Source organism: Pseudoxanthomonas sp. Soil82 (genome assembly GCF_040446535.1).
Classification (GTDB): domain Bacteria; phylum Pseudomonadota; class Gammaproteobacteria; order Xanthomonadales; family Xanthomonadaceae; genus Pseudoxanthomonas; species Pseudoxanthomonas kaohsiungensis.
Genome location: NZ_JBEAAK010000002.1, coordinates 225,675 through 337,609 on the forward strand (window position 1 = coordinate 225,675; position 111,935 = coordinate 337,609).

Annotated in this window: 97 protein-coding genes and 3 tRNA genes (1 of these 100 only partly in view); 42 read left to right on the forward strand and 58 right to left on the reverse strand. The window is 70.9% G+C overall.

Features of this window, described 5'->3' with window-relative positions; all coding sequences use genetic code 11:
* Nucleotides 1–6: 6 nt before the first annotated feature.
* The 6 genes from ABKA19_RS06495 to ABKA19_RS06520 all read left to right on the forward strand — a co-directional run bounded on the left by ABKA19_RS06495 (nt 7) and on the right by ABKA19_RS06520 (nt 4,050).
* Nucleotides 7–432 (forward strand): cytochrome c-type biogenesis protein, encoded by a 426-nt coding sequence (locus ABKA19_RS06495; protein ID WP_353688599.1) that lies wholly within the window; start codon nt 7–9, stop codon nt 430–432.
* Nucleotides 426–1,493, forward strand: a complete 1,068-nt coding sequence (locus tag ABKA19_RS06500; RefSeq protein WP_353688221.1) for a tetratricopeptide repeat protein — start codon at nt 426–428, stop codon at nt 1,491–1,493. Before ABKA19_RS06495 ends, ABKA19_RS06500 begins: the two co-directional genes overlap by 7 nt.
* Nucleotides 1,494–1,705: 212 nt before the next feature.
* Nucleotides 1,706–2,845 (forward strand): homoserine O-acetyltransferase MetX, encoded by a 1,140-nt coding sequence (metX, locus tag ABKA19_RS06505; RefSeq protein WP_353688222.1) that lies wholly within the window; start codon nt 1,706–1,708, stop codon nt 2,843–2,845.
* 75 nt (nt 2,846–2,920) lie between these two features.
* Nucleotides 2,921–3,514 (forward strand): cysteine dioxygenase family protein, encoded by a 594-nt coding sequence (locus ABKA19_RS06510; RefSeq protein ID WP_353688223.1) that lies wholly within the window; start codon nt 2,921–2,923, stop codon nt 3,512–3,514.
* Between the two features lie 37 nt (nt 3,515–3,551).
* Nucleotides 3,552–3,637, forward strand: a tRNA-Leu gene (locus ABKA19_RS06515).
* Nucleotides 3,638–3,762: 125 nt separating this feature from the next.
* A complete protein-coding gene (locus ABKA19_RS06520; protein ID WP_353688224.1) occupies nt 3,763–4,050 on the forward strand; it encodes a DUF3247 family protein in 288 nt (95 codons plus the stop codon).
* 66 nt (nt 4,051–4,116) lie between these two features.
* On the opposite strand, the gene ABKA19_RS06525 is transcribed toward ABKA19_RS06520, so the two are convergent.
* The 8 genes from ABKA19_RS06525 to ABKA19_RS06560 all read right to left on the reverse strand — a co-directional run bounded on the left by ABKA19_RS06525 (nt 4,117) and on the right by ABKA19_RS06560 (nt 11,525).
* A complete protein-coding gene (locus ABKA19_RS06525) occupies nt 4,117–4,350 on the reverse strand; it encodes a hypothetical protein (RefSeq protein WP_353688225.1) in 234 nt (77 codons plus the stop codon).
* 151 nt (nt 4,351–4,501) lie between these two features.
* On the reverse strand, nt 4,502–4,864 hold the full coding sequence (locus ABKA19_RS06530) for a hypothetical protein (protein WP_353688600.1): 363 nt from the start codon (nt 4,862–4,864) through the stop codon (nt 4,502–4,504).
* Between the two features lie 119 nt (nt 4,865–4,983).
* The gene (locus ABKA19_RS06535; protein WP_162375746.1) at nt 4,984–5,193 is read right to left on the reverse strand and encodes a PspC domain-containing protein; all 210 of its coding nucleotides are present in this window, start codon (nt 5,191–5,193) and stop codon (nt 4,984–4,986) included.
* 31 nt (nt 5,194–5,224) lie between these two features.
* Complete coding sequence (locus tag ABKA19_RS06540; RefSeq protein WP_353688226.1) at nt 5,225–5,650, reverse strand: YfeK family protein; 426 nt, start codon at nt 5,648–5,650, stop codon at nt 5,225–5,227.
* Entirely contained in the window at nt 5,650–6,735 is a 1,086-nt protein-coding gene (locus ABKA19_RS06545; protein WP_162375748.1) for a class III poly(R)-hydroxyalkanoic acid synthase subunit PhaC, read from the reverse strand. Before ABKA19_RS06545 ends, ABKA19_RS06540 begins: the two co-directional genes overlap by 1 nt.
* Nucleotides 6,732–8,378 (reverse strand): poly(R)-hydroxyalkanoic acid synthase subunit PhaE, encoded by a 1,647-nt coding sequence (locus ABKA19_RS06550; protein WP_353688227.1) that lies wholly within the window; start codon nt 8,376–8,378, stop codon nt 6,732–6,734. The genes ABKA19_RS06545 and ABKA19_RS06550 overlap by 4 nt, the downstream gene beginning before the upstream one ends.
* A gap of 60 nt (nt 8,379–8,438) precedes the next feature.
* Entirely contained in the window at nt 8,439–9,053 is a 615-nt protein-coding gene (locus tag ABKA19_RS06555; protein WP_353688601.1) for a CDP-alcohol phosphatidyltransferase family protein, read from the reverse strand.
* A gap of 609 nt (nt 9,054–9,662) precedes the next feature.
* A complete protein-coding gene (locus ABKA19_RS06560) occupies nt 9,663–11,525 on the reverse strand; it encodes a 3-hydroxybutyrate oligomer hydrolase family protein (RefSeq protein WP_353688228.1) in 1,863 nt (620 codons plus the stop codon).
* A gap of 134 nt (nt 11,526–11,659) precedes the next feature.
* Between ABKA19_RS06560 and ABKA19_RS06565 the strand changes: the two genes are divergently transcribed.
* Both ABKA19_RS06565 and ABKA19_RS06570 read left to right on the forward strand, forming a co-directional pair.
* Nucleotides 11,660–12,418, forward strand: a complete 759-nt coding sequence (locus ABKA19_RS06565) for a 3-hydroxybutyrate dehydrogenase (protein ID WP_353688229.1) — start codon at nt 11,660–11,662, stop codon at nt 12,416–12,418.
* Nucleotides 12,419–12,430: 12 nt separating this feature from the next.
* A complete protein-coding gene (locus ABKA19_RS06570) occupies nt 12,431–13,096 on the forward strand; it encodes a response regulator transcription factor (protein ID WP_162375752.1) in 666 nt (221 codons plus the stop codon).
* A gap of 302 nt (nt 13,097–13,398) precedes the next feature.
* Here ABKA19_RS06570 and ABKA19_RS06575 read toward each other — a convergent pair whose 3' ends face one another.
* From ABKA19_RS06575 to ABKA19_RS06585, 3 genes are all read right to left on the reverse strand, one after another.
* Complete coding sequence (locus ABKA19_RS06575) at nt 13,399–13,887, reverse strand: NUDIX hydrolase (RefSeq protein ID WP_162375753.1); 489 nt, start codon at nt 13,885–13,887, stop codon at nt 13,399–13,401.
* A gap of 147 nt (nt 13,888–14,034) precedes the next feature.
* Nucleotides 14,035–17,397 (reverse strand): hybrid sensor histidine kinase/response regulator, encoded by a 3,363-nt coding sequence (locus ABKA19_RS06580; RefSeq protein ID WP_353688230.1) that lies wholly within the window; start codon nt 17,395–17,397, stop codon nt 14,035–14,037.
* A gap of 119 nt (nt 17,398–17,516) precedes the next feature.
* Nucleotides 17,517–19,673, reverse strand: a complete 2,157-nt coding sequence (locus tag ABKA19_RS06585) for a TonB-dependent receptor (protein WP_502945749.1) — start codon at nt 19,671–19,673, stop codon at nt 17,517–17,519.
* Nucleotides 19,674–19,897: 224 nt separating this feature from the next.
* Here ABKA19_RS06585 and ABKA19_RS06590 point away from each other — a divergent pair, with 224 nt between their 5' ends.
* Entirely contained in the window at nt 19,898–21,301 is a 1,404-nt protein-coding gene (locus ABKA19_RS06590; protein ID WP_353688232.1) for a GntP family permease, read from the forward strand.
* Nucleotides 21,302–21,504: 203 nt separating this feature from the next.
* Here the strand turns inward: ABKA19_RS06590 and ABKA19_RS06595 are convergent, their stop codons facing one another.
* From ABKA19_RS06595 to ABKA19_RS06625, 7 genes are all read right to left on the reverse strand, one after another.
* Nucleotides 21,505–22,218, reverse strand: coding sequence for a murein L,D-transpeptidase catalytic domain family protein (locus ABKA19_RS06595; RefSeq protein ID WP_353688602.1), 714 nt, complete (start codon nt 22,216–22,218; stop codon nt 21,505–21,507).
* A gap of 148 nt (nt 22,219–22,366) precedes the next feature.
* Nucleotides 22,367–23,455, reverse strand: coding sequence for a L,D-transpeptidase (locus ABKA19_RS06600; RefSeq protein WP_353688233.1), 1,089 nt, complete (start codon nt 23,453–23,455; stop codon nt 22,367–22,369).
* A 179-nt stretch (nt 23,456–23,634) separates the two neighbouring features.
* Nucleotides 23,635–24,924, reverse strand: coding sequence for a threonine synthase (gene thrC, locus ABKA19_RS06605; RefSeq protein ID WP_353688234.1), 1,290 nt, complete (start codon nt 24,922–24,924; stop codon nt 23,635–23,637).
* Between the two features lie 368 nt (nt 24,925–25,292).
* Nucleotides 25,293–26,231, reverse strand: coding sequence for a homoserine kinase (locus ABKA19_RS06610; protein WP_353688235.1), 939 nt, complete (start codon nt 26,229–26,231; stop codon nt 25,293–25,295).
* The gene (thrA, locus tag ABKA19_RS06615) at nt 26,228–28,756 is read right to left on the reverse strand and encodes a bifunctional aspartate kinase/homoserine dehydrogenase I (protein ID WP_353688236.1); all 2,529 of its coding nucleotides are present in this window, start codon (nt 28,754–28,756) and stop codon (nt 26,228–26,230) included. Before thrA ends, ABKA19_RS06610 begins: the two co-directional genes overlap by 4 nt.
* A 451-nt stretch (nt 28,757–29,207) precedes the next feature.
* The gene (locus ABKA19_RS06620; protein ID WP_353688237.1) at nt 29,208–29,522 is read right to left on the reverse strand and encodes an excalibur calcium-binding domain-containing protein; all 315 of its coding nucleotides are present in this window, start codon (nt 29,520–29,522) and stop codon (nt 29,208–29,210) included.
* A gap of 905 nt (nt 29,523–30,427) precedes the next feature.
* A tRNA-Arg gene (locus ABKA19_RS06625) sits at nt 30,428–30,504 on the reverse strand.
* A gap of 166 nt (nt 30,505–30,670) precedes the next feature.
* Between ABKA19_RS06625 and amaB the strand changes: the two genes are divergently transcribed.
* The 9 genes from amaB to ABKA19_RS06670 all read left to right on the forward strand — a co-directional run bounded on the left by amaB (nt 30,671) and on the right by ABKA19_RS06670 (nt 39,763).
* Nucleotides 30,671–32,203, forward strand: coding sequence for an L-piperidine-6-carboxylate dehydrogenase (amaB, locus tag ABKA19_RS06630; protein WP_353688238.1), 1,533 nt, complete (start codon nt 30,671–30,673; stop codon nt 32,201–32,203).
* Between the two features lie 296 nt (nt 32,204–32,499).
* Nucleotides 32,500–33,285, forward strand: coding sequence for a class I SAM-dependent methyltransferase (locus tag ABKA19_RS06635; RefSeq protein WP_353688239.1), 786 nt, complete (start codon nt 32,500–32,502; stop codon nt 33,283–33,285).
* Between the two features lie 10 nt (nt 33,286–33,295).
* Nucleotides 33,296–34,042, forward strand: coding sequence for a metallophosphoesterase family protein (locus ABKA19_RS06640; protein ID WP_353688240.1), 747 nt, complete (start codon nt 33,296–33,298; stop codon nt 34,040–34,042).
* Between the two features lie 124 nt (nt 34,043–34,166).
* Nucleotides 34,167–34,448 (forward strand): DUF4190 domain-containing protein, encoded by a 282-nt coding sequence (locus tag ABKA19_RS06645; RefSeq protein ID WP_353688241.1) that lies wholly within the window; start codon nt 34,167–34,169, stop codon nt 34,446–34,448.
* A 13-nt stretch (nt 34,449–34,461) separates the two neighbouring features.
* Nucleotides 34,462–35,517 (forward strand): quinone-dependent dihydroorotate dehydrogenase, encoded by a 1,056-nt coding sequence (locus ABKA19_RS06650; RefSeq protein WP_353688603.1) that lies wholly within the window; start codon nt 34,462–34,464, stop codon nt 35,515–35,517.
* An 84-nt stretch (nt 35,518–35,601) separates the two neighbouring features.
* On the forward strand, nt 35,602–36,642 hold the full coding sequence (murB, locus tag ABKA19_RS06655) for a UDP-N-acetylmuramate dehydrogenase (RefSeq protein ID WP_353688242.1): 1,041 nt from the start codon (nt 35,602–35,604) through the stop codon (nt 36,640–36,642).
* A 15-nt stretch (nt 36,643–36,657) separates the two neighbouring features.
* Nucleotides 36,658–37,581, forward strand: coding sequence for a DMT family transporter (locus ABKA19_RS06660; protein WP_162377347.1), 924 nt, complete (start codon nt 36,658–36,660; stop codon nt 37,579–37,581).
* A gap of 739 nt (nt 37,582–38,320) precedes the next feature.
* Nucleotides 38,321–38,397, forward strand: a tRNA-Pro gene (locus ABKA19_RS06665).
* A gap of 148 nt (nt 38,398–38,545) precedes the next feature.
* Nucleotides 38,546–39,763, forward strand: a complete 1,218-nt coding sequence (locus ABKA19_RS06670; protein ID WP_353688604.1) for a CynX/NimT family MFS transporter — start codon at nt 38,546–38,548, stop codon at nt 39,761–39,763.
* Nucleotides 39,764–40,032: 269 nt separating this feature from the next.
* Here ABKA19_RS06670 and ABKA19_RS06675 read toward each other — a convergent pair whose 3' ends face one another.
* The 12 genes from ABKA19_RS06675 to ABKA19_RS06730 all read right to left on the reverse strand — a co-directional run bounded on the left by ABKA19_RS06675 (nt 40,033) and on the right by ABKA19_RS06730 (nt 51,716).
* Complete coding sequence (locus ABKA19_RS06675) at nt 40,033–41,301, reverse strand: glutamate-5-semialdehyde dehydrogenase (RefSeq protein ID WP_353688243.1); 1,269 nt, start codon at nt 41,299–41,301, stop codon at nt 40,033–40,035.
* A gap of 159 nt (nt 41,302–41,460) precedes the next feature.
* Complete coding sequence (proB, locus tag ABKA19_RS06680; RefSeq protein WP_353688244.1) at nt 41,461–42,618, reverse strand: glutamate 5-kinase; 1,158 nt, start codon at nt 42,616–42,618, stop codon at nt 41,461–41,463.
* A 4-nt stretch (nt 42,619–42,622) separates the two neighbouring features.
* Entirely contained in the window at nt 42,623–42,904 is a 282-nt protein-coding gene (locus tag ABKA19_RS06685) for a YciI family protein (RefSeq protein ID WP_353688245.1), read from the reverse strand.
* The gene (argH, locus tag ABKA19_RS06690) at nt 42,901–44,193 is read right to left on the reverse strand and encodes an argininosuccinate lyase (protein ID WP_353688246.1); all 1,293 of its coding nucleotides are present in this window, start codon (nt 44,191–44,193) and stop codon (nt 42,901–42,903) included. The genes ABKA19_RS06685 and argH overlap by 4 nt, the downstream gene beginning before the upstream one ends.
* 3 nt (nt 44,194–44,196) lie before the next feature.
* Entirely contained in the window at nt 44,197–45,153 is a 957-nt protein-coding gene (gene argC / locus ABKA19_RS06695; protein ID WP_353688247.1) for an N-acetyl-gamma-glutamyl-phosphate reductase, read from the reverse strand.
* A gap of 9 nt (nt 45,154–45,162) precedes the next feature.
* On the reverse strand, nt 45,163–46,488 hold the full coding sequence (locus ABKA19_RS06700; RefSeq protein WP_353688248.1) for an acetylglutamate kinase: 1,326 nt from the start codon (nt 46,486–46,488) through the stop codon (nt 45,163–45,165).
* Between the two features lie 49 nt (nt 46,489–46,537).
* Complete coding sequence (locus tag ABKA19_RS06705) at nt 46,538–47,638, reverse strand: acetylornithine deacetylase (RefSeq protein ID WP_353688249.1); 1,101 nt, start codon at nt 47,636–47,638, stop codon at nt 46,538–46,540.
* A 41-nt stretch (nt 47,639–47,679) separates the two neighbouring features.
* Nucleotides 47,680–48,120, reverse strand: coding sequence for a GNAT family N-acetyltransferase (locus ABKA19_RS06710; RefSeq protein ID WP_353688250.1), 441 nt, complete (start codon nt 48,118–48,120; stop codon nt 47,680–47,682).
* Between the two features lie 4 nt (nt 48,121–48,124).
* Nucleotides 48,125–48,589, reverse strand: a complete 465-nt coding sequence (locus ABKA19_RS06715) for a GNAT family N-acetyltransferase (RefSeq protein ID WP_353688251.1) — start codon at nt 48,587–48,589, stop codon at nt 48,125–48,127.
* 11 nt (nt 48,590–48,600) lie between these two features.
* Complete coding sequence (locus ABKA19_RS06720; protein WP_353688252.1) at nt 48,601–49,806, reverse strand: argininosuccinate synthase; 1,206 nt, start codon at nt 49,804–49,806, stop codon at nt 48,601–48,603.
* A gap of 40 nt (nt 49,807–49,846) precedes the next feature.
* A complete protein-coding gene (locus ABKA19_RS06725) occupies nt 49,847–50,854 on the reverse strand; it encodes an N-acetylornithine carbamoyltransferase (RefSeq protein ID WP_353688253.1) in 1,008 nt (335 codons plus the stop codon).
* Nucleotides 50,855–51,185: 331 nt separating this feature from the next.
* Nucleotides 51,186–51,716, reverse strand: coding sequence for a hypothetical protein (locus ABKA19_RS06730; RefSeq protein WP_353688254.1), 531 nt, complete (start codon nt 51,714–51,716; stop codon nt 51,186–51,188).
* Nucleotides 51,717–51,873: 157 nt separating this feature from the next.
* On the opposite strand from ABKA19_RS06730, the gene cysS reads away from it, so the two are divergent.
* From cysS to ABKA19_RS06745, 3 genes are all read left to right on the forward strand, one after another.
* Nucleotides 51,874–53,319, forward strand: coding sequence for a cysteine--tRNA ligase (gene cysS / locus ABKA19_RS06735; protein ID WP_353688255.1), 1,446 nt, complete (start codon nt 51,874–51,876; stop codon nt 53,317–53,319).
* Between the two features lie 169 nt (nt 53,320–53,488).
* Nucleotides 53,489–53,926: a SufE family protein gene (locus ABKA19_RS06740; RefSeq protein WP_162377334.1), complete on the forward strand. Its 438-nt coding sequence runs from the start codon at nt 53,489–53,491 to the stop codon at nt 53,924–53,926.
* Nucleotide 53,927: 1 nt separating this feature from the next.
* A complete protein-coding gene (locus ABKA19_RS06745; RefSeq protein ID WP_353688256.1) occupies nt 53,928–55,166 on the forward strand; it encodes an MFS transporter in 1,239 nt (412 codons plus the stop codon).
* Between the two features lie 179 nt (nt 55,167–55,345).
* Here the strand turns inward: ABKA19_RS06745 and dksA are convergent, their stop codons facing one another.
* Nucleotides 55,346–56,404, reverse strand: coding sequence for an RNA polymerase-binding protein DksA (dksA, locus tag ABKA19_RS06750; RefSeq protein ID WP_353688257.1), 1,059 nt, complete (start codon nt 56,402–56,404; stop codon nt 55,346–55,348).
* A 119-nt stretch (nt 56,405–56,523) separates the two neighbouring features.
* Here dksA and yidD point away from each other — a divergent pair, with 119 nt between their 5' ends.
* From yidD to ABKA19_RS06765, 3 genes are read left to right on the forward strand one after another with little or no spacing between them, the layout of a single operon-like run.
* Nucleotides 56,524–56,772, forward strand: coding sequence for a membrane protein insertion efficiency factor YidD (yidD, locus tag ABKA19_RS06755; RefSeq protein ID WP_353688258.1), 249 nt, complete (start codon nt 56,524–56,526; stop codon nt 56,770–56,772).
* Nucleotides 56,769–58,115, forward strand: coding sequence for a dihydroorotase (locus ABKA19_RS06760; RefSeq protein WP_353688259.1), 1,347 nt, complete (start codon nt 56,769–56,771; stop codon nt 58,113–58,115). The genes yidD and ABKA19_RS06760 overlap by 4 nt, the downstream gene beginning before the upstream one ends.
* Complete coding sequence (locus tag ABKA19_RS06765) at nt 58,115–58,951, forward strand: M23 family metallopeptidase (RefSeq protein ID WP_353688260.1); 837 nt, start codon at nt 58,115–58,117, stop codon at nt 58,949–58,951. The genes ABKA19_RS06760 and ABKA19_RS06765 overlap by 1 nt, the downstream gene beginning before the upstream one ends.
* Nucleotides 58,952–59,533: 582 nt before the next feature.
* On the opposite strand, the gene folE2 is transcribed toward ABKA19_RS06765, so the two are convergent.
* The 6 genes from folE2 to efp form a co-directional block, all read right to left on the reverse strand.
* Entirely contained in the window at nt 59,534–60,472 is a 939-nt protein-coding gene (folE2, locus tag ABKA19_RS06770; protein ID WP_353688261.1) for a GTP cyclohydrolase FolE2, read from the reverse strand.
* A gap of 281 nt (nt 60,473–60,753) precedes the next feature.
* Nucleotides 60,754–61,479 carry a squalene/phytoene synthase family protein gene (locus tag ABKA19_RS06775; RefSeq protein WP_353688262.1) on the reverse strand — a complete coding sequence of 242 codons (726 nt, stop codon included), beginning with the start codon at nt 61,477–61,479 and terminating at the stop codon, nt 60,754–60,756.
* Nucleotides 61,480–61,630: 151 nt separating this feature from the next.
* Nucleotides 61,631–62,323 carry a phosphoglycolate phosphatase gene (locus tag ABKA19_RS06780; RefSeq protein ID WP_353688263.1) on the reverse strand — a complete coding sequence of 231 codons (693 nt, stop codon included), beginning with the start codon at nt 62,321–62,323 and terminating at the stop codon, nt 61,631–61,633.
* Between the two features lies 1 nt (nt 62,324).
* Entirely contained in the window at nt 62,325–63,068 is a 744-nt protein-coding gene (gene ubiG, locus ABKA19_RS06785; RefSeq protein WP_353688264.1) for a bifunctional 2-polyprenyl-6-hydroxyphenol methylase/3-demethylubiquinol 3-O-methyltransferase UbiG, read from the reverse strand.
* 26 nt (nt 63,069–63,094) lie between these two features.
* A complete protein-coding gene (locus ABKA19_RS06790) occupies nt 63,095–64,465 on the reverse strand; it encodes a TRZ/ATZ family hydrolase (RefSeq protein ID WP_353688265.1) in 1,371 nt (456 codons plus the stop codon).
* Between the two features lie 4 nt (nt 64,466–64,469).
* Nucleotides 64,470–65,036 carry an elongation factor P gene (gene efp, locus ABKA19_RS06795; RefSeq protein WP_353688266.1) on the reverse strand — a complete coding sequence of 189 codons (567 nt, stop codon included), beginning with the start codon at nt 65,034–65,036 and terminating at the stop codon, nt 64,470–64,472.
* Nucleotides 65,037–65,154: 118 nt separating this feature from the next.
* On the opposite strand from efp, the gene epmB reads away from it, so the two are divergent.
* Nucleotides 65,155–66,201 (forward strand): EF-P beta-lysylation protein EpmB, encoded by a 1,047-nt coding sequence (epmB, locus tag ABKA19_RS06800; protein WP_353688267.1) that lies wholly within the window; start codon nt 65,155–65,157, stop codon nt 66,199–66,201.
* A gap of 56 nt (nt 66,202–66,257) precedes the next feature.
* Here epmB and ABKA19_RS06805 read toward each other — a convergent pair whose 3' ends face one another.
* Nucleotides 66,258–68,426: a methyl-accepting chemotaxis protein gene (locus ABKA19_RS06805; protein WP_353688268.1), complete on the reverse strand. Its 2,169-nt coding sequence runs from the start codon at nt 68,424–68,426 to the stop codon at nt 66,258–66,260.
* Nucleotides 68,427–68,624: 198 nt separating this feature from the next.
* Between ABKA19_RS06805 and ABKA19_RS06810 the strand changes: the two genes are divergently transcribed.
* Both ABKA19_RS06810 and ABKA19_RS06815 read left to right on the forward strand, forming a co-directional pair.
* Nucleotides 68,625–69,755, forward strand: coding sequence for a porin (locus ABKA19_RS06810; protein WP_353688269.1), 1,131 nt, complete (start codon nt 68,625–68,627; stop codon nt 69,753–69,755).
* Nucleotides 69,756–69,768: 13 nt separating this feature from the next.
* Nucleotides 69,769–70,176 (forward strand): type 2 periplasmic-binding domain-containing protein, encoded by a 408-nt coding sequence (locus ABKA19_RS06815; protein ID WP_353688270.1) that lies wholly within the window; start codon nt 69,769–69,771, stop codon nt 70,174–70,176.
* Between the two features lie 1,147 nt (nt 70,177–71,323).
* On the opposite strand, the gene rlmD is transcribed toward ABKA19_RS06815, so the two are convergent.
* Nucleotides 71,324–72,670, reverse strand: a complete 1,347-nt coding sequence (rlmD, locus tag ABKA19_RS06820) for a 23S rRNA (uracil(1939)-C(5))-methyltransferase RlmD (RefSeq protein ID WP_353688271.1) — start codon at nt 72,668–72,670, stop codon at nt 71,324–71,326.
* Between the two features lie 118 nt (nt 72,671–72,788).
* Here rlmD and ABKA19_RS06825 point away from each other — a divergent pair, with 118 nt between their 5' ends.
* Nucleotides 72,789–73,478, forward strand: coding sequence for a response regulator (locus ABKA19_RS06825; protein WP_353688272.1), 690 nt, complete (start codon nt 72,789–72,791; stop codon nt 73,476–73,478).
* A gap of 53 nt (nt 73,479–73,531) precedes the next feature.
* Here ABKA19_RS06825 and creD read toward each other — a convergent pair whose 3' ends face one another.
* From creD to creB, 3 genes are all read right to left on the reverse strand, one after another.
* Nucleotides 73,532–74,929: a cell envelope integrity protein CreD gene (creD, locus tag ABKA19_RS06830; RefSeq protein ID WP_353688273.1), complete on the reverse strand. Its 1,398-nt coding sequence runs from the start codon at nt 74,927–74,929 to the stop codon at nt 73,532–73,534.
* A gap of 115 nt (nt 74,930–75,044) precedes the next feature.
* A complete protein-coding gene (gene creC / locus ABKA19_RS06835; protein ID WP_353688274.1) occupies nt 75,045–76,481 on the reverse strand; it encodes a two-component system sensor histidine kinase CreC in 1,437 nt (478 codons plus the stop codon).
* Nucleotides 76,482–77,171 (reverse strand): two-component system response regulator CreB, encoded by a 690-nt coding sequence (gene creB, locus ABKA19_RS06840; RefSeq protein WP_353688275.1) that lies wholly within the window; start codon nt 77,169–77,171, stop codon nt 76,482–76,484.
* Nucleotides 77,172–77,216: 45 nt separating this feature from the next.
* Between creB and ABKA19_RS06845 the strand changes: the two genes are divergently transcribed.
* On the forward strand, nt 77,217–78,077 hold the full coding sequence (locus ABKA19_RS06845; protein ID WP_353688276.1) for a 23S rRNA (adenine(2030)-N(6))-methyltransferase RlmJ: 861 nt from the start codon (nt 77,217–77,219) through the stop codon (nt 78,075–78,077).
* Between the two features lie 571 nt (nt 78,078–78,648).
* On the opposite strand, the gene ABKA19_RS06850 is transcribed toward ABKA19_RS06845, so the two are convergent.
* Nucleotides 78,649–79,566, reverse strand: coding sequence for a cation diffusion facilitator family transporter (locus tag ABKA19_RS06850; RefSeq protein ID WP_162377314.1), 918 nt, complete (start codon nt 79,564–79,566; stop codon nt 78,649–78,651).
* A gap of 95 nt (nt 79,567–79,661) precedes the next feature.
* On the opposite strand from ABKA19_RS06850, the gene ABKA19_RS06855 reads away from it, so the two are divergent.
* Together ABKA19_RS06855 and mfd are read left to right on the forward strand one after the other, a co-directional pair.
* Complete coding sequence (locus tag ABKA19_RS06855) at nt 79,662–80,195, forward strand: GNAT family N-acetyltransferase (protein ID WP_353688277.1); 534 nt, start codon at nt 79,662–79,664, stop codon at nt 80,193–80,195.
* 166 nt (nt 80,196–80,361) lie between these two features.
* Nucleotides 80,362–83,859: a transcription-repair coupling factor gene (mfd, locus tag ABKA19_RS06860; protein WP_353688278.1), complete on the forward strand. Its 3,498-nt coding sequence runs from the start codon at nt 80,362–80,364 to the stop codon at nt 83,857–83,859.
* A gap of 489 nt (nt 83,860–84,348) precedes the next feature.
* Here the strand turns inward: mfd and ABKA19_RS06865 are convergent, their stop codons facing one another.
* The 9 genes from ABKA19_RS06865 to gpmA form a co-directional block, all read right to left on the reverse strand.
* Complete coding sequence (locus ABKA19_RS06865) at nt 84,349–86,172, reverse strand: SLC13 family permease (RefSeq protein WP_353688279.1); 1,824 nt, start codon at nt 86,170–86,172, stop codon at nt 84,349–84,351.
* Nucleotides 86,169–87,242, reverse strand: coding sequence for an Lnb N-terminal periplasmic domain-containing protein (locus tag ABKA19_RS06870; protein WP_353688280.1), 1,074 nt, complete (start codon nt 87,240–87,242; stop codon nt 86,169–86,171). Before ABKA19_RS06870 ends, ABKA19_RS06865 begins: the two co-directional genes overlap by 4 nt.
* A gap of 115 nt (nt 87,243–87,357) precedes the next feature.
* On the reverse strand, nt 87,358–88,914 hold the full coding sequence (locus tag ABKA19_RS06875; RefSeq protein WP_353688281.1) for a phospholipase D family protein: 1,557 nt from the start codon (nt 88,912–88,914) through the stop codon (nt 87,358–87,360).
* Between the two features lie 75 nt (nt 88,915–88,989).
* Entirely contained in the window at nt 88,990–89,667 is a 678-nt protein-coding gene (locus ABKA19_RS06880; protein WP_353688282.1) for a class I SAM-dependent methyltransferase, read from the reverse strand.
* 105 nt (nt 89,668–89,772) lie between these two features.
* Nucleotides 89,773–90,099: a DUF3325 domain-containing protein gene (locus ABKA19_RS06885; RefSeq protein ID WP_353688283.1), complete on the reverse strand. Its 327-nt coding sequence runs from the start codon at nt 90,097–90,099 to the stop codon at nt 89,773–89,775.
* Entirely contained in the window at nt 90,092–91,786 is a 1,695-nt protein-coding gene (locus ABKA19_RS06890) for a PepSY-associated TM helix domain-containing protein (protein WP_353688284.1), read from the reverse strand. Before ABKA19_RS06890 ends, ABKA19_RS06885 begins: the two co-directional genes overlap by 8 nt.
* A 4-nt stretch (nt 91,787–91,790) precedes the next feature.
* Nucleotides 91,791–92,120 carry an iron uptake protein gene (locus ABKA19_RS06895; RefSeq protein ID WP_353688285.1) on the reverse strand — a complete coding sequence of 110 codons (330 nt, stop codon included), beginning with the start codon at nt 92,118–92,120 and terminating at the stop codon, nt 91,791–91,793.
* A 37-nt stretch (nt 92,121–92,157) separates the two neighbouring features.
* Nucleotides 92,158–94,368 (reverse strand): TonB-dependent siderophore receptor, encoded by a 2,211-nt coding sequence (locus ABKA19_RS06900; protein ID WP_353688286.1) that lies wholly within the window; start codon nt 94,366–94,368, stop codon nt 92,158–92,160.
* Nucleotides 94,369–94,654: 286 nt separating this feature from the next.
* A complete protein-coding gene (gpmA, locus tag ABKA19_RS06905) occupies nt 94,655–95,404 on the reverse strand; it encodes a 2,3-diphosphoglycerate-dependent phosphoglycerate mutase (RefSeq protein WP_353688287.1) in 750 nt (249 codons plus the stop codon).
* Between gpmA and nfi the strand changes: the two genes are divergently transcribed.
* From nfi to ABKA19_RS06925, 4 genes are all read left to right on the forward strand, one after another.
* Nucleotides 95,375–96,259, forward strand: a complete 885-nt coding sequence (nfi, locus tag ABKA19_RS06910; RefSeq protein ID WP_502945730.1) for a deoxyribonuclease V — start codon at nt 95,375–95,377, stop codon at nt 96,257–96,259. The genes gpmA and nfi overlap by 30 nt on opposite strands.
* A gap of 94 nt (nt 96,260–96,353) precedes the next feature.
* A complete protein-coding gene (locus ABKA19_RS06915; RefSeq protein WP_162377303.1) occupies nt 96,354–97,217 on the forward strand; it encodes a pirin family protein in 864 nt (287 codons plus the stop codon).
* A gap of 118 nt (nt 97,218–97,335) precedes the next feature.
* Entirely contained in the window at nt 97,336–98,058 is a 723-nt protein-coding gene (gene aqpZ / locus ABKA19_RS06920) for an aquaporin Z (RefSeq protein ID WP_353688289.1), read from the forward strand.
* A 161-nt stretch (nt 98,059–98,219) separates the two neighbouring features.
* A complete protein-coding gene (locus ABKA19_RS06925) occupies nt 98,220–99,464 on the forward strand; it encodes a polyhydroxyalkanoate depolymerase (protein ID WP_353688290.1) in 1,245 nt (414 codons plus the stop codon).
* A 144-nt stretch (nt 99,465–99,608) separates the two neighbouring features.
* Here the strand turns inward: ABKA19_RS06925 and ABKA19_RS06930 are convergent, their stop codons facing one another.
* Together ABKA19_RS06930 and ABKA19_RS06935 are read right to left on the reverse strand one after the other, a co-directional pair.
* Nucleotides 99,609–100,541, reverse strand: a complete 933-nt coding sequence (locus ABKA19_RS06930) for a sensor domain-containing protein (RefSeq protein WP_353688291.1) — start codon at nt 100,539–100,541, stop codon at nt 99,609–99,611.
* Nucleotides 100,538–100,903 (reverse strand): PadR family transcriptional regulator, encoded by a 366-nt coding sequence (locus ABKA19_RS06935; RefSeq protein WP_353688292.1) that lies wholly within the window; start codon nt 100,901–100,903, stop codon nt 100,538–100,540. The genes ABKA19_RS06930 and ABKA19_RS06935 overlap by 4 nt, the downstream gene beginning before the upstream one ends.
* Nucleotides 100,904–101,103: 200 nt before the next feature.
* Between ABKA19_RS06935 and ABKA19_RS06940 the strand changes: the two genes are divergently transcribed.
* Nucleotides 101,104–102,009, forward strand: a complete 906-nt coding sequence (locus ABKA19_RS06940) for a peptidylprolyl isomerase (RefSeq protein WP_353688293.1) — start codon at nt 101,104–101,106, stop codon at nt 102,007–102,009.
* A 48-nt stretch (nt 102,010–102,057) separates the two neighbouring features.
* Here the strand turns inward: ABKA19_RS06940 and ABKA19_RS06945 are convergent, their stop codons facing one another.
* Nucleotides 102,058–102,969: a DMT family transporter gene (locus ABKA19_RS06945; protein WP_353688294.1), complete on the reverse strand. Its 912-nt coding sequence runs from the start codon at nt 102,967–102,969 to the stop codon at nt 102,058–102,060.
* Nucleotides 102,970–103,259: 290 nt separating this feature from the next.
* Here ABKA19_RS06945 and ABKA19_RS06950 point away from each other — a divergent pair, with 290 nt between their 5' ends.
* Nucleotides 103,260–104,192, forward strand: a complete 933-nt coding sequence (locus ABKA19_RS06950; protein ID WP_353688295.1) for a LysR substrate-binding domain-containing protein — start codon at nt 103,260–103,262, stop codon at nt 104,190–104,192.
* A gap of 76 nt (nt 104,193–104,268) precedes the next feature.
* A complete protein-coding gene (locus ABKA19_RS06955) occupies nt 104,269–104,562 on the forward strand; it encodes a hypothetical protein (protein WP_353688296.1) in 294 nt (97 codons plus the stop codon).
* Between the two features lie 25 nt (nt 104,563–104,587).
* Here the strand turns inward: ABKA19_RS06955 and ABKA19_RS06960 are convergent, their stop codons facing one another.
* The gene (locus ABKA19_RS06960) at nt 104,588–104,944 is read right to left on the reverse strand and encodes a GFA family protein (RefSeq protein ID WP_353688297.1); all 357 of its coding nucleotides are present in this window, start codon (nt 104,942–104,944) and stop codon (nt 104,588–104,590) included.
* Nucleotides 104,945–105,076: 132 nt separating this feature from the next.
* Between ABKA19_RS06960 and ABKA19_RS06965 the strand changes: the two genes are divergently transcribed.
* The gene (locus ABKA19_RS06965) at nt 105,077–106,894 is read left to right on the forward strand and encodes a DUF885 domain-containing protein (protein WP_353688298.1); all 1,818 of its coding nucleotides are present in this window, start codon (nt 105,077–105,079) and stop codon (nt 106,892–106,894) included.
* A gap of 202 nt (nt 106,895–107,096) precedes the next feature.
* On the opposite strand, the gene ABKA19_RS06970 is transcribed toward ABKA19_RS06965, so the two are convergent.
* Entirely contained in the window at nt 107,097–108,665 is a 1,569-nt protein-coding gene (locus tag ABKA19_RS06970) for a serine hydrolase (protein WP_502945750.1), read from the reverse strand.
* 299 nt (nt 108,666–108,964) lie between these two features.
* Here ABKA19_RS06970 and ABKA19_RS06975 point away from each other — a divergent pair, with 299 nt between their 5' ends.
* The 3 genes from ABKA19_RS06975 to ABKA19_RS06985 are packed head-to-tail and all read left to right on the forward strand — an operon-like array spanning nt 108,965 to nt 111,519.
* A complete protein-coding gene (locus ABKA19_RS06975; RefSeq protein ID WP_353688299.1) occupies nt 108,965–109,795 on the forward strand; it encodes a DUF72 domain-containing protein in 831 nt (276 codons plus the stop codon).
* 50 nt (nt 109,796–109,845) lie between these two features.
* Nucleotides 109,846–110,496 carry a DUF2238 domain-containing protein gene (locus tag ABKA19_RS06980; protein WP_353688300.1) on the forward strand — a complete coding sequence of 217 codons (651 nt, stop codon included), beginning with the start codon at nt 109,846–109,848 and terminating at the stop codon, nt 110,494–110,496.
* A 57-nt stretch (nt 110,497–110,553) separates the two neighbouring features.
* Nucleotides 110,554–111,519, forward strand: a complete 966-nt coding sequence (locus ABKA19_RS06985) for a DMT family transporter (RefSeq protein ID WP_353688301.1) — start codon at nt 110,554–110,556, stop codon at nt 111,517–111,519.
* Nucleotides 111,520–111,652: 133 nt separating this feature from the next.
* Here ABKA19_RS06985 and ABKA19_RS06990 read toward each other — a convergent pair whose 3' ends face one another.
* Nucleotides 111,653–111,935 carry the final stretch of a sensor domain-containing diguanylate cyclase gene (locus ABKA19_RS06990; RefSeq protein WP_162405386.1) on the reverse strand. Its footprint extends 794 nt past the window's final position, so the window shows 283 of its 1,077 coding nt (coding positions 795–1,077); the start codon falls outside the window, past its right edge; it ends in the stop codon at nt 111,653–111,655.

The following is a 111,935-nucleotide window of genomic DNA, read 5'->3' on the forward strand; positions in this document are numbered from 1 at the left end:
GCGGGCATGGACGGCGCGCGGGCGCAGCCGGCAGGCGACACCGCGCCACTGGTGTTCGACAGCACCGCCGAGGAAGCCCGCTTCCACGCACTGACCGCCGAGCTGCGCTGCGTGATGTGCCAGAACCAGTCGCTGGCCGATTCCAACGCGCAGATCGCCCAGGACATGCGCCGCGAGGTGCTGGCGCTGATGCGCCAGGGCAAGTCCGACGCGGAAGTGAAGGCATTCCTGGTCGAGCGCTACGGCCAGTTCGTGCTGTACCGGCCCCAGGTCGCCGCCAGCACCTGGCTGCTGTGGTTCGGTCCGGGCCTGGTGCTGCTCGGCGGCACGGCAATGGTGTGGTGGATCGTTCGCCGGCGCTCGGCCGCCCCCCCCGCGCAGGCGCGCGACGCGCACGGTCCGCAGCAGGGCGACGGAGACCAGGAATGGTGATTCCCACGACCGCGGTATTGGCCGCGCTGGCCACCGCCGTCACCCTGGGCGTGCTGGCCTGGGTGCTGTGGCCGCTGCGGCGCCAGCGCGCGCTGGCCTGGGCGGCGATCGTGCTCGTGCTGGGCGTGGGCGTGCTGGCCCTCTACCGGCTGGTCGGTACGCCGGCGGCGCTGCAGCAGTCCGCGGCCACCGCGCCCTCGCAGAGCCTGGAAGACGCCGTGCTGGAGTTGCAGGCCGAACTGGAGCGCAACCCGAACCAGCCGGAGGGCTGGGCGCTGCTGGCCCGCTCGCAGGCCGCGCTGGGCAACCCGATCGCCGCGCGCGACGCGTATGCGCGTGCCGTGCAGCTGGCGCCGGACGAGCCCGCGCTGCTGGTCGACGCGGCCGAATCGCGCGCCCTGGCCGATCCGCAGCGCCGCTTCGACGAGCAGGCCGTGGCCTGGCTGCGCCACGCGCTGGAGCGCGACCCGAGCACCTCGCGCGCGACCTGGTTCCTGGGCGTCTCGCAGCGCCAGTCCGGCCAGAACGCGGAAGCGGCCCGGACCTGGGAGTCCCTGCTCGGTTCGGTCGACGCGGCCACCGCCGCCAGCCTGCGCGTGCAGATCGACCAGGCCCGCGCCGAAGCCGGGCTGCCGCCCTTGCCTGCCCCCGGCGACGCCGGCATCGCTGCCGCTGCCGCCGATACCGGCGGGGCCGCGGCCCCGCCGCCGCACGCGCTGGCGGTGAAGGTCTCGCTGGACCCGGCGTTCGCCGAACGCGTGCGACTGCGCGGCGACGCCACCGTGTTCGTGATCGCGCGCGTGCCCGGCGGCCCGCCGATGCCGGTGGCGGTGGAACGCCACGCGTTGCAGGACCTGCCGCTGCAAGTGCTGCTGGACGATGCCGACAGCCCGATGCCGACCCAGAAGCTGTCGTCGCTGCAGGAAGTGGAGGTGCTGGCCCGGGTGTCGGCCAGCGGCAGCGCCAACCGCGGCGAAGGCGACCTGGAATCCGCACCGGTGCGGGTGACCCTGCCCGCCGCACAGCCGGTGGACCTGGTGATCGGCACCGCCCGCCCGTAGAGCGGGGCTTGCCCCGCTGCTTCGCCACACCCTCGTAGAGCGGGGCTTGCCCCGCTGCTTCGCCATCCCGGCTTCGTCGCCTCCGAAGCGGGGCAAGCCCCGCTCTACGAGAGCCGAGCCCCGCTCCGCATCCGCCGGCCACCGCTTGCGGGACTCACCTTCCCGCCGCTCCGCTGCGACAAGCGCGCCGATGCCGGTACACTCCGGCCCCTATGTCTCCCGCCCATCCGCACGAGTTCATTCCGCCCGGCACCCGCTTCCACGCGCTGGCTTCGCCGTTCCCGATGAAGCGAGGCGGCGTGCTGCATGGCGCTCGGATCGCCTACGAAACCTGGGGCACGCTGTCGCCGGCGCGCGACAATGCGGTGCTCATACTGACCGGCCTGTCGCCCGACGCGCACGCGGCGTCGAGCGCCGCCGATCCGGCCCCCGGCTGGTGGGAGGCGATGCTCGGACCGGGCAAGGCGATCGACAGCGACCGCTGGTTCGTGGTCTGCGTCAACTCGCTGGGCAGCTGCAAGGGTTCCACCGGCCCGGCCTCGATCGACCCGGTCAGCGGCCAGCCGTACCTGCTTTCGTTCCCCGAGCTGTCGATCGAGGACATCGCCGACGCGGCCGCCGAAGTGGTGCGCGGGCTGGGCATCGAGCGGCTGGCCTGCGTGATCGGCAATTCGATGGGCGGGATGACCGCGCTGTCGCTGCTGGCGCGCCACCGGCGCATCGCGCGCGCGCACATCAACATCTCCGGCAGCGCGCGTGCGCTGCCGTTCTCCATCGCCGTGCGCTCGCTGCAGCGCGAGGCCATCCGCCTGGATCCGAACTGGAACGGCGGCGAGTACGACGACGCCACCTACCCCGAATCGGGCATGCGCATCGCGCGCAAACTGGGCGTTATCACCTACCGCTCGGCGCTGGAGTGGGACGGCCGCTTCGGCCGCGTGCGCCTGGACGAATCCGCCAGCGCCGAGGACGATCCGTTCGGCCTGGAATTCCAGGTGGAGAGCTACCTGGAAGGCCACGCGCGCCGGTTCGTCCGGCGGTACGACCCCAACTGCTACCTCTACCTGAGCCGCTCGATGGACTGGTTCGACCTGGCCGACCAGGCCGGGGGCGACACCTTGGCCGCGCTGGCCGCGCTGGCCGGCAACGGCGTCGAACAGGCGCTGGCGATCGGCGCCAACACCGACATCCTGTTCCCGGTGCAGCAGCAGCAGGAAGTGGCCGATGGCCTGGCCCGCGGTGGCGCGAAGGCGGAGTTCATCGGCATGGATTCGCCGCAGGGGCACGATGCGTTCCTGGTGGACTTCGAACGTTTCGGCCCGGCCGTGCGCGACTTCTTCGATCGTCTCTGAGTAAGGTTGCACGGGAAACATTTCGCTAACGGGCCCGCCGCTACCCTGCCCGCCTGTCCCGACAAGACCCGTCCCGTGCATTTCACCGGCAAGGAAAAACTGGTCGCGGCGCTCGATGCGGCGGTGCGGCTGGACGAGGAGCACGCCGTCACCACCGCCCTGCGGCAGGCCCTGGTCGCCCTGTTCGCCGACCGCGAAGTCGGCCTGCCGCGCAGCGTGCTCGAACCCATCGCCGACCACTATGCGCGCCGCGAACTGCACGTCAGCCCGGAGCTGGGCTACAGCGTGGTCGCCATGACCTGGGGGCCGGGCCAGGGCACGCGCATCCACGACCACGATGGCGCCTGGTGCGTGGAAGGCGTCTGGCATGGCCGGCTGGCGATCACCCAGTACGAACCGCGCGAGCGCCGGGACGGACGCTGGCGCTTCATCCGCATGGGCGACATCGAGGCCGGGCCCGGCAGTGCCGGCAGCCTGATCCCGCCGCACGAGTACCACGCGATCCGCAACCCCAGCGACGCCGGCATCGCCGTCTCCCTGCACGTCTACCAGCGCCCGCTGCTGCGCTGCCACGTGTTCGTGCCGGAGGACGCGGACGCTCCCTGCGCGGGCGATGGCGGCTGGATGCGCCGGGAAGAGCGCCTGCTGCGCACCGACGCGGGCCGATAGCCGCCTCCCCGCCCCGGCCGCTATACTGCCGGCCCGCGCCGAAGTGGCGGAATGGTAGACGCAGCGGACTCAAAATCCGCCGGCCTTAAAACCGTGTGGGTTCGAGTCCCACCTTCGGCACCATGCAAGGACAAAGGGCCAAGCTTCGCAGCCTGGCCCTTTGTCCTTCGTGGCCGATCACCACCCTCACGCAGCCCTTGCGTCCACGGGTGCATCGTTTCCGCATCCCCGCACGAAAGGATGTGCCCGTGAACGAGCACCCCGAACGCCTGCTCGCCGGCGACGAGGCGGTGGCCCGTCTCAACGCGCTGATCGTGGCGCTGGACGACGAGGAGCAGGTCCGGCTGACGCTGGACGATGGCCAGCTCGTCGAGGGCGTGGTCGCGGCGCGCCCGTCGTTGCAGGTGTTCCGCGAAGGCGACGGCAACCAGGGCTGCAACGCCCTGCTGCGGCTGGAGCCGCTCACCGGCGATGCGCCACCGCACTACCTGTGGCTGGACCGCATCCGCGAGGTATTCAGGCTGGGCAGTGCATGACCGTCGCTGCGCCTGTCGACGGTGAGCGAAAGCCGGCACGCGGGCCCGCATTCGGGCCCGCGCTCGTCAGGCGGCCGCCGCCGCGTCGTAGTGGCGCGAAACCAGGCCGGCGATCAGGTCTTCGCACAGGGTTTCCAGCGCCATGATCCGCACCGTGCCGTAGCGGGCCAGGCGCACGATGCGTTCGACGTAGATCTCGCGTCCGTACTCGACGGTTTCCAGCATCGACTTGGTGAAGCCATGCGGCATGAAGCCACGGGTGCCATCCTTGCTGCCACCCACGTAAAGGACGATGCTCATTCGGCCGTTCCTCTTCTTCTTGTTAGTTGCTGTCGGTCGATGCGCGGCAGTGTGCCGGATGCGCCGTTAGCACCATGTGCAACACAGGATAGGAACGGCATGTTTCGCCGCGCTGACGCGCAGGTTTCGGTTGTCCGCGATCAGGCGCGATTCAGCCCTGTGAGCGCGGCGTCCATGGCCACCAGCCGCGACCGTGGATCGCGTAGTGGTCGGCCGCGCGTTCGAATGGATTGCGCACCGAAATCCCGCCGCACAGGAAGTACACCGGCACGAACAGCGGGCCCAGCAGCATGTACTGGTAGACATGCGCGCGCTCGTGGTCGCCCAGCCGTACCTGCGGATGCGAGCAGCGGCCGGCGCGATGCTCGTAGGTCAGGCAGGTGGCTTCGAGGTCATGGCCGGTGGCCAGCACCACGTTGCCCAGCGTCATCGCCCCGCCGGGACCCCAGGGCCAGCGTGAGAACACCAGCGCGCGATCGCGGGCGCTGAAGCGCAGGGTGGCGCCACGCGGCATGCCGGCCAGGCCCGCCAGCAGCCCGACCAGTGACCACGGCGACGCCCACGCGATGCCGACGGCGATGCCCGGCCAGAACAGCCAGCGCCTGCGCCGCCCCGCGCCGGCCTCGGCGCGGCTCAGTCCGCTTCGTTGGGGATCAGCAACCACAGCACGAGGTAGACCAGGATGCCCGGGAAGGCGGCCGACAGCAGCGATCCGATCACGTATAGGATCCGCAGCCAGGTCGAGCTCCAGCCGTAGCGGTGGGCGATGCCGCCCATCACCCCGGCGATCATGCGGTCGTTGAGCGAGCGGGACAGTCCGGGACTGGCGTTGCTTGCGTTCATGCGCGGTCTCCGTCGGGCTGGCATGGCCAGTCTAGCGCGGCGCTGGCCGGCCACGCAGTGAAGCCAGGCGCGCGCGGAACCAGTCGCCGGCATCGACCTCCGGCTGGCCCGGGCAGGCCACCCGGTAGGGCCGTCCGCTGAAGCTGCTGCGGGTGGCGGCCTGGTCGATGAACGTTTCCGCGTCGCCGGCCAGCTGCCTGCGTCGGGCGTAGTCGTATTTGCGCTGCAGGTGCGCTTGGGCGCGTGCGGCATCATGCCAGTGGCCATTGCGCTGGAAGCGGCAGCCGGACTGGCCGATCGCGGCGATCAGTGCGCGGACCTCGCTGTCGGCAACCGCGGCGGGAGTCGGCACCGCTGGCTGCGCATGCACCATTGCCGGCAGGCAGGCGACGAGCAGCCACGGCAGCGCCGCGAGCGCGCGGGCGCCGCGAGGGCGCGGCGCCGGGCGCGAGCGCATCAGGTGCCGCCGCGGGTGGACAGCCAGCGATGGATCGCCGCCGGCACCTCGCGCTGGGCGCGGCTGGAGACGTAGATGCCGATATGCCCGCCCTTGAAGCCGAGCTCGGTGTAATCCTCGCTGCCCACCAGGCCGGCCAGCGCGCGCGAGGCGTCCGGTGGCACCAGGTGGTCCTGCTCGGCGTAGATGTTCAGCACCGGCATGCCGACGAAGCCCAGGTCCACCTTCTGCCCGCCGACCTGGGCGGTGCCGTTGACGAAGGCGTTGCCCTGGTAGAACTGCTTGATGAAGTCGCGGAAGGCTTCGCCGGCCTGGTCGGGCGAATCGAAGATCCACTTCTCCATGCGCAGGAAGTCCTCGACCGCCTTCGGGTTGTCCAGCGTGTCGACCAGGCCTACGTACTTCTGCAGGTTCAGCCGGAACGGCTTGAGCATGAGGTAGCTGGCGTTCATCAGGTCGGCCGGGACATTGCCCAGCGCGTCGACGAACAGGTCCACGTCCAGTTCGCGCACCCAGCTGGAAAGCATGTTGTCGGGGGTCTGGAAATCGACCGGGGTGACCATGGTCACCAGGTTGCGCACCTTCTCCGGGTGCAGCGCGGCGTAGCAGAGCGAGAACGCCCCGCCCTGGCACACGCCCAGCAGGTTGACCGGGCCGCCGCGCGTGGCGGCCAGGTGGTCGACCGCGCCGTCGATGTAGCGGTTGATGTAGTCGTCCAGGGTCAGGTAGCGGTCCGAGCGGTCCGGATAGCCCCAGTCGATCACGTACACGTCCAGGCCCAGCGCCAGCAGGCCCTTAACCAGCGAGCGGTCGGCCTGCAGGTCGACCATGTACGGCCGGTTGACCAGCGCGTAGACGATCAGCAGCGGCGGGCCCTTCGCCTTCGCCGGCGCGTCGCCGACGAAGCGGTACAGCACGGTCTTGCCGTCGCGCCACACTTCCTCGCGGGCGGTGGCGCCGTACTCCACGTCCTCGACCTGTCCCAGCACCCGCGTGCCTTCGGCCAGGTGCTTCTGGAACTCCCAGGCTTCAGTGGCCAGGTCCAGCGGATTGAACTGCAACGGTCCGAACGATCCGGCGCTCATCGGCTACGTCCCTTGCGCTTGCCGCCGCCCGCGTCGCTGCCGGCAGGCGTGGCGGCCAGGTTGCGGCTGACCCAGTCCTTCATCGACACGACCTTGCCGGCCGCAGCCGGCACCGTCGCCGGCTGGGCCTTGCGGACGCTGCCGCGCTTGGCTGTCCCGGCGGTCGCACTACCCCCACGCGCGCTTCCGGCCTTGGCCACGCGTGCCTTGCGCGCGGTGGAGGTCGATGCCTGCGGCACCCGCTTGGCGGCCGCCTTGGCCGGCGCGCGGCGCGACGCCGTGCCCGCCGGCTTGCGTGCCGCAGCGGCGACCGCGGGCGTCGCTTCGTTCGTGCGCGGCATGTCGGCAGGCGTCGCGGGAAGTGCCTTCCCCTTGGCCGCCGATGTCGGCTTGCGCGCGGCGGCTGCCGGCTTGCGCCGGGACGTCGCGGCTGGCTTGGCCGTAACGGATGTGCGTGTGGCCGTGGCCTTGCCCGGCTTCTTCGCAGCCGGATTCGCCTTCGCCGTCGGCGTCGCCTTCCTTGCTGACCTGATCGGCTTTGTCGCCGTCTTGGCCGGCGCTGCGGCCTTGGCGGCCTTGGCCTCCTGCGCCTTCACGGGCGCAACGACGCCGGTTCCGACTCGAGCCGCTTCCGCGCGCGTGGGCGGGCGCCGCGCCGGCGTTTTCTTCCCCGGCGCAGCCGCCTTCGCCACCGGCTTGGCGGCGCGCCGTGGAGCAGGCTTCGCCGTGCGTGCCGGCGCCGCCTGCGCGGCGGCCTCGGCGGGCGCACGGCCTGCCGGTGCCTGCGCCGCGCGTGGCGCCGCATTGGCCCGGCGCGCGGCATGCAGCGCGCGATCCAGCTCGGCGACCTTGCGGTGCAGCGCATCGAGCTCGCTGCGGCCGGGCAGCCCCAGCAGCGTGCCGAACTGTTCGACTTCCTGCTGCAGCTTCAGGCGCAGCCGCATCAGCGTGTTGGTCATTTCCGCGTACGCGTGCCGGTACTCGGCCGACAGCGCGACCTCGGCCCAGGCATCCTCGGCGGCGTCGATCCACAGGTCGAACAGCGCGCGCGCCGACTCCAGCCGCTTGCCGGGGGCGTCGTGCTGTTCGAGCAGCTGCTCGAAACGCGCGAACGCCGCCTGCCCGGCCTGCGCCAGCTGCGCGTTGAAGGCCTCGTTGCTCTGCTCCCATTGCTGCCAGGCCAGGGCCAGCGCCTGCAAGCGTTCCTGGTGCTCGCGCGCCGGGCCGAAGGCCGGCCGCTGCAGCCACTCCGCGCCCTGCTGGCGCAGCGGCTTGAGCAGCATGTCCAGCAGCGGGCGCATCTGCTCCAGCCAGTCGCCACCGGCGAGCCCGCCATGCATCGAGCGCAGCATGCCGGCGAACGGATCGGCGGCCTGGCCGCCCATCATCTCGCGCCAGGCGCCGGCCACGTCCGCAGCGCTGCCGCCGCCGCTGAAGTCGGCCGCCAGCCGCTGCATGCGCTGGTACCAGTCATAGGTCCCGGTGCCCATGCCCATGGCGCCCAGGCCCGGCGGCATGGCCCCGGCCAGGCCCCAGGCATCGGGCATCCCGCCCCGGCCGAGCAGCTCATTCCAGGTGTTCCAGTACTGCCGGGCCAGCGACTCGAAGTCGCCGGGAAACTGCCCGAGGGGTGCGTTGGCCATGAATCCTCCCGTACGCGGAGGATTCTAGCGCCCCGCGCCGTCGCAGGGCGCGGTCCCGGCTCAGGGCTTGGGAATGCGCAGGGTCTTGCTGATCATCAGCGAGCCGGACAGCGCGAACAGCAGCACCAGCGGGTGCAGCCGCCACGGACCCAGCTGCCAGTAGCCCCACCACAGGTCCTCGCCGATCCGGCCCAGCGCGGCGGCCACGGCCAGCACCACCACCAGCGCCAGACTGGTCGGGATCGGGGTTCCCTCAAAGTACCGCACCTTGTCCTCGCCGGCGGACAGCTGCTCGGCGGTGACGTTGTACCGCGCCAGCCGGCTGACCCCGCAGCCGACGAAGTACGACAGCACCAGCCAGTCCCAACCGCCCTGCATCCCGCAGGCGTAGGCCAGCGCCGCCGGGGCCACGCCGAAGGAGATCACGTCGGCCAGGGAATCCAGCTCCCGGCCCAGGGTCGAGGACGACTTGCGCCAGCGCGCGATGCGCCCGTCCAGCGCGTCGAAGATGAAGGCCAGCGGGATCAGTGCCATGCCCAGCAGCAGGTCGCGGGGCTGGCCCTCGTGCAGGAAGCGCATCGCCGCGAAGATCGCGCCGGTGCCGCAGAAGGCATTGGCCAGGGTGAACCAGTCGGCCAGCTGGAAGTCGCGCAGCATCGAGAAGTGGCGGTTCATGCGGTCGGCCAGGTCGGGGGTCGGGGACAGGATACCCAGCGGCGGGGTGGAGGCGGCGTTTGCCCAGGGGGCCAACCCGTCGGCTTCGGATGGGGCGGGATGCAAAATCGTCGGCCTCGGACGGGGCCGCCGTGCCCGGGGGGATGGCGCATCCCTCGGGACGGCATCCTGCCTTCACTCAGGACCGTGGCACATCCATGTGCCCACTTGCGCCATCCCCCCGGGGCACGACGCCCTCGGGCGGCATCCGGGTCGCTGCTCCGCTCAACGCCGCGGCAACTCATCGCGACCGGATCGGTCCCGATGCCACTGGTAGGAGCACAGCTTGCTGGCGACGCGGGCGTTGGAAACATGATGGAGTCGCCTGTGCCGACGGTGTCGGCGTCGCCAGCAAGCTGTGCCCCTACAACGGCCATGAACGGAGCCACAGCCTTGAAGCGCTACGAAGACGTGGCAGTGCGGGGGTGTCGCGGGAGCGGCCATGGATGGCCGCGGCGGCGAGTGCGCACAGGGATGTGCGCCCGAGCCGACCGCGACACCCCCACACTGCCGCGGCTCCCACCGGAGCCGGCCACGTCCGGCGCCTTTGACGTTGCGGCTGCCGTTGCCTCAACGCGGCAACGGCAGCTGCGCAGCCTCCACCGCGCCGGCACCGCGGCCGCGCGCCTCGATCACCGCATCGGCAGGCAAGCCGCCCTCCCCGTCCAGGTGCGCCGAAACCCGGTCCAGCGCCGCGTATACGTACGGGAGCATCGGCGCGTAGCGCGCACCGTAGGCCGGCAGTCCCAGGAACGCATCGAAGTGCTCGCCGTTGCGCACCTGCCAGTAACGCACCTGCATGCGGCCCGCTTCGCGCGCGGCGGCCACGTAGGGCGCGCTGGTGAACGCCGGCGGCACCAGCCCGTCGTCGGTGCCATGCACCACCAGCACCGGTAGTCCGCTGCGCGGCATCGACGCACGCGTGGCGGCGATGCCCGCGCGCACGCCGTCGGCGGCCTGGCCCTTGCCGTCGTACAGGTCGCGCAGGCACTGCAGCCCGGCGCGGGTGAAGTCCGGCGGCGCCAGCTTCGCATCGACGATGCCCACGCCATTGCCCGGCGGGATGCCCGCCGCATCGGACCACCACACGCCGCGCTCGGCCGCCGTGGCCGCGCGCGGACTGAAGTCCGGGTTCTGCGCCGAGAACGCGAAGCCGCACGGATGCGCAGCCAGGCCATGGCGACCGTAGGCCGAGGCATAGGTCACCGCCACCGAGCGCCACAGGTCGAAGCCCACGCTCAGCGCGCCGGCCTTCAAGGCCTCGTCCGTCCAGCCGGTGGCCCGCATCCGCTCGTAGGCCGAGCGCGCCTGGGCGGCGGCGTCGGCGCCGTGCACCAGCCCGCTGGCCTGCAGCGTGGCGCAACGCAACGCCCAAAGCGGCTCGATCTGGGTCCGCAGCGGCGGCTGCGGCAGGCTGTCGGCCGGCAGGTGCAGCAGCGCGCACGGCATCAGCAGCGCGGCCTCGGTGGCGAAGTCGTACAGCGGACGGCCGCCCTGGGCGTCGACGAATACGTTCGGCTCGCCCGCCACCACCGCGTCGAGCCAGTCGCCATCCAGTTCGGCCGCCCGCAGCACCGCTCCGCCGCCGTTGGAGATGCCGACTGCGATGATGCGGGTGTTGTCGAAGGTGAACGGCGCCGCTTGCGGAAAGGCCCGGTCCAGCGACGACAGCGCGAACTGCGCCGCCTGCTGCACGTGCCGGCCCCAGTCGGCTTCCGGGTTGTCCTGCGAATGGGCGTGCTTGAACGCCACGCCCGTGGCGCCAGCGGGAACCTGCGGCACGAAGGCCAGGTCGGTGGCCTCGCCGATCCGACCCGGCGTGCCGTCCAGGCGCACGCCGATGCCCGCGTCCAGGTCGACATAGTCGGTGCCGGCCCCCTTGTCGGTGTAGGCCACCGCGCAGCCCCTCGGCAGCGCCCACGGACCGGCCACGGCGATGGCGCCATACACGCCGCGCGAACCGGAGGCCGGTGCCACCACCACGCAGCGCCTCTGCGGGTCGAACGCGTCGGGCACCTGCACCAGCACCCGGTGCGGCTGGGTCGCGCCGGGCAATGTCGCCAGCGCCGAATACTCCCGCCCCGGCACCGGAGCGACGCTGCCGTACACCGTGCCGTAGCCGCCCGACGGCGACAGGTCGGCGATGCCGCGCCAGTTGGCCCAGATCGCGCGCCGGCGCAGCTCGGCCGCGGTCGGATTGGCCGCGTCGGCAAACGCCGGCGGCGCCATCGCGCGCAGGCCGTCCAGCCCCAGGCCGGCGGTGAGCAGATCGTCGCTGCCGCGATGTTCAGTGACGCGTTGCGGTTCGATCATGGGGAAGGCCGACCCGGCGGCGCTGTGGCGGGGGGAAGCGCTGCTGCAGGCGGCCAGCACGCTGGCACCGAGCAGGCCGGTGAACATGGTCAGGAACGGTAGGCGCGGCAGGCGTGTCATCGCAGGACCCGGCATGAGGGATGCTGGCACGCTACCGGCCGCGCCGGCCGGCCGTCATCGTACTTTGGTACCAAGCCCGGTTGGGCATGGCTTGCTAAGCTGGCCATCGCAGATCGACACGGCCCGGACTCCCCATGCGCAGCATCCTCATCACCGGCGCGGCCAGCGGTATTGGCTCTGGCATCGCCCACGAACTGGCCGCCGCCGGCCACCACGTCATCGTCAGCGACCTGGCCCTGGACGCGGCCGAGGCGACCGCCGCCGACATCCGCGCCAAGGGCGGTTCGGCCGAAGCGGTGGCGCTGGACGTGACCTCCGACCAGAGCGTGGCCGCGGCGCTGGCGGCGATCTCGCGTCCGGTGGACGTGCTGGTCAACAACGCCGGCCTGCAGCACGTCTCGCCGCTGGAGGAGTTCCCGCTGGCCAAGTGGGACTTCCTGGTCCAGGTGATGCTGGTCGGCGTGGCCCGCCTCACCCGCGCGGTGCTGCCGGGCATGCGCGAGCGCGGCTTCGGTCGGATCGTCAACATCGGCAGCATCCATGCGCTGGTCGCCAGCCCGTACAAGAGCGCCTACGTGGCCGCCAAGCACGGCCTGGTCGGCTTCTCCAAGGTGGTCGCGCTGGAGACCGCCGACACCGACATCACCATCAACACCATCTGCCCCAGCTACGTGAAGACTCCGCTGGTGGACCGGCAGATCGCCGACCAGGCCCGCACCCGCGGCATCTCCGAGGCCGACGTGGTCAGCCAGGTGATGCTCAAGCCGATGCCCAAGGGCGTGTTCATCGAAATGGACGAGCTGGCCGGAACCACCGCATTCCTCATCTCGCCGGCCGCGCGCAACATGACCGGGCAGACGCTGGTGCTGGATGGCGGCTGGACGGTGCAGTAACCGCGCCGCCCGATGCCGACCCTGCTGATCGCCGACGACCACCCGCTGTTCCGCGCCGCCCTGCGCGGTGCCGCGGCCGACGCCGTGGCCCAGCTGCAGGTACTGGAGGCCGAATCGCTCGACGGCGTGCTGGCCGCGCTGGAGTCGCGCGGCGACGTGGACCTGGTCCTGCTGGACCTGCACATGCCCGGCAACCATGGCCTGGCCGGGCTGGCGGCGATCCGCGCGCAGTTTCCCGAGGTGGCGGTGGTCGTGGTATCGGCCAACGACGATCCGCGCGTGGTTCGGCGCGCGCTCGACCACGGCGCGGCCGGCTACCTGCCCAAGAGCTCGGGACTGGACGAGCTGCGCGATGCGATCCGCAGCGTGCTGGCCTGCGAACAGTGGCTGCCGGCATCGCTGCGCGCGGCGGTGGCGCGCGCGCAGTCCTCGGACCAGGACACCGAACTGGCCGCGCGCCTGGCCAGCCTGTCGCCGCAGCAGTTCCGCGTGCTCACCCTGGTCGCGCAGGGCCTGCTCAACAAGCAGATCGCCGACCGCCTCGAGGTGCAGGAGCGCACGGTCAAGGCGCACCTGTCGGCGATCTTCGAGCGGTTGGGCGTGCGCAACCGCACGCAGGCCGGCGTGGTCCTGCGCGAACTGGAACTGAGCGACCCGAGCCGGCAACTCGAGGCCTGAACTTCCGGCGCGTGGAACCTCCGCCGGCATGCAGGGCTGCCGTCATGCGCTGGTCATTTTTCCGCCAACCTACTTGACGCGCCCGCCAGGCAAGGCGCTCCGGCGGTTATCCACACGCTTCTCCCGCCGCCATCCACACCCGGTGTGGAGAACCCGGACACCTGCCCGCCATGGCCTGGTCAAATTTTCGCCATGCATCTTGACAGCGTTGCCACGCAAGGCGCCGCGGCGGTTATCCACACCGTTTTCCAGATTTCATCCACACCCGGTGTGGACAAGCGCGCGGGTCGTGGAACATCCACTCACAGGCGCGACCAGTGCCACGACTGCATCCTGCCGTCGCGGTACGGCATCACCCCGTGGAATGCACGCGGATCGGCGTCGAACACCAGCGGCAGGAACTGGCGGTCGCCGTCCCACAGCGGCAGCTCCAGGATCCGCTCCACCTCGACCCACTCCAGCGTGCCCTCCGGGTTGCGCTCCAGCGGCGTGCCGCTGAAGGCATCGATGACGAAGACGAACCCGAGCCAGTCCTCGCCGTTCCTGCCGAAGCCCGGCCAGCTGATCGTTCCGCGCAACTGCATCGACTCGCACTCGATCCCGGCCTCCTCGCGGATCTCGCGGCGCATGCAGGCGACCACGTCCTCGTCGCGCTCGATCTTGCCGCCCAGTCCGTTGTACTTGCCCAGCTGGTGGTCGTCCGGCCGCGCGTTGCGGTGGACCATCAGCACCCGCTTGCGATCGGGCGAGAGCACGTAGCCGAGGGTGGCGACAATGGGGGTGTAGGGCATGGGATGGCCTGCAGCGAAAGACCGCGATTCTACCGGGCCCACGGCGCCCCGCCTTTTTGCAGGAGCCGATTCATCGGCGACCCGAGGCGTCCGGGATGTCGACCCCATCGCACGGCCAGCGACGAAGGGTCGCCGATGAATCGGCTCCTACAGGCGGGTGGCGGCGAGCATCCGGTCCAGCACCGACTTGAGCGCCAGCGGACGCACCGGCTTGGGCAGCAGGGACAGCTCGGCCTCGTGCACGGCGCTGCGGGTCGCCTCGCCCGCATCGGCCGAGAGGATCAGGCAGGGCGCCGGGCCGTAGCGGCCGCGCAGGCGCATGGCCAGGTCCACGCCGGTGTCGCCGCGGTCGAGGTGGTAGTCGAACAGCCACAGGTCGGCCGGCTGCCGGGCCAGGGCCGCGGCCGCGCCCTCGCCCTCGGCGGCGGTGGCGACCTCGCAGCCCCAGCCGGCCAGCAGCTGGGCCAGCGCCGCCAGTGCGTCGGCGTCGTTGTCGACCAGCAGGATGCGTCGACCGGCAAGTCCGCGCGCACCACCCGCCTTCACCGGAGTGGACGCGGCCGGCGGCTGCGCGCGCGCCACGTCCACCGCGAACACCGAACCGCGGCCCTCGCCACTGCGCAGCGTCAACGGCGCCTGCAGCAGCCGGGCGATGCGGTCGGCGATGGAGAGCCCCAGGCCCAGACCCTGCCCGCCCGCGTCCTCGCCGCGGCGGAATTCCTCGAAGATCGCCTCGCGCGCCGCTTCCGGCACGCCCGGCCCGGTGTCGTGCACCTCGATGCGTATCCGCCCGCCGCTGCGACGCACGCCGAGCACGACCCGGCCGCGCGCGGTGTAGCGCACCGCGTTGGCGAGGAAGTTCTGCAGCACGCGCCGCAGCAGCTGCGGATCGCTGTGCACCCAGGCGGTGGTCGGCCGGTAGGCGAAGCGCAGCCCGCGCTCGCCGGCCAGCGCGCGGAACTGCTCGGCCAGCGGCGCGAGCACCTCGTCGAGCGGGAACGCGCGCGGCGCCGGCACCAGCCCGCCGGCTTCCAGCCGCGACATGTCGAGCAGGCCGGTCAGCAGGTCGGTGGTCGAATCCAGGGCGCCGCCGAGCTGGCGCAGGGTTTCCCGCGGCGGCGCGACGGGCGCCCGCGGGTCCGGCGCGGTGGACAGCTGCTGCGATAGCGAATCGACGAACAGCTGCGCCGCATGCAGCGGCTGCAGCAGGTCGTGGCCGATCGCGGCCAGGAAGCGGCTCTTGGCGTCGTTGGCGTGCTCGGCTTCCTGCTTGGCCGACTCCAGCAGCGCGGTGCGCTCGGCCACGCGCTGCTCCAGGGTCTCGTTGGCGCGCAGCAGTCCCTGCTCGGCGCGGCGGAACGCGGTGACGTCGGTGAAGGTGGCGACGAAGCCGCCGCCGGGCATCGGGTTGCCGCGGATCTCGACGATCCCGCCATCCGGGAACACACGCTCGGTCAGGTGCGGATGGCCGCTGCGCATGAATGCCAGGCGCCGCTCGACCGCGCGCGCCAGCTGCCGCTCGTCGCCACCGGGCGCGGCCATGCGCTGCAGCGACCAGCGGGTCAGGTCGGCGATCGGCCGCCCCACCTGCAGCAGTTCGTCGGGGAACCCGAACAGTTCGGCGTAGCGCCGGTTCCAGGCCACCAGCCGCTGCTCGCGGTCGATCACGCTGATGCCCTGGCTCATGTTCTGCAGCGCCGCCTGCAGCACCTGCTGGTTGAAGCGCAGGTCCTGCGAGGCCTCGCCGACGATCGCCGCCACCGTTTCCAGATCGCCGCTCTCGCGCCGCGCCGCGTCCAGCAGCAGGCGCGCCGAGGCGGCGCCGAGCACCGCCGACAGCTCGCGCTCCACCCGCGCCTCGACCAGCGCCGGCACCGGGCCGCTGCGCGGCGCCTGGGCCAGCAGTTCGGCGACCTTCTCGCCGGACAGGAAGCGGCGGCCGGCGTCGCGCAGCGCATCGGCGTCGAGGTTGCGGCTGGCCCGGTGCGGCGTCTCGCGCCGCCAGGCCATCGCCAGCACCGTGGCCAGGGTGCCGACGAACAGGCTCGCGCCGACCGCGCGTCCCAGCGGGCTCCACCCGGTCAACCCGAACAGCCCGTTCGGCGCCAGCCAGCGCTGGCCGAACGGACCATCGTCGAGCCAGTGCGCGTCGAGCCCGGCGGCGGCGGCCAGGGTCGGCGCCAGCAGCACCCAGGCCCAGGTGAGGAAGGCGCCGACCACGCCCAGGATCGCCGCGCGCGGCGAGGTCTGTGGCCGCCACACCGCGAACGCCAGCACCGGCGCCAGCGTGGCCAGCGCCGAGAACGACAGCGCGCCGACATCGGCCAGCGCCTCGCTGCCGGCCACCAGCCGGCTGTAGGCCCAGGCCAGCAGCATGATCGCGGCGATGCCGGCGCGGCGCAGCAGCAGCAGGTCGCCGCGCCGGTCGCCGCCTTCGCCGCGCGCCCACGCGCCGCGCAGCAGGCCCGGCGCGAACCAGTGGTTGCCGATCATCAGGCTCAGGGTGAGCGTGCTGACCACGACCATGCCGGTGGCTGCGCTGAGCCCGCCGAGGAAGGCGAACAGGGCCACGCCTTCGTGACCCTGCGAGAACGGCAGCGCCAGCGCGTACATGTCCGAGGGGACCGCGTCGCCCAGCACCGCGCGGCCGGCATGGGCCAGCGGCAGGGTCGGCGCGGCGATCAGCAGCAGGTACAGCGGGAACAGCCAGCGCGCGGTGCGCACGTCGCGCTCGTCGCGGCACTCGACCACGCCGACATGGAACTGGTGCGGCAGGATGAACATCGCCAGCGCACCGAGCAGCACCAGCGGCAGGAAGCCCCCGGCCGGCGAGGCCGGCGGCGGCGGCACGTTCGCGGCCGGCAGGGCGTCGAGGCCGAACCAGACGAACGCGCCCAGCGCCAGCATCGCCGCCAGCTTGAACAGCGACTCGAACGCCATCGCCAGCACCAGGCCGCGGTTGTGCTCGGCCGCGCTGGCGCGGCGGGTGCCGAACAGCATCGCGAATAGGGCCATGGCCAAGGCCACGTACAGCGCGCCGTCGCGCCAGAAAGGACCACCCTCGGCCGCGCTGCGGGTCAGGGTGGCAAAGCTCATCGTCACCGCCTTCAGCTGCAGGGCGATGTACGGAATGAGCCCCAGCGCGGCCACCGCGGTGACCGTGGCCGCCAGCCACGCGTCCTTGCCCAGCCGGGTGGCGATCAGGTCGGCCAGCGAGGTCGCGTTGGTCTCGCGCGCCAGCCGCACCAGCCGGACCATGAAGGCCATCGCCAGCGCATAGAACAGGATCGCGCCGACGAAGGTGGGCGGCAGCGGCCAGCCGTAGCGCGCGGCCTGGGTGACGGTGCCGTAGAAGGTCCAACTGGTGCAGTGCACCGCCAGCGACAGCGCGTAGACATGGCGCCAGCGGCGCGCGAACAGCGTCGGATGCCGCTCCCCGTAGAGTGCGGTGCCGAACATCAGCGCCAGCCACAGCAGGCCGGCCAGAGCCACCAGCCACAGGCTCAGCATGGCGCCTCAGCGTCGCGGTGCACTCGGATCCCCGTCGAAAACCCCGGTCCCCAGCATAACGCGACGGCGGCGGGCCGAAACCCGCCGCCGTGCCTTCCCGCGGAGAGGGGACGCCGCGGTCAGAAGTCGTAGCGCGCCATCAGGCTGTACTGGCGCGGCGGCCCGTAGAAGCCGGTCAGCACGCCATAGGCGGCGATGTTGTAGCCGGTGGTCCGGTACTCCTCGTCGGCCAGGTTGGTGCCCTGCAGCGACAGCGTCCAGGCGTCGTTGACGTTCCAGATCACGCCCGCGTTGACCAGGCCGTGGCCGTCCTGCCTGATCGCCGGGCTCAGGTCGGTGGTCGGCCAGACCTCGCTCTGGTAGGCGTAGGTCACCCGCGCCGAGAGGTTGCCGCCATTGTCCAGCGCGGTCCGCCATTCGGCGTTGAGCGCGCCGGAGAACTCCGGGGCGTTGGTGAAGTACTGCGAGTCGGCGATGTTGACGCCGCCGCTGATGAACTCGTCGTACTCGGCATCCAGCCAGGCCAGGTTGCCGCTGATCAGCCAGTGCTCGGTCGGCAGGAACTGGTATTCCACCTCCACGCCCTGGACCGTGCCCTTGCCGGCGTTGGTGAAGTCGCCGAAGAAGCTCTGGCTGCCGTCGGGCAGCGTGTACGACGTGAACACCGACAGCTGGATGTCCTCGTACTGGTTGTAGAAGTACGCCAGGTTGAGGAACATCCGCTGGTCGAGGAACGACATCTTGCTGCCGATCTCGTAGCTGTCGACCTGCTCGTCCTGGAACGGCTCGCCCGAACGCGGCACCGCGGTGGTGTTGGCGCGGATGTTGTAGCCGCCGGACTTGAAGCCGCGGCTGAAGGACAGGTAGCCCATGATGTCCGGAGTGAACTGGTAGTCCAGCGAGGCCTTGGGCGAGAAGTTCTTGAAGTTGACGGTCTTGTCGAAGTTGGCGGCCGTTCCCCAGGCGGTGGTGTACTCCGGGGTGGTGTAGAACCGGTTCAGCGCGACGGCGTGCTTGTCCTCGTCGGTGTAGCGCGCGCCGACGTCGAGCTTCAGCTGGTCGGTCAGGTCGAAGGTCCAGTCGGCGTACGCGGCAATGCTGCTGGTATTGACGTAGCCCTGGGTGTCGCCGAACAGCGGGTTGGTCAGCGCCGGCGGCGCCAGCGGGTTCGAGAAATAGTTCAGCACCTGGCCACCGGCGTCGCCGTTGAACCAGTACAGGCCCATCACGCCGCGGGCGCGGCCGCCGGCGTCGAAGTTGGCCTGCAGCTCGTTGCTGACCTGCTCGTCGTAGTAGAACGCCTCCACGTCGACCAGCTTGAGCGGCGTGGTGTCGAAGTCGATCATCGTGTGGGTGTCGGACTCGCGCTTGGCGATCACGTACTTCAGCGCCCAGTCCTCGTCCAGGTGCCAGTTCACCGTCATCGACGCCCCCTTCATGGTGGTGTCGTTGACGTTGCCCATGCCGCTGCGGATGTCGTAGCGGTCGTCCAGCGGCGGGTACGCCGGTGCCAGCGGGTTGGGCGCCAGCATCTTGGCACCGCGCACCCCGGACTGGTCGTCCATCCAGTCCAGCGAGAACTGCACGTCGAAGTCCTCGCTGGCGAAGGCGCCGAACTGGGCGCGCACCGCGTTGATCTCCTTGTCGCTGACCGGCTGGTCGTTGGCCAGGTTCTCGCCGAAGCCGTCGCGGGTCATGCTCGCCACGGCGATCCGGCCGCGCAGCACGCCGTCGCCGATCGAGCCGCCGATGCCCGCCTTCGCGTCCAGCTGGTTGTAGTTGCCCACGGTGAGCGAGGCGAAGCCCGCGGTCTCCTCGCGCAGGCCGCGCGAGATGTACTTGATCGCGCCGCCGATGGTGTTCTTGCCGTACAGCGTGCCCTGCGGGCCGCGCAGCACCTCGATCCGCTCCACGTCGAACACGTCCAGCAGGGCGCCCTGCGGGCGGGCGATGTAGACGTCGTCCAGGTAGATGCCCACGCCCGGGTCCACGCCCCACAGCGGATCGGCCTGGCCGATGCCGCGGATGTAGGCGGTGACCGTGCTGGTGGAACCGCGGGCGGCGTAGATGGTCAGGTTCGGCACCTGGCTGTCCAGGTCGCCCAGGTCCTTGATGTTGAGGGTGTCCAGCGCCTCGGGCGTGAACGCGGTCACCGCCACCGGCACGTCCTGCAGGGTCTCCTCGCGCTTGCGCGCGGTCACCGTGACCGTGTCCAGCTGGGTGGCCTTGACTTCGGCCGGGCTCCCGCCCGTTTCCTCCTGCGACCAGGCCGGCATGGCCGGGGCCACCAGCACGACACCGATCGCCAGGCTCAGATACTTGCGCTTCATTCTGTCCCCTCCTCCCAAAGTGCAGACATGGCGGCGGGCACATGCCGCCGATGCTGCGCATCCTGCGGGAAGCGCCGCGGCCGCGGCATCGTCCGTTGGTACAGTGGGCCGCGCCCGGATCGCTGCGGATACTGCCCCGCATCCGCCATGGGAGGCGGGCGGGGTCCGCGATGTCGTTGTTGATCGTGCTGGCGGCGCTGGCATTCCTGATGGTGGTGGCCTACCGCGGCTACAGCGTGATCCTGTTCGCCCCGGTCGCGGCGATGGGTGCGGTGCTGCTGACCGACCCGTCGCTGGTCGCGCCGATGTTCACCGGCCTGTTCATGGACAAGATGGTCGGCTTCCTGAAGCTGTACTTCCCGGTGTTCCTGCTGGGCGCGGTGTTCGGCAAGCTGATCGAGATGTCGGGCTTCTCCAAGTCGATCGTGGCCGCGACCATCAAGCTGGTCGGCGCGCAGCGGGCGATCCTGTCGATCGTGCTGGTCTGCGCGGTGCTGACCTACGGCGGCGTGTCGCTGTTCGTGGTGGTGTTCGCGGTCTACCCGTTCGCCGCCGAGCTGTTCCGCCAGAGCGACATCCCCAAGCGCCTGATCCCCGGCACCATCGCCCTGGGCGCGTTCACCTTCACCATGGACGCGCTGCCCGGCACGCCGCAGATCCAGAACATCATCCCGACCGCGTTCTTCGGCACCACCGCGTGGGCCGCACCGGTGCTGGGCACGCTCGGCGGTATGTTCATCCTGGCGCTGGGCATGGCCTACCTGGAGTGGCGCCGGCGGGTGGCGGTGCGCAACGGCGACGGCTACGCCAGCGGGGTGGAGCTGCGCAACGAACCCGAACCGTTCCGCGGCGACCGCCTGGCCCATCCCTTCATCGCGGTCCTGCCGCTGCTGCTGGTCGGCGTGGCCAATTTCCTGTTCACCCGCTGGATCCCGCAGCTGTACGGGGCCTCGCACGAGTTCGTGCCCTCGGTGATCGGCAGCCCCGCACCGGTGGTGCAGGACGTGGCCAAGATCGCCGCGATCTGGGCGGTGCAGGGCGCGCTGCTGGTCGGCATCCTGAGCGTGCTCGCCTTCGCCTGGAAGCCGGTCGCGGCCAGCTTCGCCGAAGGCACCAAGAGCGCGGTCAACGGCGCGATGCTGGCCTCGATGAACACCGCCTCCGAATACGGCTTCGGTGCGGTGATCGCCGCCCTGCCCGGCTTCCTGGTCGTCGCCGACGCGCTCGGCGCGATCCCCAACCCGCTGGTCAACCAGGCCGTCTCGATCACCGTGCTGGCCGGCATCACCGGCTCGGCATCGGGCGGCCTGAGCATCGCGCTGGCGGCGATGGGCGACACCTTCATCGCCAACGCGCAGGCCTACGGCATCCCGATGGACGTGCTGCACCGGGTGGCCTCGATGGCCTCCGGCGGCATGGACACCCTGCCGCACAACGGCGCGGTGATCACCCTGCTGGCGGTGACCGGCCTGACCCACCGCCAGTCCTACAAGGACATCTTCGCCATCACCATCATCAAGACCCTGGCGGTGTTCTTCATCATCGCCGTGTTCTACGCGACCGGCTGGGTGTGAGCGTGGCGCCGATCGAGCGCGCGCTCGTAGTGCGCGGCGCTCCGTAGAGCGGGGCTTGCCCCGCTGCTCCGGGATCGCACGCCATGAAGATCAGCGGGGCAAGCCCCGCTCTACGCGAAACCGCACGGCGAAGCGCAGCGGGGCAAGCCCCGCTCTACGAAGGGCGCACGGATGCGAGTCGCAGGATCAGGCATCGGCAGGGATCAATGCGCGCTGGCAGGCGCGCCCGATGCGCCGTGCGCGGCCAGCGCGGGCGCGGTCCCACCGCCGCATTCACCGCTGAGCAGCCGCGAGCGCTGCAACCAGTCCTGGTCCGGGTAATAGGCGAAGACGAAGGTGCCGTCGCGGAGCGAATCGATCAGCGGGCGCGCCACCGCCGGGCGCACCGCCGGGCAGCCGAGGCTGCGGCCGAGCCGGCCCTGCAGTTTCGCCGCGGCCGGATTCACGTAGGGCGCGCCGTGGATCACGATGGCGCGGTCGCGGGCGCGGTCGTTGAAGCCGGGTTCCAGGCCACGCAACCGCAACGAGTAGCCGTTGCCGCCCATGTAGGTCTCCTGCGCGGTGAATCCGCCCAGGCTGGTCATGTAGCTGCCGTCGCGGTTGGAGAATCGCGCGGTGAGGTTCTCGCCGCTGTTGCGCCCGTGCGCGACCCACTCCTCGAACAGCAGCTTCTGCCGGGCCAGGTCGAAGATCCACAGCCGCGGCTCGGTCGAGGGCCGCGAGTAGTCGATGACGCCCAGCCTGTGCGGATCGACGCCGAACTCGGGATGGCGCAAGGCACAGGACATCGCCCGTGCCGCCAGCGCCAGGACCTCGCGGCTGGCCGCCGGCGCCGCTTCCGCGAGCACGCCGGCCAGGTGGTCGGGGACGGCCCGGTCGGGCGTCGGAACGTGGGCCACCGTCGCCGGGGGCGGCATGGCCGATCGGTGGGATGACGGATTGCCGGCGGCCGGCACCAGCAGGGGAACAAGGGCCAGCCAGCGGGCCGCGGGAACCGGGGTCGACTTCATGCGCACGCACGTTCAGGGAAAACAGTCACCGGCCTGACGCATGCCCGACCCGCCGTCAGGAGTTTGGGCCATCCCCGTCCGATTCCAACACCGGCTGCGGCTGCTGTTCAGCGTCCAGCGGGCGCATCGCCGGCAGGTCGGTGACCAGGACCGTGGTGCCGGGGACCAGCACGTCATAGAGCCGGCGGGCGAACTCCGGCGCCAGGCGCACCGGCAGGCTCGGCCGCTCCAGCAGGTCGACCGGGGCGCCGGGATGGAGCTGGCCGGCGGCATCGGCGACATCGCCATCGAGGATCGGATAGGCGGTCCAGCGGTGGCCCGGGCGGGCCGGGTCCAGCAGGCTGGGCGTGGTGGCGCTGGCCTCGCCCATCACGAACAGGGTCGTGCCCTTGAACGCCATCTCCTCCGAAAGCAGCTCCAGCGGTGCCTCGCCGATCGGCACGCCGCCGCGCAGCACGTAGACGCGCTTGTCCGACAGGCTCACCACCACGCCGACCTGCCCGGCCGGCGCGAGCGTGTCGTCCCAGCTGTAGCCCACGCCGCCGCCCTCGGGCACCGCCAGCGGCAGGCCCTTGGCCGAGACCGGCGCCAGCACCGCCGGATACACCAGCGTGGTGGGCGCGGCGCGCGCGTCCGATACCACCACCGTATCGCCGTTGCGGGTGATGCCGAACAGCTTGGCCGCGAACGGATGCGGCAGGCGCACGCAGCCGTGCGAGGCCGGGTAGCCCGGCAGCGCGCCGCCATGCAGGGCGATGCCGTCCCAGGTCAGCCGCTGCATGTAGGGCATCGGCGCGTTGTTGTAGAGGTTGGACCTGTGGTCCTTGTTCTTCTGCAGGATGGTGAACACGCCGGTGGGCGTGTCCTTGCCCGGCTTGCCCGAACTGATCGTCGACACGCCGATGGCGATGCCGTTGCGGTAGACGTAGGCGCGCTGCTCGTCGAGGCTGACCACCAGCACGACCGGCCCGTCGGGCGCGATCTCCGGATGCCAGAGGAATTCGCCGGGCTTGAGGTCCAGCGGACCGCGCGGCGCGTCCTGGGCCAGCGCCATGGTGGCGGCGAGCAGCAGCGAGGCGGCCAGGGCACGCAGCACGCGGCGCGTGCGGGTGGGTTCGAACGTGCTGCCGGACCGTGGTGCCATGCGTCCTCCGGAGTGTGCCGCCCGGGGGCACGAGGTGCGTGCGCTGCGGGCGGCGTGGCTGACGGCGATCCTAGTGCAGGCGGCGCGGGCAGGCCATGGGTGCCTGGTCACCTCGCCCCCCCCTCGTCCTTGCCCGGGTTGCGAGCCATCACCCTCGCCGGCCGCAACCGCGGCCGGCCTCAGCCCAGCAGGTGCGCCTGCAGCGCGGCGTACTCCGGCGGCACCGGCGTGGCCCGGGCTGGCCGGGCGAGCAGCTCGGCCAACGCCGGCGGCACTTCGACCGCATGGCCGACCAGCGGCTCGACCACCGATTCGAACTTGGCCGGGTGCGCGGTGGCGGCCACCGCCCAGTCGCCGTCCACGCCGTCGGCGCGCAGCGTCTCCAGCACGTGCACGGCAGTGGCGGTGTGCGGGCAGAACACCTCGCCGTACTGCTGCCAGCGCGAGCGGATCGTGGCGCGGATGGTCTCGTCGTCCACGGCAATGGCGGTATATGCGGCGCGCAATGCCGCATCGTCGCCGGCGTAGAGCCAGCGCAGGCGCTCGAAGTTGCTCGGCGCGCCCACGTCCATCGCATTGGCCAGGGTCGCCACACTGGCGCGCGGCGCGTAGTCGTCGCCGGCGAAGTAGTCCGGCAGCACCGTGTTGGCGTTGGTCGCCAGCACGATCCGGCCGATCGGCACGCCCTGCGCGCGGGCCAGGATCGCCGCCATCGCATTGCCCAGGTTGCCGGTGGGGATGACGAAGTTGAGCTCGCGGCCGGTCGCGGCGCGATGCGACAGCGCCGCGTGCGCGTAGTAGCTCATCTGCGGCAGCAGCCGGCCCAGGCTGATGCTGTTGGCCGAACTGAGCGGCACCTGCGCCTGCAGCGACGCATCATTGAGCGCTCGCTTGACCAGCGCCTGGCAGTCGTCGAACCAACCGGCCACCCGCAGCGCGGTGACGTTGCCGCCGAAGCAGCCCAGCTGGTGCGCCTGCCGCGGCGACACGCGCCCGTCCGGGTACAGCACCACCACGCGCAGGCCCGGCTGGCCGTGGAAGGCGGCGGCCACCGCCGCGCCGGTATCGCCGGAGGTGGCGACCAGGATGGTCAGCGGCCGCCCGGCACCGCGGCGGATCCGCGCCAGGCAGGCAGCGAGGAAGCGCGCACCCACGTCCTTGAACGCCGCGGTCGGCCCGTGGAACAGCTCCAGCACGTGGTCGCCCGGCGTGGCCAGCGGCTCGAGCGGCACCGGGAAGTCGAATGCCTCGCGGCAGATCGCCTCCAGCTCCGGCGCCAGCGCGTCGCCCTCGAAGAACGGCGCCAACAACGTGGCAGTGGTGGCGGCCAGGTCCGCGCCGGCCTCCAGATTGCGCGCGACCGGCAGCTTCTCCGGCACGTAGAGCCCGCCATCGGGCGCCAGCCCGGCGGCGATGGCGTCACTGAGCGAACTGGCGGGGGAATTCTTGCGGGTGGAAATGAAGTTCATGGCATCCCATCGGTTTGAAGGTTCGACAGCCACCGATCCAGCGCTGCCGATGCTGCGTCAGTTCCCCGCACTTGCGCGTGCAATTGCACTTGCCGTTGCTGGTGTTGGTGCTCTTCCACCCCCGTAAGGCACGGCAGGCGGGACGGGGCAAAACCCCGAAGGGGCGGCGCACAGGACGTGCGCCGTTTTTCGGAGGGACAGGGATGTCCCTTCGAAAAATTCCCGGCCCGCCTGCGGACCCGCGCGCAGCGCGGGCGTGCCGCCCGGGGCGGCCTTTCTTTTGCTTACCTTTTCTTTGGCCGCGCAAAGAAAAGTAAGTCGCGCGGCAGCGCGAAAAAGCGCTTTCCACAGCAACGCTGCAGAAGCAATCACAACAACACCGCCCCCGCACTATCCACCGCCGACACCCACGCCTGGCTCTCGAACCCGGCCGCCGCGAACGCCGCCTGCACCGCCGGCGCCGCGCCCTCGGCGCGCTCGCGCGACTCGAACCACGCAAACACACTCGGCCCCGCCCCCGAAATACTCGCGCCCATCGCGCCAGCCTCCAGCGCCGCCGCCTTGGCCGCGTCGAACCCGGCGATCAACGGCGCACGCCGCGGCTCCACCAGCACATCGCGCAAGCCGGCGCGCACCAGCTGCACATCGCCGGCATGGCAGCCGGCCAGCACCAGGGCCAGGTTCGCGCTCTGCGCGACGAACTCCTTCAGTTCGTAGCTGCCGGCCAGCGCCTCGCGCGCGCGGCGTGTTTCCAGCACCGCCTCCGGATGCACCAATAGGCTGTGCCAGCTTTCAGGCACGGGAATCCGCACCAGGCGGTCGGCCGTGGCCAGCACCAGCCCACCGAGCAGCATCGGCCCGAGGTTGTCGCCATGGCGGCCGCCGCTGGCCACCGCCTCGCCGGCCAGCGCGAACGGATACAGCGCCTGCCGCGGCAGCGGCGCATCGAGCAGCGCATTGGCCGCCACCAGCGCGGCCACGCACGAGGCGGCCGAGCCGCCCATGCCCGAGCCCAGCGCGATGCCCTTGTCGATCTCGATCTCGAACCCGAACGGCAGCGCCAGCGCCTCGCGCATCGCCAGCAATGCGGCACCGGCGGTGTTGCGTTCGGCCTCCAGCGGCAGCGGGAACGGCGCGCCGCGGATCGCCGCGATCCGCACCTGGGGCGCGTCGATGCGCCGCGCGGTGACGGTGTCGCCGACCCCGGCCAGCGGATGGCCGAGGATGTCGAACCCCACCGCGACATTGCCGACCGAGGCCGGCGAAAACGCCCTCGCCTGCCGCTGCGCGCCCGACGCTGCGCTCACAGGCGCGCCCCGCGCCCGGCCGCCACCCGCAGCAGGTCGGCGAACACGCCGGCGGCGGTGACCTCCGGCCCGGCGCCCGGGCCCTGCACGATCAGCGGGTTCTCGCAGTAGCGGCGGGTGGTGAACTGGACGATGTTGTCGGTCAGGCGCAGGTTGGCGAAGGCGTGCATGCGCGGCAGCTCGACCAGGCCGACGCTGGCGCGGCCTTCTGCATCCAGCCGCGCCACATAGCGCAGGACTTTGCCGGCGCCCTGGGCCGCCTGCAGTCGCGCCGCGAACGCCGCGTCGACCTCCGGCAGCCGCGCCATGAAGTCCTCGACACTGGCCTGGCGCAGCGATTCCGGCACCAGGCTCTCGACCTGCACGTCCTCCAGGCTCAGCGCGCGCCCGGCCTCGCGCGCCAGGATCACCAGCTTGCGCGCCACGTCGGTGCCGGACAGGTCGTCGCGCGGGTCCGGCTCGGTGTAGCCCAGCGCGCGCGCCTCGGCCACCAGCTGCGAGAACGGCACGCTGCCGTCGTACTTGTTGAACAGCCAGGCCAGGGTGCCGGAGAAGATGCCCTCGATCGAGGTGACCGCGTCACCGGTGTCGAGCAGGTCGCGCAGCGTGGAGATCACCGGCAGGCCGGCGCCGACGGTGGCCTCGTAGCGGAAGCGCGCGCCGCTGGCCGCGGCCGCTTCGCGGATCGCCGCGTAGCGGTCCAGCGGCCCGGCCCCGGCCTGCTTGTTCGGGGTGACCACGTGGATGCCGGCGGCCAGCCATTGCGGGTAGCGGTCGGCGACCTCCGGGCTGGCGCTGCAGTCGACGATCACCACGTGCGGCAGGTGCGAGTCGAGCAGGTGCGCGGTGAAGCGGTCCAGGTCGGCCGGATCGGAGGCCGACTTGAAGCGCTCGCGCCAGTCGCCCTCGATCCCGCGCGGGTCCAGCAGCTGGCGCCCGCGCGAGGCGATCGCGCGCAGGCGCAGGTCCAGGTTGGCGCGTTCCAGCAGCCCGGCCCGCGCCCCCAGCAGCTGGTCCAGCAGGGTCGCGCCGACATTCCCAGGGCCGATCACGCCCACCGCGAAGGTCTGCGGCGACAGGTAGAAGCCGGCATGCGCCGCCCGCAACGCGCGGGTGGCATGGTCGCTGTCGATCGCCACCGAGATGTTGCGCTCGGACGAGCCCTGGGCGATCGCGCGGATGTTGACCTGGGCCCGGCCCAGCGACTCGAACAGGCGCGCGGCCACGCCCGGCTGCCCGGCCATGCCGTCGCCGACCGCGGCCAGCACGCTGATCCCCGGCACCTGCTGCACGCGCTGCACCTGGCCCACGGTCAGCTCATGCGCGAACGCGTTGACCAGCGCGGCCTGGGCGCGGTCGGCGTCCTCCTGCTTGACCACGCAGCAGATCGAATGTTCGGAGGAGCCCTGCGAGATCATCACCACCGACACCTTGGCGTTGCGCAGCGCGGCGAACACCCGCTCGGCCGTGCCCGGCACGCCGATCAGGCCGGTGCCCTCCAGGTTCACCAGGGCCAGGTTCGGGCTCAGGGTCAGGCCCTTCACCGGGCCGCTGAAATCGCGCTCGGAGGTGATCCGGGTGCCCGGGTGCTCCGGCTGGAAGGTGTTGCGGATGATGATCGGCAGGCCGCGCTCGATCGCCGGCGACATGGTCTGCGGATGCACGACCTTGGCGCCGAAGTAGGCCAGTTCGCAGGCCTCGTCGTAGCTGAGCGATTCCAGCTGCACCGCCTCGGGCACCACCCGCGGGTCGGCCGAGAGCACGCCGTCGACGTCGGTCCAGATGTGCAGTTCGTCGGCCTCGAACAGCGCGGCGAAGATCGCGCCGGAGTAGTCGCTGCCGTTGCGGCCCAGGGTGGTGATGCGGTCCTGGGCATCGCGGGCGACGAAACCGGTGGCCACCACCCGCGCCTGCGGGTTGAGCTGGCGCCAGCGCGCCAGCCGCTGTGCGCTCAGCTCCCAGTCCACGTCCACGCCCAGCTCGCCATGGCTGACCACCAGCACCTCGCGCGCGTCGAGCACCGCGCAGTCCTCGCCCAGCGCGCGCAGGTGCTCGCCGAGCAGCTTGGCCGAGAACACCTCGCCCTGCCCCTGCACCCGCTGCAGGACCTCGCCGGGCAGCCCGCCGATCACGCTCAGGGCGCCCAGCACCTGGGCCAGTTCGTCGAAGCGCTGGTCGAGCCATTCCACCGCCGGCCCGGCGTGCTCGGCCAGCAGCGCGACCGCCGCGCCGCGATGGCGCGCGCGCAGCTCGTGCCAGCGCTCGCGCCATTCCGGGGTCATCGCGCCGACCGGGGTGGCCGCGGCCAGCTCAGCCAGTTCGATCAGCGCATCGGTCACCCCCTTCATCGCCGAGACCACGGCGACCTGCACCGACTCGCCGCGCGCCAGCAGCAACTGGGCGACGTGGCGGTAACGCTCGGCGTCGGCCACCGAGGTGCCGCCGAACTTGTGCACGACGGTGCGGGCCGGCGCGACGGCGCCTGCGGCGGGACGGGCTTGTGCTTCTACGGCGTGCGACGGCATGGAGGACCTCGGTCAGGGAGGCCCCGCGCGCATCCGGTGGCGGGTCGCCCCGCTACCTGATCCAGGTGCGGGGCCGTGGTTTCGCGGGTTACACGAAGACGACGGACCGCACCGGGCGGGTAATGCCGGTGGCGGTAATGGTGGTAATGCCGAGGGTGGCCGCGCAGGCCTGCACCCGCCCGGAGGGCGGAACGCGGCTGGCGCTGGCATTCATCTTCGACATGGGCCCAAGAGACACGACCGCGGGGGGGGCTGTCAAGCGTTGCGACGCATCATCCGCCGCTTTTTTACGTTGCGAAAGAAACAGTTAGCGACGGGGATTGGAGAGTCGGTGCGCGCGGTGGCACACAGCGACCTCGAATACCGCCATGGCCCTCGGGGTGCCAATGTCTGAATCGAGAAGTCCCGCGTTTCCAGCTCGGCCTGGATGAACTGTCAGCCCCTGCACCCGTCAATTGCACCACTGCCGCTCGCAAGGCACGCCATCGTTGTCGCCATCCATCTCGGTATTGGGGCAGTGTTGAATAAAGTAGGTGGCCTCCACGCAGGAACGCATCTGCGAGCAGTGGGTCCTCCCGTCACAATTGAACTGCTCTACGGTTGAAGCGGTAGAAGCCGTTGACGCGGCGTACGGCGACGCACGAGTAGTGCCATCCGCAGTGGACGAAGCAGCAGTCCCTGCTTCCAGGGCATGCGTGGAGCTGTACTTGCCATAGCCATACCAGGCGAGAGCGCCGAGGATGACGAGCACCAGAAAGTTCTTCATACGGCGATCCCCTTATTCGCAAGGCCGGCCTGCCAGCCCTCCCCGGCCAAGCTCCAGTGCCGAGTCTGTGTGTCGTGCGGGACAGCGTCAATGCGGGGAATTGCAGCACCGTCCTGGAGTAGATCTGGGTCGACGACGTCTGACCGGACGCCCGTATACCGCCATGGGGCGGTTGCCGCCCGCGGCACTCCTTAATCAAGGCGAGCGCGCCCAATATCCGGGCAGTCTCTTGTTGCACCGTGGGTGACGCCCCCCGCAGAACGGACCGCTAGAAGCCGTGCTCCGGGGCCCTACTCGCCTGACTTGGCCTCGTGCCTTTCCGGTCGATGCGACGGGGGCGCAGGCTTGCGCGCGGCGCTCCGGCGTTGCGCGCAAGCCCCGGAGCTCCGTTGTCGGGGCCTGTTTGCCTTGCGCGCGAGGCAGGTGAGCCCCGGTCGCAGGGCTTTTTTCCTTGCGCGCAAGGCTCGCCGGGTTGCGCGCAAGGCGATCTGGCTTGCGCGCGAGGCTTTTTGCCTCGCGAACGCAAGGTTCCGAGGCTTGCGCGCAGGGCCCGGAACGTTGCGCGCAAGGCTTCAAAAGTTGCGCGCAAGGCTCAGAGGCTTGCGTGCGAGGCCCTGAAGGTCGCGCGCAAGGCTCGCCGGCCTGCGCGCAAGGCAAAAAAGCCCCGACGCCGGAGTTCGCCGGCTTGTGCGCAAGGTCGTGAGGGTCACGCGCCAGGCTCGGACGCTTGCGCGCTGGGGCCGGCCGGTCGCGGGCGAGGTCGGGAGGCCGGGGTCTGGCGCCCGAACCGGCGCAGCTGGCGGCGCCAGACGGGCGCGGCACAGGGGACTTGGGGTCGCGGAGCCAAGCCCCCGGCGACGAACCCGGCCCCGGCCGCCAGGTCGCGGCGCGGCCTGGTGCCTGGATGGTGACCCCGGCGCGATTCGAACGCACGACCTGTCCCTTAGGAGGGGACCGCTCTATCCAGCTGAGCTACGGGGCCAAGGCGGCGGATTGTCGCACGCGGCCTCGGCCCGGCCCAAGCGGGGCCCCTTCCGAACGGGCCGCCGGACCCCATTTGCTAGAATCGCCGCACGCATCGAGACGCCGCCGTCCCCACCCGCGGCGCGACTCCGGGCCACCGGCCCGCACCATCCTCAGGAGATTCCATGTCCGCTTCCCTGCTCAAGGCCCTGGGCCTTGGCGCCACCAATTCCGGCACCTACCTCGGCAACGGCACCTGGTCGCAGGCCACCGGCGCCGGCGTGCTGCGCCCGGCCAACCCGACCACCGGCGAGGTGATCGCCGAGGTCCAGGCCACCTCCGCGGCCGACTACGAGACCGTGGTCGCCAACGCCCAGGCCGCGTTCAAGGCCTGGCGCACGGTCCCGGCCCCGCGCCGCGGCGAGGCGATCCGCCTGTGCGGCGAGGCGCTGCGCGCGAACAAGGACGCGCTGGGCTCGCTGGTCGCGCTGGAGATGGGCAAGAGCAAGGCCGAGGGCGACGGCGAAGTGCAGGAGATGATCGACATCGCCGACTTCGCGGTGGGCCAGAGCCGCATGCTCTACGGCTACACCATGCATTCCGAGCGCCCCGGCCACCGGATGTACGAGCAGTACCAGCCGCTGGGCTTGGTCGGCATCATCAGCGCGTTCAACTTCCCGGTCGCGGTGTGGGCCTGGAACTCGTTCCTGGCGGCGATCTGCGGCGACATCTGCATCTGGAAGCCGTCGAACAAGACCCCGCTGACCGCGATCGCCTCGATGAGGATCTGCAACGCCGCGCTCAAGGAAGGCGGCTTCCCGGACATCTTCTTCCTGGTCAACGATGCCGGCACCGCGCTGGCCGAGAAGTTCGTCGAGGACAGGCGCATCCCGCTGATCAGCTTCACCGGCTCGACCCAGGTCGGCCGCGAGGTCGCGGTCAAGGTCGCCCGGCGCATGGGCCGCTGCCTGCTGGAGCTGGGCGGCAACAACGCGATCATCCTCGACGAGACCGCGGACCTGAAGCTGGCCATTCCCGGCATCGTGTTCGGCGCGGTCGGCACCGCCGGCCAGCGCTGCACCACCACCCGCCGCCTGATCGTGCACGAATCGATCTACGACACCGTGCTGGAGACGCTGGTCAAGGCGTACAAGCAGGTCGAAGGCAAGATTGGCGATCCGCTGGACACCGCCAACCTGATGGGCCCGCTCAACAGCCGCGGCGCGGTGGAGCAGTTCCTGGCCGCGGTCGAGCAGGCCAAGGCCGCCGGCGGCAAGGTCGAGACCGGCGGCGCGGCGCTGGACCGCCCCGGCCACTTCGTCCTGCCGACGATCATCACCGGGCTGAAGAACACCGACGCGGTGGTGCAGCACGAGACCTTCGCCCCGATCCTGTACGTGATGAAGTACAGCGACCTGGACGAGGCGATCGAGATGCAGAACGGCGTGCCGCAGGGCCTGTCGTCCTCGATCTTCACCCAGAACCTGAAGGCCGCGGAGAAGTTCCTGTCGGCGGCCGGCAGCGACTGCGGCATCGCCAACGTCAACATCGGCACTTCCGGCGCGGAGATCGGCGGCGCGTTCGGCGGCGAGAAGGACACCGGCGGCGGGCGCGAGTCCGGTTCGGACGCGTGGAAGGTCTACATGCGCCGCCAGACCAACACGATCAACTATTCGGATTCGCTGCCGCTGGCGCAGGGCATCAAGTTCGACCTGTAAGACCGGTCCCGCGGGCGGGGCATGCCCCGCCCGCGGAGCGTGGCGCGGGGCCCGCCCCGCACGTGGATCATGGCGCGGGGCCTGCCACGGATGATGGCGCGAAACGACCCGGCCGCGGATCGTAGAGCGGGGCTTGCCCCGCTGTTCTTCGCGGAACCCGCACGGGCCGGTGCAACGGCAGCGGGGCAAGCCCGCTCTACGAGGGACGCTCGCCGGCGGGCAGCGGGGCAAGCCCCGCTCTACGGGGCTACCGGCGGGCGCAGGGCACGCCGCGTTCCAGGAGCGAAAGGGGCGACATGACCGACGATCTCGCATCGACCACCCGCTTCACCGACCGCGTCGCCGACTACGTGCGTTACCGGCCCGACTATCCGCCGGCGCTGCTGGAATGGCTGCACGCCGAATGCGGCGTGGAGGCGTCGTGGAAGGTCGCCGACATCGGCGCCGGCACCGGCATCTCCTCGAAGCTGTTCCTCGACGCCGGCCACGAGGTGGTCGCGGTCGAGCCCAATGCGGCGATGCGCGAGGCGGCGGTCGTCTGGCTGGCAGGCAATGCGCGCTTCAGCGCCGTCGACGGTAGCGCCGAAGCCACAACGTTGCCGGATGCCAGCGTTGACCTGGTTTCCGCCGCGCAGGCCTTCCACTGGTTCGACCAGCAGGCGGTGAAGCCCGAATGGCGGCGGATCCTGCGCCGGCAAGGCGACGGAAAGCCCGGCCTGGTCGCGGTGTACTGGAACTCGCGGCGGCTCACCGGCACGGCGTTCCTGGAAGGCTACGAACGGCTGCTGCTCGACTACGGCCTCGACTACAGCAGCGTGTCCGAACGCTACGGCGACGACGAACACATGCGCCGCTGGTTCGGCGCCGGACCGGGCGGCATGGCGCGCTTCCCGCATTCGCAGCGGCTGGACTTCGACGCCCTGCGCGGACGCCTGCTCTCCTCCTCGTACGCACCGCGCGCCGGGCACCCGCGGCATGCACCGATGCTGGAGGCGCTCGCGCGGCTGTTCGACGCCACCGCGGTCGACGGCCACGTCGACTTCGACTACGACACCCGCGTGTTCGCCGGTGTGCCGGACTGAAGCCGTACCGATGCGCCTGGCCGCACTGTCTGACATCCACGGCAACCTGGCGGCACTGGACGCAGTGCTCGACGACATCACCCGGCGCGGCTGCGACGGCATCGTCAACCTGGGCGACATCGCCTCCGGCCCGCTGTGGCCGCGCGAAACCGTGGAGCGGCTGGTCCCTCTCGGATGGCCGACCATCGCCGGCAACCACGAGCGCCAGTTGCTCGGCGACCCGGCCACCCTGGCCCTGTCCGACGCCCATGCGCGGCACGCGCTGACCGCGGCGCAGCTGGACTGGATCCGGCGCCTGCCGGGCCTGCTGCGCCTGGACGAGGTGCTGCTGTGCCACGGCACCCCGCACAGCGACGTCGACTACCTGCTCGAGGACATCGACGACGCCGCCGGCACGCTGCACCCCGCCGCGGCCGATACGGTCGCGGCCCGGCTCCGGCACCCGATGGCCGACGGGGCGGGCCTGGTGCTGTGCGGGCATTCGCATACCCCGCGGCTGCTGCGCCTGGCGGACGGGCGGCTGGCCTGCAACCCCGGCAGCGTCGGCCTGCCCGCCTTCGCCACCGGCCGGCCGGTGCCGCACCGGGTCGGCACCGGCACGCCGCACGCGCGCTACGCCCTGCTGGAACGCCGCGCCGGGCGCTGGCACGGCGAGCTGGTCGCAGTGCCGTACGCGCATGCCGATGCGGCGGCGCGGGCCGCCGACCGCGGCCGTCCGGACTGGGCCCATGCGCTGCGGCATGGCCAGATGCCGTGACCCGCGACACGCGGCGCGCGCTGGGTTCTGGGATAATCACGCCCCGCACGGCCCGCCGCTCCCCCGCCCGGGCCCGCTCCGGACCGCGCGTCCGCCTGCTCCCCCGACAGGAACCCGTCCCCGCATGAACCCGACCCGCCAGACCAGCGCCCTCGCCATCACCAGCCTGGTGTCCGGCATCCTCGGCTGGACCCTGCTGCCATTCCTGGGCGCCCTGGTGGCGATCATTACCGGGCACATGGCCCGCCGCGAGATCCGCGCGGCCAACGGCCGGCTCGACGGCGACGGCCTGGCGGTCGCCGGCCTGGTGCTGGGCTGGGTGGCGATGGCACTGACCCTGGTGACGTTGTTCATCGTGTTCGCGTTCCTGGGCGGCCTCGCCTGGTTCGCCGCCCTCAATTCCTGAGGGCGTGGCGACGATGTACGGCTTCGCACGCCCCTTCCTGTTCGCCCTGGATGCCGAGCGCGCGCACGGCCTGGGCCTGAAGGCGCTGGACCTGGCCTGGCGCACCGGCTCGATCCGACTGCTGGCCAGTGCGCGCGCGGCGCTGCCGACCAAGCTGCTCGGCCTCACCTTCCCCAATCCGGTCGGCCTGGCCGCCGGCCTGGACAAGAACGGCGAGCACATCGACGCGCTGCTGGCACTGGGCTTCGGCTTCATCGAGGTCGGCACCGTCACCCCGCGGGCGCAGCCGGGCAACCCGAAGCCGCGCATGTTCCGCCTGCCAGGCGACGAGGCGCTGATCAACCGCCTGGGCTTCAACAACGGCGGCGTCGACGCGCTGGTGCGCAACGTGCAGAAGGCGCAGCGCAAGGGCGGCCTGCTCGGCATCAACATCGGCAAGAACAAGGACACGCCCAACGAGGACGCCGCCAGCGACTACCTGTACTGCCTGTCGCGCGTGTATCCGCTGGCCGACTACATCACCGTCAACATCTCCTCGCCCAATACCGCCGGCCTGCGCGAACTGCAGGAGGAGCAGGCGCTGCGCCGCCTGGTCTCCACGCTGCGCGAGGCGCAGGAACGGCTCGCGGCCCAGCACGGCAAGCGCGTGCCGGTGCTGGTCAAGGTCGCCCCGGACCTGACCGACGCCGACATCGACGCCGCCGCGCGGGTGCTGTCGGACCTGCAGGTCGATGGCGTGGTCGCCACCAACACCACCGTCTCGCGCACCGCCGTGCAGGGCCATCGCCATGCCAAGGAAGCCGGCGGCCTGTCCGGCGCGCCGCTGATGGGCCAGTCGACCCTGGTGCTGCGCCGGCTGCGCACGCGCCTGCCCGAGTCGATCCCGCTGGTGGGCGTGGGCGGCATCCTCTCCGGCGCCGACGCGGTGGCCAAGATGGCCGCCGGCGCCAGCCTGGTGCAGTGCTATACCGGCCTGGTGTACCGCGGGCCGGAACTGGTCGGCGAATGCGTCGACGCGATGCGCCGGCGCAAGGAATCCCCCAGCCGCGGCACGGCCAGTGAGGCATGAAGCGTCCGACGGCGGTCGCCACGGCATGACCGAGGCTGGATCGCACCGGCCGCCGGCCGCCGGGCCGGCCTCGGATCCGCGCGCATGACCGCCCTGTTCCGGCTGCTGCGCGACGCCGACCTGTCCGGCCGCAACACCTTCGGCGTGGCCGCGCATGCGCCGTGGCTGCTGGAGGTCAACGACACCGGCTCGCTGGCCGAGGCGCTGGACCTGGCCCAGGTCCGCGACCTGCCGCTGCTGATGCTCGGCGGCGGCAGCAACCTGCTGTTCGCCGGCGACCCGCCCGGCGTGGTGGTCGCGCTGCGCGCCGCGGATCGGCGGATCCTCGCCGACGACGGCGTGCAGGCGGTGGTGCGCGCCGACGCCGGTGGCGACTGGCATGGGCTGGTGATGTGGAGCCTGGACCAGGGCCTGTGCGGCCTGGAGAACCTGGCCCTGATTCCCGGCAGCACCGGCGCCGCGCCGATCCAGAACATCGGTGCGTATGGCGTGGAGGTCGGCGAGCGCATCGTTGCGGTCGAGGCCTGGGACCGCCAGGCGCAGCGCAGCGTGCGCCTGGACCGGGCGGCCTGCGCCTTCGGCTACCGCGACAGCGCCTTCAAGCGCGATCCGGAACGCTGGATCGTGACCGCGGTCGAGCTGGCGTTGTCGCGCCACGCCAAGCCGCGGCTGGACTACGCCGGCATCGGCGAGGAACTGGCCGCCATGGGCGTGGCCACGCCCGGCGCGCGCGAGGTGGCCGAAGCGGTGATCCGCATCCGCCGCCGCAAGCTGCCCGACCCGGCGGTGGTCGGCAACGCCGGCAGCTTCTTCAAGAACCCGATCGTGCCGGCCACGCTGGCGCAGGCGCTGCAGGCCGCGCACCCGCGCCTGCCGGTATTCCCCGGCGACGGCGACGGCACGCGCAAGCTCTCGGCCGCCTGGCTGATCGACGCCTGCGGCTGGAAGGGCGCGCGCGAGGGCGATGCCGGCGTCTCGCCGGCGCACGCGCTGGTGCTGGTCAACCATGGCGCCGCCACCGGGCTGCAGCTGCTCGAGCTGGCGCGGCGGATCGCCGCCTCGGTGCAGGAACGGTTCGGCGTGGCGCTGGAACCGGAACCGCGCATCGTCGGCGCGCGCTGGTAGGCGGGCGTTACGGCCATGGGTGAAACCGCGCGCGCGCCCTTCGCCACCCACTGGCACGCCGCGCTGCTGATGCTCGGCAGCACGGTCCTGTTCGGGCTGATGGCGATCACCATCCGCCTGGCCTCGGCCAGCCTGCACACGTTCGAGATCGCGTTCTTCCGCAATTTCTTCGGCCTGCTGGCGGCGCTGCCGCTGCTGCTGCGGCATGGGCCGGGGTTCCTGCGCACCGACCAGTTCCCGCGCTACCTGTTCCGCTGCCTGGTCGGGATCTGCTCGATGCTGGCCGGCTTCTGGGCGATCGGCCACCTGCCGCTGGCGCAGGCGGTGTCGCTGTCCTACTCCACGCCGCTGTTCGTCACCATCGCCGCGGCCGCGCTGCTCGGCGAACAGGTGCGCGCGCGGCGCTGGATCGCGGTGGCGCTGGGCTTCGTCGGCGTGCTGCTGATCGTGCGCCCGGGCAGCGCGCAGTTCACCGCCGGCACCATGGTCGCGGTGCTGGCCGCGCTGCTATCGAGCATCGTCGCGATCCAGATCAAGCAGCTGTCGGCGACCGAACCGGCCGACCGCATCGTCATCTGGACCACCCTGCTGTGGGTGCCGATGTCGCTGCTGCCGGCGCTCAGTGTCTGGCAGTGGCCACAAGGGATCGTCTGGGTCTGGGTGGTGTGCGCAGGCCTGTTCGGCACCGGCGGGCACATGCTGTGGACGCGCGCGCTCAAGCTCGGCGAGGTCTCGGCGCTGACCCCGATCAGCTTCATGCAGCTGCCGATCGTGGCGCTGTTCGGCTGGCTGCTGTTCGACGAGTCGCTCGACCGCTGGACCCTGGCCGGCGCGGCGGTGATCCTCGGCGCGAATGCCTACATCGCCCACCGCGAAGCGACCCTGGCCCGGCGCGCCTCTTCCGAAGCGGCGAGTTCGGCGGCCAAGCCGGGCGAGTGAGGCGGTCGATGCACCGGCGCCGGCGCCTTTCCCAGGCATGGAACAGGGCGCGGCTTCGATCTTCGCACAGCCTTTGTCGCGCCCGCTCTCGTAGAGCGGGGCTCGCCCCGCTGCGCACCGTCGCCGGAATGAATGGTGGGTGACATTCGGCCGCGTCGGGTCGCCCATGAGGATGGGCTCCTACAAAAAACAATGAGAGCCGTGGGTGCGTTGCTCTCGTAGAGCGGGGCTCGCCCCGCTGCGCTCCGTCGCCGGAATCAGGTGGTGGGTGGTGTTCGGAGGCGCGGGGGTCGCCCATGAGGATGGGCTCCTGCAAGAAGCGATGAGAGCCGTGGGTGCGTTGCTCTCGTAGAGCGGGGCTTGCCCCGCTGCGCTCCGTCGCCGGAATGAATGGTGGGTCCCATTCGGCCGCGTCGGGTCGCCCATGAGGATGGGCTCCTACAACAAGGACACGATCCGCTCGGCGTCCGGAAGAGCCCGGGGCGCGACCTTCGCAGCGCAACGAAAGAAGCCACCGCCTCCCAGGGGACCTGAAGCCGACGCAACCTCACCCGCACCACCGCCTCTCCCTGCGATCCCGACGCAACCACGACCGCACTGCCGCGCCCCTGCGGCCCCGACGCAACCGCCGCCATTGGCCCTGCCCCTGGCGTTCCCCCTGCAGGCATCCAGGGAAGGAGAAAAAGCGCCCGGATCCTTGCCGCGGGCGCCATCGATCCAGTATCATGCGCGGCCTTGTCGGGGTGTAGCTCAGGCTGGTAGAGCGCTACGTTCGGGACGTAGAGGTCGCAGGTTCGAATCCTGTCTCCCCGACCATTGATACAAGCGGTACAGCAGAAGACCGGCCTTGCGCCGGTCTTCGCTTTTTCCGGTCCGTGACCTCTGCGCGCGGGGACCGGTCCATGCCTTCCCCCACCGGCAGCCGATGACGCCTCGCATGCCCGCGCACGAACCCCACGCCCGCCTGCCAGGCCGCGCGCTGGTGCTCGCCGGGATCCTGCTGTCGGCGTTCAACCTGCGCACCGCCGTCACCTCGCTGACCCCGCTGCTGGACCGGCTCGGCGACGACTTCGGCTTCGGCCCGACCTTCGCCGGCCTGCTCGGCATGGTCCCGACCGCGGCGTTCGCCATCGCCGGCGTGGGCACGCCGCGGCTGGCCCATCGCCTGGGCCTGGAACGCACCGCGATCCTGTCGATGGCCCTGGCCGCGGCCGGCCTGCTCTGGCGCTCGCTGGCCGGCGGCAGCGCGGGCCTGCTGGTCGCCTCGGCGGTGGCCCTGCTCGGCATGGGCATCGGCAACGTGATCCTGCCGCCGCTGGTCAAGCGCTATTTCCCCGACCGGGTGGGCCCGGTCAGCAGCCTGTACATCACCGTGCTGCAGGTCGGCACCATCCTGCCGGCGCTGCTGGCGGTGCCGCTGGCCGACGCGGCCGGCTGGCGGATCTCGATGGGCGTGTGGACGCTGCTGGCCGTCGCCGCGATCCTGCCGTGGCTGGGCGTGCTGCGGATCGAAAGGCGCGCCGGCAGCGCCCTGGCCGCGCTGCACGACCGGGCCGTGGTGCCCGGCGACGAAGCGCCGGAGCTGGCGGCCCCGCCGGCGCGCGGACGCGTGTGGCGCACCAGCCTCGGCTGGGGCCTGGCGCTGATGTTCGGCATGACCTCGCTGGTCACCTACGCCATGTTCACCTGGCTGCCCAAGCTGCTGGTCGAGGCCGGGGCCAGCCCCGCGTTCGGCGGGACGATGCTGGCGCTGTTCTCCGCGCTCGGACTGGTCGGCGCGCTGGCCATGCCCACGCTCGCGGCGCGGATGCGCAATCCGCTGCCGATCGCGCTGTTCTGCGCGGCCTGCCACCTGTCCGCCTTCGCCGGCCTGCTGTGGGCGCCGCTGGCCGCGCCGCTGCTGTGGGTGACGCTGCTCGGCCTGGGCCCGAGCACCTTCCCGCTGGTGCTGACCCTGATCAACCTGCGCACGCGCACGTCCGCCGGCTCGGCCTCGCTGTCGGGGTTCGCGCAAGGCCTGGGCTACGCGCTCAGCTGCCTGGGGCCGCTGCTGTTCGGCTGGCTGCACGAGCGCAGCCACGGCTGGGGCGCGCCGTTCGCGTTCCTGGCGCTGTGCGTGGCGGTGATGGTCGCCGGCGCGTGGCTGGCCTGCCGGCCGGGATACCTCGAAGAGCGCTGGTAGGCACCGTCGCCTGCGCGACACCCCGCATGTAGGAGCCCATCTTCACGGGCGACCCGATGTCCTCCCCGTTTGCGCTGTCGAACGCACCAGACCCCATGCATTCCCGGGTCGCCCATGAGGATGGGCTCCTACAAACGCACCAGGCCCACGCATTCCCGGGTCGCCCATGAGGGTGGGTTCCTATAAGGGTGGCGGCAGGGTGTACCCGGTTGGCCGACCGGAAGATGCCGGGCGGCGTGCCGGGTCGGCCCGGCGGACAATGCCCGGCGTTACAGCAGGTCCGGATGCCGGACCTGGCCCTCGCCGTGGACCACGAAGCGTTCCACCGTCAGCGCTTCCAGCCCCATCGGGCCATAGGAATGCAGGCGCGTGGTCGAGATCCCGATCTCGGCGCCCAGGCCCAGTTCGCCGCCGTCGGAGAAGCGCGAGGACGCGTTGACCATCACCACCGCCGAGCGCAGCGCGCCGACGAACGCGCGCGCGGCGGCCTCGTCGGCGGTGGCGATGACCTCGGTGTGGTCGGAGGTGTACCGGCGCACGTGCGCGATCGCCTGCGCCAGGTCCTCGACCACGCGCACGGCGATCACCAGGTCGAGGAACTCGGCCGCGTAATCGTCCTCGGTCGCCGGCACGGCCTCGGGCAGCAACGCCCGGGTCGCATCATCGCCTCGGACTTCGACCTTGCGCGCGCGCAGCGCGGCGCCCGCCGCGGGCAGGAACCGCGCGGCGACGTCGGCATGCACCAGCAGCGTCTCCAGCGCATTGCACACGCCCGGCCGCGAGGCCTTGCCGTCGAGCAGCAGCCGCAGCGCCAGCTCCAGGTCGGCGGCGCGGTCCACGTACAGGTGGCACACGCCCTTGTAGTGCTTGATCACCGGCACGCGCGCGTGCTCGGCGACGAACCGGATCAGGCCCTCGCCACCGCGCGGGATGGCCAGGTCGACGATGTCGGTGAGCTGCAGCAGCTCGAGCATGGTCTCGCGGCGCAGGTCGGTGACCAGGGTGAGCACGGCCGGATCCAGGTCCGCCTGGCCGATGGCGCGCTGCAGGGCCGCGGCGATCGCGGTGTTGGAGTGGATCGCCTCCGAGCCGCCGCGCAGGATCACGCCGTTGCCGGCCTTGATGCACAACGCGGCCGCGTCGGCGGTCACGTTGGGGCGCGCCTCGTAGATCATGGCGATCACGCCCAACGGCACGCGCACGCGCTCGACCCGGATGCCGCTGGGACGGGTCTCGCGGCGGGTGACCTGGCCGACCGGGTCCGGCAACGCGGCGACCTCGCGCAGCGCCCTGGCGATGCCGGCCAGGCGCGCGGGATCCAGCGCCAGGCGATCGAGCATCGCGCCGCCCGTTCCCCGTGCGCGGGCGGCCTCGAGGTCGCGCGCGTTGGCGGCGAGGATGGCGGCGGCGTCGTCCTCCAACGCCCGCGCCATCGACACGAGCAACGCGTCCTTGGCCACGCTGTCCAGCTGCGCGAGCGCCTGCGCGGCGTCGCGGCAACGCAGTGCCTGTTCCCTGATTCCGCTGGCTTCGGTCATTGCCTTTCCCCTCGCGTTCCGGCCGGGCCGGAAGATGTGGATCGATTGTAGGCAGGCGGCTGCCGGTCTTTGTGGGAGCCGATTTATCGGCGACACGGGCGTCGGGATAACAGGTGCGTCGCCTGTGCCCAAGGCGTCGTGTCGCCGATAAATCGACTCCTACAACAGCACCAGGTCGTCGCGGTGGATCACGTTGCCGCCGTAGTTGTAGCCCAGCACCGCCTCGATCTCGCGCGAATGGCGGCGCGCGATGCGGCGCACGTCGATCGCCGAGTACTGGCTGATGCCGCGGGCGACCCGGCGCTCGCCGTCCTCGTCGCGCAGCACGACCTCGACCATGTCGCCGCGGCGGAAGTCGCCGTCGGCGGCGACGATCCCGCCCGGCAGCAGCGAGGCGCCCTTCTGCACCAGCGCCGCGGCGGCGCCGGCGTCGACCACGATCGCACCCGGCTCCACCGGCGCGTGCCGCAGCCAGTACTTGCGCGCGGCGATCCGGCTGCGCGCGGCGCGGATCCGGGTGCCTTCGAGCCGGTCCTGCCCCAGTCCGCGCACCACGTCGGCGCGGCGGCCGTTGAACAGGATCGTGTCGATGCCGGCGGCTCCGGCCTTGGCCGCCGCTTCCAGCTTGGTGCGCATGCCGCCGGTGCCGACCTCGCTGCCGCTGCCGCTGGCCATGGCCAGCACCTCCGGGGTCAGCTCGCTCACCTCGGGCACCAGGTTGGCCAGCGGATGGGTGCGCGGGTTGGCGTCGAACAGGCCATCGATGTCGGTGGCGATGAACAGGACCTCGGCATCGATCAGCACGGCGACGATCGCGGCCAGGTTGTCGTTGTCGCCGAGCTTGAGCTCGTCCACCGAGACCGTGTCGTTCTCGTTGACCACCGGCAGCGCGCCCAGCCGCAGCAGCTCGTTGAGCGTGGCCCGCGCGTTGAGGTAGCGGCGGCGGTTGCGCAGGTCGTCGTGGGTCAGCAGCACCTGCGCGACCGGGCGTTCGAAGAAGCGCTGCCACAGGCCGATCAGCTGGGCCTGGCCGAGCGCGGCCAGCGCCTGCCGCGCGGCGATCGCCGCGCCGGCTTCCTCGACGCGGGGCAGGATCGCCCTTCCGGCGGCGACCGCGCCGGAGGACACGATCACCACTTCGCGGCCGGCGGCCTGGCTGGCCGACACGAACTGGGCCAGCCCCAGCGCGAAGCGCGGCGACAGCCCGCCGCCGTCGGCGGCCAGCAGGCTGCTGCCGACTTTCAGCACCGCCCGCCGCCACGGCGGCAGGACCTGTACGTTCCGGGTAGCGGCGTGGTCGGCGGGATCGGCGTTCATGCGCTCAGCCTGCGCTCCAGGCGCGTGTGTTCCATTCGTGCACCGTGAGGTCGGAACTGCCGGTCGTGGCCAGCGGATCGGTGGCGGCGATCGCCTGCGCATCGGCGAGGCTGGCCACGTTCTCCAGCACGTAGGCGCCGCCGCTGCGGTCGGCGAAGCCGCCGGTCATGGCCAGCTGGCCGCGCGCGCGCAGCTCCTCCAACCAGGCCAGGTGCGGCGCCACTACCGCGTCGTCGAACTGCGGCCGGCGCATCGCCAGCACCAGGTAACGCGTCGTAGTGCTCACAGGGCCTCCCAGCGGGTGCGCAGCTCGTCCAGGCGCAGGTCGGCGGCCGAACCGGGCGACACGCGCGCGGCCAGGCTGCCTTCCGGCGTACGCCCCTGCCCGGCCGAATCGGCCGACGCGGCGGCGGCCCTGTAGGCCTCGCGGAACGGCACGCCGGCGACGGCCGCCTCGACCGCCACGTCGGTGGCGTACATGCCCGAATCGATCGCCGCGCGCAGCCGGTCCTCGCGCCACTCCAGGTTGGCCAGCAGCGCCGGAAGCAGTTCCAGCGCGGCCAGGCCACGGCCGAAGCCGTGGAAGATCGCACCCTTGGAGGCCTGCAGGTCGCGGTGGTAACCCGAGGGCAGCGACAGCAGCTGCTCGATCTCGGTGCGCGCGGCGGCCACGCTGGCGTGGGTGGCGCGCATCAGTTCTATCACGTCGGGGTTGCGCTTGTTGGGCATGATCGAGCTGCCGGTGGTGTACTGCGCCGGCAGCGCCACGAAGCCGAACTCGGCGCTGGTGAACAGCGACAGGTCCCAGGCGAGGCGGCGCAGGTCCAGGGTCGCGCTGCCGAGCGCTTCCAGCGCGGCCAGCTCGAACTTGCCGCGCGACAGCTGCGCGTAGACCGGCGACACCTGCATCCGCGCGAACTCCAGCGCGGCGGTGGTGTGCTCGCGGTCCAGCTTCAGGTTGACGCCGTAGCCGGCGGCGGTGCCCAGCGGATTGGCGTCGACCAGCGTGAGCGTGTCGGCCGCGCGAACCGCGTCGTCGATGAAGGCCTCGGCCCAGCCGGCCCACCACATGCCCGCCGAGGAGACCACGGCGCGCTGGATGTGGGTGTACCCGGGCACCGGCAGCGCGCTTTCCGCCTGCGCGCGGTCCAGCGCGACCTTGGCGACGTCGCGCGACAGCGCGGCCACCCGGGCGAGCTTCTCCTTCAGCCACAGCCGCGTGGCGACCAGCACCTGGTCGTTGCGGCTGCGGCCGGTATGGATCTTGCGGCCGGCGTCGCCCAGGCGCTGGGTCAGCCGCGCCTCGATCGCCGAATGCCCGTCCTCGTAGGACTCGTCCAGGACGAAGGCACCGGAGCGGAAATCCTCGGCGAGCAGCGAGAGCTCGCGCTCCAGTCCGGCCAGCTCGCCCTGCGAGAGGATGCCGATGCGCTGCAGCCCCTGCGCGTGCGCGCGGCTGGCTGCGATGTCGTGCAGGAAGAACTCGCGGTCCAGGATCACGTCGTCGCCGGCCAGGAAGCGCTGGATCTGCGCGTCCACCGCGACGCCGGGTTTCTGCCACAACAGGTCTGCCACGGGCTATTCCTCCACCGGGATCGACGCCAGTTCGTCGAAGCCCAGCGCGATGTTGATGTTCTGCATGGCCTGGGTGGCCGCGCCCTTGAGCAGGTTGTCCAGGGTCGCCACCACCACCAGGCGCTTGCCGCCCGGGGCCACGGTGAACCCGCCAATCTCCACCCCGTGCCGGCCGGCGATCCGGCTGACCCACGGCGCCGGCTCGACCACGTCCACCAGCGGTTCGTCGGCGTAGCGCTGTTCGTAGCGTGCACGGACCCAGTCCACGGTGACCGGCTCGCGCAGCCACAGGTTGGCGGTCAGGGTGATGCCGCGGAAGTGCGGCGCCACGTGCGGCATGAATTCCACCGGCACCCGCAGCTGCGCGGAGACCTCGCGCTCGTGCATGTGGTCGGCCAGCGAGTACGGCATCAGGTTGTCGCGCAGCAGCTCGACGTCGTTCTTGTCCGAGGGCGTGGTGCCGGCGCCGGAATAGCCGGACACGCCGAAGCACTGCGGCGGGCCGGCCAGGTATTCGAGCATCGGCCAGATCGCCAGCTGCATCGCGGTGGCGTAGCAGCCCGGGTTGCTGATCCGCTTCTGGCCCGCGTACTGGCCACGGGTGATCTCGGGCAGGCCGTAGTACCAGGCGGGGTCGAAGCGATGGTCGGCCGACAGGTCCACCACCAGCGTCTGCGGCGCGGCCGCGTCGATGCCGGCCACGATCTCGGCCGACTTGCCGTTGGGCAGCGCCAGCACGACCACGTCGGCGCCCCTGGCGGCAACCTGGTCGTGGGCGATGGCCTCGTAGCGCAGCTCGCCGCGGTAGGCATCGTTGTGGTCGGCCACGCGCTGGCCGGCCAGCTCGCGCGAGGACACGAACGCCAGTTCCAGGTGCGGGTGGCTGGCGACCAGCCGGATCAGCTCGGCGCCGGTGTGGCCGCGCGCGCCGACGATGCCAATGCTCTTCTTCGTCGTCATGGTCGTTCCTCAGCCCAGCAGGGTCGGCGGGCGCGTGGCGCAATGGGCCACGCAGCGCTCGATCCGGTCGAAGCCGTCGATGCCGTACCAGAACACCTTCCACTTCTCCTGCTTGATGCAGCCGTCGGACTCGGCGTAGTAGAAGATGTTGACCTGGTTGTTGTGGCGCGAACGCCAGAACAGGCCCGGCGTTTCCTCGCGCATCACGTTCCAGACCGCGCGGCCCAGGCCTTCGCCCTGCGCGTCGTCGAGCACGGCGAACTTGTCCAGGTACACGCCCTCCGGGGTATCGACCAGGATCACCGCGGCGCGGTAGTTCTCGCTGACGTAGGCGCGCAGCAGCTGCGTGCGCTCGAAGTAGTCCGGCAGCAGCTCGCGGCCGAAGCTGGATTCGATCAGGGTCTTCAGCGCCGGCAGGTCCAGCTGCTCCCACGCCGTGGCGCGCTGCACCTTCTCGCCGCGCCGCACCAGCGTGCCCGAGCCCTTGTGGGTGAACAGCTCCTTGGCCAGGTCGGCCGGGCGGGTGATGGAGACCGAGGAGGTCAGCGGCAGGCGGTCGAGCAGGTCCTTGATCTGCTGGATCTTCACCCGCATGCCGCCGTTGATCCACGGCTGCTGCATCAGGTGCTCGAACTCGGTGGACAGGTTGATCGAATCGATCACCCTGCCCTCCTCGTCCAGCAGGCCGCCGGTACCGGTCAGGAAGATGATCTTGTACGGCTGCAGCACCTGCACCAGCTCGTTGGCCGAGAAGTCGGCGTTTACGTTGAGGATCTGCCCGCCGGCGGTCTCGCCGAGGCTGGCGATCACCGGGATCGAGCCGGCCTGCAGGCTGGCCTCGATCGGCGCCAGGTTCACCGCCTGCACCTCGCCGACCAGGCCGTAGGTGTCGCGGTCCAGGTACCGGGCCTCGAACACGCCGCCGGTGATCGAGGTGGCACGCGCGCCAGCCTGCTGCAGGGCCTCGACCAGCTGCAGGTTCGAGGCCTGGAACACCCGGCGCACGATCGCCAGCGCCTCGGGCGTGGTCACGCGCAGGCCGTTGACGGTCTTCTTCTCGATCCCGGCCCTGGAGAGCTCCTCGTCCAGCTGCGGGCCGGCGCCGTGCACCACGATCGGGGTCAGCCCCACTTCCTGCAGGAAGGTCAGCGAGGAGGTCAGCGACTCCAGGTCGTCGCGCAGCACCGCGCCGCCGACCTTGACCACGGCGAACCGCTTGGCGTCCAGCTGCGAGAAGCGCTTGAGGTACTGGCTGATCTCCTTCGCGCTGGCCATGCTCGAGAGCAGGCGCACGATGGTCTGGCGGGTCTGGGTCTGGGTCGCGGGAACGTTCACGTAGGTCGGGTCTGCCGGGGATGTCGTGGGAGATGGGGAAAGGCGTGGATCAGCGTCCGCCGTTGATGATCGTGTCGACCGACTCGGCGTAGCGCTGCAGCTGCGCCAGCGTCACGAACTCATCGGCGGTATGGGCCTGGGCGATGTCGCCCGGGCCATACACCAGCGCGGTGTAGCCGCCGGCGGAAAACAGCGAGGCCTCGGTCCAGAAGTCGACCGCGTTGCCGATCGGCAGCTCCAGCGCATCGGCGACGTCGCGCGCGGCCAGGCGCCGCTCCTCCGCGCGGGCGATGTCTCCGGAGGGCAGGCTCGGCCCGCGGAACGTCTCCTCGAAATGCGCGGCCGCCGGTTCGGCGAAACCGGCGAAGGTCGCCAGCAGCTGGTCGATGTCCATCGAAGGCAATGGACGGAAACCGAAACGCAGCTCGGCCGCCGGCGCGATCATGTTGGCCTTGATCCCGCCCTCGATGCGGCCGATGTTGAAGCGCAGCCCGGTCAGGCCACCGAAGCGCGCATGCGCCAGCGACTGCACGTGGTCCAGCGCGCGATCGCCCCAGCGCACCGCCTGGTGCAGCGCACTGGCGGCGGCATCCTGCTGGCCGGAGGCGTGGCCGGCGCGGCCCGTGAACCGCATGAGCACCGAGGAGATGCCTCGGTGGGCCAGCACCGCCTCGCCCATCGTCGGCTCGGCCACCAGCACTGCTTCGTACGGAATTCCGCGCGCCAGGAACGCGGCGATGCAACGCGGATCGTTGGCCTCCTCGTCGGAGGAGAACAGGAAAGCGGCGTCGCCGTCGCCGGCGTTGGCCGCGGCCACCAGCGCGGCGGCGGCACCCTTGATGTCGCACACGCCCAGGCCGACCACGCGGTCGTCCAGCCGGCGCATCACGTGCGGGTCTGCGCTCCAGTGCGGGGAGTCCGGGACCGTGTCCAGGTGCACGTTGAACAGGTACTTCGGCGTGCCGCGCACCGCGTACAGGCTGACCGCACCGGCGCCGTGGTCGATCACCTCGACATTGAAACCCGGCAGGTTCGCGCGCAGGTAGCCGAAGATCCCGCCCTCGGCGGCGATGGCACGCGGCGGATTGCGGGTGTCGAAGGACACCAGCTTGTCCAGGTGCGCGAGGGTGGCGTCGAGCAGGTCGGTCATGGTCGGTGCGATGCGGCAGCGTTCTGGTGGGGCGGGTCTGGTCAGGCCGCGGCAGGCGCGGCGCGGTAAGGATCGGGGTGGACGATTTCCATCAGCTTGCCGGGCCCGGCGGCCTCGAAGCCGAAGCCGGCGTACAGGCCATGCGCATCAGAGGTAGCCAGCATGAGCCGGCGCAGCCCCCGCAGTTGCGGATGCGCCAGCATCGCCGCTACCAGCGTACGGCCATGGCCATGGCCACGATGGGCCGGCAGCACGAATACGTCGGCCAGGTAGCCGAAGGTGGCCGAATCGGTGACGACGCGACCGAAGGCCACCTGCCCGGCGCCCTCCAGGTAGCCACCGAAGCACAGCGACCCGGCGATGGCGCGCTCGACCACGTCGCGCGGGATGCCTCGGCTCCAGTACGCGTCTTCGGCGAGGAACCGGTGGACCATGCCGACGTCCAGCTCGTCGCGGTCGGTGCTGATGCGCAATGCGTCCATCGGCCTAGAGCTTCCTGGCGTATTCGACGAAGCCGGCGTCGCGCTCCCAGCCCTCGCTGGCGTAGAGCGACTGGGCCGGCGCGTTGTCCAGCGCGGTCGACAGGACCAGCTTCACCGCCCCGCGCGAACGTGCGTCGTCGGCGGCCCTGCGCAACAGCGCACGGGCCACGCCGACGCCGCGTGCGGCCTGGTCGACGAACAGGTCGTTGAGGATCTCGATCGGCGCGGTACCCACCGAAGTGAACGACGGATACAGCTGGACGAAGCCAAGCGCGCCGCCCCTGGCATCCATCGCCAGGAGCAGGTGCGAATCGCCGCGCTCCAGCCGCTCTCGCAGGAACGCGCCGGCACGTACCGGATCCGACGGCTGCCCGTAAAACACCCGGTAGCCGTCGAACAGCGCGGCCAGCGCCGGCAGGTCGTCCAGGCCGGCGTTGCGCACCTCGAAGCTGGCGGTCGCCTCGCTCATCGGACATCGCCTCAGCGGTTGACCTCGGCCCACAGGGTGCTGCTCATGCCGAACAGCTTGATGAAGCCTTCGGCCTCCTCCACGCCCCAGTCGGCCGACTGCGCGTAGGTCGCGCCCTTGGCGTTGAGGATGTGCGGCGAACGGATCGCCACCGCGTCCACGCGGCCGCCGCGGGTTTCCAGCACCACCTCGCCGTTGACCTGCGACTGCGAGGTCGCCAGGAACGCTTCCAGGTCGGTCTTGAGAGGATCGTGGTAGAAGCCCTCGTAGACCAGCTCCACCCACTTGCGCGCCACCTCCGGCTTGAAGCGGTTCTGCTGCTTGCTCAACACCGCCTCTTCCAGCGCGCGGTGCGCCGCCAGCAGCGCGGTGATGCCCGGCGCCTCGAACACGATCCGTCCCTTCAGGCCGATCACGGTGTCGCCGGTGTACATGCCGCGGCCGACGCCGTACTGGGCGAACATGGTGTTGAGCCTGGCCAGGATCTTCGCGCCCTCGAGCGGCTTGCCGTCCAGTTCCACCGCCTCGCCGTTGACGAACTTCAGGGTGACCTGCAGCGGCTCGGCCGGCCAGGCCGCGCGCGGCGCGCACCAGCCGCGGGCGCCCTCGCCCGGGGCCTCCCACTTGTCGATCTCGCCGCCGGACATGGTCACGCCGAGCAGGTTCTCGTTGATCGTGTAGCTCTTCTGCTTGGCCCGCACTTCGAAGCCACGTTCCTCCAGGTACTTCTGCTCGTAGGCGCGGGTCTGCGTGTGCTGCTTCTGGATCTCGCGGATCGGCGCCACGATGCGGTAGTCGCCCTGCGCCTTGACCGCCAGGTCGAAGCGCACCTGGTCGTTGCCCATGCCGGTGCAGCCGTGGGCGATGGCGTTGGTGCCCAGCTCCGCCGCGCGCGCCAGCGCCGCATCGACGATCAGGTAGCGGTCGGAAACCAGCAGCGGATACTGGCCCTGGTAGCCCTCGCCGGCCCAGACGAACGGCCTGACGAAGCCGTTCCAGATCGCCTCGCCACCGTCGACGGTCACGTGGCTGGCCACGCCCAGCTCGGCCGCACGGGCTTCGATGAAGGCGCGCTCCTCGGCATCGACCCCGCCGGTGTCGGCGAAGACGGTGTGCACGTTCCAGCCCTGCTCCTTCAGGTAGGGGACGCAGAAGCTGGTATCCAGGCCGCCGGAGAAGGCCAGGACGATGTCGCGGGAGGTGTTCGGGCTGCTCATTGGGGGTGTTTCCGTGGGGTACGTGGACAGGGAAGCGGGATCAGGAAACCAGCGCGGCCATCACCGCCTTCTGCACGTGCAGGCGGTTCTCGGCCTCGTCGACGGCAATACAGTTGGGCGAATCCATCACCGCGTCGGTCGCCTTCACGTTGCGGCGCAGCGGCAGGCAGTGCGAGAACACACCGTTGTTGGTCCGGGCCATCTTGGCCTCGTCGACGATGAAGTGCTTGTACCGGTCGCGAATGGGTTTTTCCGGCTCCCAGTTGCCGAAGTAAGGCAGCGCGCCCCAGCTCTTGGCGTAGACGACGTCGGCACCGGCGTAGGCGGACTGGATGTCGTGGCTGACCTGGAACGAACCGCCGCTTTCGGCGACGTTGTCCTTCGCCCAGCCGATGTAGCGCTCGTCGAGCACGTACTCGGGCGTCGGGCACAGCAGGGTCACGTCCATGCCCAGGCGGGTGGCGATGGTCAGCGCGGAATTGGCCACCGCGGTGTTCAGCGGCTTGGGGTGGTAGGTCCAGGTCAGCACGTACTTCTTGCCGCGCAGGTCGGAGGTCCCGAAGTGCTCCTGCAGCGCCAGCGCGTGGGCCAGCTCCTGGCACGGATGGGTGATCGTCTCCATGTTGATCACCGGCACGGTCGAGTACTTCGCGAACGCCTTGAGCACGTGGTCCTCGCGGTCGTAGCGCCAGTCCTTGAACTTCGGGAACGCACGCACGCCGATCAGGTCGACGTAGCGGGCCAGCACGCGGGCCACTTCGGCGATGTGCTCCTCGGTATCGCCGTCCATCACCGTGCCCAGGTCGAACTCGATCGGCCAGGCATCCTTGCCGGGCTGCAGCACGATGGCGTGGCCGCCGAGCTGGAACGCGCCCAGCTCGAAGCTGGTGCGGGTGCGCATGGACGGGTTGAAAAACACCAGCGCGATCGACTTGCCCTTGAGCTCGCCGCCGAGCTTGTTGCGCTTGAACAGCGCGGCCTGGGTCAGCAGCGCGTCCAGCTCCGGACGGCTCCAGTCCTGGGTGTTGAGGAAGTGCTTGAGCGGCATCGATCGTTCCCTTGCGGTGGTGGATGCCCGGTGGCCGGGCCTGGCTGCTGCGGTTTTCTTGCGACTGAAACTTTTGCCGGCCCGGAAACGAAAAAACCCAGCCGGGGGCTGGGTTTTCCGAACGGACAGCACGACGCCCCGGTCACCCAGCGGAAATGTGGGATTCCGGTCGACGCGCGCGCGAGGTCATCCCGGAGGCCATCCGGGCGGCGCTTGCGGCGTGCGGCTGCAGGTCGGTATTCATGGGTCGGGCATGGTCGCACGCGTGCCGGCGGGCGCGCAAGCATCGGGGCGCAAGCGTGCGGCGGCCGACCGCCGGCCCGCCGCCGGCTCAGGGGGTCGCCGGCAAAGGCGCGTCCGCTTCCCAGGGCGTGACCGAGACGCGGATGCGAAGGCGGTTGCCCGGGTCTTCGGCCAGGCGCGAACGGTACTTGGTGCCCTTGTAGACGTAGTCCACGTCGTAAGCGATCGGCCGCTGGAACTGGCGATCGACCTGGACCAGCCGGCAGTTGCGCGGCGGCACGGGCGCAGGCGCCGCGGGCGGGGCTTCTTCCTCGTCGGTGAACATGCCCTTGACCGAGTCGAACATGCGCGTGAACACCCCCGGATCCTTCGGTTCGCCGGCCGGCTGCTCCTTGGCGGCCGGCGCCGGCTCGTCGCAGCGTTCCTCGGTGCGCGAGGCGCGCAGGGTCTGGTAGACCGGCTCCACGCGCAGCACCTGCGCGTACTCGATCTTGACGTTCTCGGCGGGGACCACGCGGATACGTCCGTCGTCCCGGCCCTCGCCGGCTTCCTGCGCCAGGGCCGGCGGCAGGACGCAGCAGGCCGTGCACAGCAGTGTCAACTCCAGCAAGCGGCGCATCGGGTCCGGTGACGACATAGTCCAGCGCACAGTGTAGGCGAGGCGCCTTGCAGCCCGCTGAACCGTGCCCGTGCGCCGCATCGCCTGCCGGCCCGGACCGGCAGGCATGCCCGGGCACGCTAGAATCCACGGCCCGCCCGTCTCGCCGCCCGTGCCGATGCCCTTGCGCCTGTACAACAGCCTCTCCCGCCAGGTCGAGGCCTTCGAGCCGCTCGATCCGGCCTGCCCGACCATGTACGTCTGCGGGCCGACGGTCTACAACTACGTGCACATCGGCAACGCGCGCGGCCCGGTCGTGTTCGGCGTGCTGGCCGCGCTGCTGCGCCGGCGCCATGGCGCCCTGCGCTACGCCCGCAACATCACCGACGTGGACGACAAGATCAACGCCGCCGCCGCCGAGCAGGGCGTGCCGATCTCGGCGATCACCGGTCGCTTCGCCGCCGCCTACCGCGAGGACATGGCGGCGCTGGGCGTGGTGGCCCCGGACATCGAGCCGGAAGTCACCACCCACATGCCACAGATCGTGGCGATGATCGCGCAGCTGGTGGACTCCGGCCATGCCTACGCGGCCGAAGGCCACGTGCTGTTCTCGGTCGCCAGCTTCCCGCAGTACGGCCAGCTCTCCCGCCGCGATCCGGAGGAGATGCTCGCCGGTGCGCGGGTCGAAGTGGCCCCGTACAAGCGCGATCCGGGCGACTTCGTCCTCTGGAAGCCCTCCACCGGCGACCTGCCCGGCTGGGATTCGCCCTGGGGCCGCGGCCGTCCGGGCTGGCACATCGAGTGCTCGGCCATGGCCGCCGCACACCTGGGCGAGACCATCGACATCCACGCCGGCGGCATCGACCTGCAGTTCCCGCACCACGAGAACGAGATCGCGCAGAGCCAATGCGCGCACGGCGGCGCGGTGTTCGCCCGCTTCTGGCTGCACAACGGCATGCTCAACTTCGGCGGCGCCAAGATGAGCAAGTCGCTGGGCAACATCGAGAAGGTCCACGACCTGGTGCGCCGGCACCCGCCCGAGGCGCTGCGCTACGCCCTGCTGTCGGCCCATTACCGGCAGCCGCTGGACTGGTCGGATGCGCTGATCGAAAGCTCCATCAACACGCTGGATCGCCTTTACGGCACGCTGCGGGACTGCGACGCGCTGGGACTTCCCGGCATTCCGCGTGGCGCAGGCGATCCGGAGCTCCAGGACGGGAAGATACCCGCGGAGATCGAGGCTGCACTGGACGATGACCTGAATACGCCGAAGGCCCTCTCCGTCCTGGCGGGCTTTGGCGCAGCAGCACGCCAGCTTCGAAACGAACTGGCGCATGCAGGCGGCCAGCCCGACCCGGATCGCATCAGGGAACTGGCAGCCCTGGCGGGCAAGCTGCGCGCGGCCGGGCTGGCCTTGGGGCTGCTCCAGCAAGACCCAGGCACCTGGTTCAACCGCGGCGCCTCCGACGAGGACGACGCGCGCATCCAGGCGCTGGTCGACGAGCGCGCCGCGGCGAAGAAGGCGCGCGATTTCGCCCGCGCCGATGCGATCCGCGACCAGCTCGCCGCCGAAGGCATCCTGCTCGAAGACACGCCGCAGGGCGTACGCTGGAAGCGCGGCTGACGGATCTAGGAGCCCAGCTTGCTGGCGACGCGGGCGTTGGAACCATGCAGGCGTCGCCTGGCCCATGACCGTCGCGTCGCGGGCGCTTCCCACGGACGCATGTCCGGTCTCGCCGGCTCCTGCAAGTAGAACGCAACCACCAGAACTGCCCCCACGCAGACCCGACCCCATGACCGATAGCCCTTTCCCGCTCGAACCCACCGCCGCGCAGGCCCAGGCCGCGATCAAGGAGGAGTTCGCGTTCTTCGCCGACTGGTCCGAGCGCTACCAGTACCTGATCGACCTGGGCCGCAAGCTGCCGCCGTTCCCCGACGCGTGGAAGACCGAGGAGCACCGGCTGCTGGGCTGCCAGTCACTGGTCTGGATCGTGCCGCAGGGCGATGCGCAGCGCCTGGACTTCCACGCCATCAGCGACTCGGCGATCGTCTCGGGCCTCATCTTCCTGGCGCTGCGGGTCTACTCGGGCCGCTCGGCCGCCGAGATCCTGGCCACCGAACCGGACTACATCGCCGACATCGGCCTGGCCAGGCACCTGTCGCCGACCCGCAGCAACGGCCTCGCCGCGCTGCTGGCCTTCATCCGCGACACCGCGCGCCGCCAGGCCTGAGGTGGATGCCGCACCCGGCCCGGTAGCGACTTCGCCGCTGCGCGAGCCCGGCTATCGCGTCCTGCTCGGCTACCGCCTGTGCGCGATCCTGTCCTACCAGATCGTCGCGGTCACCGTCGGCTGGCACGTCTACGAGCTGACCCGCAATCCGTTCGCGCTGGGCCTGGTCGGCCTGGCCGAGGTGGTGCCGTACGTCGGCATGGCGCTGTTCGCCGGCTACCTGGTCGACCACCTGCCCAAGCGCCGCCTGGGCGCGCTGGCCTGCGCCGGGCTGGCCACCACCGCGCTGCTGCTCGCCGCCATCTCCGCCGGCCACCTGGCGCCGGGCCGGACCTGGCCGATCTATGCGGCGATCGTGCTGACCGGGCTGGTGCGCTCGTTCCTGACGCCGGTCTACACCGCACTGTTCGCCCAGGTGCTTCGCCGCGAGCAGTTCGCGCGCGGCGCCAGCATCGGCAGCATCGCCTTCCAGACCGCCCTGGTCTGCGGCCCGGCACTGGGCGGGTTGACCGTCGGCTGGGCCGGCAAGACCGCCGCCTACGCATTGGCCGCGGTGCTCGCGCTGGCCGCCGGGGCGGTACTGCTGTGGCTGCGGGTGGCCGAACCGCGCGCCGACGGGCCGCGCGCGCCGGTATTCGCCAGCATCGGCGTGGGCCTGCGCTTCGTGTTCAACAACCAGATCATGCTCGCCGCCCAGGCGCTGGACCTGTTCGCGGTGCTGTTCGGCGGCGCGATCTCGCTGGCGCCGGCGTTCATCACCGAAATCCTGCATTACGGCCCGGAAGGCCTGGGCATCCTGCGCGGTGCGCCGGCGCTGGGCGCGGTGGCGGTGGGCATCGTGCTGGCGCGGCGTCCACCGGGCCGCCGTGCCGGGCGGCTGTTGCTGTGGGCGGTGGCCGGGTTCGGCGTGTGCATCATCGGCTTCGGCCTGTCGCGGCACTTCTGGCTGTCGGCGCTGTTCCTGCTGATGTCGGGCATCTGCGACGGCGTATCGGTGGTGCTGCGCTCGACGATCATGCAGCTGGTCACGCCCGACGGCATGCGCGGACGGGTGGCGTCGATCAATGGCATCTTCATCGGATCGTCCAACGAGCTGGGCGCGTTCTATGCCGGATCCATGGCGCGGCTGCTCGGCCTGGTGCCGGCGGTGGTCCTCGGTGGCTTCGTCACGTTGGGCGTGGTCGGCGTCACCGCGCTCAAGGCGCCGCGCCTGCGGCGGCTGGACCTGCGGAACCTGTAGGGGCCGATTCATCGGCGACACGGGCGTCTGGACTCCGAGGGAGTCGCCGGGGCCGACGGCGTCGGGTCGCCGATGAATCGGCTCCTACACCATGGGCATGCAACGGCAGCAAAGCGCAGAAAGCACGAAGCCCGCCGGAGGGCGGGCTTCGCGGATCACCTGGCAGCGGCGGCCGGCGTTTACTCGCCCTGCTGCTTCTGCAGGTGCTCCCAGCGTTCCTGCGCGTCGATCGTGCGCTCGGCGGTGAGGCGCGCCTCCAGGCGTTCCAGGCCGATTTCCTCGCCGGTGTCGACGCAGTAGCCGTAGTCGCCCGCTTCCAGGCGCTTGAGCGTGCTGTCGATCTTGCCGATCAGCTTGCGGTAGCGGTCGCGGGTGCGCAGCTCCAGCGAGTTCTCCGTCTCGCGGGTAGCGCGCTCGGCCTCGTCGCCGATGTCGCGCACTTCGTCCTTGAGGTTCTCGATGGTCTGCTTGGATTCCTCCACCAGGTCGCCGCGCCACTGCAGCAACCGCTGGCGGAAGTATTCCTGCTGGAGGGGGCTCATGTATTCCTCGTCCGCCGTCGGGCGGTAACCCTTCGGCAGCAGCGGGCGGCCGGTGGCCTCGTCGACCTTGTAGTCGACCACGCGTGCCGCGTTGCGCGGCGAGGGGGCTTCGGTCTTCTTGGATACCACGGCGACGGCAACCTTGCCCTTGGGCCGGGGAGCCGTCTGCGAAGGCGAGACGACCGGGGCGGCGGGCTTTGTGGGGGTTTTTGCGGGGGATTTCGGTGCGGGCACTGGCTTCTTGACTGCTGGAGCCGACGCGGCGACCGGCTTGGCGGCTGCGGCCGGCGTCTTGGCGACGACAGGCTTGGCAGGCGCGACGGTCTTGGCGGGGGTCGGCTTGGTGGGGGCGGGCTTGGCAGCCGGCCTGGATGCCGGCTTGCTGGCGGATTTGGGTGCCGGCGCCTTCTTGGCGGGCGCGGTCTTGGCGGGAACCTTCTTGGCCGGCGCCTTGGCGACCGGGGCCGCCTTGGCTGCCTTCTTGGCCGCCTTGGCGACCGGCTTGGCCGGAGCCTTCACCGCCTTCTTCGCCGCCGGCTTGGACGCGGGCTTCTTGGCGGGCTTGGCTGCCGCGGCGGTCTTGCCGCCCTTCTGCGGAGTCTTGGCAGCGGGCTTCTTGGCGACAGCCTTCTTGGCGGGAGCAGCGGGCTTCTTGGCCGGCTTGACGGCCTTCTTCACGGGTTTCTTGGCAGCCACGTACGAAGGTTCCTCTCTGAGGTTTTTCCCGTTCCCGGGAAAGCGGGCCTTTATAGCTCACGGCACCGGACCGGGCAACCTTATACGCCCACGGGTATCATGAGCGGGTGATCGACCGCATGCTCATCCTGCTGCTGCGCGGCTACAAGCGCTTCATCAGTCCCCTGCTCGGCCCGCGCTGCCGCTTCGTGCCCAGTTGCTCGGAGTACGCGATGCAGGCCATCGGCCGGTACGGCGCCTGGCACGGCGGCTGGCTCGCGGCGAGGCGGCTGGCGCGATGCCACCCGCTGCACCCCGGCGGCGTCGATCCGGTGCCGGAGAAGCCCGGCCAATCCCCTTCCTGCTCCTGCACGGGACACCATCGATGACCACCCTGATCACCAATGCCCGCCTGGTCAACGAAGGCCGCCAGTTCGACGGCGACCTGCGCATCGAGAACGGGCGCATCGCCGCAATCGGCAGCGGCCTGCAGGCACGCGCCGGCGAGAAGGTGGTGGACGCCGCCGGCCGCTGGCTGCTGCCGGGCATGATCGACGACCAGGTCCATTTCCGCGAACCGGGACTGACCCACAAGGGCGACATCGCCAGCGAGTCGGCGGCCGCCGTGGCCGGTGGCCTGACCAGCTTCATGGACATGCCCAACACCAACCCGCCCACGCTCGACGCGTCGGCGCTGGAAGCCAAGTACGCGCTGGCCCGGGGACGCGCCTGGGGCAACCACGGCTTCTACCTGGGTGCCAGCAACGACAACCTCGACGCGGTGCGTAGCCTGGACCCGAAGGCCGCGCCGGGGATCAAGGTGTTCATGGGCGCGTCCACCGGCAACATGCTGGTCGACAACCCGGAGACCCTCGACGGGATCTTCCGCGAAGCGCCGGTGCCGATCATCACCCACTGCGAGGACACCCCGACCATCGACCGCACCCTGGCCGAGTTCAAGGCCAGGTACGGCGAGGCCGGGCTGACCCCGGAGATGCACCCGGACATCCGCTCGCGCGAGGCCTGCATCAAGTCGACCCGGCTGGCGCTGTCGCTGGCGCGCAAGCACGGCACCCGCCTGCACGTGCTGCACATCTCCACCGCCGACGAGCTGGCGCTGTTCCAGCGCGGCCCGCTGGTCCATCCCGACGGCGCGCGCAAGCGCATCACCGCCGAGACCTGCGTGCACTTCCTGCGCTTCGACCGCGCCGACTACGCGCGGCTGGGCAACCTGATCAAGTGCAACCCGGCGATCAAGGACGCGGCCGACCGCGAGGCGCTGATCAAGGCGCTGGTCGACGACGTGATCGACGTGCTGGCCACCGACCACGCGCCGCACACGCTGGACGAGAAGCAGAAGCCGTTCCTGCAGGCGCCCTCGGGCCTGCCGCTGGTGCAGTACGCGCTGCTGGCGGCGATCGAACTGGTCCACGAGAAGCGCATGGACATCACCCGCGTCGTGCAGAAGACCGCCCACGCGCCGGCGCAGCTGTTCGACGTCAAGGAGCGCGGCTACCTGCGCGAAGGCTACTGGGCCGACCTGGTCCTGGTCGACGACGAGCCGCTGACGGTGCGTCGCGAGGACGTGCTGTCCAAGTGCGGCTGGTCGCCGTTCGAGGGCACGACGTTCCGTTCCCGGATCGGTGCGACCTGGGTCAACGGCCGGCTGGTCTGGAACGGCCGCGAACTGATCGGCACGCCGGCCGGCCAGCGGCTGGAATTCGACCGCTGATGGCGGGCACGCGCCGCGCCGGCAGCCTGCTGGCGCTCGCCCTGTTCGCCGCCTCCCTGCCCCGCCCCGCGGCCGCGCAGGCCGACGATCGCGTGGTTTTCCCCGCCAGTGCGCCGCAGGGCGCGATGGTGCTCGGCAAGGTCCCGCCGGGCAGCCGGGTGGAGTACGCCGGGCGCACGCTGCGCGCGACCGGCTATGGCACGGTGGTGTTCGGCATCGGCCGCGACGAAGCCGGACCGGTCACGGTCACGGTGGTGCACCCGGACGGCAGCCGCAGCGAGGCGAGCATCACCGTCAGCGCGCGCGACTGGCCGGTGCAGCGCGTCGACGGCGTGCCGCCGAAGACGGTCGATCCGCCACCGGAGATCGCCGAACGCATCCGCCGCGAGCAGGCCCAGGTCACCGCCGCGCGCATGCGTGACGACGACCGCGCCGATTTCGCCCAGCGCTTCGCCTGGCCGCTGCAGGGGCGGGTGAGCGGGCGCTTCGGCAACCAGCGGGTCTACAACGGCAAGCCGGGCTCGCCGCATTCGGGCATGGATATCGCCGCGCCCACCGGGACCCCGGTGAAGGCGCCGGCCGCCGGCGTGGTCACCTTCGCCGCACCGGACCTGTACCTGACCGGCGGCACCGTGCTGCTGGATCACGGCTTCGGCATCAGCTCGAACTTCCTGCACCTGTCGCGGATCGACGTGGCGGTCGGTGACCGGGTCGAACAGGGGCAGGTGGTCGGAGCGGTCGGCGCGACCGGCCGGGCGACGGGGCCGCACCTGCACTGGGGGATGAACTGGTTCGACGTCCGCATCGACCCGTTGCTGGTGCTCGAGCGCCCGTAACAACAGCGCGGGCAACCTGCCGACGCAGCGCGCGGCGGCGCGTTCGTCCCTCCAGGCGGTTCATCGGCATCGGGGCGCGGTTCGACGTCCGCATCGACCCGCTGCTGGTGCTGGAGCGCCCGTAACAAACGCACCGGCAACCCACCGAAGCAGCGCGCGGCGGCGCGTTTTCCATCCAGGCGGTTCATCCGCATCGTGGCGCGGTTCGACGTCCGCATCGACCCGCTGCTGGTGCTGGAGCGCCCGTAACAAACGCACCGGCAACCCATCGACGCGCGCGCGGCGGCGCGTTTTCCATCCAGGCGGTTCGTCCGCATCGTGGCGCGGTTCGACGTCCGCATCGATCCGTTGCTGGTGCTGGAGCGCCCGTAACAAGCGCACCGGCAACCCACCGACGCAGCGCGCGGCGGCGCGTTTTCCATCCAGGCGGTTCGTCCGCATCGTGGCGCGGTTCGACGTGCGCATCGACCTGGTGGCGGTACGGATACTTCCGTAGAGCCGGGCTTGCCCGGCTGCTTCCGTACGGCACCGGACCAGGAGCAGCGGGGCAAGCCCCGCTCTACGTGGGATGCAGGCGGCGGATCAGGGTGTCGGGCCGCGACCGCTCACGCTGGCCACCGCGTCATGCGGATGCAGGCTCTCGAAGTGCGACACGGTGGCCTGGTAATGCTCGATGCGCGGATCCGTCGACAGCACCGCTGCGACGCGGCGCGCCGCATCCTCGCAGAACATCAGGTTGTCGGCGTTGAGCATGGCGAACGCCTGCTCGTCCTCGCGCTTGACCGCCGTCTGCACCGGCGTGCCCAGCGAGGCTTCCAGCGCGTCGACCAGCGCCACCAGCGGCAGCTCGTCGAACTGCGGGCGCAGCTCCACTTTCACCTTGGCCTCGCTGCGCTGCGCGTGCGGGGTGGCGGCCATGCCGCGCTCGGAGGCCAGCCAGTCTCGGACCACGCCGGTGGAGATGGGATGGGCGCCAGCGAAGTCCTCGGCGAAGCGTTCGGCATTGGCCTGCCGCGACAGCGCCGCCGAGCATGGGCAGGTGCTGGAGTACTCGACGCTGAAGCCGAGCACCAGCTTGAGGTGGCCGGTTTCCAGCAGCGCCTCGATCTGGACCGGGTAGCGCTTCCATCCGGCGTTGTCGCTGCGCAGCGCGCGGCGCAGGAGCAGCGCCTCGTAGCGCAGCCGCAGCCGCGCGCTGCCGGACAGGCCAGCCTGCGAATCGATGCTGGCCTGCAGGACGTGGCGCAGGCCGGCCGGGGTGACCTCGTGGCGCGCGAGCTCTTCCTGCAGGCGCATGTACAGCCGCGACATGTGGATGCCGCGCTCGCCGGCCTGCTTCAGGTCGACCGACAGGTCGACCTGCGCGGCGACCTGGACATGCCCGCCGGCGCCGTCGGAGACGCGCACGGGAATGGCGATGCCTTCCATCCCGACCCAGTCCAGCGGCCGCGCCAGGGTGGCGGGCTGTTGGGCGACGTCGGGCAGCGAGGCGGCGTGGGAACCGGAGGCGGGAACGGACATGGACTTTGGCTTGCGCAGGATCGGGGGGAGTGGCGCCGATCCGCGAACCGGCGGTGCGGCTTGCGGAACGAGCCTCAGGAACTTCGTGCCGGGGCGGGCGCCGGGTACGGGGCCTTCAGGTCAGGCCGCCGAATCAGGACCGGCCTGGGACGGATTCGGAGCGGATTGTAGCCGCTGCGGTCCTGCCGGCCCCCGAACGCCGTGCAACGGACTGTCGCACGCAACGCGGGGGCGGGAAAGGAAACGCGTGCCCTGCTCCCCGTCCGGCCCCGCCGCCCCGCTCAGCCCCGCGCGGCGCGCCAGGTCCGCCACAGCAGGCCCAATGGCTGCCGACCCGGCTGCGGCACGTGCCCCTGGGCGAACTGGCCGAGGCGATGGCGGGCGAAAGCGCCCCACATGCGGCGTGCGGGCGACCCGCCCGCCTTGGCCGGCCAGGCGGCCAGCAACTCGGCGGCCCAGTCGCGCTGGGCCCGCTCGCGAGCGGCGGTGACATCGGTGTCGCCCGGTTGCCGTGCCTGCGGCACCGCCTGCAGCCCGGCCTCGGCCAGCCGGGTGGCCAGCACCTGCGCGGCGATCGCCTGCGCCTGCGGTGGCGTTCCACCGAGCACGGACGCCTCGACCGCGGCCACTGCCCCGCCGTAACCGGCCAGCGAGGCCAGCGCCGCGGCGCCATCGGCCGGGCGCTCGCGCGCGGCGACCAGGGTGGGCAGCGCGTCGGCCAGCGCCGACCAGGGCGCGGGCACCGGTTCGAGCAGGCGACCGAGCGGATGGCGCGAGCGGTGCGTGGACCAGTCGCGCAGTTCGGTGCCCCACCAGCCGAGCTTGGCGTCGGCCGGCAGCGGGTCGCCGGCGATGTTGAGGATGTCGTCGAACTCCTGGAGCAGCGCGAACCAGGCCAGCGTGGCAGCGCGCCGATCCTCGGGGATGAATACCTCGGCCACCGCCCATTCCGGCCAGCGGCTGCGCCATTTGTCGAGGAAGCTGTCGAGGGCGGTGGGCGTGGTCATGGGGTTCAGGGGGGATTCGTGCCGTGGCCCAGGGAGGCTGCCCTGGTTGGCGGTATTTCGGCTTCTTTTAGAGACGACTCATCGGCGACCGCCGCGGGGTGGCCGATGCTTTCGCCTGGCCGGCGTCCCCGGGTCGCCGATGGATCGGCGCCTACAGGATGGTGCGCGGCCAGGCCGCCGGGTCCAGCAGCTCCAGCGGCTCACGGGCGATCGCCTCGGCCAGCCAGGTTTCCGGGTCCTCGTCGTCCAGGCGGTAGCCCCAGGTCACCGCGATCGAGGGCATGCCGGCCGCGCGCGCGGCGACCACGTCGCGTTCGTCGTCGCCCACGTATACGCAGTCGGACGGGGCAACCCCCAGCTGGCGTGCCGCTTCCAGCAGCGGCAGCGGATGCGGTTTCTTCTCGGGATAGGTGTCGCCGCCCACCAGCACCGCGCAGCGCGACTCCCATTCCAGCCCGGCGACGACATCGCGGGCCAGGTACTCGGCCTTGTTGGTGATGATGCCCCAGCGGGCGCCATCGTCCTCCAGCGCCTGCAGCATCGCGGCGACACCGTCGAACAGCACGCTGTGCCGGCCCAGCTCCTCGCGGTACACCTGCAGGAACTCCGGCACCAGCGCGTCGCGGCCGGCCTCGTCCAGTTCGGGGAAGGTCGCCGCGACCATCGCCCGCGCGCCCTTGGACACGTGCTGGCGCAGCATCGCCAGGGTGGTCGGTGCGCGGTCGCGCGCGGCGAGCATGCGGTTGGCGGTGGCGAGCATGTCCGGCGCGCTGTCCAGCAGGGTGCCGTCCAGGTCGAACAGGGCCACGCGCGGGAACCGCCGCGTCATCGAAGCGTCGGCCATCTCAGGCCTCCGCCTTGCGCGCGCAGGCCAGGTAGTTCACTTCCGTGCGCGAGGACAGGCGCGCGCGCTGGCGCAGCGGGTCGTAGAACAGGCCGCTGACGTCCTCGATCTGCAGGCCTGCCTCGCGCAGCCAAGCCGCCAGCTCGGACGGCCTGATGAAGCCGGCGTAGTGGTGCGTGCCCCGCGGCAGCAGGCGGGCGACGTACTCGGCCCCGACGATGGCCAGCGCGAAGGCGGCCGGCGTGCGATTGAGCGTGGACAGGAACAGGCGCCCGCCGGGACGCAACAGCGTGGCGCAGGCGGCGATGATCGCGGCCGGGTCGGGCACGTGTTCGAGCATCTCCATGCAGGTGATGGCATCGAAGCTGCCCGGGCGCTCGGCCGCCAGCACTTCCACCGCCTTGACCTGGTAGTCGACCTGCACGCCGGACTCGAGCGTGTGCAGGCGCGCGACCTTGACCAGCTCGGGGGCCAGGTCGATCGCGGTCACCTGCGCGCCGGCGCGGGCCAGCGCCTCGCTGAGCAGGCCGCCACCGCAGCCGACATCGAGGACGTGCCTGCCCTGCAGTCCATTCGGTGCCAGGCGCTGCCTGACGTAGTCCAGGCGGACCGGATTGAGCACGTGCAGTGCGCGCTGCGGGCCGTCCGGATCCCACCATCGGTTGGCCAGGGCGGCGAACTTGTCCAGCTCGGCCTGGTGGTAGTTGTGCGGCGCCCCGGAGGCGGCCTGGCTCGTTTCGCTCACTGGAAAGTCCTCCTGCGTGGGCCGGCTCAGTGGCCCAGCGCGGCGATGCGCGTGCGCCACTGCCGCGCGTTGGCGATCAGGGCGGCGGTGTCGATGTCGACCAGCTCGCGCTGGTCCAGCTTGCGGCGGCCGGCGATCCAGACGTCGCTCACCTGCTGCCGGCCCGTTGCATAGACCAGCTGCGACAGCACGTGGTGCAGCGGCTGGGTTTCCAGCTCGGACAGGTCCACGCAGACCAGGTCGGCCTCCTTGCCCGGTTCGATCGAACCGGTGCGTTCGCCGAAGCCCAGCGCGCGCGCGCCGCCCAGCGTGGCCGCGCGCAATGCGCTGGCCGCGTCCAGCGCGGTGGCGTCGTTGGCCACGGCCTTGGCCAGCAGCGCGGCGGTGCGCATCTCGCCGAACATGTCCAGGTCGTTGTTGCTGGCGCAGCCGTCGGTGCCGATCGCCAGGTTGACGCCCGCCCGCTGCAGCGCGCAGGCCGGGCAGAAGCCCGACGCCAGCTTGAGGTTGGATTCGGCGCAATGCGCCACCGACACGCCGCGCTCGGCGCACAGGTGGATCTCCGCCTCGGTCAGCTGGGTCATGTGCACCGCGATCAGGCGGTCGTTGACCAGGCCCAGCCGGTCTAGCCGCGCCAGCGGACGCTGGCCGTGGTCGCGGATCGAGTCGGCGATCTCCTGCGCGGTCTCGTGCGTGTGCAGGTGCACCGGCACGTCGAGCTGGTCCGACAGCATGCGGATGCGCTCGAAGTTGGCATCGTTGACGGTGTACGGCGCATGCGGGGCGAACGCGGTGCCGACCAGCGCGTCGCCGCGCCATTGGTCGTGGACCTCGCCGGCGCGGTCGAAGTACTCGTCGGCGCTGCTGGCCCAGGCGGTCGGGAAATCGATCACCGGCAGGCCGACCAGGGCGCGGAAGCCGTGGCGCTTGTACACGGCCGCCTGCACGTCGGGGAAAAAGTAGTTCTCGTTGGCGCAGGTGGTGCCGCCGCGCAGCATCTCGGCGATGGCCAGGGCCATGCCGTCGGCGACGAACTCCGGCCCGATGACGGCCGCTTCCACCGGCCAGATGTGCTGCTGCAGCCAGGTCATCAGCGGCAGGTCGTCGGCGATGCCGCGCAGCAGGGTCATCGGGTTGTGGGTGTGGGCGTTGACCAGGCCGGGAATCAGCACCGCGTCCGGGCGCTGCACCACTTCGGCGGCGGCGAACCGCGAACGCGCCTGCGCGGTCGGCAGCACGGCCACGATCCTGCCCCCGGAAACGGCGACGGCGTGGTCCTCCAGGACCACGCCGTGCGGCTCGACCGGGACCACCCAGCCCGCTTCTATGAGCAGGTCACACGCTTGCAGGTCGCGGGCCTGCGGTTCGGATGCGTCGTGCAGGCCGGCTTCGGTCATCGGCTTACTTCACGCGCGAGACGTATTCGCCCGAGCGGGTGTCGACCTTGATCACCTCGTCCTGGGCGACGAACAGCGGCACGCGCACGACCGCGCCGGTCTCCAGGGTGGCCGGCTTGCCGCCGGTGCCGGCGGTGTCGCCCTTCACGCCCGGATCGGTCTCGACGATCTTCAGTTCGACGAAGTTCGGCGGGGTGACCTGGATCGGATTGCCGTTGAACAGGGTCACCACGCACTGCTCCTCGCCCTTGAGCCACTTGGCCGCATCGCCGACGCCGGCCTTGTCGGCCTGGACCTGCTCGAAGGTCTCCTGCTGCATGAAGTGCCAGTATTCGCCGTCGGAATACAGGTACTGCATGTCGGTGTCGACCACGTCCGCCGCTTCCACCGAGTCGGTCGACTTCATGGTGATTTCCTGCACGCGGCCGGTGCGGATCTGGCGGTACTTCACCCGGGTGAAGGCCTGGCCCTTGCCCGGCTTGACGTACTCGGTGTCGGTGATGATCGAGGGCTCGTTGTTGACCAGGATCTTCATCCCGTTCTTGACGTCGTTCATGCCGTAAGAGGCCATGGGAACTCCTTGGGGTATGGCAGGGCCACCGCGGAAGACGGCGGCCGGGCAGTTAGAATGCGGGCATCTTCATCGAAAGCGCGCCACCGAAGCCCGGCAGGCGTCTCACAGACCGCCCATGATACCTGCAGCCCCCCTGCCCCTGCAGCCGGAACCGCTTCCGGCGGCCGCCACCGCCAGCCCCGCCTCCGCGCCGCGCTGGCAGCGGCTGTGGCGCGACGCCGTGCGCGACCCGCGCGAGCTGCTGGGGCTGTTGGGGCTGGACGCCGCCGCAGCGGGGATTTCCGACGCCGCCGCAGCCGGATTCCCGCTGCGCGTGCCGCGCGGCTTCGTCGCCCGCATGCGGCCGGGGGACCTGGCCGATCCGCTGCTGCGCCAGGTGCTGCCGATCGACCTGGAGGAGCGGATCGTGCCGGGGTTCAGCCTGGACGCGGTCGGCGACGGCGCGGCCCGGAAGGCGGAGGGCGTCATCCAGAAGTACCGGGGCCGGGCGCTGCTGGTGGCCACCGGCAGCTGTGCGGTGCACTGCCGCTACTGCTTCCGCCGCCATTTCCCCTATGCCGAGGAGACCGCCGCGCGCGACGGCTGGGCCGCGGCGGTGGAGGCGATCGCCGAAGATCCGTCGATCGACGAGGTCATTCTCTCCGGTGGCGACCCGCTGTCGCTGGCCACGCCCAAGCTGGCCGAACTGACCGCGCGGCTGGCGGCGATCCCGCACCTGCGGCGCCTGCGCATCCACAGCCGGCTGCCGGTGGTGCTGCCCGAGCGGGTCGATGCCGAGCTGCTGCAATGGCTGTCAGCCCTGCCCTGGCCGGTGGCGTTCGTGATCCATGCCAACCATGCCAACGAGTTCGACGCTTCCGTCGATGCGGCGCTGGCGGCGCTGCGCGGCGCCGGCGTCCAGTTGCTGAACCAGGCCGTGCTGCTGCGCGGGGTGAACGACCACGTCGACGCGCTGGCCGACCTGTCGCAGCGCTGTTTCGCCGCCGGCGTGCTGCCGTACTACCTGCACCAGCTCGACCGGGTCCAGGGCGTGGCCCATTTCGAGGTTTCCGACGAGCAAGCCCGGGCGCTGCACGCGGCGCTGGCCGCGCGCCTTTCCGGCTACCTGGTGCCGAAGCTGGTCCGCGAGATACCGGGCGACACCGGCAAGCGGCCCCTGTAGGACTTCCGGGCCTGGCAGCGGCACGCCGCTGCCGGGACCGCCGCCGGCGGGCCGGTTCAGGCCGCCCGCATAGTCTGCTCGGCTTCCGGCTGCAGCCGGAACTGCGCCATCGCCGCGCGCAAGGCCTGGGCGCGTTCGCGCAGCGATGCGCTGGCGGCGGCGACCTCCTCCACCAGCGCGCTGTTCTGCTGGTTGACCGACTCCAGGTCGCCGACCGAGCGGCTCAACTGCTGCAGGCCCTGCGACTGCTCCTGGGCCGAATCGGCCGCCTGTTGCGCCAGGCCGGCGATGGTTTCGTTGGACTGCGCGATGGCTTCCAGCTGCCGGCGCGACTCGTCGACCAGCCCGCTGCCTTCGCCGACCCGGGCGGTGGCGTCGGCGATCAGGTCGCGGATCTCCTTGGCCGAGGTCGCGGTCCGGTGCGCCAGGCTGCGCACTTCGGTGGCGACCACGGCGAAGCCGCGGCCGTGCTCGCCGGCGCGCGCAGCCTCCACCGCCGCGTTGAGCGCGAGGATGTTGGTCTGGAAGGCGACCGAATCGATCAGCGAGATGATCTCGCCGATGCGCCGGCTGGCCTCGGTGATCGACACCATGGAGCTGCTGGCCTGTCCGGCGACGTGCACGCCATGGCGCGAATTGTCCAGCACGCCATGGGTCAGGCCGCTGGTCTGCCGGCTGTTGTCGGCGGCATTGCGCGCGGCGGCAAGCAGCTGCTCGATGCTGGCCGCGCTTTCCTGCAGCGCACTGGCCTGGCGCTCGGTGCGGCCGGACAGGTCGGCGTTGCCGCGCGCGATTTCCTCGATGCCGACGCCCACTTCGTCGGCGTTGTAGATGCCCTCGCGGATCACCTGCGAGACGCTGTCCAGCGCGCGGTTGAGGGCGTCGGTCAAGGCCTTGAGCGTGCCCCGGTAGTCGCTGCGGATGCGCCGGGTGAGGTCGCCCTCGGCCAGCGCCCGGGTGGTGTCGCCGATCTCGTCGAAGGCCGCTTCCAGCGCCTCCAGCGACCGGTTGACCGCGCCCTTGAGCCGGTCCAGGTCGCCCGGCAGCTGCGCGTCGATGCGCTGCGAGAAGTCGCCGTCGGCCGCGCCGCTGAGCGCCTGCTCCAACGCGCCCAGCGACTGCTGCAACAACCCCATCGCGCGATCGACCTTGGCCCTGGATCCGCCTTCCACGTCCTGGCTCATGCGCGCGGAGAAGTCGCCGCGGGCCATCGCGTCCATCACCGCGTCCAGCGCCTCCATCGTCTTCTGCACGCTGTCGGCGCTGGCGTTCACGCCGGCCTTGAGCCGGGCCAGGTCGCCAGGCAGGTCGGCGTCGACGCGGCGGCCGAAATCGCCGCGGCCGACCGCGGCCAGCACGTCGTTGGACTCGGCGATGGCGGCGTTGAGCGCCTCCAGCAGCCGGTTGAAGGAATGGCACATCGCGCTGATGGCGTCGCGGCCCTCGGTCTCCACGCGCACGCCGAAGTTGCCGCGGGCGACCTCGGCGATCGCCTGGTCCAGGCGTTCGATCGGATGGCGGATCGCCGCGTCGACCAGGACCACGGCGACCACCGCCAGCAAGCCCAGCACCAGCACGATCGCCAGGCCCACCTGCAATGCGCCGCGCGAACGCGCGGTGGCGCCGGCCAGGGCCGCCTGCGAGGAGGCCTCGCTGTCCTTGGCCAGGCGCGCCAGCTCGCTGCGCACTTCCTCGAACGCGGCCTGCTTCTCGGCGGCCAGCGCCTGGAACGCCTCCATGTCGCCGCTGCCGGCGATCATCCCCGTCACCGCCGTGCCGCTGCGTTCGACGTAGCGGTCCCACAGCGCGGCCAGCTTGTCCATGCGCGCGGCGTAGGCCGGGTCGGTGGCCTTGATCTGCTGCAGGCGCTCGCGGGTGATGGCCGCCTGCTTGTTGGCATCCTCGATCAGGAACTCGTCGCGATCGCCCAGCGCCTGGGTGAACAGGCCCTGGGTCTCCACCAGGCCCTGGTTGGCCTGCGCTGCCAGCGTCATCACCGGCAGCGTGCGGCCGGCGAACCCGTCGAGCGTTTCGGTGTTGGCGCGCAGCACCAGCGCCGAGTAGAGGAAGTAGCCGAGCAGGCCGGCCAGCGCGATCGCCGGCAGCAGCAGGATCTTGCTGCGGATCGACAGGAAGCGCAGCCGGCGCGAGGCCGAGTTCACGACCGGCGCCACGGCGAATTTGGGCAGGGGAAGCTTCTTGAAGCTTCCACGAACGGACGACATGGGAGAACTCCGGGCAGGCGGATGGGCGGCGGACGGTGCCGTCCGGCGTGGGTATCGGCATGGCGTGCCGGTTGCTTGAATCCGCTGCCTGAACGGCGTTCAGGAGCCGGGCTCCAATCCGTTAAAGCTGCGTTATGACGCCGCCGATACGGAGGCACGCCCCGCCCGGGGCTCCCTCCAGCCAGGAAGTACACTGAAGTGAAGACCAAGCATTTCCCCGCGGTGGCGCTGCTCGCGCTGGCCGTGGCTCCCGCTGCGCAGGCCGAAGTCACCTTCAACGGCTTCGGCCAGGTGGTCGCCGGCGCTACGCTCGACGACGGCAGCACCGTTTCCGGCCTGTCCTACGACGACAGCGTCAGCTTCGATCCCGAATCCCTGTTCGCCCTGCAGGCCACCGCCACCCTGGGCGAACGCGCCGACGCGGTGGCCCAGGTCGTCGCCCGTGGCGACGAAGGCTGGGAGCCGGAGTTCGCCTGGGCCTACGTGCGCTACCAGTTCAGCCCGTCGTGGTCGGTCAAGGCCGGCCGCCAGCGCACCCCGTACTTCCACTACTCCGACTACCTCGAAGTGGGCGCGGCGTATCCGTTCATGCGCGTGCCGCTGGGCGTCTACAACCTCCCCTACAGCAACTACAACGGCGTCAACCTGATCGGCGCGCGCAACTTCGACAAGTGGACCCTGCGCACCCAGCTGATCTACGGCACCGTGGACGAGTCGCAGGACGACCTGCACGTGGAAGTCCGCGACCAGGGCGGCATCACCTTCGAGGCGCAGTACGACGAATGGCTGTCGCTGCGCGGCAGCTACGTGGTCGGCGAGGCATCGGTGCAGGTGGCCGCGGCCGATCCGCTGATCGCCGCGGTGATGGCGGCCAGCCCGCAGGCCGGCGCGGCGCTGGCGTTCGATCGCGATGATGCGTCGTTCCTGGGCCTGAGCGCGGAGATCAACCGCGGCGGCGTCACCGTCGGCGTGGAGCTTACCGACATCGACTACGGCGACAACTACATCGGCGGCCAGAAGGCCGTGGCGGTCAACGCCGCCTATCGCGCCGGCGACTGGACCCCGTACGCGAGCTGGTCGCGCAGCCGCACCGAGGCGGACACCACCGCGCTGGGCCTGCTGCCGGTGCCGCCGGCCCATCCGCTGTACCAGACGGTGGCCGGCCTGCTGGCCAGCCAGGAAGGCGACAAGGAGTTCAGCGCGGTGGGCGTGCGCTACGACGTCAACGCCAACATCGCGGTCAAGGTCGACTACACCCACTACAAGAGCACCATCCTCGCCGGCTCCGATGCGGACCTGGTCGCGGCTGGCGTCGTCTTCACCTACTGACCGGGAGCGGGACATGAATCGCAAGTTCTTCATGGGCCTGGCGCTGTGCGCGCTGAGCTTCCCCTGCCTGGCCGGCTCGGTGGTGGTCGGCGCCGATTCGCCGGCTGGCACGCTGGATGCCGAGGCGGTCAAGCGCGTGTTCCTGGGCCGCGAAGCCACCGTCGGTGGCAAGCCGGCCGTGGTCGTGTACCAGAAGGCCGGCGCCACCAAGTCGGCGTTCGAGTCGGGCGTGCTGGGCCGCTCCGGCGCCGACCTGGCCGGCTACTGGTCGAAGCTGATCTTCACCGGCAAGGCCAAGGCACCGGAGGAGCTGTCCGGCGACGCGGCGGTGAAGGCGAAGGTCGCCTCGACCCCGGGCGCGATCGGCTACATCGACGACGGTGCGGTGGACGGCACGGTCAAGGTGCTGTTCAAGTTCTGACGACGCGCTTCTCTCTCCGCGTGCCAGCAAACGCCACGGTGCAGACCGTGGCGTTTTTCTGTGCCGCTTTTCTTGATCCTCCGGTGCAGGCGCCGGCGTTGCGCACCTTTTGCGTCGTCGCGCCTCGATGCAGGCGCATCCTTGGCGGTGGCCAATCGCTCGCCGGAGCCCGGAGAGTAAAGATCCGGCTGCCGATGGGAGCTCGACCAGCAGGTCCAGAGCCAAAACGTCGGCTCCGGTGGGGGCCGCCGTGCCGTGGTGGGCTGGCGCATCGCCTGGCTCCGCCGTCCGTGGCTTCAACAGGCGACCACAGGCCATCCATGGCCTGCTTGCGCCAGCCCACCACGGCACGACGTCCTCGGGCGCTTGCAGGACGTCGCTTCGATCCCCCAAGACCCGTCCGTGCGCCTGCTTTCGTAGAGCGGGGCTTGCCCCGCTGTGCGCCGTCGCCGATTGAGGTGGTGGGTGGAGTTCGGAGGCGCTGAGGTCGCCCATGAGGATGGGCTCCTACAACAACGACGAGATCCGGTCTGCAACAACTTCCCGATCCACCAAACGCCGAGGACGTTCCGGAGGTATCCGGACGCGACCTTCGCCGCGGGTGCGGCGCGTAGACGCATCCCACGAAGGCACAGCGGATCCGCGCAGCCCGCCTCACAGCGTAACGAACGAAGCCATCACCTCAACGCACCTGAAGGCGCGGCAGTGCGGGTGTCGGGCGCAAGCAGGCCATGGATGGCCTGCGTTCGCCCGTTGCAGCCACGGACGGCAGCATCGGGCGATGCGACCGACACCCGTACTGCCGCGGCTCCCTCCGAAGCCGGCTCAACCACGATCCGCACCCCGCAGCTTCGCCCAGCGGGGTTCTACGCATAGACGCCTCGAACGAGGGCAAGGCAACGGATCCAGCCCGTCGGCCGGCCCTGCAGCGCAACAAACGAAGCCACCACCCCAACGCGTCGTATGACGCGGCAGTGCGGGTGTCGGGCTCAAGCAGGCCATGGATGGCCTGCGTTCGCCCGTTGCAGCCACGGACGGCAGCACCCGGCGATGTGCCCGGCAACCGCACTGCCGCGGCTCCCCCCGAAGCCGACGCAACCCGTGCTTCCGCTTCCACTTCGCTCGAGCTCCGCGTCGGCTTGGCCGCTCAGCGCTCGAACAGCGCGATGCTCTCCACGTGCGCGGTATGCGGGAACATGTCCATCACCCCCGCCGACACCAGCCGGTAGCCGCGCTCGTTGACCAGGAAACCGGCGTCCCGCGCCAGCGAGCCGGGGTGGCAGCTGACGTAGACGATGCGCCGGATGTCCTTCAGCGGCAGCTGCTTGAGCACCTCGTCGGCGCCCGAGCGCGGCGGATCCAGCAGCAGGCGGTCGAAGCCCTGGCGCATCCAGGGCGTGCCGCGCTGGTCCTGGGTCAGGTCGGCGGCGAAGAACTGCGCGTTGTCCAGGCCGTTGCGCTGCGCATTGGCACGGGCGCGCGCGACCAGGCCGGCATCGCCTTCCACGCCAACCACCTCGCGCACCCGGCGCGCCAGCGGCAGGGTAAAGTTGCCCAGCCCGCAGAACAGGTCCAGCACGCGGTGTTCGGGCTGCAGGTCGAGCATCTCCAGCGTGCGCGCGATCATGCCGTCGTTGAGCCGCGCATTGACCTGGATGAAGTCCAGCGGCTCGAACGCCAGCTCCACGTCCCACTGCGGCAGCCGGAACGACAGCGCAGGCGCCTCGCCCTCCAGCGGCTGCACGCTGTCCGGGCCCTTGGGCTGCAGGAAGATCGCGAAGCCGTGTTCGCGGCCGAAGGCGGCCAGCGCGGCGCGGTCGGCCTCGCCCAGCGGCACCAGGTGGCGCACGGTCAGCGCGATCGCCGCGTCGCCGGCGATGAACTCGATCTGCGGAACCTGCTCGCGCGCCTGCAGGCCATCCACCAGTGCAGCCAGCGCCTGGATCTTCATCCCGATCTCCGGAATGACCGTATGGCACTCGCGCAGCTCGGCGACGAAGCGCGGATCCTGCTCGCGGAAACCGACCAGGGTCTTGTCCTTCTTGTTGACCCGCCGCACCGAGAAGCGGCCCTTGCGCCGGTAGCCCCAGCTGTCGGCGGTCAGCGGCGGCAGCACCGTGCCCGGCGCGACCTTGCCGATCCGCTCCAGGTTGTCGAGCAGTACCCGCTGCTTGGCGACGATCTGCCGGTCCTCGGCCAGGTGCTGCAGCACGCAGCCGCCGCAGGTGCCGAAGTGCGGGCAGCGCGGCTGCACGCGATCGGGCGAGGCGTCCAGCACTTCGAGCGTGCGCGCCTCGTCGAAATGGCGGCTGCGCGCGGTCTGCTCGACCATGACGGTCTCGCCAGGCAGCGCGCCGGCGACGAACACGGCCTTGCCATCGTCGCGGCGCGCGACGCCACGGCCGTCGTGGCTGAGGTCGAGGATCTGGAGCTGGAACGGAGTGCGGTCGAGTCGGGCCACGTGGCGTAGGCTGCGGGCAAAAAGGCCGGCCATTGTCCCAGATCGGCCGCCTCCGGCCCATCCGCGGGCGTCGGCCGCGGGCATGACCTGTGGCCGTTGCCCGACCGGGTGATAGCGCTACTATGGCCGCAGCCGACATGGAGTCAGCCGCATGGAAACCCGGAAGCCCCCTTCCCTTCCCCGCGTCCTGCTGGTCGAGGACGACACCATCAGCCAGGCCTATTTCCGCGCCGTACTCGAGGCGCTGCCGGCGGCGGTCGACGCGGTCACCACCCAGGCCTGCGCGCTGGCGCGGGCCGAGACCGTCCGCCACGATCTCTGGCTGGTCGACCTGAACCTGCCCGACGGCTCCGGCCCGGACCTGCTCCAGCGGCTGCGGGCGCGCTGGCCGCAGCCACCTCCCGCCCTGGCCCACACCGCCGATGCCGACCCCGCGGTTCGCGTGGCCGCCCTCCAGGCCGGCTTCCGCGACGTGCTGGTCAAGCCACTGGCCACGGCCGAACTGGCCGGCGCGGTGCGCAGCGCCCTGGCCGACGCCGGCGACCTGCCCGACTGGGACAACGCCGCCGCCGCGCTGGCGCTCAACCACGACCCGGCCAACGTCCAGGCCCTGCGCCGCCTGTTCCTCGAGGAGCTGCCGGGCGCCCGCGACGAGGTCCTGAGCAGCGCCCGCCGCGGCGACGCCGGCGCGCTGCGCTCGCGCCTGCACCGGCTCCAGGCCGGCTGCGGCCTGGTCGGTGCGCGCCGTCTCGGGGCGGCGGTGGAGCTGCTGCGCCGCACCCCCGAGTCGATGACGGCGCTGGACCGCTTCGACCACGCCGCCCGCGACCTGCTGCGCTGAGACGCGCCAAGGGCGCCGCGGACGGCGCCCTTGGCCTGCCTGCGCGCCCCCCCTCAGCCCAGGGTGGCGGACCGCTCGTACCAGTCGATCCTGCGGGTGACCAGCATGACCACGGCCAGGATGCCGAACAGCAGCAGCGAGCCCATCAGCAGCGCGTTGTCCTCCGACACCAGCAGGCTGTAAAGCGCGCCATACAGGGCGGTGAGCATCGTCGCGAACGCGCCGGCCCGCCACCAGCCGCGCAACACGCCCGACAGGTAGACGAACTGCAGCCCGATGCAGGCCGCCGCCGCCAGCACGTAGGCCTGCCAGAACGCCATGTGCTCGGACAGGCCCAGCAGCAGCAGGAAGAAGATCGCCAGGGCCAGGCCTACCAGCAGGTACTGCAGCGGATGGATGCGCAGCTGCTTGACCAGCTCGAACAGGGCGAAGCCGACGAAGGTCAGCAGCACGAACAGGATCCCGTACTTGCTCGCGCGGTCGACCTGCGTGTAGACGTCGACCGGATCGACCAGTGCCACCGTCACGCTGTCCACGCCCGTGCCCTGCCCGACCTCGCCGGCGCGCGGGGTCAACCGCTCGATCGACGGGTCGAGCACCTGCGACTGCGCCGCGCTGGCCAGCGAGGAAATGTTCCAGGAGGCGCGGAAACCGTCGTCGCCGATGCTGCGCTGGTTGGGCAGGAAGCGTCCGCTGAACTGCGGGTGCGGCCAGCCGGACTGGAGCTCGATGCGATTGCTGTCGGCCACCGGCACGATGCCCAGCGACTGGGTGCCGGCGATGGCCATCTCCAGCTGCACCTCGCTGGCGGGCAGCCTGCGCGCGGACGCTACGGCGTCGCCGCCGTCCACGCCGGTCGCGACCGCGTTCCATCCCGGTGCGGGCAGCGGCGCGTGGACGCCATCCATCCGCCCGGATAGCGAGCCGGTTCCGGGCAGCAGTTCCAGCTCCTTGCCGTCCACCCGCAACCGCGAAGTCCCGACCAGTCCGCGCACGTCGGCGAGGCCCGCCACCAGGTAAGGCTCGCCGTATTCGCGGCCCTCCACCACGGGAACCGGCATTGCCTCGAAGCGCGCCGTCACTTCCGCCTGCCACTGGAACACGCGCACGTCGTACAGGCGGACGCGGCGCACGTCCGGGGCGATCGTGCCGCGCGCCTGGAACAGCTCCGGGGCCTGCAGCAGGTAGCCTTCCACTGTTTCGGCGCGCACTTCGATCCGCCCGTCCTGCGCCGCGGCGTTGACCCGGCGGACTTCCTTCCACGGCACCACGCGCAACGGCCCGACCAGCTGCTGGGGCCCGGCCATGCTCTGCGAGACGCGCTCGATCGCCTCGCCGCGGTAATGGGTACGTTCCTGGATCAGGCCGCGGATCATGCTCAGCGGCACCAGCAGCACCAGTACCAGGCCGCCGACGGTGAGGAAGCGCAACAGCAGTCGCAACGATTTCATGGGTTCGCCCCGGATGGATGACCGCGCGCAGCGTGCGGCGGCCGCATGGGGCGGGCATGGCCGGTGTTTGAAGCGGGCGTGAAGTGGGCGGCGTGAGGTGCGTGCGGCGCGCGGGCTAGGCCAGCGGCAGGCTCAGCCCGGCCTCGGCGCCGCCGCCATCGCGGTTGCCCAGCCAGGCTTCGCCGCCGTGCAGGCGCGCCACTTCGCGGACGAAGGGCAGGCCGAGGCCGGAACTGCGCCCGCCACCGTCCGGACGGGCCAGGGAGTAGAACCTCTCGAAAACGCGCCCCAGCGCGTAGTCGGGCACGCCCGGGCCGGCGTCGCGCACGGTGGCCCGCACCCGCCCCTCGGCCACGGAGATGCCGAGCAGGATCGAACCGCCGGCCGGCGAGAACGCGATCGCGTTCTCGACCAGGTTGGCCAGCGCCTGGCGCACGAGGAACGGATCGCCCCGCACCACCAGCGGCGAGTCGGCGCCCTCGACGCGCAGCTGCAGCCGGGCCGCGGCCAGCTGCGGTTCGACCGAGGCCGCCAGCTGCCGCAGCAGTGCCGACAGGTCCAGCGCTTCGCGCCGTTGCAACCAGCCGTGCTGCTCGACCTCGGCCAGTGCCAGGAGCTTGTCGATGGTTTCGGTCAGGCGCTGCTGCTGGGCCTGGATGTTGGCGGCGAAGCGCCGCCGTTCGGCCTCGGGCAGCGGCTCCTGCAGCAGTTCGGCCGCGCCGCGGATCGCCGCCAGCGGGCTCTTCATTTCGTGGGTCAGCGACTGCACGTACTGCTCCACGTAGGCCTTGCCTTCCAGCTTGCGGCGCATGTCCTCCAGCGCGCGGGCCAGGTCGCCGATCTCGTCGCGCCGCGGCGGCGGCGGTGCCACCGGCTCTCCGGCCGCCACCGCCTGAGCATAGCGGTTGAGCCGGCCGATCCGGCGCGCCAGCCACCACGTCATCAGCAGCCCGACCAGCGCCGACAGGCCGATCAGCCACGCGCCCTTGCCCAGGATGCTGCGCTGGCTGGCCTCGATGAACGGCTCGAGCGTGCGGTTGGGCTTGGCCACGGTCAGCACCCCGATCAGCGTCCCCGGCGCGTCGGGATCGAAGACCGGCGCGGCCACGTGCATCACCGTGCGCTCGCTGCCCGGGAACTCCGGGCTGGAACGGGCGCCGTACTCGCCACGCAGGGTCTTGTAGACATCGTTCCAGCGCGAGTTGTCGCGCCCCAGGTCGCGGCCTTCCGAATCGAACACCACGATCCCGCGCGCATCGGTGACCGTGACGCGGTAGTCGATGCTGCGCTTGGGGAACCGCCAGATCGTCGCCTCGGGATCGCGGTCGCGGACCCGGGCCAGGTCGCCGGCGAAACGGCCTTCGGCGATGCGGCCGGCCTTGAGGTCGTCGGCGGCCATCGCCGCCAGCACGTTGGCGGTGTCCACCAGGGTCGATTCCATCGCCTGGCGCACGCCCGGCTTGACCTCGTCGACGAACACCCGCATCACGAAGAACGCGGCCAGGCCGACGATCAGGAAGAAGCCGAGGAACAGGCGCAGGCCGAGCCGCACTCAGGCCTCGATCGCGTAGCCGAGGCCGCGGTGGGTGCGGATCGGGTCGGGCTCGGCGCCGGCGGCGCGCAGCTTGGCCCGCAGGGTTTTCACGTGGGTGTCCACGGTGCGGTCGCCGCTGTCGGCGTCGCTGTCCCAGCCCCGGTCCATCAGCTGGGCGCGGCTGAGGATCGCGCCGGGGCGTTGCAGCAGCGCTTCCAGGAGCACGAATTCATAGCGGGTCAGGTCCAGCGCGTGGCCGCGGTAACGGATGCGGTGGCCGCCACGATCGACCGCGAACTCGCCCCGCTCCACCCAGCCGTCGCCGGAACCTCCGCCGGCCGCCGGCACGGCGCTGCGCCGCAGCCGCGCCCGCACCCGCGCCACCAGTTCGCGTGGCGAGAACGGCTTGGTTACGTAGTCGTCGCCACCCAGCTCCAGGCCCAGTACGCGGTCGATCTCGTCGTTGCGCGCGGTCAGGAAGATCACCGGCACCTCGCTGAAGCCGCGCAACTGCCGGCAGACGTCGAAACCGTTGAGGTCGGGCAGGCCGACGTCCAGCACGAGCACGTCGATCCCGCCGGCGCGCACCCGCTCCAGCGCCTGCCCGCCCAGCAGGCAGTGCTCGGCCTCCAGGCCCTCGCTGCGCAACGCGTACAGCAGCGCCTCGGCGATGGCCGGTTCGTCGTCGGCGACCAGGATCGTTGGCATGGGCCAAGCATAGTCCGGGCCCGCCATGGCGGCTATGCTGCGCGCATGAACTACCGCCACGCCTTCCATGCCGGCAACCACGCCGACGTGCTCAAGCATGTCGTCCTGCTGGCGGTGCTCGATGCGCTGCTGCGCAAGGAGGCGCCGTTCTTCGTCCTCGACACGCATGCCGGCCGCGGCCGCTACCTGCTCAAGGGCGAGGCCGCCGGCCGCACCGGCGAGGCGACCACCGGCATCCTGCCGCTGCTGGGCCTGCAGGATCCGCCACCGCTGCTGGCCCGTTACCTGCGCGCGGTCGCGGCGGACAATCCGGTGGACGCGCTGCTGGTCTATCCCGGCTCGCCGCTGCTCACCGCCCAGGCCATGCGCGCGCAGGACCGGCTGGCCGCCTGCGAGCTGCAGCCGGAGGAGGCGGCCGCGCTCAAGGCCCTGTTCGCCAGTGATCCGCGCGTGGCCGTGCATGGCCGCGATGGCTACGACGCGGTGCATGCGCTGCTGCCGCCGCGCGTGGACGGCACCCGGATCGCCCGCGGCCTGGTCCTGGTCGACCCGCCCTACGAGGCCCAGGACGAGGAATACCCGCGGGTGGCCCGCGCGGTGCGCGAGGCGCTGGAACGCTGGCCACAGGCGACCTGCGCGGTCTGGTACCCGATCAAGCAGCGGCGCAGCCTGCAGCCGTTCTTCCGCAAGCTCGAGGGGCTGCCGGCACGATCGGTGCTGCTCACCGAACTGCTGGTGCGCCCGGACGATTCGCCCCTGCGGCTCAACGGCAGCGGCATGGCCATCGTCAATCCGCCGTGGAAGCTGGACGAGGCGATCGCGCCGGTGCTGCCGGTGCTCAGGGACAAGCTGGGCGAACGGGGCGCCTCCACGCGGCTGGAGTGGCTGAAGCGGGACGAGGGCTGAGGTTCCGGCTGGCTGATTCAGCGGCAGCAACAGCACAGCAACACAGCAACAGCAGCCTGGCCGGCTCCGGATGGGGCCTTCGCCGTGCCGGGGTATGGCTTACCCCTCGGGACGGCATCCTGCCTTTACGAGGGCCGTGGCACATCCATGTGCCACTTGCGCCATACCCCGGCACGACGAAGTCCTATCGCAGATTGATGATATGGCTTCGTTCCACGCCCGGGTCCCAGGTCGCTATTGCCGGTCACAAATTTGCGAACGTCCACGGCATTCGTGCACCCCTCGCCCTTGCTTAGGCTTGTAACGGGTATCCACTGCGTACTTCGGTGTCGCGTCGCAACCAGCGCGAACGAAGCCACTCACCAACCGGTCGCCGAAGACGCGGCAGGCCCGGGGTGCCGCGGCAAGCGGGCCATGGATGGCCCGCGCCCGAGTCTGGACAGGATGTCCAGTCGAGGGAAAAGCGACACCCGGGGCCTGGCGCGGCTCCCTCCGAGGCCGATAACCCCAGCGCTCTGCGCCCTTCGCACTGGGGAAGCCGGATCGCAAAACCAGGCGACGGCGCCGCCTTTCAGCCCGCCACGTCCTCGCCTTCGGGTTCGAAGAAGCACCAACGCACGACCGGGAACTGCGCCTTCAACGCGACCTCGACCTGGTCGATCTCGCGCAGCATGCGCCGCCCGTCCTGGCTCTGGTGCATGCGCGCATGGATCGAGACCAGCACCTCGTTACCCTGCTGCAGGGTGATCAGGCGCAGCAGCTGCGCGATCTCCGCACGCCCCTTGAGGAAGCCCTCGATCTGCGCCTGCAGCAACGGGTCCACGCTCTGCCCGATCAGCATCGCCTTGACCTCGATCGCCACCAGCACCGCGATGACGATCAGCAGCACGCCGATAGCGATGGTGCCGATCGCGTCGAACACCGGGTTGCCGGTCAACACCGTCAGCAGCACCGCGCCCAGGGCGAACAGCAGGCCCAGGAGTGCCGCCAGGTCTTCGCCGAAGATCACCACCAGCTCGGCCTGCCGGCTCTCGCGGAACCATTCCCACAGGCTGCGGTCGCCGCGCGCCTTGTCCACTTCCTGCAGGCAGGCGCGCATCGAAACCGACTCGGCCACGATCGCGAATACCAGCACGCCGACCGCCCACCACCACTGCTGCAGCGGCTCGGGATGCATCAGCTTGTGCACTCCCTCGTACACCGAGAACATGCCGCCCACGCTGAACAGCATCACCGCCACCAGGAAGGACCAGAAGTAGATCGCGCGGCCGTGGCCCAGCGGATGCTCGCGGCTCTCGGGGCGCTTGGCCTGGCGCAGGCCGAGCAGCAGCAGGAGCTGGTTGCCGCAGTCGGCCAGCGAGTGCACCGTCTCGGCCAGCATCGCGCCGGAACCGGTGACGTAGGCCGCCACGCCCTTGGCCACGGCGATCGCGAAGTTGGCTCCCAGCGCGAAGAAGATCGCGCGGACCGAATCACCACCGCCTGCCATGGCATCGCCTCCTTGACCGATTGGAGCCGGAGTCTAGCAAGCCACCGGCCGACGCCCTGCGACGGCCTGCCCGTGAATGTGGGAATATCCCCCCCATGCCCCGCAACCGCCTCCCCCCCTGGCACGAAGAGTTCGTCCTGCCCAACCGGCGGGCGATCCTGATCCGCCCGATCCGCCCGGAGGATGCCTCGCCGCTGCAGGGCGTGTTCGGCATGCTCGGGCCGGCGGAACTGCGCGCCGGCTTCGGCGGTGGCGACTCGCTCGACGACGCGGCGGCCGCGCAGCTGTCGCGCCCGGACCCGAAGACCGAGCTGGTCCTGGTCGGCGCCGAACCGCTGCCGCCGGGCGAAGCGATGATCGCCGGGCTCGCCCGTGCGCGCATCGTCCCCGGCACGCGCCAGGCCGAGTACGCGATCCTGCTCGGCAACTACGTGGCAGGCCTGGGCCTGGGCCGGCACCTGATGCAGAAGCTGGTGAAGTGGTCGCGCGGGCGCTACCTCGACCGCCTCTACGGCGACACGCCCGACAGCAACGGACCGATGCTCGACCTGGCTGCGTCGATGGGCTTCCGCCCGAGCCTGGAAAGCGGCGTCCCGCCGGGCCTGACCCGGCTCGTCCTCGACCTGTAACCCGCACCCGGCGCCCGCCCGCATGAGCGGGCGCGGCGCAGGCGGGCCACCCGCACGCTGCATCCTCGAAGGTCGTCGGAACTCCGCGCACGGTCGCCGGCACCGGCGCGCTCCGCGGCCTGCAGTGACCCGCCCCTCATCGCACCGCGGCTACAATGCGCGGTCCATGCCGTCCGCGTCCCCGCCCGTGCCCCCCGCTCCCCCGATGCCCAAGCGCGGCCAGGCCCGTGCCTGGTGGCGCGCACCCGCCTCGCCCTCGGCCCTGCCCTGGCACCTGGTGCAGGCCGCGCGTGCCCATCCGGGCCCGCTGCTGTTCGTGGCCCGCGACACCCATTCGGCGCACCAGGTCGAATCGGACCTGCTTACCCTGCTCGGCAACGACGCCTCCCTGCCGGTGGTGCCGTTCCCGGACTGGGAGACGCTGCCCTACGACCGCTTCAGCCCGCATCCGGACATCATCAGCCAGCGCCTGGCCGCGCTCCAGCGCCTGCCGCAGCTCGAGCGCGGGATCGTGGTCGTTCCCGTGCAGACCCTGCTGCAGCGGCTGCCGCCGTTGCGCTACATCGCCGGCGGCAGCTTCGACCTGGCTACCGGCCAGCGCCTGGACCTGGACGCGGAGAAGCGCCGGCTGGAAAGCGCCGGCTACCGCAACGTGCCGCAGGTGCTGGACCCCGGCGACTTCGCCGTGCGCGGCGGCCTGCTCGACGTCTACCCGATGGGTGCCGACGCGCCGTTGCGGATCGAAATGCTGGACGACGAGATCGACTCGATCCGCCGCTTCGATCCGGAAAGCCAGCGCTCGCTGGACCGGATCGAGGCGGTACGCATGCTGCCCGGGCGCGAACTGCCGATGGACGAGGCCAGCATCGCCCGCGTGCTCGACGCGTTGCGCGAGCGCTTCGACGTCGACACCCGGCGCAGCGCGATGTACCAGGACCTGAAGGCCGGACTGGCCCCGGCCGGCATCGAGTACTACCTGCCGCTGTTCTTCCCGCCTGCGCGCGACGGCTCGGACACCACTGCCACGCTTTTCGACTACCTGCCGGTCAGCGTGCTGCCGGTGCTGGCGGACGGCGCCAATGCGGCGGCCGCCGCGTTCTGGCAGCAGACGCGCAACCGCTACGAGCAGCGCCGGCACGATGTCGAGCATCCGCTGCTCGCGCCTGAGGAGCTCTACCTGCCCCCGGACACGCTGCGCGAACGGCTGAACCAGGGCATACGCGTCGAGGTCTGCGGCAGCGACCACCCACGCGCCGAAGAGGCTGCGCCGCTGGGCGACCAGCCGGCGCCGTCGTTGCCGGTCGCCGGCCGCGACCCGCATGTCGCCGGCGAAGCCCTGCGTTCGTTCCTCGGCAGCTACCCGGGGCGCGTGCTGGTGGCCGCCGATTCCCCCGGCCGCCGCGAGGCGCTGCTGGAAGTGCTGCAGGCCGCCAGCCTGCAACCGAAGGTAGTGGCCGATTTCCCCGCCTTCCTCGCCGGCAGCGACGCCTTCGCGCTGGCGGTTGCACCGCTGGAAGACGGCTTCGCCCTCGATGCGCCACGGCTGGCGGTGCTCACCGAGCGCCAGCTGTTCCCCGAACGCGCGACCCAGCCGCGCCGCGCACGCCGCGCCGGGCGCGAGCCGGAAGCGATCATCCGCGACCTGGGCGAGCTGACCGAGGGCGCTCCGATCGTCCACGAGGACCACGGCGTCGGCCGCTACCGTGGGCTGGTGGCAATGGACATCGGCGGCATGCCGGGCGAGTTCCTCGACATCGAGTACGCCAAGGGCGACCGCCTCTACGTGCCGGTGGCGCAGCTGCACCTGGTCAGCCGCTACTCCGGCGCCTCGCCGGAGACCGCGCCGCTGCATTCGCTCGGCGGCGAGCAGTGGGCCAAGGCCAAGCGCAAGGCGCAGGAAAAGGTCCGCGACGTAGCGGCCGAGCTGCTCGAGATCCAGGCCCGACGGCACGCCCGCGCCGGACTGGCGCTGGAGATCGACCGGCCGATGTACGAAAGCTTCGCTGCCGGCTTCCCGTTCGAGGAGACGCCCGACCAGCACGCGGCGATCGAGGCGGTGCTGCGCGACCTGCAGTCCAGCCAGCCGATGGACCGGGTGGTCTGCGGCGACGTGGGCTTCGGCAAGACCGAAGTCGCGGTGCGCGCGGCGTTCGCCGCCGCCAGCGCCGGCCGCCAGGTCGCGGTGCTGGTGCCGACCACCCTGCTGGCCGAACAGCACTACCGCAACTTCCGCGACCGCTTCGCCGACTGGCCGCTCAAGGTCGAGGTGCTGTCGCGGTTCAAGACCAAGAAGGAAATCGAGGCCGAGCTGCAGAAGGTCAGCGAAGGCGGGATCGACGTGATCGTCGGCACCCACCGGCTGCTGCAGCCGGACGTGAAGTTCAAGGACCTGGGCCTGGTCATCGTCGACGAGGAACAGCGCTTCGGCGTGCGCCAGAAGGAAGCGCTGAAAGCCCTTCGTGCGAATGTCCACCTGCTGACCCTGACCGCCACGCCGATCCCGCGCACGCTGAACATGGCCATGGCGGGGCTGCGCGACCTTTCGATCATTGCGACTCCGCCGCCCAACCGGCTGGCGGTGCAGACCTTTGTCGTGCCCTGGGACGATGCGCAGCTGCGCGAAGCCTTCCAGCGCGAGCTGGCCCGCGGCGGCCAGTTGTACTTCCTGCACAACGACGTGGAAAGCATCGGCCGCATGCAGAGGCAGTTGGCCGAACTCGTGCCGGAGGCGCGAATCGGCATCGCCCACGGGCAGATGCCCGAGCGCGAGCTGGAGCGGGTGATGCTCGACTTCCAGAAGCAGCGCTTCAACGTGCTGCTGTCGACCACGATCATCGAGTCGGGCATCGACATCCCCAACGCCAATACCATCGTCATCAACCGCGCCGACCGCTTCGGCCTGGCCCAGCTGCACCAGTTGCGCGGGCGCGTCGGCCGCTCGCACCACCGTGCCTACGCCTACCTGCTGGTGCCCGATCGCCGTTCGATGACGCCGGATGCGGAGAAGCGGCTGGAGGCGATCGCCTCGATGGACGAGCTCGGCGCCGGCTTCACCCTGGCCACCCACGACCTGGAGATCCGCGGCGCCGGCGAGCTGCTCGGCGAGGACCAGAGCGGGCAGATGGCCGAGGTCGGCTTCAGCCTGTATACCGAGCTGCTCGAACGCGCGGTGCGCAGCATCCGCCTGGGCAAGCTGCCGGACCTGGACGCGGGCGAGGAAGTGCGCGGCGCCGAGGTGGTGCTCAACGTTCCGGCGTTGATCCCGGAAGACTACCTGCCGGACGTGCACACCCGCCTGACCCTGTACAAGCGCATTTCCAGTGCCCGCGACGGCGAGGCGCTGCGCGAGCTGCAGGTGGAGATGATCGACCGCTTCGGCCTGCTGCCCGATCCGGTCAAGCACCTGTTCGCCATCGCCGAGTTGAAGCTGCAGGCCGACGCGCTGGGCATCCGCAAGCTGGACCTGGGCGAGAACGGCGGCCGCATCGTGTTCGAGGCCAAGCCGCGGGTCGACCCGATGTCGGTGATCCGCATGATCCAGCAGCAGCCGAAGCTGTACGCGATGGACGGCCCCGACAAGCTGCGCATCCGCGTGCCGCTGCCGGAGGCGGCGGACCGCTTCAACGCCGCGCGCGCGCTGCTGACTACACTGGCACCGGGTTGACGCGTGCGGCTGCGGCTGCGGCAACAGCAACAGCCACGGTCAAGGTCAAGGTCACAGCGTCGGCTCCGGGAAGAGTCCGTCGGCACCTGGCGCTATGGCCCACCCTTCGGGACGACGTCCTGTCTTTACGAAGGGCCGTGGCACATCCATGTGCCACTTGGGCCATAGCGCCAGGCGCCGACGGACTTCGGATGCGGTGGGATTCGCGCCGTGCGGCTCAGCGTGGCATGAAGACGAAGCCTTCGATCCGGCTAACGCCGGAATGAAGGACCGCCGGCTGCAGCTCCTGGTTCTTCCTCGCCGAAGGCACAAGCCCCGAAGCGCCCGAAGGCCGTCGTTGCAGAGGGGGATGGACCAAGTGGCACATGGATGTGCCACGACCCGAGTAAAGACAGGATGTCGTCCCGAGGGGTGGGCCATCCCCCTCTGCAACGGCGGACTCACTCCGAAGCCAGCGCGACGCAACCGCCATTGCTATTGTCTGCGCACCTACATCCCGAACACCCACGGCACCAGCAGCACCACGACCAGCAGCGTCAGCAGCGCCAGCGGCGTGCCGACCTTGACGAAATCGCCGAAGCGGTAGCCGCCTGGACCGACCACCAGCGCATTGACCGGCGAGGATACCGGCGTCATGAACGCCGCCGAGGCGGCCAGCGCCACCGTCATCGCGAACGGGTATGGCGACAGGCCCAGGTGCTGGGCGATCGCCAGCGCCACCGGCGCCATCAGTACCGCGATGGCGGTATTGGAAATGAACATGCCGAAGATCGCGGTGACGGCGAAGATCGCGGCCAGCACCACCCGCGGGCCGGCGCCGCCCACCGCCTCCAGCAGCAGGTCGGCGGCGAGGTCCACGCCGCCGGTGCGCTGCAGCGCCAGCGAGAACGGCAGCATGCCCACGATCAGGACCAGGCTCGGCCAGTGGATCGAGCGGTAGGCGCTGCGCAGGTCCAGGCATCCGGTGAGGCCCATCAGCAGGCAGCCGATCAGTGCCGCGTGCACGTTGGGTATCACGCCACTGACCATCAGGCCGATGGTCAGCAGCAGGCACGCCAGGGCGAACGGCGCGCGCGCCGCCGCCGGGGCGACTTCATCCGATTCCAGCGGCAGGTTGAGCAGGATCAGTCCGTCCGACCCGGCGCCCAGGGCACGGATCGCCGGCCAGGGGCCGGCCACCAGCAGCGTGTCGCCGACTTCCAGCGGCTCGTCCTCTAGGTCGCGCACCTCGGCCGTGCGGCCGTGCTTGAGGCCGATGACCGCCAGCTCGTGGCGTTCCTGCAGGCGCGCGCGGCGCGCGCTCACCCCAGCCAGCGGCGAGTTCACCGCGACCATCATCTCGGCCATGCCGATGTCGTTGGCGTAGCCGGAAAAGTAGGCCCCTTCCAGCGGCAGCGGCTCCAGCCGCAATGCCTCGAACATCGCCGGCGCGTCGATCCCCGGTTCGTGCAGGTCCAGCAGCAATGCGTCTTCCGGCAAAAGGCGCCGTCCCTGCGCCGACAGCAGCAGGCGCTGGCCGAAGCGGCCGAGCTGCTCGATCGCCAGCACGTTCATGCCGGCCAGCTCGTCGTCCTCCAGCGCCGAGGCGACGCGACCCACCAGCGGAGATCCGGCGCCGACCCGCACCCGGAACGCGCGGCCCTCCAGCCGGTACTCGCCGATCCAGTCCTGCAGCCGCGGCGCGCGTGGCGAGGGCACCGGTGCGCCACCGCCCAGCCAGCGCCGCGCGAAGAGCATGTAGCCGATCGCCAGCGCCAGCACCGGCGCGCCGAATGGCAGGAAGTCGAAGAAGGCGAAGCCGGCGTGGCCTTCGCGCAGCAGTTCGCCGTGGACCACCAGGTTGGGGGCGGTCGCCACCAGGGTCATCATGCCGCTGACCAGGGCGGCCACGCTCAGTGGCATCATCAGCCGGCCCGGCGCGATCCGGCTGCTGCGCGCGATCCGCAGCACGATCGGGACGAAGATCGCGACCACGCCGGTCGAACTCATCACCGACCCCATCGCCCCCACCGCCAGCATCAGCGCCACCACCAGCACCGCTTCGTTGCCGCGGGCCACGTGCAGGATCAGGGTGCTCATGCGCTGGGCCAGCCCGGTGCGCACGAGGCCTTCGCCGAGCACGAACAGCAGTGCGATCAGCACGATGCTGGGGTCGGAGAACCCGGCGATGGCCTCGCCGACGTCGATGACCCCGGTGAACGGCAGCGCCGCGACCATCAGCAGCGCGACCACGTCGGCGCGTGGCCGCCCGAGCGAGAACAGGACGATGGCCGCCGCCAGCAGGCCGAGGACCAGCAGCAGCTCCATGCTCATCGCACGCCTCCGGCTGCAGGGCCGGCGCCGGTACCGGTGGCAGGAACCGGCCGTCCTTCGCGGATTACCCGGGCGAACGCCGGGTCCTGGTCGGCGGCCCGGGCGGCGGGATTGACCAGCGAGCGCCGGCGCAGCTCGGCGAACGGCATCGAGGTGTCGACCAGCCCGGCATCGTACAGGTAGCGGTCGCTCCAGCCGTTGAGCAGGTGGCGGATGTCCCAGCGGCCGAGCCGGCCGACCTGGTTGGCATAGCGGACGATGTTGACCGTGCAGTTGTTGCTGAGCACGTTGTAGAACTCCGGGACATCGGCCAGCGCGTTGATCCGGGACGCGTAGACCCGGAACAGCGCGCGCGCGGTGTCGGCCGAGGCGGTGGTCCGGTACAGGAACACCTCCTCGCCACGGTGGTTGCTGCGCACGCGCACGATGTCGCGCTCGTCACCGACCACGTACACCAGTTCGAAATTGCGCAGCAGCCCCCGCAGCGGATGGAAGCTCTCGCCGCGTTCGGGCCGGATCTCGATCGAGATGGCCAGCGGATCGGCGCCGGCCACGTCGAAGCTGAGGAAGGTGTGCGCGATCGCCCCGTCCGGCTCCCAGTAGGAGACGAAGAAGTCCACGCCCTGTACTTCGGACAAGCGCAGCTCGCGCTTTTCCCAGCGTTCGTCGAAGTCCTCCCGGCCACGGTAGTCGAAATTGCGGTACCCGCTGACCAGCACCCGGTCGCCGTCGATCGCGATCCGCGGCGTGACCGCCACCTCCGGCCGCCATTGGCGGTCGTGCCTCGGCCTCACCTGGCTCCAGGCCGCCAGCAACGCGGCGAACAGCAGCACCACGACGCCCATCGGCCAGCGGCTGCGCGCGCCCCACAGCGCCCATCCGGCGAATGCCGCGAAGGCCAGCGCCAGCCAGCCCCGGCCAGGCAGCGGCAGCGGCCCGTAGGCGATCGCCAGTGCCGCCCACGCCAGCGGCAGGCTCGCCACCAGTCCCAGCAGCCAGCGCAGGGCCACGGGGCCGGAGCGCCACCAGGGGAGCGGCCAGCGGAACGTGGCGTCCTGCGCAACCTGCATGGGGCCTCCGGGGGTGCGGCATCCGGCCCGCGGGCCCGCGGACTCCCGGCATCCTCGTCCGCGGCCGGGTCAAAGTTCAAGGCCGGCGTGCCATGCGCGGGTGCCGACGAACCCGCTACAGCTGGGATTCCACCGGCAGCCAGCCGATCACGCGGGCGGCGCCACGGCGCCAGAGGCTGGCTTCGGGCTCGCGGTCCCAGGTCCGGGGCGGCTGCGCAGCGTCATCCTGCCAGCGCAGCGCGCCGTCGACCAGTTCGAGCCGGTAGCTGGTGCGCGGATCGGTCTTCCGCCGGTACAGCGCCTCGAGCTCGGCGGCCGCGTCGGTGCTCTCGAACAGCAGCCCCATCTCGGTGTTGAGGTTCATCGAGCGCGGATCCAGGTTGAACGAGCCGATGAAGCCGCGCCGCCCGTCCAGCACGTAGGCCTTCGTATGCAGGCTGGCGCCGCTGGAACCGAACAGGCTGGCGCTGGTGCTGCCGTGCGGCTTGAGCTCGTACAGCGAGACGCCCCGCTCGAGCAGCGGGATCCGGTAGCCGGCATACCCGCCGTGCACGGCCATCACGTCGTTGGCCGCCAGCGAGTTGGTCAGGATGCCTACCTCGACCCCACGGCGGCGGACGCTGTCGAACCAGTTCACGCCCTCGGTGCCGGGCACGAAGTACGGCGAGATCAGTCGCAGGTCGCGCTCCACCACCGAGACGTGCTCGACCAGCACCGGCGTCATCCAGTCCGGCTGCGGCGTGGCGCCCTCGGCCTTTTCCGGCGGGTCGGAGACGATCGCCGCGTCGGCGGTCCAGTGGATGCGCGCCTTGCCGCCCATCAGGTCGTTGACCCCGGGCGAGTCCTTCAGGCGCTGCAGGTAGGGCGCGGCGCGCGGCGAGGCGAGGCCGGCGTCGATGCTGGCACGGACCCGCTCCAGCGCGCCGGTGCCGGGATCGACGAGCGCCGACAGCGGGATGGCCGATGCACTGTTCCAGTAGGCATCGAAGATCGCCTCGGCCTGTTTCACCGGCGGCCCGATCACCGCCGCGTCGGTGTCCATGAAGTTGATGTCGGCGGCCGCGTCGAAGTATTCGTCGCCGATGTTGCGGCCGCCGACGATCGCCACCCGCCCGTCCGCGATCCAGGTCTTGTTGTGCATCCGCCGGTTGAGGCTGAAGAAGCGCAGCAGCAGCTCCACGCCGCGGGCGATCGTGCCCTCGCGCGCGCGGGTCGGGTTGAACAGGCGCACCTCGACCAGCGGATGGCTGTCGAGCGCCGCCAGCACCGATTTGCTGCCGTGCACGTTCATGTCGTCCAGCAGCAGCCGCACGCGCACGCCGCGGTCGGCGGCCTGCAGCAGTTCGTGGTGGATCATGTTGCCGGTGAAGTCGGCGTGCCAGATGTAGTACTGCAGGTCCAGGCTGCGCCCGGCCGCGCGCGCGGTGGCGGCGCGCACCGCGAACGCGTCGAGGTTGTCGGACAGGATGACGATGCCCGCGTCCTCCGGCCGGGCCGAGGTCAGCGGCGAGATCGCCCGGTCCAGCGGCGTGCCGGCCGGCTGCACGTCCATCGCGTACGCCGCCGGCCCGCGCGCGCGTTCGGCAAAGCGGCCGTACGCGTACAGCGACAGCAGCGAGGCGGCCACGAACGCCGCCAGCGCGATGCCGATCCACTTGAGCTTCTTCTTCATGTGCGTGGCCGCGTGGGATGCGGCGATTGTAGGGGCGCGGCGCGACGGCGGCGTGTGTGCCGCGGCCTGGAGGACTCAGGGACCAGCGTTCAGGCCCACCCAGCCGCGGAACGTGAAGCCTGCATAGAACTGCTCCACCCGCTCGAAACCGGCCCGTCGCAGCAATGCCTCGTCCCCGTCCGGCGGCAGCACCGGGAGCTGCCGGGCGATCGCCTCGATGGCCTTGCGGGCATTGGCGGCGGGCACGCCCGAATCGATGGCGAACGCCGCGTAGCGCTCCAGCCAGCGCGCCTTGTCCGGCCCGGACTGCGGGAAGCTGTGGTGCGCCACCACCAGCGGCGCACCGGGTCGCAGCCGTCGCCGGATCTGGCCCAGCGTGGCCAGCCGCTCTCCGGGCTCGACGAAGTGCAGGGTCAGCAGGCACGTCGCCGCGTCATAGGGTCCCGCCGGCGCGGTCTCGACGTAGCCTTCGTGGAAATCCACGCGCCCGGCCTGCACGCCCAGCGTGGACCGCGCCAGCGAGAGCATCTCGCGCGACGGATCGACGCCGGCGAACCGCCAGCCCGGTTGCCGGTCGGCGAACACCTTCAGCTCCAGGCCACCGCCGGCCCCCACCACCAGCACCCGTCCGTCGACGGGCACCGATTCCTCCAGCAGCAACGCCGCCATCCGCTGCAGGGCCTCGAAGCCCGGCACCAGCCGAAGCGGTCCCTGCGCGTAGCTGGCAACGGCCTGCGGATCATCGAACGACATGGATTCCCCCCGCTGCCTGGTCGCTGGACGATGCTGGCCGCAGTGCGCCCCGAGCAGGCCGGACGCGCCCTGCCCGGCGCATGCGCCACGGGCGCCGCGCCAAGATCAGCGTCGCACCCACGGCGCCAGCAGCGCCAGCCAGCGCGCGCGCCAGGCCAGGGTCAAGGCGATGGCCAGCGCCGCACCCGCCACGGCCATGGTCCAGACCAGCACCGCCATCGTGGCGTGGTCGGCCGCCAGGCACAGCCACAGGCTGGCGGCCAGTGCCGTCGCGCCGAGCAGGCGCAGCAGCTTCGCGCTCCCGCTTGCGAGCGCCCTGCCCCAGACCTGGCGGGCATGGACCTCCATCGCCAGCGCCAGCCAGCCCATGCCTGCCAGGCATGCCGCCAGGGCCGCGGCCAGCAACCAGCCCGCGTGGCTCGGCTCAGGCATGCGCGGCCTCCTGCTCGCGAATGCGCGCATCGGCGCGCGCAGTGCTGCGGCGGCCGAGCATGCGGCCGGCGGCGGCGGCGATCGCCGCGGTGGCCAGCAACGCCAGGTCGACGCCGGCGACCGGCCAGTAGCCGGCGGCGAGCGTGCGCAACAGGTGGTCGCCGGTGGTAAGCCAGTTCAGCACCATCGCAGCCACGGCCAGGGCTGCGATCACCCAGCACTGCTCGCGCCAGGCCGGATTGGGCAGGCCGCGGGCCACCGGCGCGCTGCGCCAGGCGGCGTGCAGCAGCGCCAGCACCCAGCTGCCCCAGAAGGCGTAGCGCTCCCAGTCGCCGCGGCCGGTCAGGTCGTCGGGCAGCAGCCGGTTGGCGACAAGGATCGACAGCGTGGCGATGACCATTCCCGCAACGCTGGCGACCGCGAGCGCATCGACGATCCGCGCGCCCTGGCTGCCGGCCAGCGCGTGCTGGCGCTTGCGCTTCTCGACGAAGAACACGAAGCCGGTGGCGATGCAGACCGCCCCGGCCAGTCCGCCAAGCACGTACAGCCAGCGCAGCAGCCAGTGGCGGAAATGCTGCAGGTGCAGGCCGGTGAGGAACTCGGCAGCCTTGGCGACCGGCGTGGCCGCCGGATCCTCGCGGATCAGCTCGCCGGTGCTGGCCTTGAAGTGGATGCCGTCGCCGACCAGGGCGATGCGGTCGGTGCCGGCGCGGTACACGCTGACATAGCCGTTGGCGTCGCCCACGTGCATCAGCACCAGGAAGCCGACGTCGCCGGCCTTGCCACCCGCCTCCCAGCGCCGCTGCGCCTCGGCCACCATCGCATCGACGTTCGCCAGCCCGGCCGCCACGCCGGCGCGCTCGTGCGGCAGGCCGGTCTGGCTGGCCTCGATCTCCGCATAGCGGTCGTGCAGGTCGTGCAGCTGGGTATGGCCGACCGGGAAGTAATAGGTCGCGGCGAAGATCAGCAGGCCGGTGAAGGCGAAGAAGAAGTGGAACGGCAGCGCGACCACGCCGGTCAGGTTGTGCAGGTCGAGCACGCTGCGCAGCCGCGCCTTGCCCGGGCGGAAGGTGAACAGCTCGCGGAACAGCTTGCGGTGCATGACCACCCCGCTCACCAGCGCGGCCAGCATGGCCAGCGCCGACAGGCCGACGATCCAGAAGCCGAGGTTCTTCCAGTCCAGGGTCAGGCTGTAGTGCATCGGGTAGAAAAACCCGCTGCCCAGCTTGAGGCGGTCGTCCGGCAGCGAAGTGCCGTCGCGCGGATCGATGGTGGCGTAGGCCCAGACCTGCTCGTCCGGGTCCTTCGCGTTGGGCACCACGTAGCCGGCGAACAGCGCCAGCACCGGGTCGCGGTGGGTGGTGTAGGCGCTCCAGCTGCCGACGGTGTCGAAGCGCTGCGGCATCGGACCGTCGACCCGCGGCGCCATCGCCTCCACCGCCGCCGGCAGCGGCTGCATGCGCTCGAACGCCGGGCGCAGGATCTTCTCGTACGACGGCATCGGCTGCGGTTCGAAGCGCGTGGCGGGGATCGACCAGCGGTCGATCTCGCGGTCGAACACCGACAGCGCGCCGAAGAAGAACGCGGCCATCAGCACGAAGCCGAGTACCAGGCCGAACCAGGTGTGCAGCCAGGCCATCGCCTGGCGGAAGCTCTGGGTCACGACGGATTCCTTGGTCCTGGCCATGGCGTCAAAGGATGCTCTTCTGCACGAGCGAGGCAAGCGCGGCCATCGCCGCGCCGCCGCCGAGCAGGACCGCCCAGGCCAGCGCCACCCGGCGACAGGCCATCGTCCACAGCAAGGCGACCAGGAACACGAGCAGCCCGACCGCACTGGACAGGAACTCGGCGTCGTGGAAACCCATGCCGGCCTTGGACAGCAGCGCGGTGGCGAGGGCGATCAGGCCCCAGGTGAAGGCGTACCCGCCCAGCACCGCCGCGCCCACCCGCGCGGCGACGCGCAGGCGCGGCGCGCGGGTCGTGGCCGGGCGCGGATCGATCGTGGAGGAAGGCGTGGACATGGCGTCAGGCTACTGTCTATTCGCGGCGGATGATCGCTCAGAACCGCCAGTCTAGGGTGAGGGTGTAGTTGCTGGGCGCGCCGTAATAGCCGCTGTAGCGCAGGGTGTTGATGTACTTCTCGTTGAACACGTTGTTGACGTTCAGGCGCATGCTCGCGTTCTCGACGAAATCCCAGCCCATGAAGGCGTTGAGGACCGCGTAGCTGTCCTGGCGCACGGTGAAGCCGCTGCTCTCGGTATTGGATATCCCGCTCTGCCAGCGCCCGCCGACGCCGTACGACAGGGGGGCGTAGCCCGGCGCGCGCGCGCTCAGGACCAGGTTGGCGCTGCGGCGCGGCACCCACGGATAGGTGTCCTCGCCATTGAGGCCGTCCATCTCCAGCGCGGTGTAGCCGAACACCAGGTCGACGTTGTCGCCCAGCCTGCCGACCGCCTCGAACTCCACGCCCTCGGACTGCACGTCCACCGGCGCGTAGATGGTCTGGCCGAACTCGTTGTACTCGCCCGTCGGCGTCGCCAGGCCCTGCTGGTCGGCCTTGAACACCGCCAGCGTGGTCAGGAGGCGTCCGTCCAGCCACTCGGCCTTGATGCCGGCCTCGTAGTTCACGCCCTTGCTGGCGTCCAGCAGGCGGTTGTCGGCGTCGCTCTGGTCCTGCGGCTGGTAGATGTCCGAATAGCTGACATAGCCCAGCACGCGGTCGGTGAAATCGAAGGTCAGGCCGGCGTAGGGGCTGGTATGGCTGGTGGTCTCGTCGAAGTCCACGCCATAGGAGACGCCCTCGCGGCGGTACTCGGCGTAGTTGGCGCCGATGATCGCCTTGAAGCGTTCGGTCACGGCGATGCGGGTGGCGCCGAACACGCGCTTGAGGTCCTGGTCCAGTTCCGCCGATTGCGAGAATTCGCTCCAGGACGGCTCGGGAATGGCGTCGGTCGGGTACGGGAACGGCGGCAGCAGGCCCCAGGCCGGATGCGGGAACTCCGCGCTGCGCTCCCAGTTCTCGGTGGTGCTGCGCGAGGCGCTGACGCCGATCACCGCCTCGTGCTGGCGCCCGAACATGGTGTAGACGCCGTTGAGGCTGGCGGTGCCCAGGTGGCTGGTCACCTCGTCCTTGCCGCTCCACGGATAGCCGACCAGGCCCAGGCCGGTGGCCGGATCCAGTCCGTCGGGCGTGCCGTCGAGGTCGGTGTCCGCCAGGTAGGCGTAGAACATGTCCTCGTCGCCGCTGGCGCGCCGGTAGTTGTACGACACGTTCAACCGCCAGTCGGCACCGAGCTGGTGGACGTATTCGGCGAACGCGGTTTCGTTGGTCGTATCCCAGTAGGTCCAGTCCTGGGTGGTGGTGGCATCGCGCGGCCATTCGTTCTGGGTCCCGTCGCTGTTCATGAACAGCAGCGCGCCCCACATGATGCCGACCGAATTGGCCTGCTGGTGCGAATAGCCGACGGTCAGGGTGCCGTTGTCGCCGACCTGGCCGTCGACCACGCCGTAGAGGAAGGTGCGGTCGTTCTGGTTGGCACGCAGCCAGGAATCGCCCTCTTCGTACGCGGCCACGACGCGCCCGGCCCAGCGGCCGTCGTCGGTGAACGGAGTCGAGTAATCGGCTTCGGCACGCACCGTGTCCCACGAGCCGTAGCTCAGGCCGACCATCCCCTGCGCCTCGTTGGTCGGGCGCTTGCGGACGTAGTTGATCGTGCCGGACGCGTTGCCCACGCCGGTCAGCAGGCCGTTGGCGCCACGGATGACTTCAACCTTCTCGTAGCCGAAGGTGTCCTGCGCGCCGGTGGCGATGCCCCAGCTGTTGGGCAGGCCGACGCCGTCGATCTGGGTGTTGAGGATGTCGAAGCCGCGGGCGCTGTAGCTGGTGCGGTTGGTTTCCCATTCGTCCACGCGCACGCCGGTCGCCAGCCGCAGCGCGTCGTTGACGCTGTTCGCGCCGAACAGGCGCATCTGCTCGCCGGTCACCACGCTGATGGACTGCGGGGTTTCCTTGATCTCCAGGTCCAGGTTGGTCGCGCCGTTGCTGACGCGGCTGGCACGCTGGCCCACGACCATGATCGCGTCCAGGTCGGTGGCGGAGGCGCTGGCGTCGCCCTCGTGTCCGTTGGCCGCGTCCTGCGGCGCGGCCAGCGCCGAGCCGGACAGGCCGGCCAGGGCCAGCGCGATCGCGAGCGGCAGGTGGCCATTGGCGAACGCGCGGCGATCCGGGCGGCGGGTGCGGGACGGGCGGGAGGAACGGTTCGGACGCATCGAGGGAACTGCCTTGTCTTGATGGAATGAGGGGGATTCGCGCAAAGGCGACCGGATCGCTTCGGTCGCCCGCGCCGCCGCGAGCCGGTGACGTCCCGTCGCGGCTGGATCCCGCGGAGGTCACCCTGCCCTTTCCCGCCCGGCCTGGAGCCTGGCGGGGTTATCGGCTGCGCGCATATTAAATGCGAATCAATCTCATTCTGCAACAGGCGCGCCCCGCACCGGCCCGAAACGACGACACCCGGCCGGGGCCGGGTGTCGTCGTCGCGCGGAATGGTTGCGGTGGCTACCTGGCCTTGCCCTGGTTGGCCACGGCCTCGGCAGCGCGCCGGGCTGCCTCCGGATCACCGAGGTAGCGGTGGGACTGGACGTTGAGTTCATCGTCCAGTTCGAACAGCAGCGGGATGCCGGTGGGAATGTTGAGCTCGAGGATTTCCTCCTTCGAGACGCCGTTGAGGTACTTGTACAGCGCACGCAGCGAGTTGCCGTGCGCGGCGACCAGCACCGTCTGCCCGGATTTCAGCGCCGGGGCGATCGCGTCGTGCCAATACGGCAGCACCCGGTCGAGGGTGGTGGCCAGCGATTCGGTCGACGGCAGCGCGTTGCGGTCCAGGCCGGCGTAGCGCGGATCATTGGCCGGGTGGCCCGGATCGTCCAGCGGCATCGGCGGCGGCGGGATATCGTAGGAACGACGCCAGATCTTGACCTGCTCCTCGCCGTGCTTGGCCGCGGTCTCGGCCTTGTCCAGGCCCTGCAGCGCGCCGTAGTGCCGCTCGTTGAGCCGCCAGCTCTTGTGCACCGGCAGCCAGTCCTGGTCCAGTTCGGCCAGCGCCAGGTTCAAGGTGCGGATGGCGCGCTTGAGGGTGGAAGTGTAGGCCACGTCGAAGCGCAGGCCCTCCTCGCGCATCAGCCTGCCGCCGGCGGCAGCCTCGCTGCGGCCCTGCTCGGTGAGATCGACGTCGACCCAGCCGGTGAATCGGTTCTCGAGGTTCCACTGGCTCTGGCCGTGGCGCAGCAGGACGAGCTTGCGGGTCACTGGGCGTTTCTCCGGTGCTTCGATTGCGGGACGCCGATTCTAGCGGCAACTCCCGCCGGCGGCCGCGCGCGGCCACGGTTTTCGCTGCAACCATGCGCGGACGGCGCGCATCCATCGCCCCGGCTTCACTGCCACGATCGGCATACTGGCGCCATGGTCGAAGCCGCCACCGTCAGCAATCCCTTCCCCGGCTGGGACGGCAGCATCGCCGGTGCCCGCGCCCTGCAGGCGCAGCTGGCCGCACGGGTGCGGCTCGACGACGACTTCCATGACCCGCCGCGCACGGTGGTCGGCCTGGACGTCGGCTTCGAGGACGGCGGCGATACCGTGCGCGCGGCAGCGGTGCTGCTGGATGCGGCTTCGCTGCAGACCCTGGAAATGCACGTGGCGCGGCGTCGGACGCAGATGCCGTACGTGCCGGGACTGCTCAGCTTCCGCGAGCTGCCCGCGTTGCTGGACGTGCTGTCGATGCTGTCGGCGCCGCCGGACCTGGCGATGGTCGACGGCCAGGGCATCGCCCACCCGCGACGCCTCGGCATCGCCGCGCACCTGGGTGTAGCCACCGGCCTGCCCACCATCGGCGTAGCCAAGAAACGATTGGCGGGGCACTACGAAGAACCGGGCCCGCAGCGGGGCGACCGCAGCCGCCTGGTCCATCGCGGTGACACCGTCGGCTACGCGCTGCGCAGCAAGCCGCGCTGCAACCCGCTGATCGTCTCGCCCGGGCACCGGGTGTCGCTGGACTCGGCGGTGGTCCTGGTGATGCACTTCCTCGACGGCTACCGCCTGCCGGCCCCGACGCGGCGCGCCGACCGGCTGGCCTCGCGCCGCGACGCGCCGCGCGCGCCGGCCTGAAGGCCGCCGGCGGAAAGCATCGTCGCACGCAGGTACCGGCCGGGGCGCGGGATCCATGCGATCCTGCGCCGAACTTCCAGCCGAGGATCGTGCCGTGACCACCATCATCGAACCGCGCGTGCACGACCTGGGCGATGGCTTCCTGGTGCGCCGCGCGGTGCCTTCGATCCAGGCACGCAGCGTCGGCCCGTTCGTGTTCGTCGACCACATGGGGCCGGTGGTGTTCGAGGGCGGTCGCGGCCTGGACGTGCGCCCGCATCCGCATATCGGCCTGGCCACGGTGACCTTCCTGTGGTCGGGTGCGATCAACCATCGCGACACGCTCGGCTCCGAGCAGGTGATCCGGCCCGGCGACGTGAACTGGATGACCGCTGGCCGCGGCATCGCCCATTCCGAGCGCACCCCGGCGCCCGAACGCGCGGCGGGTAGCCAGGCGCACGGCATGCAGACCTGGGTGGCGCTGCCCAAGGCGCACGAGGAGACCGACCCCGCGTTCTTCCACCATCCGGCCGCGACCCTGCCGCAGCAGCAGCGCGACGGCGTGTGGCTGCGGGTGATCGCCGGCCGCAGCTACGGCGAGGAGTCGCCGGTGAAGGTTTTTGCCGACACCCTCAACGTGGCCCTGGACCTGGCGCCGGACGCGGAGGTCGCCCTGGACGACGGCCATGTCGAACGCGCGCTGTACATCCTGGAAGGCGAGGCGCAGCTGGACGGGGTCGACATCCCTGCCCGCCACCTGGTCATTCCCGATCGCGGCACCCGACCGAAGCTGCGCGCCAAGACGCCGTTGAAGGCGATGCTGCTCGGCGGCGAGCCGCTGGATGGCCACCGCCACCTGTGGTGGAACTTCGTTTCCAGTTCGAAGGAGCGGATCGAACAGGCCAAGCAGGACTGGCTGGACGGCCGCTTCGGCCGGATCGTGGGCGACGACGAGTTCATACCGCTGCCGCAGCGCTGAGCGCCATCCGGCGGGCGATTCCAGCGCCGCACCGGCTTTGACTTTTTCCTAACGCTGCCCGTCGCGGCCAGGCGTACCCTCGCCGCTGCCCGTTCCGGGCTGTCCATCGGGGATGACCATGACTCTGACGAAGCGATTGGCGGCCGAGTTCCTCGGCACGTTGTGGCTGGTGCTGGGTGGTTGCGGTAGCGCGGTGCTGGCGGCGAATTTCGGCGGCGACGGCAATCCGCTCGGCATCGGATTCCTCGGCGTGGCGCTGGCCTTCGGTCTGACCGTGCTGACCGGCGCGTTCGCGTTCGGCCATATCTCAGGCGGCCACTTCAACCCGGCGGTGAGCCTGGGACTTTGGGCGGGCGGGCGCTTCCCCGCGAAGGACCTGCTGCCGTACATCGTGGCCCAGGTGGTCGGCGCGATCGTGGCCGGCTTCATCCTGCTGCAGATCGCCAGGGGCGGTGGCGGCTTCAGCATCGACCCGACCGCGGCGGGCGCCTTCGCCAGCAACGGCTATGGCGTGATGTCGCCGGGCGGCTACACGCTGGCCGCGGCATTCCTGTGCGAACTGGTGCTGACCGCGTTCTTCCTGGTCGTGATCATGGGCGCGACCCACGGCAAGGCCGCCGCCGGGTTCGCCCCGATCGCGATCGGCCTGGCCCTGACCCTGATCCACCTGATCAGCATTCCGGTGACCAACACCTCGGTCAATCCGGCCCGCTCGACCGGCGTAGCCCTGTTCGCCGGCTCCGGCGCACTCGGCCAACTGTGGCTGTTCTGGGTCGCCCCGCTGGCCGGTGGCGCCCTCGGCGGCATCCTCTACGCGTGGCTGCGGCCGGCCAACGAGTAACGGCAAGTTGTTGATTATTAAAAGAGCCGGGTCGCCGGATGACGACCCGGCTCACGTTGATGAAGGCCTGCCGGCAGTTCGCGGCGGCCCGGCTGCCGCGGCGCCACGAATCCGGTTAGCATGGTGCGATGCAGCACCCCAACCGGAAGCGTGGCCATTCCATGCTCTACCAACTCCATGAACTCAACCGCGCGATGATGGCCCCCTGGGTCCATCTGGCCGAGGCCAATTCGCGGATCTTCTCCAACCCCTCCAGCTGGGCTTCGTCGCTGCCCGGCGCCGAGCGCATCGCTGCCGGCAACGAGCTGGTGCACCGCCTGGGCAAGGACTACGAGAAGCCGCCGTGGAACATCCACGAGGTGGAGGTCGACGGCCACAAGGTACCGGTGCTGGAGCAGGAGATCCTGCGCAAGCCGTTCTGCCGCCTGGTGCGCTTCAAGCGCTACAGCGACGACGCGCAGACCATCGCGGCGCTGAAGGACGACCCCGTGGTGCTGGTCGTGGCCCCCCTCTCGGGCCACCACGCCACGCTGCTGCGCGACACCGTCCGCACCCTGTTGCGCGACCACAAGGTCTACGTGACCGACTGGATCGACGCGCGCATGGTACCGACGACCGAGGGCGCTTTCGGCCTGGACGACTACGTCGCCTACGTCGAGGACTTCATCCGCCTCATCGGCGCAGCCAACCTCAACGTGATCAGCGTCTGCCAGCCGACCGTGCCGGTGCTGGCCGCCGTGTCGCTGATGGCCGCCCGCGGCGAGGCGGTGCCGCGCTCGCTGGTGATGATGGGCGGGCCGATCGACGCGCGCCGCAGCCCGACGGCGGTCAACAACCTGGCCACGCGCAACCCGCTGTCGTGGTTCGAGAACAACGTCATCCACAGCGTGCCGCAGCCCTACCCGGGCGAAGGCCGCGAGGTCTATCCGGGTTTCCTGCAGCACGCCGGCTTCCTGGCCATGAACCCCAGCCGCCACTTCATGTCGCACTGGGATTTCTACTCGGACCTGGTCAAGGGCGACCTGCAGGACGCCGATTCGCACCGCCGCTTCTACGACGAGTACAACGCGGTGCTGGACATGCCGGCCGAGTATTACCTGGACACCATCCGCACGGTGTTCCAGGAGTTCCTGCTCCCGCGCGGCAAGTGGAAGGTCAACGGTGAGCTGGTGAAGCCCTCGGCGATCAGGGGCACGGCGCTGATGACCATCGAGGGCGAGCTGGACGACATCTCCGGCCTGGGCCAGACCCAGGCTGCGCACGACCTGTGCACGGGTATTCCGAAGACCAGGCAGAAGCACCTCACCGTCGACGGCGCCGGCCACTACGGCATCTTCAGCGGCCGTCGCTGGCGCGAGAACGTCTATCCGCAGGTGCGCGAATTCATCGCCAAATACGCGGACTGACCGATCGCTTGCCGGAATGAAGAAAGCCCCGCTTCGGCGGGGCTTTTCCTTTGCATCCGTAGAGCGGGGCTTGCCCCGCTGCCCTTGCGTCTCATCGCTTCGCCAGGCGTGACAGCCGGGCGGGCCCGGCTCTGCGCGGGGTGCTCAGACCACCGGGTCGCGCACCAGCAGCTGCTTGGCCAGCCAGCCATGGAAGCGGCCGACCAGGCGCGCCAGGTGCAGGGTCGCGAACAGCATCAGCACGCCGGCCACGAAGCACAGCGGCCACAGCCACGGCGAGTCCGGCGTGATGACGACGCCGTCCAGCGAGAACACGCCGGCGTGGCCCAGTGCCAGCGCCACCGGCGCGGCGATCAGGCCGGCCGACAGCGCCAGCAGGGTGACCGCGGCGCTGAAATACGCCGTGCCCAGCGGCAGCATCAGCAGCAGGTAACCCATCGCGGTCCAGGTGCGCCAGTCGGTGAACAGCTCCTTCAACCGGGTCAGCCACGGCTTGTCGCGCTGGGTGTACAGCGGCCGCCGCGGCATGCGCACGCCCAGCAGCACCTCGACGATGCGGCCTTCCACCAGCGACAGCAGCCGCACCGACATCAGGAACAGCAGCAGCAGCGGGATGCCGACGATCAGGATCATCAGGCCCAGCGAGAGGCTGGCGCCGGTGACCACCCAGCTGAAGTAGAACGTGCCGGTGGCCATCGCCAGCAGCATGTAGAACAGCGAGCCGTAGGTGTACGGATCGGCGACCACGCCGAAGAACCGGCCGGCCAGCGAGCGCCGCTTCGGCGGGCGCGGCGGCCGCAGCGCGCGGTTCACCGTCACCTCGGTTTCGCGGTAGATGTCGGCGACCTCTTCAGGCGCGCCATAGCTGCCGGCGACCGAGGCGATCACCTCGGCCTCGGACCGGCCCGCCTGTTCGGACAGTTCCGAGCGCAGGTATTCCTCGGCGTCGTACAGCGCGTCCTGGACCATCGCCGGATCGGCGCCCCTGAGCGCCTCGCGCAACTGCTCCAGGTATTCGGGGATGGTGGTGGGCAGGGGCCGCGCCGTGGCCGGCTGCGGGGATGCGGTGGTGTTCATTCGGATACTCCCTCCAGCACGGAATCGACGGAATCGCGGGTGGCGCGCCAGGCGGCGGTCCATTGGCCAAGGACCTGCCGACCCTCGCCGGTGATGCGGTAGTAGCGCCGCGGCGGGCCAGCCACGGACGGCTCGACGTGGCTTTCCAGCAAGCCGGCTCCTTCCAAGTTGCGGAGCACCGGGTAGAGCGCGCTCTGCTTGCCGCTCAGCACGCCCTCCCCGACCTGTTCCAGGCGCTTGGCGATCAGGTAGCCGTACAGCGGCTCGGCGGCCTGGGCCAGTACCGCCAGCAACGCCAGCGACACGGTGCCGGCGCTGAGCTCCTTCTGGAACTTCTTCAGTTGCGCTTCGATCTCGCCCATGGCGGCGGCTCCATCGGTGCGTGGGTCGCTACGTTGGAGGCCACTCTATTCTCAACTTCGGTATAGCGTATGTGCCGGTAGTCACCCAACCGGGGGCATGCCCGAACGGACCGCCATGCGGGCCGGCCAGTCGCCGCCGCGCTTGGCGCGCCAGGCCGCCACGGCGAGAATCCAAGCCATCTCCTGCCAGCAGACCCGACATGACCTTGCGCCCGATGCTGTTCGCCTGCGCCCTGGCCGTCCTCGCGCCGCCCGCGGCGGCCGCCGCCCCCTACCGAAGCATGCAGCAGATCCTGGACGCCTCGCCCGCCTCGGACTGGCGCGAGCCGGCACCGGAAAACGTCCTCTACCTGGAACTCGATGCCGGCCGGGTCGTCATCGAACTGGCGCCGGGCTTCGCCCCGCAACATGTGGCCAACATCCGCACCCTGGCCCGCGCCGGTTTCTGGGACGGCACCAGCATCTACCGGGTGCAGGACAACTTCGTCGCCCAATTCGGCGACGCCGACGCCGAGGATGCAGCCAGGGCGAAGGACCTGGGCGCGGCGGAACGCAAGCTGCCGGCCGAGTTCGAACGAGGCATCCAGGGCCTGGCCTTCGACGTGCTGCCCGACGCCGACGGTTGGGCACCGCAGGTCGGCTTCGCCGACGGTTTCGCCGCCGGACGCGACGCCGCCGCAGGCAAGGCCTGGATGGCGCACTGCTACGGCGTGGTCGGCGCCGGCCGCAACCTGGACGCTGACAGCAGCATCGGCGCCGAGCTGTACGTGGTCATCGGCCAGTCCCCGCGCCAGCTGGACCGCAACATCACCCAGGTCGGGCGCGTGATCCAGGGCATCGAACTGCTCAGCTCACTGCGCCGCGGCCCCGAACCGATGGGCTTCTACGCCGATCCGGCGCAACGCACGCCGATCCGCGCGGTCCGCCTGGCCAGCGAAGTCCCCCCGCAGGAACGCACTCGCATGCAGCTGCTGCGCACCGATACGCAGACCTTCCGCGACATGGTCGAAGCGCGCCGCAACCGCCGCGACGACTTCTACAAGCGCCCGGCCGGGCACATCGACCTGTGCAACGTGCCGCTGCCGGTGCGGGTGGCCGGCAGCTGACCCGCGGGGCCGATCGGCGGCCCACGCGAACGCGATTGACGGCCGGGATCAGTTCGCGCGCTGGCTGATCGCCACGCTGCCGAGGATCAGGCCGCCCGCCAGCAGCATCGTCGCCGTCACCGGCTCATCCAGCAGCCACCAGGCGAACAGCGCGCCGAACAGCGGGATCAGGTAGGTGACGGTCGAGGTGCGGGCCGCGCCGATCCGGTGGATCAGGCGGTAGAAGTAGATGAAGGCCAGGCCGGTGCACAGCACGCCCAGGCCGACCGCCGCGGCCCAGGCCAGTGCCGGCACGGGGCCGGCCGGCCAGTGCGTGAGCGCGAGCGGCAGCAGCAGCACCGCCGAACAGCCCAGGGTCACGGCCGCCGAGGCGGCGGGCGGCAGCCCGACCATGTAGCGCTTGACCAGGTTCAGGCCGACGCCGTACAGCAGGGCGGCCGTCGCGCCGGCGAGCACCGCCGGCCCGACGCTCAACCCGGACACCTTGGCGGTGGCCAGTACCACCACGCCCACGAAGCCCGTGACCAGGGCGATCGCGCGGCGCATGCCGATCTTCTCGCCGAACACGACGAACGCCACCAGCGCGGCGAACAGCACGGTCATCGCGTTGCAGATCGCACCGATCGCCGCAGGCGCGCGCTGCGCGGCCCAGGCGAACAGCAGGAACGGCAGCGCCGAGTTGATGATCCCGATCGCCGCCAGCCGCGGCCACAGGCGCAAGGGAAACTGGGCCCGCGCCAGCCACAGGAACGGCAGCAGCACCAGCGCGCCCAAGGCCAGCCGCAGCTCGACCAGCGCGTACGGCCCGAACGCGGGTGCCGCCACGCGCATGAACAGGAACGAGCCACCCCAGACCGCGCCCAGCGCGAGCAGTTCGAATGGGGTGCGCCAGTCGCGCCCGGTCGTCGCCGCTGCCGGCGTGTGATCCGCTTCCTGCGAGTTCCGCTTCGATCCGTCCATCTGTCGTGTTCTCCTGTTCTGCCGTGATGGGCCTGCCTGCGGCCGGCCAGTGCCGCGACAGCGCTGCCTGGATCCGGTCGCACGGGGACCGGCGAAGGGCATCGTGCTCCGCCGCTCCGGCGTGCGAGGGACGCACCGGGCAAGCCAGCATGCCGCGGGGACCGACGCCGTACCGGCCGTTTCCGGACATCGCATCCGGCGTGGACCGGAGGCGCAGCATCGCGCCAGTGCGGTGGGTCGACAAGCGCGTAGTATCCACGCGAGCCACAAATCCTGCTCATGGCTTGCCGATGAACCTGCGCCCCACCCTGCTGCCCGCGCTGGGCGTGTTCGCCGCCGCCGCACGCCACCAGAATTTCGCCCATGCGGCGGAAGAACTGCACCTGACCGCCAGTGCGGTCAGCCACCACGTGCGCAAGCTCGAAACCATCCTCGGCGCGCGCCTGTTCCTGCGCCATGCGCGCGGCGTGTCGCTCACGCCCGAAGGCCGGCAGCTGGCGGACGCCGCGTCGGCGGCGCTGGCCGACGTGGCGGCGGTGGCCGGCAACCTGCAGCCGGCGGCAGGGATCTCGATCCTGCGGATCAGCACCCTGCATTCGCTGGTGTACTGCTGGCTGCTGCCGCGGCTGAAGGGGTTCTGCGACGCCTACCCGCACGTCCGGCTGGAAGTGGACGCGAGTACCGCGCTGGCGCGCTTCGATGAAGGCGGACCGGACCTGGCGATCCGCTACGGACCGGGACATTGGCCCGGGCTGACCGCCCACCACCTGATGGACGACGCGCTGTTCCCGGTCGCCTCGCCCGGGCTGCCCGGGATCGAGGACGTGCGCGACGCAGCCCAGGTCGCGCGCCTGCCGCTGGTGGCGGACATGGGCCTGCAAGGCTGGCGCGACTGGTTCCAGGCCGCCGGCATCCGCGGCGTGGCGCTGCCGGCCATGCACACCTTCTGCGACAGCACCGATGCCATGCGCGCGGCGGCGCACGGGATCGGCGCGGCGCTGGCCCGCACCTACATCGCCCAGCCCTACCTCGAGCGCGGCGAGCTGGTCCGCCTGCCGGGCCCGGCGCTGAAGGCGCGCTTCGCCTACTACGCAGTGCATCCGGCGCACCGGCCGCCCGCTCCCGCCGCGTCGCTGTTCCTGGCCTGGCTCAAACAGCAGGCGCACGGCCAGCAGCCGTCGACACGCGCACGCACACCGAGGGCGCACGGCCGCCTTCGCTGAATATGCATCGCATCCATCACCTGCTTTTGATGGGGCCGGCGGCAGGCTGGAGCAGCCCCCTTCTGGAAGCCTTGCCATGCCCCAGCTCCGCATCCGCATCACCGGCAGCGACGACGACCTGCGCGCGGTGGCCGACCTGCTGCAGAGCCTGGAAGGCATCGAGCACGTGGAGGAAGTGGCCGACCTGATGCCACAGATGGACGACGAGGATTCCAGTTCGGCGGGGCTGTCCGACGATCTCGGCCCGGGCACGCACGAACTGGAAGTGGACGCACCGAACGCCTATACCGCCGGCCGCGTTCGCGAACTGGTGGGAGAGCTGGCCTACCGGCTCGGCCTGGTGGTCGAGTTCGTCGAGGAAGAGGACTGACCGGCGTCGTGGCGTGCCCGGCCGCCTAGAAGCTGGCGCCGTCGACCGGCACGATCTTCAGCCCCGCCAGGTCCACCTCCGGCAGGCAGCGCACGTTGACCGCCACCGTGGCTTCGCCGGTCTTCGGATTGGTGCCTTCGCTGAACGGCGCGATGCCGCACACCGTGCAGTGGTGATGGGCCAGGTGTTCCCGGTTGAAGCGGTAGGTCGCCAGGTCCGCTTCGGCCGTCTTCAGCACCAGGGCGCTGCGCGGCGCGAACCAGAGCAGGCCGCCGCGGCGGCGGCACATCGAACAGTTGCAGTCGTAGACCTCGGTGATGCCGTCGCCGACCTCGACCTCATAGGCGATGCGGCCGCAGTGGCAGCTTCCGGCAAGTCTCATCGGGTGTCCTCGTTGTAGGCCTGGCCATAGGGTAGCGTCGGCGCCCCCTGCCGTGCACGGTCCGGCGGCAGGTGCACGGCCGGCCTCCGGGCGCCTATCCTTGGGACTTTCCCGCTACGCCCCGGAAACCCCATGCGCCGCTCCCTGCTCGCCCTTGCCCTCCTCGCCAGCCTGGCGGCCTGCCACAAGGCCGAGACCCCCACCGCGCCCGCCACACCAGCCGACGGCTCCACCGCCACGGCCACCGGCGCCAGCCAGGCCGATACGGCATTTGCCGACCTGTCGCAGCGCGCACTGGATGGCTGGTTCCAGCTGTCGCCGGTCAGCGCGACCCAGACCGGCGAGCACCGCTACGACGGCGAACTGGACGACCTCAGCGCCGAAGGCCGGCAGAAGGCGCTCGATTTCAGCAAGAAGATCCTCGCCGAACTGGAAGCGATGGACGTCTCCCAGCTCTCGCGCGAGAACCAGGTCGACGCGGCGATCCTGCGCAACCAGCTCCGCTACGACATCTGGAACGCCGAAACGCTGCAGTCCTGGGCATGGGATCCGCAGGCCTACAGCGGCCTGGCCGGCAGTGCGATCTACGGCCTGATGGCGCGCGAGTTCGCGCCGATGCCCGACCGCCTGCAGTCGGCGACCGCGCGCATGGAGAAGATCCCCGCGCTGCTCGCCCAGGCCCGCGCCAACCTCGACCCGGCACGCGTGCCGAAGGTCCATGCCGAGACGGTCGCGCGGCAGAACGCCGGCATCCTCAGCATCGTCGAGACCTTCATCACCCCGAACCTGGGCCAGCTGGCCAATCCCGAGCGCGAGCGCGCGGAGAAGGCCATCGACGGCCTGAAGAAGGCCGTGGCCGAGCACCAGGACTGGCTGGACGACACGCTCGTCCCGAATGCCCAGGGCGAATTCCGCATCGGCGCGGAGAAGTACGACCAGAAGCTGCAGTTCGCGCTGCTGTCCTCGCTGTCGCGCGCGGAGATCAAGCAACGCGCCGAGGCCGAACTGGTGCGCGTGCGCGGCGAGATGTACGGCATCGCCCGCCAGGTGCTGGCCGGCAAGCCGGGCGCGCCCGAACTGCCCGACAGCCCCACGCCCGAACAGCAGCAGAAGGCGATCGAGGCGGCGCTGGAGCTGGCCTACGCCGAGCGCCCGGCGCGCGACAAGGTGGTCGCCGATGCCGAAGCCGCGCTGGCACGCGCGACCGAGTTCGTCCGCCAGAAGGACCTGGTCACCCTGCCGGACGCGCCGGTCGAGATCATCGAGATGCCGGAGTTCCAGCGCGGCGTGGCGGTGGCCTATGCCGATTCGCCCGGCCCGCTCGACAAGAACCTCAAGACCTTCTACGCGGTCTCGCCGATCCCGGAGGACTGGACCCAGGCGCAGGTCGATTCGTTCCTGCGCGAATACAACTCGCGCATGATCGAACTGCTGAGCATCCACGAAGGCACGCCGGGGCACTACCTGGAGGGCTGGCACTCGGCCAAGTTCCCCTCGACCCTGCGCGCGGTGCTGCGCTCGGGCATGTTCGCCGAGGGCTGGGCCGTCTACACCGAGAAGATGATGGCCGACGCCGGCTACCTGGACAACGATCCGTTGTTCCGCCTGGTGCAGCTGAAGTTCTACCTGCGCACGATTGCCAATGCGATCCTGGACCAGGGCGTGCACGTGGACAACTGGACCCGCGGGCAGGCGATGGACCTGATGGTCAACCAGACCTTCCAGCAGGAGCGCGAAGCCGCCGGCAAGTGGACGCGCGCGCAGCTGACGTCCGCGCAGCTGCCCACGTACTTCGTCGGGGTGCAGGAGCACTTCGACACGCGCAAGGCGGTGGAGCAGAAGCTGGGCGCGGACTTCGACCTGAAGGCGTACCACGACCAGGTGCTGTCCTACGGCGCGCCGCCGGTGCGTTTCGTGCGCCAGTTGATGCTGGACCAGCCGATCGAGTGACCGCCCCTCCGTGACGGCGGCAACGCGCTGCCGCCGTCACGCCGGCACGGCACACGTCCACGCAGGCCATTCCTCATCGCCGCACAAGGCACCCACGCCTGTCATGTAGGAGCCGATTCATCGGCGACCCGATCAGACCCGGAGCCGCGATACGCCGCCTTCCAGCTCCACGGGTGGCCGATGAATCGGCTCCTACCGGGAATCACCGCACCGGCTCCAGCCTGAGGTCGTGGAAGTCGAAGCTGAAATCGGTCAGTTCCGACGCCGCTTCCATCCGCGCTTCGCGCACCCGGCCATCGGCATCGAGGTTGAAGGTCACGAAGGCATCGCCATTGAGCGTGCGGTCGTCCCACTTCACCAGGAAGGTGTCGTGCTGCCAGTGCTGCAGCGTGCCGGTGAGCAGCGGGCTGGGCTGGAAGCGCATCCGCAGCCGGCCGCCGTCGTGCACCACGTCCACGTCGCCGTACCAGGCGTCGCGGTAGGTACCGGCGTAGCCGGCCAGCGGCAGCGAGGGCGTGGAGCGCGGCTGGCGGGCTGCGAGCCGCTCGCGCCACGCCTTGTCGGCCTTCGCCCTGGCCTTGTCGGCCGCCGCCGCATAGGCGTCGACCCAGTCGGTGCGCTGCGCCGGCTGCATGAACGCGTCCAGGACCTGCATCGTCAGCGCGTTGAAGGCGCCCCCGGCCTCCTGGTTGGTCAGCACCACGACGCCGAGGTTGCGACCCGGCACCAGGGTCACCCGCGACACCATGCCCGGCCAGCCACCGGTGTGCCACACCAGCTTCTCGCCGCGATAGGACGAGGTGATCCAGCCCTCGCCGTAGCCGAGGAAATCCGGCCGGGCCGCGGCCAGTTGCGGCACCGGCGGTTCGGCGATGGGCATCGGCGATAGCAGCGACCACATTTCCTTCTGCCGTTCCCGCGAGAACAGGCGCTGCTCGTTGCCCTGCGCATCGGTGAACGTGCCTCCCGCCAGCTGCGCGCGCATCCAGCGGCCCATGTCGTGCACGCTGGAGTAGATGCCACCGGCGCCGGCGGCGTTGTGCCAGGTGAGCGGGAAGGTGGGTCGCAGCGTGGTGAAGTCCGCCTTCGCATGCCCGGTGGCGACGTTGTCGCCCGGCCGCAGCGCATCGGCGTTGAAGCGGGTGCCGCCCATGCCCAGCGGATCGAAGAAGCGCTGCTGCAGGAACTGCGCGTACGACTGGCCCGAGACTTCCTCGATCACCCGCGTCGCGACCGCATAGAGGATGTTGTCGTAGGCATAACGCTCGCGGAAACCGGTCTTCAGCGGCACGTCCTTCAACCGCCGCACGACCTCCTCGTTGCGGTAGTCGCTTCCGGGCCAGAACAGCAGGTCGCCGGCGCCCAGGCCCAGGCCGCTGCGGTGCGTGAGCAGGTCGCGGATCCGCATCTGGCCGGTCACGTACGGATCGGACATGCGGAACCCGGGCAGGTGGTCGACCACCCGGTCGTCCAGCGACAGCTTGCCTTCGTCGGCCAGCATCGACAGCGAGGCGGCGGTGAAGGCCTTGGTGTTGGAAGCGATGGCGAACAGGGTGTGTTCGTCGACCGGCGCCGGCTTGCCGATCTCGCGCACGCCCCAGCCGCGTTCCAGCACGACCTGACCGTCCTTCACCACCGCCACCGCGATTCCGGGCACTTCGAAGCGCTCGCGCACCTGTGCGACCCAGGCGTCCAGCTCGGCCGGATAGAAGGCCGAGTCCCGCGGCTCGGCGGCCATGGGCGCGTCGGCGGCGGTGGCGGACCAAGGCATCAGCAGGAACAGGCCGAGCGCCAACAGGCAGCGGGACGGCGGCGGAAGCAGGCGCATGTGGCGGAACCCGGAAGGCATGGAATCCCGATTCTAGGGGCGCGGCGGCTTCTTGTAGGAGCCCAGCTTGCTGGCGACACGGGCGTGGGGACATGGGACCGTCGCCTGCACCGGCGTCGCCGCGTCGCGGGCAAGCCCGGCTCCTACCAGGGCCGCGGCAGGGCCGGCGGGCGCTGGCAAGCCCGCAGCGTGGCGGTCCCGGCAGCTAATATCCGCATCGGAACCCTCATGCCCGTCCATCGATGCACGACCTGTTCGCTCCCGCTGCGCCCGCTGCCCGCAATACCCGCGTCCACGTCGGCATCGGCGGCTGGACCTACGCGCCCTGGCGCGGCGGGGTGTTCTACCCCGAAGGCCTGGTCCAGCGGCGGGAGCTCGAGTACGCCAGCCGGCAACTCACCGCCATCGAGATCAACGGCACCTACTACGGCGCGCAGAAGCCCGCCACCTATGCCAAGTGGCGCGACGAGACGCCACCGGGCTTCGTGTTCACCGCCAAGGCGCCGAAGCGGATCATGGCCAGCCGGCGCCTGGCCGGTACCGGTGCGCAGATCGAGGACTTCGTCGGCGGCATCTGCGAGCTGGGCGATCGCCTCGGCGCGCTGTCCTGGCAGTTCGAGCGCGGACGCGCGCCCACGCCCACGGAGCTGGAGGCCTTCCTGGCGCTGCTGCCGGCGCGTGCCGGCGGCCGGCCCCTGCGGCACGCGCTGGAGTTGCGCGAAGCGGCGCTGTTCTCCCCGCAGGTGCTGGCGCTGATGCGCCAGCGCAACGTGGCGCTGGTGTTCGCCGGCTCCGACGAACATCCCTCCTTCGCCGACCTTACCGCCGATTTCGTCTACGCCCGGCTGATGCAGGCCCGCGCGGGGCTTCCGCTGGGTTATCCCGAGGCCGAACTCGACGCCTGGGCCCGTCGCGCCGGCGAATGGGCCGCCGGCGGCGACCCGGCCGAACTGCCGCACGTGGAGCCGGCTCGTCCGGCACAGGCGCCACGCGAGGTGTTCGTGTTCTTCATCGCCAGCGCGAAGGAACGCAACCCGGCCGCGGCCCGGGCGCTGATCGAACGGCTGGCCTGAGCGCGGGCCCGGGGCACGCGGGCCGGCGCGCTTCCATGCGAGGATGCGCCATGGCCGCCGGATTCCAGCGAACGCCCGCCTCGTCGCGCTACGCGCTGTGCCTGCTCGGCCTGTTCGCCGTGGTGTGGATCGCCCTGGCCATTTCGCCGTGGTACCGGCAGGACTGGGCCCTGGAAAACGTCCTGGTCGTGGTGGCGGTGCCGGTCCTGGCCTGGGGCTGGCGGGCCATGCCGCTGACCCGGCTCAGCTACGCCTGCCTGTTCGTGTTCGGCGTGGTGCACGAGATCGGCGCGCACTACACCTACGCCGAGGTGCCCTACGACGCCTTCTTCGAACGCGTCGCCGGCGTCTCGCTGGATGCCGCCCTGGGCCTGGAGCGCAACAGCTTCGACCGCTGGGTACACCTGCTCTACGGCCTGCTGGTGACGCCCGCCTGCGTGGAACTGCTCGACCACGTGGCGCCGCCGCGGGGCATCTGGCGCTACCTGCTGCCGGTGAGCTTCGTCATGTCCCATTCGCTGCTGTTCGAGATGTTCGAGTGGCTGGCCGCCAGCGTGTTCGGCGGCGACCTTGGACAGGCCTACCTGGGCACCCAGGGCGACATATGGGATGCGCAGAAGGACATGCTGATGGCCACCGTCGGCGCGGTGGCCGCCGTGACGGCGCTGGGCCTGCGCGGCTGGCTGGCGCCGCGCCACTGAGGCGCGACCGCATCGACAGCATCGTCGCGGGCACCGGCGGCGGGCGATAATGCGCCGATGCCGACCTCCGATCGCACCCGCGCCCAACTGCAAATCCATTTCTGCGTCCTGTTGTGGGGCTTCACCGCGATCCTGGGCAAGCTGATCAGCCTGCCCGCGTTGCCGCTGGTGTGGTGGCGGATGCTTCTGGTCGTGGTGGCGCTGGCCCTGATCCCGCGCGTGTGGCGCGGGCTGCGCGCGTTGCCGCCGCGGCTGGTGCTGGCCTATGCCGGCATCGGCGTGCTGGTAGCCCTGCACTGGCTGACCTTCTACGGCGCGATCAAGCTGGCCAATGCCTCGGTGGCGGCCACCTGCATCGCGCTGGCCCCGGTGTTCACGGCGGTGATCGAGCCGTGGGTCGCGCGACGCCCCTTCCGCCCGCGCGAACTGGCGCTGGGCGTGGCGGTGCTGCCGGGCGTGGCGCTGGTGGTCGGCGGCGTGCCCGATGGCATGCGCCTGGGCGTCGCCGTGGGGGCGCTGTCGGCCCTGCTGGTGGCCGCGTTCGGTTCGTTCAACAAGCGCCTGGTCGAACACGCCGACCCGTTGACGGTTACCGGCATCGAGCTCGGGGCCGGTACCCTGGCGCTGACCCTGCTCGCGCCGCTGATGCCGCTGCTGTTGCCGGCCTTCGCCGGCGACCTCCTGGTCCTGCCTGGGCTGCGCGACGGCGCGCTGCTGCTGGTGCTGTCGCTGGGCTGTACCCTGCTGCCGTTCGCGCTGTCGCTGGTCGCGCTGCGCCACCTCAGCGCCTACACGGTGCAGCTGGCGACCAACCTGGAACCGGTCTACGCGATCGTGCTGGCGGCGCTGCTGCTGGGCGAACAGCGCGAGCTGACCCCGCTGTTCTACCTGGGCGTGGCGATCATCCTCGGCGCGGTGTTCCTCGACCCGCTGCTCTCGCGCCGCGGCCGCAAGCCCGCGCCGGCCGAGGTGCAGCACCCGGAAGTGCTCGGCATCTCCGAGGCCAAGCAGCTGGTGGAATGACGACGCGGCACGACGGGCCGGATCCGGTCCTGGTCGACGGATTGTCCGTCCAGCCGGCAATCGCGGACCGGGGATGGTGGCGGGACTAGCCGGGCAAGCCCGGCTCTACGAAAACCAGGCCGGGCGCGGGGCTTCAGTGGCCTTCGTCGACTTCGACCCGGTCGCGGCCGGCATTCTTGGCCCGGTACAGCGCGTGGTCGGCGCGGGCGATCAGCTCGCCGGGCGTTTCGCCGCGCCGGTACTGGGCCACGCCGATGCTGCCGCTGACCACGATCCCGATCGGCAGCACGGCGATGCCCTGGCGCAGGAACTCGCACTGCAGCCGCGCCTGCTCGAGCGTGGCGTCGGGAACGAGCACGGCGAATTCCTCGCCGCCGTAGCGTGCCGCCATGCCCGCGCCGGCAAAGTGCGACTTC

What these genes read in the sequence shown, in the direction of transcription:
- ABKA19_RS06495 (WP_353688599.1), top strand. Translation starts at nt 7, where the DNA reads ATGGACGGCGCGCGGGCGCAGCCGGCAGGCGACACCGCGCCACTGGTG.
- ABKA19_RS06500 (WP_353688221.1), top strand. Translation starts at nt 426, where the DNA reads ATGGTGATTCCCACGACCGCGGTATTGGCCGCGCTGGCCACCGCCGTC.
- metX (WP_353688222.1), top strand. Translation starts at nt 1,706, where the DNA reads ATGTCTCCCGCCCATCCGCACGAGTTCATTCCGCCCGGCACCCGCTTC.
- ABKA19_RS06525 (WP_353688225.1), bottom strand. Translation starts at nt 4,350, where the DNA reads ATGAGCATCGTCCTTTACGTGGGTGGCAGCAAGGATGGCACCCGTGGC.
- ABKA19_RS06530 (WP_353688600.1), bottom strand. Translation starts at nt 4,864, where the DNA reads ATGCCGCGTGGCGCCACCCTGCGCTTCAGCGCCCGCGATCGCGCGCTG.
- ABKA19_RS06535 (WP_162375746.1), bottom strand. Translation starts at nt 5,193, where the DNA reads ATGAACGCAAGCAACGCCAGTCCCGGACTGTCCCGCTCGCTCAACGAC.
- ABKA19_RS06540 (WP_353688226.1), bottom strand. Translation starts at nt 5,650, where the DNA reads ATGCGCTCGCGCCCGGCGCCGCGCCCTCGCGGCGCCCGCGCGCTCGCG.
- ABKA19_RS06545 (WP_162375748.1), bottom strand. Translation starts at nt 6,735, where the DNA reads ATGAGCGCCGGATCGTTCGGACCGTTGCAGTTCAATCCGCTGGACCTG.
- ABKA19_RS06550 (WP_353688227.1), bottom strand. Translation starts at nt 8,378, where the DNA reads ATGGCCAACGCACCCCTCGGGCAGTTTCCCGGCGACTTCGAGTCGCTG.
- ABKA19_RS06555 (WP_353688601.1), bottom strand. Translation starts at nt 9,053, where the DNA reads ATGAACCGCCACTTCTCGATGCTGCGCGACTTCCAGCTGGCCGACTGG.
- ABKA19_RS06560 (WP_353688228.1), bottom strand. Translation starts at nt 11,525, where the DNA reads ATGACACGCCTGCCGCGCCTACCGTTCCTGACCATGTTCACCGGCCTG.
- ABKA19_RS06565 (WP_353688229.1), top strand. Translation starts at nt 11,660, where the DNA reads ATGCGCAGCATCCTCATCACCGGCGCGGCCAGCGGTATTGGCTCTGGC.
- ABKA19_RS06570 (WP_162375752.1), top strand. Translation starts at nt 12,431, where the DNA reads ATGCCGACCCTGCTGATCGCCGACGACCACCCGCTGTTCCGCGCCGCC.
- ABKA19_RS06575 (WP_162375753.1), bottom strand. Translation starts at nt 13,887, where the DNA reads ATGCCCTACACCCCCATTGTCGCCACCCTCGGCTACGTGCTCTCGCCC.
- ABKA19_RS06580 (WP_353688230.1), bottom strand. Translation starts at nt 17,397, where the DNA reads ATGCTGAGCCTGTGGCTGGTGGCTCTGGCCGGCCTGCTGTGGCTGGCG.
- ABKA19_RS06585 (WP_502945749.1), bottom strand. Translation starts at nt 19,673, where the DNA reads ATGCCGGCCTGGTCGCAGGAGGAAACGGGCGGGAGCCCGGCCGAAGTC.
- ABKA19_RS06590 (WP_353688232.1), top strand. Translation starts at nt 19,898, where the DNA reads ATGTCGTTGTTGATCGTGCTGGCGGCGCTGGCATTCCTGATGGTGGTG.
- ABKA19_RS06595 (WP_353688602.1), bottom strand. Translation starts at nt 22,218, where the DNA reads ATGCCGCCCCCGGCGACGGTGGCCCACGTTCCGACGCCCGACCGGGCC.
- ABKA19_RS06600 (WP_353688233.1), bottom strand. Translation starts at nt 23,455, where the DNA reads ATGGCACCACGGTCCGGCAGCACGTTCGAACCCACCCGCACGCGCCGC.
- thrC (WP_353688234.1), bottom strand. Translation starts at nt 24,924, where the DNA reads ATGAACTTCATTTCCACCCGCAAGAATTCCCCCGCCAGTTCGCTCAGT.
- thrA (WP_353688236.1), bottom strand. Translation starts at nt 28,756, where the DNA reads ATGCCGTCGCACGCCGTAGAAGCACAAGCCCGTCCCGCCGCAGGCGCC.
- ABKA19_RS06620 (WP_353688237.1), bottom strand. Translation starts at nt 29,522, where the DNA reads ATGAAGAACTTTCTGGTGCTCGTCATCCTCGGCGCTCTCGCCTGGTAT.
- amaB (WP_353688238.1), top strand. Translation starts at nt 30,671, where the DNA reads ATGTCCGCTTCCCTGCTCAAGGCCCTGGGCCTTGGCGCCACCAATTCC.
- ABKA19_RS06635 (WP_353688239.1), top strand. Translation starts at nt 32,500, where the DNA reads ATGACCGACGATCTCGCATCGACCACCCGCTTCACCGACCGCGTCGCC.
- ABKA19_RS06640 (WP_353688240.1), top strand. Translation starts at nt 33,296, where the DNA reads ATGCGCCTGGCCGCACTGTCTGACATCCACGGCAACCTGGCGGCACTG.
- ABKA19_RS06645 (WP_353688241.1), top strand. Translation starts at nt 34,167, where the DNA reads ATGAACCCGACCCGCCAGACCAGCGCCCTCGCCATCACCAGCCTGGTG.
- ABKA19_RS06650 (WP_353688603.1), top strand. Translation starts at nt 34,462, where the DNA reads ATGTACGGCTTCGCACGCCCCTTCCTGTTCGCCCTGGATGCCGAGCGC.
- murB (WP_353688242.1), top strand. Translation starts at nt 35,602, where the DNA reads ATGACCGCCCTGTTCCGGCTGCTGCGCGACGCCGACCTGTCCGGCCGC.
- ABKA19_RS06660 (WP_162377347.1), top strand. Translation starts at nt 36,658, where the DNA reads ATGGGTGAAACCGCGCGCGCGCCCTTCGCCACCCACTGGCACGCCGCG.
- ABKA19_RS06675 (WP_353688243.1), bottom strand. Translation starts at nt 41,301, where the DNA reads ATGACCGAAGCCAGCGGAATCAGGGAACAGGCACTGCGTTGCCGCGAC.
- proB (WP_353688244.1), bottom strand. Translation starts at nt 42,618, where the DNA reads ATGAACGCCGATCCCGCCGACCACGCCGCTACCCGGAACGTACAGGTC.
- argC (WP_353688247.1), bottom strand. Translation starts at nt 45,153, where the DNA reads ATGACGACGAAGAAGAGCATTGGCATCGTCGGCGCGCGCGGCCACACC.
- ABKA19_RS06705 (WP_353688249.1), bottom strand. Translation starts at nt 47,638, where the DNA reads ATGACCGACCTGCTCGACGCCACCCTCGCGCACCTGGACAAGCTGGTG.
- ABKA19_RS06710 (WP_353688250.1), bottom strand. Translation starts at nt 48,120, where the DNA reads ATGGACGCATTGCGCATCAGCACCGACCGCGACGAGCTGGACGTCGGC.
- ABKA19_RS06715 (WP_353688251.1), bottom strand. Translation starts at nt 48,589, where the DNA reads ATGAGCGAGGCGACCGCCAGCTTCGAGGTGCGCAACGCCGGCCTGGAC.
- ABKA19_RS06720 (WP_353688252.1), bottom strand. Translation starts at nt 49,806, where the DNA reads ATGAGCAGCCCGAACACCTCCCGCGACATCGTCCTGGCCTTCTCCGGC.
- ABKA19_RS06725 (WP_353688253.1), bottom strand. Translation starts at nt 50,854, where the DNA reads ATGCCGCTCAAGCACTTCCTCAACACCCAGGACTGGAGCCGTCCGGAG.
- ABKA19_RS06730 (WP_353688254.1), bottom strand. Translation starts at nt 51,716, where the DNA reads ATGCGCCGCTTGCTGGAGTTGACACTGCTGTGCACGGCCTGCTGCGTC.
- cysS (WP_353688255.1), top strand. Translation starts at nt 51,874, where the DNA reads ATGCCCTTGCGCCTGTACAACAGCCTCTCCCGCCAGGTCGAGGCCTTC.
- ABKA19_RS06740 (WP_162377334.1), top strand. Translation starts at nt 53,489, where the DNA reads ATGACCGATAGCCCTTTCCCGCTCGAACCCACCGCCGCGCAGGCCCAG.
- yidD (WP_353688258.1), top strand. Translation starts at nt 56,524, where the DNA reads ATGCTCATCCTGCTGCTGCGCGGCTACAAGCGCTTCATCAGTCCCCTG.
- ABKA19_RS06760 (WP_353688259.1), top strand. Translation starts at nt 56,769, where the DNA reads ATGACCACCCTGATCACCAATGCCCGCCTGGTCAACGAAGGCCGCCAG.
- ABKA19_RS06765 (WP_353688260.1), top strand. Translation starts at nt 58,115, where the DNA reads ATGGCGGGCACGCGCCGCGCCGGCAGCCTGCTGGCGCTCGCCCTGTTC.
- folE2 (WP_353688261.1), bottom strand. Translation starts at nt 60,472, where the DNA reads ATGTCCGTTCCCGCCTCCGGTTCCCACGCCGCCTCGCTGCCCGACGTC.
- ABKA19_RS06775 (WP_353688262.1), bottom strand. Translation starts at nt 61,479, where the DNA reads ATGACCACGCCCACCGCCCTCGACAGCTTCCTCGACAAATGGCGCAGC.
- ABKA19_RS06780 (WP_353688263.1), bottom strand. Translation starts at nt 62,323, where the DNA reads ATGGCCGACGCTTCGATGACGCGGCGGTTCCCGCGCGTGGCCCTGTTC.
- ABKA19_RS06790 (WP_353688265.1), bottom strand. Translation starts at nt 64,465, where the DNA reads ATGACCGAAGCCGGCCTGCACGACGCATCCGAACCGCAGGCCCGCGAC.
- efp (WP_353688266.1), bottom strand. Translation starts at nt 65,036, where the DNA reads ATGGCCTCTTACGGCATGAACGACGTCAAGAACGGGATGAAGATCCTG.
- epmB (WP_353688267.1), top strand. Translation starts at nt 65,155, where the DNA reads ATGATACCTGCAGCCCCCCTGCCCCTGCAGCCGGAACCGCTTCCGGCG.
- ABKA19_RS06805 (WP_353688268.1), bottom strand. Translation starts at nt 68,426, where the DNA reads ATGTCGTCCGTTCGTGGAAGCTTCAAGAAGCTTCCCCTGCCCAAATTC.
- ABKA19_RS06815 (WP_353688270.1), top strand. Translation starts at nt 69,769, where the DNA reads ATGAATCGCAAGTTCTTCATGGGCCTGGCGCTGTGCGCGCTGAGCTTC.
- rlmD (WP_353688271.1), bottom strand. Translation starts at nt 72,670, where the DNA reads ATGGCCGGCCTTTTTGCCCGCAGCCTACGCCACGTGGCCCGACTCGAC.
- ABKA19_RS06825 (WP_353688272.1), top strand. Translation starts at nt 72,789, where the DNA reads ATGGAAACCCGGAAGCCCCCTTCCCTTCCCCGCGTCCTGCTGGTCGAG.
- creD (WP_353688273.1), bottom strand. Translation starts at nt 74,929, where the DNA reads ATGAAATCGTTGCGACTGCTGTTGCGCTTCCTCACCGTCGGCGGCCTG.
- creB (WP_353688275.1), bottom strand. Translation starts at nt 77,171, where the DNA reads ATGCCAACGATCCTGGTCGCCGACGACGAACCGGCCATCGCCGAGGCG.
- ABKA19_RS06845 (WP_353688276.1), top strand. Translation starts at nt 77,217, where the DNA reads ATGAACTACCGCCACGCCTTCCATGCCGGCAACCACGCCGACGTGCTC.
- ABKA19_RS06850 (WP_162377314.1), bottom strand. Translation starts at nt 79,566, where the DNA reads ATGGCAGGCGGTGGTGATTCGGTCCGCGCGATCTTCTTCGCGCTGGGA.
- ABKA19_RS06855 (WP_353688277.1), top strand. Translation starts at nt 79,662, where the DNA reads ATGCCCCGCAACCGCCTCCCCCCCTGGCACGAAGAGTTCGTCCTGCCC.
- mfd (WP_353688278.1), top strand. Translation starts at nt 80,362, where the DNA reads ATGCCGTCCGCGTCCCCGCCCGTGCCCCCCGCTCCCCCGATGCCCAAG.
- ABKA19_RS06865 (WP_353688279.1), bottom strand. Translation starts at nt 86,172, where the DNA reads ATGAGCATGGAGCTGCTGCTGGTCCTCGGCCTGCTGGCGGCGGCCATC.
- ABKA19_RS06870 (WP_353688280.1), bottom strand. Translation starts at nt 87,242, where the DNA reads ATGCAGGTTGCGCAGGACGCCACGTTCCGCTGGCCGCTCCCCTGGTGG.
- ABKA19_RS06875 (WP_353688281.1), bottom strand. Translation starts at nt 88,914, where the DNA reads ATGAAGAAGAAGCTCAAGTGGATCGGCATCGCGCTGGCGGCGTTCGTG.
- ABKA19_RS06880 (WP_353688282.1), bottom strand. Translation starts at nt 89,667, where the DNA reads ATGTCGTTCGATGATCCGCAGGCCGTTGCCAGCTACGCGCAGGGACCG.
- ABKA19_RS06885 (WP_353688283.1), bottom strand. Translation starts at nt 90,099, where the DNA reads ATGCCTGAGCCGAGCCACGCGGGCTGGTTGCTGGCCGCGGCCCTGGCG.
- ABKA19_RS06890 (WP_353688284.1), bottom strand. Translation starts at nt 91,786, where the DNA reads ATGGCCAGGACCAAGGAATCCGTCGTGACCCAGAGCTTCCGCCAGGCG.
- ABKA19_RS06895 (WP_353688285.1), bottom strand. Translation starts at nt 92,120, where the DNA reads ATGTCCACGCCTTCCTCCACGATCGATCCGCGCCCGGCCACGACCCGC.
- ABKA19_RS06900 (WP_353688286.1), bottom strand. Translation starts at nt 94,368, where the DNA reads ATGCGTCCGAACCGTTCCTCCCGCCCGTCCCGCACCCGCCGCCCGGAT.
- aqpZ (WP_353688289.1), top strand. Translation starts at nt 97,336, where the DNA reads ATGACTCTGACGAAGCGATTGGCGGCCGAGTTCCTCGGCACGTTGTGG.
- ABKA19_RS06925 (WP_353688290.1), top strand. Translation starts at nt 98,220, where the DNA reads ATGCTCTACCAACTCCATGAACTCAACCGCGCGATGATGGCCCCCTGG.
- ABKA19_RS06930 (WP_353688291.1), bottom strand. Translation starts at nt 100,541, where the DNA reads ATGAACACCACCGCATCCCCGCAGCCGGCCACGGCGCGGCCCCTGCCC.
- ABKA19_RS06935 (WP_353688292.1), bottom strand. Translation starts at nt 100,903, where the DNA reads ATGGGCGAGATCGAAGCGCAACTGAAGAAGTTCCAGAAGGAGCTCAGC.
- ABKA19_RS06940 (WP_353688293.1), top strand. Translation starts at nt 101,104, where the DNA reads ATGACCTTGCGCCCGATGCTGTTCGCCTGCGCCCTGGCCGTCCTCGCG.
- ABKA19_RS06945 (WP_353688294.1), bottom strand. Translation starts at nt 102,969, where the DNA reads ATGGACGGATCGAAGCGGAACTCGCAGGAAGCGGATCACACGCCGGCA.
- ABKA19_RS06950 (WP_353688295.1), top strand. Translation starts at nt 103,260, where the DNA reads ATGAACCTGCGCCCCACCCTGCTGCCCGCGCTGGGCGTGTTCGCCGCC.
- ABKA19_RS06955 (WP_353688296.1), top strand. Translation starts at nt 104,269, where the DNA reads ATGCCCCAGCTCCGCATCCGCATCACCGGCAGCGACGACGACCTGCGC.
- ABKA19_RS06960 (WP_353688297.1), bottom strand. Translation starts at nt 104,944, where the DNA reads ATGAGACTTGCCGGAAGCTGCCACTGCGGCCGCATCGCCTATGAGGTC.
- ABKA19_RS06965 (WP_353688298.1), top strand. Translation starts at nt 105,077, where the DNA reads ATGCGCCGCTCCCTGCTCGCCCTTGCCCTCCTCGCCAGCCTGGCGGCC.
- ABKA19_RS06970 (WP_502945750.1), bottom strand. Translation starts at nt 108,665, where the DNA reads ATGCCTTGGTCCGCCACCGCCGCCGACGCGCCCATGGCCGCCGAGCCG.
- ABKA19_RS06975 (WP_353688299.1), top strand. Translation starts at nt 108,965, where the DNA reads ATGCACGACCTGTTCGCTCCCGCTGCGCCCGCTGCCCGCAATACCCGC.
- ABKA19_RS06980 (WP_353688300.1), top strand. Translation starts at nt 109,846, where the DNA reads ATGGCCGCCGGATTCCAGCGAACGCCCGCCTCGTCGCGCTACGCGCTG.
- ABKA19_RS06985 (WP_353688301.1), top strand. Translation starts at nt 110,554, where the DNA reads ATGCCGACCTCCGATCGCACCCGCGCCCAACTGCAAATCCATTTCTGC.